The following is a 115343-nucleotide window of genomic DNA, read 5'->3' as shown; positions in this document are numbered from 1 at the left end:
TGAGAAGACCGGATGCATCTGGATCCCTTCGCTCATGCACGCTTCGATGAACGCATCCACGATGCCGGTCCTGCTCATACTGAAGAGCGGATATCAGGACCTTTCGATCCTTGGCCCGAGCTGCTTCGGTCTCATCGGCGTACTGCCCGTGATCGTCATTGCCGTCATATTGCTCATTAAGGGCGGCGCGAAAAAGCCGGCTTGAGATCTTCAGAAATCAGGATCAGAATTCCACGTCCACGTTTTCGGGGATCCCGTAGAACTCCTTAAAATAGGCCACGCGCGAATCGTCGGCGGGATCAGGGAACCACATATAATCTTCGAACGGATAAGGCGGCATGACGATGGTTATGTCGCCTGTCTCATCCTTAACATTCTCTATGATCTGATAACGCTCCCTGCTAACGTTTCCGATCGCGAGGTAGATCCTTCCCATGCTGAACGCGAAAAATGCGGTGATGATGCCAAGGACGACCAAAGCGATAGTCTTGGGGACGAACCTGACATTCTTAAGATAATAGATGAGGAGCATCTGGCAGAACACACAGAAGCTGATGATGCCCGCATAGAAACAACGTCCTCCGATCGAGTCGACTGTCAGCATTGGCACCATGGCGAGAAATGGCATGAACCAGAAGACCAGAAGACGTCTCAGGAGTTTCCTCTCGTTCAGGAAGAGGACCACCAGTTCAACTGATATGATCTCCGCAAAACCCAGGTCTATAAATGCGTAGAGACTGTCGGATTCCCTGATGAACGCGGGACATTTATTGAACATGACCGAGCCGTAGTAAACGAGGAATGCAATATCGAAGATCATCATCAGGACGATAAGGAATTTCTTAGCGAACGATTCCTTCCCCTTCAGCTTTCTTGCCGCGATAAGGAGCAGGAGCAGCGAGATGACCATCGGGATCAGGATGTCCTGGCTCACTATGCCGGGAATGAAATCGCGCATGTATCTCTGATATGCCGCCTCAAGGAATACCGATAACGGCTTGGAGCGGTCGTACTGAAGGACCCTGTATCCGTCGACCGCGGTACCGGTGTTCCAGAGTGAACTGTATATGTTGTTGCTGAACATGATGACGGCGCCTGCCAGATTACCCGCAAAGAGCGTGTAGATGTTTATGTTCTTACGCTCTTCTTTCCTGATCAGGCAGTACAGTGCAAACGCAAACGAGAACATGAGAAATATCACGGTCAGGTTTTCGATAAACAGCTGGATGATGACTCCAAACACGAAGTGCAATACCGCAGATGTCACCTTCCGCTTTTTGGAAAGGTGACTGCTCCCGCGCTCGAAAAGCAGTCTGAAGAATATGAGCATCGCGAGTGCGGACATTACAAAGTTCGCGAAACCTGCTACCCACCCGTTCGTCTGACCCCATATGTAGGACGGCATGCAAAGAAAGATGCAGTTCGCGAAAAGGAATGCGCAGGTAGTGGTCTTGAAGTCGATCTTACTCTTCGTTTCACCGCTCAGAAACAGGTATGCGTTCTTAGTCGATGAGAATACCATCAGCGCGAAAACAAGACCCATCACCACGGTCTTCAGCGCGAACGACCTGGTGATCAGGACCTCGACTGCATTTCCGGCATATCTGCTGTTGATGTCAGCGGTCGTCAGATGCTCAATGCCGGGCGCCAGACCCCAGTCCCAGTCATCGTGGGTATAAGGGATCTGATATGCGATCCAGATATAGAAAACGGCCGCGGCAAGAATAAAGATGCACCACGGCCATATATGTTTTCTGATCTTTTCCGTAAAACTCATAATCTTCCCGTGTTGTCCAATCAATGCGTGATAACAGATAATTCTGTCACCTGCGGATATTATACAACACGCGTTGAGTTCAGGTGGTTTTAATCTCAACCGCGAAGCGGCAGGTCCCGTCCGGATACTCGAGGATCATGTAGTCCCAGAAGCATCCGATTACATTGTGTTTGTATTCATCGGGGACATCCTTCTCTTCTATGAGCGGCAATCCTTCCGTTATCGCGTAACACTTTACCGCGTCGTATTCGACGTCGCGCGAATCTTCGGGTGTACCGTTTTCGAGCGCCTGGTAAAGCGCACCGCTCCAGCTCTCAGGAAGAGCTCCGATCATCTCATCGCTGTTTGCGTAAACAGGCGATTCAACCTGATATATAGCGTCACGGAAACCCCTGATGCCGTACCGGTCTATCGAATCCTCAAACTCCGGCAGCAGTGCCATATAGCTGTATTTTTCCTTCTGTTCGCCCGTGAGGTCACCGTAAACGGTCCACTGGTCAACGGTTTTAAAACTGCGGATGAACAGGAAACAGATGACGCCGAACATCGCAACAAGCGCAGCGAAAATGCTAAATCCTATTATGAATCCCTTTTTCATGTCTAATCTCCTGAAATGTTATTCCGCGGTTGATGCTATATTAGCACCGCCGATATTGTTTTTCAATAGACTTTTATTGTTTTTCGATAAAATTCAAGGTCAGCCCTTTATCCAGACCAGTCCGTAGAAGACCAGTGAGATAACGGCCAGAGCATAGACCGAAGCGGTTGTCAGGAGCGATAAGAGGTGCGGGCTCAAGTCTTTGGCCCTGCCGGTATAGTATGCACCCGCGATGACCGTCGGGACGATATATCTGAACGACATGGTGCATGTGTACGGATAGCTGAAGCAGAAATAAACGTAAGATGCGAGCTGCGACAGGAAGAGCACCGTTATCACGAGATCCGTGAAGCTGCGGTCCTTTATCCAGCAGATAACCATGTTCGCGAAAACAGTGATCACGAACACAGAGAAAACCGAGAGAAGCAGATAACCGATGAGCGCCAGGAGCGTGTGATCGCGGTAGTAGTCGCCGTCGAAAACAGCCGCATCCAGAGTCTCAGTGATGATGTTATAGTCGACTCCGTCGCCGAACGCGAGGAACCTTTTCCATGCCGGCTGATCTATTATGAGACCCGGATTTAAGATAAGGTCCGGTTTTGCGACATATGTGATCGGCACCTTCCAGAGGACATAGGACCTCACCTGATACCAGAGTCCCAAAGGCGCGCATACCGCCATGAACGCAACATACTGAAGGAACATGACAGGCTTCTTTTTCGACTCAAAAAAAGCCTTGACCATGACGAGACCTATGGGCACGGCAACGATCCCGGCAGAGAGTTTTCCCATCATGCCGAGGCCGACGCAAAGGCCGATGCCCATGAGCTTTGCAAACGACTTCTTCTCCTCCCCGTACCAGACGAACGTCAGATAGAGAGCCGCTATCGCAAACATTACCGCAATGGGGTCGTTGTTGAGCGCACCGGAGAATACGATCAGCTGCGGGTGCAGGGCAACCGTGAGGTAAGCCAGTGTCTTTGCCTTGGGCTTCAGGTTCCAAAGATCCGTGAACCTTTTGGCTAACGTAAGTGTCACGAGCGAATAGAAGAGCGACAGGCACTGGAGAGCATCCCAGTTATTGCCGTACGAAGGAGCTACTGACTTGTAGATGCTGAAGAAGACCGCGCAGGTAATGTGCTGCAACGGCGGATGGTAGAACTGCCAGTGCTCGGCGATGTTCTCGTCCAACAGCCTGTGGTTGTTTATCAGATACTCGATGTATTCGGAATGGTAGTTGTAGTCGTGGAAGATGCCGAATTCGCCCATGTCGTGCTGCCTCTGCTGGGCACCCGTGTACAGCACATAGAAAGTCCTTATTGCCACGGCGATGATCGTGACGGCGGCGATGATCTTCTCATTCCTGCTCTTCCCGGCGCTCATTACCATGAGGCAGGCAAAGCCCGTAAATCCCAATAACAGGACCGCGAGCCGCAAAGGGTTCATCAGAGCGGAGTTGCAGCCGGTCGCGATGAGTACGAAAACAGACCATACAGCACATGCGGCTATATCGGTTATTAGTCTGCTCCCTTTTCTGATACTCTTCTCCATACGGCGTAAGGCCCCCTCTCTGCCGATAACAAAAGGATATTCGAGCGGAAGAAGAATTGCAAATGACAGTAATATTAAAAAACAAAAGAGGGCTGCCTCGCTTGAGACAGCCCCCGGATCATTGACTTAAGTCCCCGGATCAGTTCATTGCCTTGATCTCGACGTTGTCGAGGAAGAACGGGCTCATGTCGGAACTCTCGAAATAGATCGTGAGTGTTGCGCCTTCTTCAACCTCGAAATCGCCTTCGCCAAGTACCCACTCGTCAGTACCGGTCTGGACTTCAGCGATGTTGGGCCATGTGCCGTCGATATCAGCCGTGCACTTGCAGACATCTGCCTTGGACTTGATCGCGAAGCTTACATGGATAACGTGACCAGCATACTGTGAAACGTCGATCGAATAACCGTCGTACTCCGCATAACCTTCAGAGTTCTGGAGGCAGTAATCACTCTCGTAACCGCCTTCAACGATCTTCTGGACGGAGCTGTATCTCGGTCCGCCGGTGAACTTCTGATCCTCGTAGTCCTCTACGAAAGGAGTTGTATCGGATACGGGCTCAACATAGTCGGCAGGCTTCTGTACGTCGCCGCCGTTAACCGCGCACATAACGCCTTCATATGCCGGCTTGGGTGACAGGTTGCCGTAGAAGAGCAACGGCTTGGTAGCTGACTTCCAGCTCATGTCATCTGTGAGACCCCAGACAGTAACGCACTCGATCGGCACGCCTGCCTTGTCTGCTTCGATGATGGCGCTGAAGAGTTTCTTCATGTAGACGCCCTGGTCATACATGGGGTTAACGGACTTAGGTGCCTGAACATCAAGCTCCGTGATGTGGATAACGACACCGAGCTCATCAGCATATCTCTTTGCGGCTGCAACGTAGTTATCTACATTGAGTCCGGAGTTGATGTGGCTCTGCATGCCCATACCATCGATGTTGCCTGCAGCTGCAATGGGCTTGAGCAGGTTGATGATGTCATCCTGCTTGGATGTCTGATACTCGTTGTAATCGTTGTAGAAGAGCTCAACGTTTGCGGGAGCGTGCTTTCTTGCGAACTCGAAAGCCTTCTCAACGAAGTCTTCACCTATTGTCTGTGTCCAGTAGCTCTGTCTGATTCCGCCGCCGTCATCGATGCACTCGTTGCAGACGTCCCAAGCATAGATAACACCGGGATAGTTTGTCTCGCACCAGTTGATAACGGTGTCGATGTAGTTTTCCATTCTCGTGAGCATGAGATCTCTGCTTGCAAGCTGGCCGTTTACATCGTAGTTCTCATAGAAGAACCATGAAGGTGTCTGGGAATGCCATACGAGAGTGTGGCCTCTCATTGAGATTCCGTTCTCCTTGCAGAAATCGAGGATAGGCTTTGCAGCATCGAAATGAACTGCAGGGCACTCATTGTACTTAGCGGGATCTGCAAGAGTTGTCTTAGCATCAAGAACATTCTCGGGCTTCAGTTCGTTTTCGGGTGTAACGGAATTGAACTGTGTGAGGATGAGTTTCTTGAATCCGTCGTTTGTGTTCGTCATGACAGTTGCGGGAGATGCAACGCCGAACTTGAAATAATCTGCATAAGCTGCAGAAAGAGAAGCTGTCTTTGTAGGATCCTCAAGTGATTCGACAGGTACGTTCGTAAGGTCGTTGAATTCGCCGTCGATGCTGACTTCGAAAGAACTTACCGTGTAATCCCTTACGTCGTTTGCCTCAAGATAGATCAGGGCATTCTCTGCGTTTGCAGGGATCTCGATCTTGCCTGTGATGTCGACCACACCGGACTCGTTGGGGATTCCGGCAGCGATGTTGACATAGGTTACGTTTCCGAAGATCTCATATCTCATGGAGAGAGTAAGAGAACCGTTCTCGGTCGTTGCCTGGGCACTTGTAACGACGGTATTGCCTCTGTAATCCGGGCACGGCACGGCAACACCCGTATTGCTTGCCGAACGTTCTGTGACTACAGCCTTTCCGTCCTTAAGAGTGACCTTGCAGTCGCCATAGGTGACCCAGTTGCCGCCCTTGTTCTCGCCCTTGGTGAAATCCGCCGTAATGGTAGTAGGGACTTCACGGGGTCCGTCCGATCCTTTGGGGAGCGCGTCGCATCCGCCAAGGAGGAGCATGCCTGCCATCAGGCCGGCAACAATTTTAAGAAAACCTTTTTTCATATTACCTCCGCGAAAAAATAGTTTTTGCTTCTTGCTTCTTTTCCGTGGGTTTATAATACCGCAAGAATGGTTGAACAAACAAGTAGAGGTATTTGGACCAGTGCTACAAAAATAAGCGTCAACTACTGTTAAGGTGACATTTATGTTTTACACATCTTGCTATTTGCATATTCCATTCGCAAGTTTTGTAATTTTGTTTTCCCCTTTTTGGCGAACAATTAAAGGAAAATTTGAATATCAAATTATCTTGCCTTCTGCTATTATGTGCTTGAGGTGATGGTGTAATGAAGTACATCTTATGGTTGATCGTTTTGCTCATCTCAGGCTTCCTGCAGTACGTGCTGCTCCTGATGGTCAGTGCCTGTCTTGTAGATTCAAAACGCTTTTACGATAAGCACAACGGTTACTACCGCTGGCTTCTCAACAGCTCAACCTGGCTTCTGATATTTTTCGGAAGGATCCATTTTCACACAAAGGGCATGGACAGGATCCCCACAGATCAGAGATTCCTCATGGTAAGCAACCACAAATCCAAGCTCGATCCGATCACGACATGGTATCTGCTCAAGGACTACGATGTCGCCTTCATTTCGAAAGAAGAGAATTTCCACGTCCCGTTCTGGGGCAACATCATCAGGAAATGCTGCTTCCTCGCCATAGACCGCGAAAATCCGAGAAAGGCGATGGAAACGGTCAACAAAGCCGCCGATCTTATAAAAGACGACCAGGTGTCGATCTACGTCTATCCTGAAGGCACGAGGAACTTTGGCGAGGGGCTCCTGCCGTTCCACAACGGTGTCTTCAAGATCGCCCAGAAGGCAGATGTCCCGATAGTCATATGCGGCATAAAGGGCGCCGACATGATAAAGAAGAATGCACCGTTCCACAGGAGCGACGTGTATTTCGAAGTTCTGGATGTCATATCTGCAGATGAGGCAAAGACCATGCGCTGCAACGACATAGGCGATCACGCAAGAGATCTCATGCTCGGGTTTATAGAACAGAAAGAGGGGGAGGAAAAGAAGAATGTCAATTTACGTACTGTATAACGGGCTTTCCGGGAACGGATCGGGAAAGGCAAAGGCAGAAGGAGTCAAGCCTTTCTTAAACGGCAAGGATATAGTATTCAAGGATGTCTGCGAGCTCGACTATAAAGAATTCCTTGCAGGACTTTCTTCAAGTGACGAGATCTGCCTCTGCGGCGGCGACGGCACGCTCAACCGCTTCATCAATGATACGGACGGCATCGAAATAGAGCAGGCAGTCTTCTACTTCCCAACAGGCAGCGGCAACGACTTCTGGAACGATCTCGGGAAGAAGCCCGGCGACGCACCCGAACAGATCAACAAATACATCGTCGACCTCCCGTTCGTTGAGGTCAACGGCATGAAGCGCCGCTTCCTGAACGGCATCGGCTACGGCATCGACGGTTACTGCTGCGAAGTCGGCGACCAGATGAGGGAAGCCGGCAACGAGAAGATCGACTATGCCGGGATCGCCATCAAGGGTCTCCTGTTCCACTACAAGCCCACCAATGCCGAGATCGAAGTCGACGGCAAAAAGTTCTCATATCAGAAGGTCTGGCTCGCGCCCTCAATGAACGGCCGTTACTACGGCGGCGGCATGATCGCCACACCAGGCCAGGACAGGCTCGGCAAAGACCGCCTTCTCTCTTTACTGGTATTCCACGGCAGCGGCAAGATCAGGACTCTTGCCATCTTCCCTTCCATCTTCAAAGGCAAGCATGTCGACCACAAGAAGGTGGTAGAGGTCAAGACAGGCCACAGGATCACCGTAACGTTCGACCGCCCGGTCGCTCTCCAGATCGACGGCGAGACAGTCCTGAACGTTACCACCTACACCGCGTATAAGTAAGGTTTTGATGTAAAACTTTTACTTGTGCTTCACTTGAAAGTCCCTCACAGCATTGGCCAATGCTGTGGGGGATTTTCAGTTTGGCATGTGTTGCGAAAGTGCTGAAATATCCCCGTGAGCCTGGGCCGGTTTTTCCGGACTTTGGGATAAAACGGAGGCGCTTAATTTGTGAAATCACTGTCCGTTATCTTGACAGAGCTCCAGGGCTGAATTATCCCACCGCGCCATTTTTCGGGACTTTGGGATAAATTCTGAGCTCAAAATTATCCCAAGATGAGGTTTTCTTGCAGTTTGGGATAAAATCCCAGCTCAAAATTATCCCAAGTGAGCATTTTTAAACTTTTGGGATAATTTCACCTCTGAAAATTATCCCGCGGAGGTAATAATCTAAGGTTTGGGATAAAATCGCCACTATGGCCGTTAAGTGCAGAATATTTCTTCCGGCTGATATCGTTTTTAAAGACTTTTTCCTGAAAACGATACCTTAGCATTCCGGCTGATATCGTTTTTAAAGACTATTTTCCGAAAACGATATCTTGACCTTCCGGTTGATATCGTTTTTAAAGACTTTTTCCCGAAAACGATATCTTAACATTCCGGTTGATATCGTTTTTAAAGACTTTTCCCTGAAAACGATATCTTAACATTCCGGTTGATATCGTTTTTAAAGACTTTTCCCTGAAAACGATATCTCTCACAGTTCACTTCCCGGTAAACAGCTCATATTCCTTCATATCATTATTCGGCAGCAATATCATGCGGCAGTGAATGCTCCCGCGCTCGACCGGGTCAGACGGCGCTTCATCTTCATCAAGGCAGACAAATCCGACATAAGATCCTGATACGATGAAGGCATCCGGAGATTGGAAACTGCTGACCGGGTGATCGAAAAGTTCGACTGCGAGGCAATGATCCTTAAAGATCTCCGCAGTGTCGAAAAACTCAAAACCGCCGGCACTGCCGAGGTCGATCCCTGCATCCTTCACGAACGCATCGAGCTCTTCCGGAGTGGTTATAAAGCCTTTGGAATTACGGGCAAGGTCTTTTCCGGAGCAATCAAAGATGCCGATGAATGATTCAAGCTGAGAATACACGTGTGCGGCACCTGCCTCTTTTAGGGAGCGGCTGTACTTTTCGAGGATGCCGGTCACTCTCGATGCGTTCTCATCTTTCAGTCTGCCGAAAGATTCTCCCCATTCGTTGATCACGACGGGCTCGCCGCCGATACGGACTATCATCTGAGATGTGCCGGCGTCGAAACAGCACTCGTCGCCACGGACAAATTCCGAGCCCTTATCTATGAGCGGCAAAAGGTGGAGAAGTTCGCTGATGTCTTCGTCACTGATACGGGCAACAGGATCGGTGTATCTGATCAGCAGAGCCAGCCTCTCGTCTTCGGAAAGGCCTTCATCCATGCTCCCGGCGCGGATCTCAACCGACTCAAGCGAGCGGTAGATGTTCCCGTCCGACATGAAGAAAACAATGTCGCTGTAGTGTCCCCACGCTTCGTTGCGGTGGCTTATGACCGCCAGAAGACCTTCGGCCGGTGATGAATGTTCAGTCATGTCTTGCTCCCTTCCCAAAGCGGGTGACGGTGATCTTAAGTTGACGACGCTCTTAAGTTGACGACGCTCTTAAGGTGACGGTTATCAGAAAACGGCAGTATTCAAAAACAGCAGCGATCAGAAAAACAGAATGTGATCACCCAAGGAACATGTCGTAATCGCTTACCTGGTATGCGGGCAGCTGCACTATGTGACAATATGCGTATGTCTTGTCAGTGCTATCCGTAAGACCGGGTTCATCTAAAAATGCAAAACCGCAGTAGCCTCCGGATACGACGAACGCGTCAGCCGTGACCTCATCGAGTTTCAATGACGCGGGATATTCGATGATCTCAACTGCAATGCAGATATAATTGAATCTGTCGTATTCGGAATCGCCGAAATACTCGAAAGCCTCCATGTTCCTGATGTCGAGCCCTGTATCTTTCTCGAACTTTTTGAGCTCGTCGATGTTGGTGATTATCTGTCTGCAGGGCTTGACCGTTGTTTTTGGACACTTAAAGGTCCCGATAAAAGATTCGGAGTTGGAATAGACGTGAGGTGTTGCTCCCCACTCGGCATTGGAAAACGCATCCCTGATATACTTTTTGACTCTCTTGGCATTGCGGTCGTTAAGTTCCCCGTTCCGGTCCCCGGATTCGCTGATCTCGATCCACTCACCATCGACCAGAACCTGGATATAGCTCGTGCCTGCGTCACAGGCATATTCATCGTCATAAACGAATTCGGAACCGGGATCTATCTTGACCATGTATTTATATATCTGGCGGATGTCATTCATTTCGAGAGTGAGAACAGGTTCAGTGTAATCCATAAGGATCTTAAGTCTATCGTTATCCGAGAGCCTGTCGGACCAGTTCGTACCGTAGGACTCGAAAGATTCTTCGGAACTGTATACCCTGCCGTCAGACAAGACAAAAGTACGGCTGCTCTGATGACCCCAGGCGGCATTATCGTAACCGGATATGAAAAGCAGCTCATTTTCGGGCAGCTCCGGTTCTGTCTGAACCGGCTTTGTCTCATCGGGATCTTTGGGCTTTTTTGTAGTCTCCGTGGTCGAATTGCAGCCGCATAAAAACATGGACATGCAAAGAGAGGCCGTAAGTACCGAAGCAATGGTTTTCGAAAGTTTCATAAGATCATCCTCCAGGGATATTATACCTTTGAAACAGATAACTGCTCAGGTTTGTTGCAGCCAGGCTTTTCAGATGTCCGCGAAAGAGAGCGGCAGATGTACTTGCAGCGGCGTCCTCCTGAAGAGCGTTCGCCTGAGCGGAGCGTGCCTAAACAACGTGCGCCTATAGGCCGTACGCCTGAATGCTCAGCCTAACTGTTCGTCTATGGCCTTTGCAAGCTGGTCGGCACATGACGTGCCCTTCATGCCGCAGGTGTTGCCTCTTAAGATCTCTGCGACTTCTTTGGCATCCTTGCCTTCGACAAGTTTTCCGATGGCTTTGAGGTTGCCGTTGCAGCCTCCGATAAACTTGACGTTATAGAGTTTCCCGTCCTCTATATCGAAGTCTATCTGGATTGAACAAATGCCCTGAGGGCTGAATGTTACGTGGTCCATGTCTTATCCTCCATATGCAGCTACATTATGATTTCGGGATAATAAACGGTCAAGCAAAAATAAGGGTAGAATCTCGGCAAAGACCTACCCTTATAAGTTGCTTTTATCAGACTGAGGTATCTCCGCCTCATATGGCGGATGACAAAAGTTAAAGTGCCCGGAGGCCTTAAAAATTCATAACGTTTATCAGTAAGATCCAGCTGATTCCGTAGTAGCATGCGACGGCCACAAGGTCGTTGACCGTGGTGATCAGGGGGCCCGAAGCGACAGCCGGGTCGACCTTGATGCGCTTGAAGAACAGCGGGATCAGCGTGCCGATTATGCTCGAGCAGATCATGGAGATCAGGAGGGCTATACCGATGCATCCGCTCACAGCAAATGCGAAAACAGGTTCGCGCTGCTTTATAACCATCAGATAGACGCCTATCAGGATCACCGAAGCAACGCCCAGTATGAGACCTACGCTCATGCCGACCTTCGATTCCTTGATGACGAGCGTGAGCTTCTGCGTAAACGTGAGGTTCTCGTCCGTCAGTACTCTGATCGTGACAGCGAGCGACTGCGTGCCGACGTTACCTGCCATGTCGAGGATCAGCGACTGGAATGCCATGATTATCGTAAGGTGTGCGATGACGCCTTCGAAAACGCCGACAAGGCTCGAAACGAGCATGCCGAGGCACAACAGTATAAGAAGCCACGGCATTCTCTTCCTGATGCTCTGGCCCAGAGGTTCCTTGATATCTTCTTCCGCAATAAGTCCGGCGAGTTTTACGTAGTCCTCACCGAGCTCATCATCGACGACTTCGACGATGCTCTGCGACGTGATAACTCCAAGTATCTTGTTGTCCTCATTAAGTACAGGGATCAAGTCCTCCGAATAATCCTTGAGCTTTTCGATACAATCATCGATCAGCTCGTTAGCGTAAACGTAAGGGAACGACGTGACAATCAGCGTGTTGAGGTCCGTCGTGCTCCTTGCGGTGATGAGATCCTTGAGCGTAAGTGCTCCGTAGAAGAGACCCTCGTCATCTTCGACGAAGAGAGTCGAGATGTTGTCGTTCTCCTCAGCCTGTGTAACGAGCTCCGTCATTGCTTGCTTGACCGTGAGATCCAGACCGATCTTGATGAAGTTGGCGGTCATCTTTGAACCGATCTCGTCCTCATCGTAGGATGCGATTATGCTGATCTCCTGCCTGACTTCGGAGTCGAGCGCCTCGATAATGAGTCCTCTTCTCTCCTTTTCGAGCTCCCTCAGAACATTGGCAGCCGTATCCGTCTCGAGTTCGGATACGACGGCAGCCGCACGTCTGATGTCCATCTCGTTGAGATATGCGCCTACCTGCTCTTCCTCAAGGCACTCGAATGCCTCGGCAAGCAGTGTCTTACCGCAGACCCTGAAAAACTTCTTGCGCTCTTTCTCGTCGAGCTCCTCCAGGATCTGTGCGATATCACTTGCGTGATAATCTTCCAGTTTGTAATGAATTACCCTCGGGGAATCATTCCCCCTTATGATCGAGATTATCTCGTCCTGATAATCTCTCCTTATTTCCTTCTCTGCCATTTGTTTCCTCCTGAAAGTAAACAAACGACGGGAACAAAAAACCTCTGCAATGCTTTGGGCAAACAGAGGTAACGATACATCATTTAGTCCTTAAGGTCCGAATACAGTGTCCGGCATGACTTTAAGGAACAAAGGATATTTCGCGCACGTTTCCCTCGTTTGTCGCAACTGTCGCCAGCGTCCACCGTATTCACCTCTCTTTTTTGTTGGAATCCGGGGCTCATGTCCCCGTTCGAAATTTTAGCACGGTAAATGTTATTTGTTAACCCTAAATTATCGCTCTTTGCGAACTTTTATCATGATCCCCGCGACCGAGATTATCAGCACCAGAGGGAAGACGCTTCCGATGAGCATTCCATTCTTCAGATCGTCCCCGTTCATCTGCGCGAAAACGCCCACGATGCCCGGTCCCATTGCGCCTCCGAGATCTCCCGCCATCGCAAGGAACGCGAACATCGCGGTCCCTCCCCTCGGAAGTCTTTTCGACAGGATGCTTATCGTGCCGGGCCACATTATGCCCACCGAAAAACCGCATACGATGCATCCGATAAGACATATGGCCGGCGCCTTCGAAAGAGATGCCGCGAGATAGCAGCCGAGGCACAGGATCCCCGAACCGAGCATGTACTTCGTGAGCTCGAGCTTTTCGCCAAACTTTCCGTATATAACTCTGGAGACGCCCATAGCAACGGCGAAAAGACATGGGCCTACCAGGTCACCCGTCGTCTTCGGCATTCCTATCGCCGACTCCGCAAATGCCGAGAACCACTGCGCCATGGCAAGTTCACAGGCACCCGCGCACACCATCAGCACTATTCCCAGAAAGAACACAGGCGTCCTGAAAAGTTTTCCCATGCCCATCTCCACGCCGTCTTCGGTAAGTGATTCGATGGGGCATACCGCAAAGTTTATGATGTTCACGAACGGGATAAGCGACCATACGCACGGGAGCCATCTCCAGTGGTCTATCCCGAACACGAAAAAGAATCCCGACGACAGGGCTATGACACCGACGCATCCCCAGCAGTAGAACGAATGGAGTATGCTCATCACGGATGCCTTGTTATCGAAAGGACACGCCTCGACAATGGGGCTTGCGAGCACTTCGATGAGCCCGCTTCCTATAGCATAGAGGATCGTACTCGCAAGGATACCGGTAAAAGGGTCCGGCAGCAGATAAGGCAGAAAAGAAAGACCCGCAAGACCCAGTCCCGCCAATGCCTCAGAAATCAACGCGCCGGTCCTGTATCCGATCTTATTGATGAACCCTGCACATATCAGATCAACGGTCAGCTGCGTGATAAAGAAAGCGATCGGTATCAGCGCGATCTTACCCAGAGATATCCCGAACTCGGTATGAAATCTCAGGAACAGGAGCGGCGCAAGATTGGCAGTTATCGCCTGCGTAATGAAGGCCAGATAACATGCCGTCAGCGTTGTCTTGTAGTTTTTGCCCTTGCTCATCGTAACCCCCGGTTTTTCATTTTTTAGTATAACAGGGAGATCGTTTGGAATGTCATTAAGTTCCGTATCTTCTCGCGTCCTTCTGTGTAAGGGCATATGTACGGGGGCTGTTTATAAGTGCAAGAATCCGTGCTGTTTTTCGCCAAATCCCGCACGAAAAAGTTCGCTTTTATAAGTTCACGTTAGAGTACGTTTTTCCCCGAAAATCCGTACTCTGTAGTGCACATATATGCGAAAGTGCAAATTTGAGTACGGTTTTTTTCGAAAATCCGTACTCTGTAGTGCACATATATGCGAAAGTGCAAATTTGAGTACGTTTTTTGACTATATTCCGTACTCTGACAAGCATAAATCAGTTGTTGTCAAGGATTCGTGCAATAACCCGACTTATCGAAATTATAGTCTTTCCCGTCGATCTTCCAGGTCTCGTTCTTTGCATACCAGCCATTTGAGTCGCCATACCACCAGCCCTTGGAATCCTTCTTCCAGGAAGCCTTGTAAGTGTATGTCCACCTGCCGTCAGCATCAAGACGGTAACCTCCACAGTACTCACCGGTTGCCATCGCACCATTGGTCTTGAAGAAATAGTAAGCTCCTCCAATCGATTTCCATCCTGTTACCATCGCGCCCGAGGCATCAAAGTAATACCAGACTCCGCCAAGCTTCTGCCAGGATGTTCTCATCTTTCCGTTGTCGCCGAAGTAGTACCATTTGCCTCCGACAGACTGCCAGTCGGTACGCATCTTGCCGTTGGTTCCGAAGTAGTACCAGACACCGCCGATCTTCTGCCAACCGGTCTTCATCTTTCCGTTGGAGGCAAGATAGTACCATATACCGCCGTCATCGATCCATCCGGTCTGCATGACGCCTTTTTCATCAAAGCAATACCAGTTGCCGCCTATCTGCTGCCAGCCGGTAACGGGGTCCCCATTCTTATCAAATTATCCCCGGGAGTTACAAGAAAAGTATAGATAAAAAGAAGTCAGGGTTCAACAAGCTGCAGACCATATCTGCGGGGGCTTTCAATGCCCGTTTTCAGGCTAAACATAACGCCATGGCGCGAATACTTTTATCCCGAAAAAATAACCCGCCGGCCTCAAAAAGAGTACCGGCGGGCAAGGCAGGAATATGTTATATGTTTATCCCTGTGACTCGAACTTTTCGACAGCCTCCTGCATGAGGGTGATGATGGGCAGATGCTGCGGGCAGACGCCTTCGCACTGGCCGCAGGCGATGCAGTCTGATGCGTGGCTGTATCTGTCCACAAGGCCGTTATAGAAGAACTGAGGTCTCATGTCGCCCGGGAATTTCCTCGCGGTGTTGATAGCGCTGATGACATCAGGAATGCTGATGCCCATAGGGCAGCCTTCGACGCAGTATTTGCAGGACGTGCATCCGATGAGCTCTACGCGGGACATTGCTTCGACGACCTTATCGACAGCTGCTTTCTCCTCGTCGTTAAGAGGCTCGAAATTCTTAAACGTGTTCATATTGTCAGCCATCTGATCTTCTGTGGACATGCCGCTCAAGATGGTGGTTACTCCCGGAAGACTTCCGACAAAACGGAATGCCCATGAAGCGACTGACTTGTCGGGACGGATGGCCTTAAGGATAGAGGCACACTCATCGTCAAGATTTGCGAGCTTGCCGCCCTTGCAGGGTTCCATGACTATGATCGGAATATTCCTCTCGGAAAGGATCTTATAGAGCTCGCCTGAATGGACTATCGCATTGTCCCAGTCGATGTAGTTGAGCTGGATCTGAACGAACTCGACCTCAGGATGCTTATCCAGGATCTTAACGAGCAGTTCCGGAGTTCCGTGATATGAGAATCCGAAATGCTTTATCCTGCCCTCAGCCTTCTTCTGAATGCCCCAGTTGAAGCAGTCGTACTTCTCGTATGTATCGTAGTTGTTGCCGTCCTCGATGCTGTGGAGGAGATAGAAATCGAAGTAATCGACTCCGCATCTTTCGAGCTGTTCGGTAAAGACCTTATCCCTGTCTTCAAATGAATGGATGAACCACGCCGGAAGCTTTGTCGCAAGAGTGAATGAATCTCTCGGGTGACGCTTGACGATGGCTTCCTTTACGGCTTTCTCAGAGTTGCCCCCGTGATAGACATAAGCCGTATCGAAATAATTGAATCCGGCATCCAGATAGCTGTCTACCATCTTGCAGACCTTGTCCAGATCGATGACTCCGTCTTTCTCCGGGAGTCTCATAAGGCCAAAACCGATCTTGGGCATTTTGCTCAAATCTATACTCATAGGGACACCTCCTGATCTAAAACCAAGATTAGATTATCACGAATGATTTAAGCCAGTCTTGTTTATTTACATATTTTTTTGTAGATAATCAGACCGTATTAATTGACGTGTATCTGTATCTCAGGCTTATCGCCGACAGAGCCTTCCCCGCCCCTGATCTCAGTATGGTAAAGTCCTTCGGAAAGGTCGAGCCTTGTTGTGAATGGTCTTATCTGAGCGCCCTTGTTCATGTCAGTATCGATCAGGACATTTCCGTCATCATCCGTCATTACAAAGGAATACTCTGCTTCTTTATTGCAGGACATAACGACTGTAACCGTATATGTTCTCGCTTCTTCTACAGAGAAATCCATGAGCGCATCTTTCGAATCCTCAGTAACCTCATATCCGATAGTGCTGTTTACGATCGTTTTGTTCAGCTGGCCTGAAACTGTAATTGCGATTCCTGAAATGAACATGACAGCTGAAAGGATGCCTGCGAAAAGGAAGTTTATCTTCTTATGTGTCTCAGGGCTTATCATCAGCCATCCGAGAACGAGGAACACAGGAGCCGTAAAGCCCATCAGCAGATATATTCCGAACATATCAGGCGTGAACGATACCGCTACGCTGCTGCTTGCCATTGTCTTTGCGGAATAGATTCCGGCGAGTGCGGAAAATGCATTGTTTGCGAAATGCATGAGTGCCGACAGAAGGATATTGTTGCGCTTGACCACAACAAAAGACAGAACTCCGCCGAGGATCGCCGTCGCCATAAAACGCAGCGGTGACATGTGGTTGATGCCGAAGAGCAGTCCCATGATGAGTACAATTACCCAGTCCTTCTTGATCGATCTGAAGCATGAGAGTATGGCACCTCTGTGGATAGCTTCCTCACAGATGGCAGGTGTTAACGAGACGATCAGGAAAGCCAGGAGAGCATTTCCCGAATAGAGAAAGCTCGAAAGTTCAGCCGTCTCTGAAGCCCATGCCGGGAAGAGCATTCCGACCAGACCTACAGTTACATAAGAAAAGCCCTGTCCTCCAAGGAGAAGGAACAGACATCCGAAGATCTCTCTTACTGTCACTTTCTTTATGGGAAAGACCTCTTTGATACTGACCTTGCGGATAAGACAGAAACCTACCGCAACAGCAAGGAACAAGACCTCTGTCAGAACAAGTCCCGTCATTCCCCAATGCTCCTGCATATACGTGCAGACCGTTAAGAAAAGTGCTAAGAGCACTGCGAAAAGCACTATACCCATCCAGGGCTTAAGCCTCTCCTGATTAGTTAATTTTTGCATAGTTATACCTCCCCTATTCCTAAGAGTTTTAAAAATGATTATTTATGTCAGGATAAAAGCATCACTGATGCTATTCGTGTATCTTACGTTCCTTTTTAAGGTTTCCTATCTTAATGAATGCTTTGACCGCCGCGATGACTGATGCCACGCAGAGCGCGAGCATTAATATCGCGCATATGAGATTCAACGTCATTAACATGTTGTTCCTCAATAATGAACTCACTACGATCGAGGTGTTCAGCAAAGCCGCAAAGAGTGTAAATGCAATTACAAATATCAGGTATCCTGCCATAACCTTCTGATAGTTGATCTTTGAATCGATATCAGAATACAGTTCAATGCCGTCCGGATATTCTTCTTTAAGAGCTCTCGTATATACCCAGCATGTTCCGGGATAGTTGATGTAGCACACAACCTTAATGCCCATCTCCTCCAGAAACTTGAAGTATTTCAGATTCTCGGCACTCTCTCCTCCCCCCTTAAGGAAGATCTCCTTGTAGATATACTTGTTTGGTTCCGTCTCTTCGAATTCAAAAGTTAATCTTCCTGCATGTTCAAGAGAATATCCGTGTGAAGCCATCTCATTGATCCAGGCCTGCTCTTTCTCGAGCTGCCAGATCCAAAACAACTTATGAATAACTCTGCGCATATCAGTTTCCTCCCAAAATCCTCTTGCCGTTATCGACCAGTTCAGAGAGTCTTGCAAGTTCTTCTTTGAGTACGGCAAGACCGTTCTGGGTGATCACGTACTCCTTCTTGCGGCTCTCGGGGTTTTCCGGCAGAGCATCTATCCATCCCTTCTCAACGAGCGAATTAAGCGCTCCGTAAAGTGTACCTGCGGCGAGCTTTACACGCCCGTGTGACAGTTCTCCCACATTCTGGATTATTCCGTATCCGTGAAGCGGTTTTTGAAGCGACAACAAAATGTAGAAGACTGCTTCTGTTAACGCTAACTGTGGCATTTATCTATCCTCCTTTTATATCGGCTTCCGATATATCGTAACCCGAGTATATCGTCTCCCGATATAGTTGTCAATATCTTTTCTGCGATTTTGAAAAATAGTGAAAAATACTGCAGCGGCCCCTGAAGTGCAGGAGCTCAGGTGTATGCGAAACAGTACCGTTTGAAGGTCGGTTTGGTACCAGCCCACATACTTTAGCCATCGTGCCCACGCCTGTTGGTAGTCTGAACCGGTCATTTTTCGGGCATGTCAGACTACCATCTTGAGTTCTTGGTAGTCTGAACCTGTCATTTTTCGGGCATGTCAGACTACCATCTTGAGTTCTTAGTAGTCTGAACCTGTCAATTTTCGAGCATGTCAGACTACCAGGAAACTGATTTGGTAGTCTGAAGCAGCCATTTTTCAGGTGTTTCAGACTACCATCTGCTAACTAGGCAACATGATCCGGATAACCGTATTCTGAAGAGATAAAGAAAGGCGCTGTCTCTTTGTGACCGGGTCACAGAGACAACGCCTTTGGTTTTTTATGGCATATTTTGTTGTTTATTCAGTCTTACTATATCTTTAGAACTCAGTCTGCGAAAAGAGGAGTCGAGAGATAACGGTCCCCCGTGTCAGGCAGGAGTGCTACGATCGTCTTGCCCTTGTTCTCGGGACGCTTAGCGAGCTCGATTGCTGCCCAGAGAGCTGCACCGGAAGAGATTCCTACGAGAACGCCTTCGTTCTTGCCGAGAAGCTTGCCTGTTGCAAATGCATCGTCATTGGTTACGGGGATGACCTCGTCATAAACGCTTGTGTTGAGAACTTCGGGAACGAAGCCTGCGCCGATACCCTGGATCTTGTGCGCACCGGCAGTGCCCTTACTCAGAACGGGAGAGTCAGCAGGCTCTACAGCTACGACTTTGACGGATTCCTTCTTTGACTTCAGATATTCGCCTACACCAGTAACCGTTCCGCCTGTGCCTACACCTGCAACGAAGATATCAACTTCGCCGTCTGTGTCTTCCCAGATTTCAGGACCTGTAGTCTCTTTGTGAGCCTTCGGATTTGCGGGGTTGATGAACTGGCCTGCAATGATGCTGTTAGGGATCTCAGCCTGGAGCTCCTCAGCCTTTGCGATCGCGCCCTTCATTCCTTTAGCGCCTTCTGTGAGAACGAGTTCAGCACCGTATGCCTTGATGAGCTGTCTTCTCTCAACGCTCATGGTCTCAGGCATTGTGATGATGAGCCTGTAACCTTTAGCAGCTGCTACGGATGCAAGACCGATACCGGTGTTGCCGCTCGTAGGCTCGATGATGACACTGCCTTCCTTAAGTCTGCCGGTTGCTTCAGCGTCTTCGATGATCGCCTTTGCGATGCGGTCCTTAACGCTTCCTGCAGGATTGAAGTATTCTAGCTTTGCTACGAGCTTTGCTTCAAGGCCAAGAGCCTTTTCGAGATGTGTGAGCTCAAGCAAAGGTGTCTTACCGATAAGCTGGTCTGCTGATGTATAGATCTTAGTCATAATTATTCCTCCCGTATGACTGCTAAAAGTAATTATATATCAGTTGATCTGTAAGGGATCAAATTGCTGCGAAGCCCTTTTCGAGATCTGCAATGATGTCATCGATGTGCTCTGTACCGATAGAGAGACGGATCGTGTTCTGATAGATGCCTACGTCGTTGAGCTCTTCTTCGGAAAGCTGTGAGTGTGTTGTGCTTGCCGGGTGGATAACAAGGCTCTTAACGTCAGCAACGTTAGCAAGGAGTGAGAACAATTCGAGGTGGTCGATGAAGTCGAATGCTTCCTTCTTGCCGCCCTTTACGTTGAATGTGAAGATGGAGCCGCCGCCGTTAGGGAAGTACTTCTGATATACTTCGTGATCCGGATGATCTGCAAGTGAAGGATGGAAGACCTTCTCTACCTTCGGATGATTTGTGAGGAAGTCCAATACCTTCTTTGTATTCTCGATGTGACGCTCAAGTCTCAAGGACAGAGTCTCTGTGCCCTGGAGGAGCAGGAATGCTGCGAAAGGTGAGATGGAAGAACCTGTATCTCTTAAGAGTATAGCTCTGATATAAACTGCGAATGCTGCCTTGCCTGCTGCATCTGTGAACTTAACGCCGTGATAGCTGGGGTTGGGTTCAGAGATCCAGGGATACTTGCCGGAAGCTGCCCAGTCGAAGTTGCCGGAATCAACGATAACGCCGCCCAATGTTGTGCCGTGGCCGCCGATGAACTTTGTAGCAGAGTGAACTACGATGTCTGCACCGAACTCGATAGGTCTGATGAGGTAAGGTGTACCGAATGTGTTGTCGATAACGAGCGGGATGCCTGCCTCGTGAGCGATCTTAGCAAGTGCTTCAATGTCCGGGATGTCAGATGAAGGGTTGCCGAGTGTCTCAATGTAGAGAGCCTTTGTATTAGGTCTGATGGCAGCCTTTACTTCGTCCAGATCATGGATGTTGACGAATGTTGTCTCGATACCATAAAGGGGAAGTGTGTGTGCGAGAAGGTTCTCGGAACCGCCATAGATCGTCTTCTGAGCTACGATGTGCTCACCCTTAACTGCGAGAGCTTCGATTACATATGTGATTGCTGCTGCGCCGGAAGCAACTGCGAGTCCTGCAACGCCGCCTTCAAGTGCTGCGATACGGTCTTCGAAAACGCCCTGTGTGGAGTTTGTAAGTCTTCCGTAGATGTTGCCTGCGTCTGCAAGACCAAAACGTGCTTCTGCATGAGCTGAGTTATGGAAAACGTAAGAAGTTGTTGCGTAGATCGGCACTGCGCGTGCATCGGATGCGGGATCGGGTTGTTCCTGGCCTACGTGGAGCTGGAGAGTTTCAAATTTATAGTTAGACATAATTGTGTTATCCTTTCTTGATTCAAATAGTTATAGTTGTGCTGTTGGAACAGCTGCTGTTTGAACAAGAACAACACATTCGTCCACAACGGAAGTTACAACGGACTAATGACTGGAAATAGAACTTACGGTCGTACATAACTTCCGTCCTCCTCTCTCTGATGATTTTCGCATATGATAAACACTTAAACCCACCTTGTCAATAGGTTTAATCGATATTTTTTCGAACATCGAAAACGCCCTGTGTACGGAAACAAAGCCGCTCTTTTTATATTAATTATTCATGCACAAGTGCCGAACATGAGGCAAAAATGTGGTGTATAAATTTATCGGGGATAATTTTGTCACAGACCGGCTCTCCGGTTTGTTATATAGGGTAGAAGGCCATACACGGGGACCCCTTAAACTCAGCAAGGTGGAAGGCCTTTCAGGAAACAACAAGGAGACCAAAGCAAATGGCACTGCCGTCAAAACAGCTCAGATTTATCGAAGATTGTTATGAGCTCTACGAACAGAAGATGTTCCGTGTGGCACTGTCCGTTCTGCATGACGAATCACTGGCAGAAGATGCCGTACAGGACGCGTTTTTACAACTTATCAGACATAAGGTCCATTTCGAAAAAGCTGATTCGGATGAATGCAAAAGGTACATCATAACGGTCATAAAGAATGCTTCGATCAATATCTATAACAAGAGAAAAAACGAAAGCAGGGTCGTCAGCTTCTCGGATGATCTGGAGTCTGTTTGCGGCGAACAGACTGTTGCCGCGGCAGACGACAGAAAAGACGGAGCAGCGGAGTGCACACCGCTGATGAGGTCGCTTCCCGAGAAATACTATGCTGTCGTTGAATGCCTTGTGGTTCACGATTATACGGTCACAGAGACAGCCGGCAAGCTGGGCATCACAGAGGCAAATGTAAGAAAACGCTATGAACGGGCCAAGAAGCTGATGCGTCAGAACTTAGGACAGACCTGAGGACCGGACGATCAAAGGAATTATCGGACAACCCCCTATCAGGAGATTACTTATGAACAAAGATCTTAACGATAAAATTTTCGAACACGATATAAGTATTGAGGAATTCGATCACATCACAGACGGTGTGGAAGATCATGTTTTCTCGGACAGATACTTAGCGGGAAAGGAATCTATAATGAAAAATGCACATAAAGCAAAGATAAGCAAATTGGGGATCAAGGTAGCAGCCGCAGCATCGGCAATCGTTGTAGCTTCACCTTTTGTGGTCAATGCCGCAACAGGAGGAGAACTCTTTAACAGACTCTGGGGCAACGAAGGAAAGAAAAATGTCGAGACCCACAACGAAGTGGTCGTCGAGGACGGCAAGTACGATGATAAGGGCAACCCGGTAACGTACGAAGTCACGATGCCCAAAATAGAGTACGTAGCTCAGGATCCTGAGGTTGCAGAACGTCTCCTGGCCGGAAAGTACACAACAGAGCCCGTTTCTACTACAATCGGCGATACAACTGTCACAGTTGAGACAGTCGTACGTGACGGCATGGGAATCGTCGCAGCTTACACGGTCGAGAGAGCCAAGGGCGTAAACTGCTATGTTTACAGCCAGGAGGAGAATGAGGCAAAGGGCGCATTCTTCAATGAAGATCAGAACATCATGTTCGGATTCCAGGAAGGTCACGGCAAGATCTGGGTAGACCTTGAGAAATCAACAGATACAAAGCTCTACTGCTACGAGTATATGTTCGAAGATTACACCGTCTTCGGATCTGAATTCGCTAAACCCATAACTGACCACATCACCCTCTACTGTGTGGAATTTAATGATACTAGAACCAACATCGAGAAGACCCTTACTGAAAAGGGCGACACAAGCTACATCAAGGACGAGAAGAGCGTTGTTATTCCCGTAGCAGACAAGCTCGATTCCAAGACATTCACATCCGCCAACGGCGGCACGGTCAAGATCTCCCCTATCGCAATGCAGTGGGATTCCACAGGCGGTGAAGAACCCAAGGGCGAAGCACTTGATTCTGTTACGATGTTCAAGATCACATATAAGGACGGATCCGAGTATCTCGTATACGAAGATGATAAGGTCGCAAGCTATGGCTACATCTGCGGAACCGACACAGGATTCATCGTTCTTTTCAACCGTCTCGTAGACACAGACAACGTTGCAAAGATCACGATCGACAATATGGAGTTCACACTCGGCTGATATTTCGAAAGACAGCGGATTTTGAAATGAAGTCCGCACCGGCCTAATAAATCAAGCTGAATAACAGGGATAGAAAAGCAGGGGCAGTCTCAGGACTAAAATGAGACTGCCCTTTTCGCTTTGCCCAGTGTCACTGCTGCACAATGACTTGCTTTTTGCCCGGGATAACTGCTGCTCAATGACTTGCTTTTCGGCAGGGTTCCGGCGGCGCTCCGTTTGCCAGGCTGGTGCGATTTGAAAACACTTGAAGAGTTCGCAGGTCATAGAAAATCCGGCAGAGATGCGGCTATGCCTTATTTTTGCAAGATTTTTCTATGCACATACTCGAAAAATTCGGCAAATGATTCGGCAGCGCCGCATAGCTGCCGATTTTTTGAAGTGGTGACTTCAAATGCGAGTCGCTTCAAGCCATTCTCGAAAAGCTCGAAATGTATGACGTTTCATTATCGAAAACCCGGCGGAAAAGCAGGCACGTATGAAGTAAAACCTCGGCTAAAAACCTGGCGCGTACCGTGGTTTTAGCCGGGTTTTTGAAGAAAACCTTTAAAAAGCAGGTTAAAACACCGGCTATAGCCGAGGTTTTAGCCGGGGTTTGCGAAAAGACTCTGAGAAAGCAGACGTTTTCGAAAAGATTCTGAGACAGCAGACGTTCTCAAACCACTTCTGATACAACAGTCTTTCTAAAACGCATCTGAAACCAAAAACTTTCTCAGACGCCGTCTGCTCTGCCGCTTATACTTCATGTATTGTGCTTCAATGATGCAGAAGACAATGAGGGCAATAAGCCACACGCCCAAAGCCACAAGCGCCGCAATGAATACAGGATTGCTGTAGATCAGTCTGTGGAAAGTGTAATCGATCAGGAGGACAGAACCGTCTATGTTTTCGCCGATCGGAGTATACAGGATGATGCCCGGAACAACTCCTTATTAGGCAGGGATCATTTCCTGTCCGCGATATCTGCCACGTCATCGAATTCTGGCTTGGCCTTCGTGACTCCGAAGCCTTCCGACACCTTGACCCTGACCTCGCCGAATCTGGTCATGACCTTCTCTTCCCGCCTTGCAAGTTTGAACCTGTCCATCTCAACATATCTTATGCCGATCGTGGATGTGTTTTCGAAAATAAGACCCGCGAACTTTTCCTTTTCCTCCGCTTTTACGAGCACGGTGAAAAGGATGCCCGGACGGTTCTTCTTCATGAAGACCGGCGTCGTGAAAACGTCCAGCGCGCCGCTGTCCATGAGGACTCCGGTCGCATAGCCTATCTCCTCGCCCGTCATGTCATCAACGTTGAATCTGAGTTCGACGACCTTATCTCCCTCACCTTCGGAGGTCCCGATAAATGTCCTCAGCATGTTTGCCTTGGGGAAATCCTTCTTTCCCATTCCGTAACCCGTCTTCTCTATTGCCATGACGGGCCTGGAACCGAAGGAATCCGCGAAATGCTTCAGGAGCGCCGCGCCTGTGGGTGTCAGCAGTTCGCCTTCAACATCACCGCTGTATGTGGGAACGCCCTCTATAATGCTTGCCGTGGCGGGTGCGGGAACGGGCAGTATACCGTGCGCGCATCTGACCTGGCCGAAACCTGTCGCCAGCGGTGATACTACGATCCTGTCGGGATCTATCTGCTCCAGCAGGACACACACACCGACTATGTCTGCGACCGCATCCATCGTTCCGACTTCGTGGAAATGGATATCCGTAACCGGCCTGCCGTGAGCCTTGCTCTCGGCTTCGGCAATGAGTCCGTATACCGCGAGCGCATCGGACTTAACTTTTTCAGATACGTTAAGGCCGTTGATGATATTCTCTATGTCGCTCATGTGGGCGTGGTGATGGTGGTGCTCGTGATCGCCATGCTCGTGATCACCGTGTTCATGATGGTGTTCTTCACCGCCGTGGGTGTGGTCATGTTCGTGTTCATGAGTATGTTCGTGTGAATGAACGTGTCCCTCGTGCGTATGCTCGTGCAGGTGCTCGTCTTCTTCCACACCGAGTGCGGTAACGTGCGCGTGCGTGCCTTTGATGCCGCACTTAACGCTTTCTTCAAACTGATAGGTAACGTCAGGGATCCCTATCGAATTGAGCTTCTCCTCACAGGCCTTAACGTCTCCCGTGAGTTCCGCAAGAGAAGCCAGGAGCATGTCTCCTGCCGCGCCCATATTGCATTCGATATAAAGAGTCTTCATTGTTTACCTCCGATATTGCCGCTCCTGCTTACAGCATCTGATGCCCGGGCAGACAGGAGCCGGAATTAACCTCCAATGTGGTTGATCATGCTGGCAGAGTAGCCCGCACCGAATCCGTTGTCGATATTTACCACCGTGACACCGCTCGCGCATGAATTGAGCATGCTCAAAAGCGCCGTGAGTCCTTCAAAGGAAGCACCGTATCCCACGCTCGTGGGGACCGCGATCACGGGACAGTCCACGAGTCCGCCGATAACGCTCGCGAGGGCTCCTTCCATGCCGGCAACCGCTATTATGACGCCCGCGCTCATGAGCTCCTCTTTGTGCGCGAGAAGCCTGTGAAGGCCCGATACTCCGACATCATAGACGCGGCTGACCTTGTTGCCCAGGAGTTCTGCCGTGACTGCAGCTTCCTCTGCGACAGGCAGATCGGAAGTCCCGCCCGTTGCGACAACGATGGTCCCTTTCGCATCAGGTGCGGGAATAATCCCCGCCGCGCCGATGCGCGCTTCCTTGTAATATTTTATCTCAGCCGTAAGTGCCGCGGCCTTCTCTTCCGAGAGCCTCGTGATGATGACGGTCTTAACGCCACCATCCAGAAGCGACTTCGTGATCATGTCGATCTGTTCGGGCGTCTTTCCTTCGCCGAAGATGACTTCGGGAACACCCTGTCTAATGCCTCTGTGAAGATCGGGTTTTGCAAAGCCCAGATCAACGAACGGCTTCATCTTAAGCTGCAGTTCAGCCTCTTCGGGTGTCATTTCGCCGTTTGCAACCTTATCCAGGATCTCTCTTGTTTCCATTATCAGTCCTCATCAGCGGAGCCCAAAACCTCGTTCATGCTCCCCGTTCTGTATCCGTCCATATCCATTGTTACATATTTGAAGCCCAAACGCTTGAGTTCCGACGATATTTCTTTGCGGGAACGTTCGTAAGCGAGGAGTCCTATGTCTTCGGGAGCCGTTTCTATCCTTGCGAGATCTCCGTGCACCCTGACACGTATGCCTTCAAATCCGAGTTCTTTAATGAACTTCTCTGCGGCTGCCACGCGCGAAAGACCTTCCGCGGTTATCTTTTCGCCGTATGCGAATCTCGATGCAAGGCACGCGGCGGACGGATGGTCCCAGGTCTCTAGACCTGCTTCTTTCGAGAGAATGCGGATGTCGTTCTTGGTAAGACCGGAATCTTTGAGCGGACTTGCAATGCCGAGCTCCTGAAGAGCGCGCATGCCGGGCCTGTAATCGCCCTGGTCGTCAACGTTGCTCCCGTCGGCGACGGTATAACCTTCTGCCGCCTCACTGACGGCCGTGAATATCTTTTTCTTGCAGTGGTAGCACCTGTCGGGCGGATTGTCCGCGAAAACCTCAACGGCGAAGACATCAAAGTCCAGAACCGTCTGTCTTACGCCGGTCCTTTCGCAAAATTCACGCGTCCATTCGAACTCCTCCGCGGTAATGACCTGAGACTTCACGGTGACGGCGATGCAGTCATCACCCAGGACTTCGTGAGCCTTATAAAGAAGATACGTCGAATCGACTCCGCCCGAAAAAGCGACCGCCAGTTTCCCGGCGGTCCTGATACGCTCTGCGAGCGCTTTTTCCTTATTTCTGATGTCCTCAGCGATATCCATCACTTAGCGGCGAGCATAGCCCTGACCTTGCCCTCGGGATCCTTAACGAGAAGGACTACGAGCCAGATCACGATACCCAGAGCGACTACGGAAAGTCCGAGATAAGCGTCGTTGATCATGTCAGCGGGCGCCTGCTCGAAAAACTCCGCGCCGAGTTCGATATACTCTACGACCGCGTCAACGAGCCACATAAGGCTTGCGCCCCAATACATGAGGGCGAGCGTGCCGAGCTTTCTGTCAGTCTTGGAATTGTACCAGAGGATTGTTGATATAGCTGCTGCAAAAACAGTGATAAGAAGTGTCATGTCCGTTATCCTCCTTATGCCTTGGCCTGGGTCTTTGCCACAGCAGGTGCTTTCTTCTTTGAGATCGCCTGAGACACGAGCACCATTATCACCCACGCCACAGTAACAAGGATAGCCATCGCGACTCCGCTCGTGCCCATCTCATGGAGCATCTCTGCAGCATCTGCGGGATCTGCAGCTGCAGTGAGGAACGGGAACCACGGTGTAACCTCACCGTGCCATACGTGCTCGAAAGCAAGGAGAGCGGAACCTCCCCAGAGCATATTGTTAAGCCAGTTCATCTTCTTGATGAAGATGTTGTCAGAACCTTTCTTGTCAGCAACATGCTTGACAACCGTTGTTACGATAGCTTCAGTAGTAGGTACCAAAAAACATGCCATGGGGATATCTCCTTTTTAAATTTAATGTTTATGCGTTAATTCTAACACAGGGAAATAATCGGTATATATCACTTAAGTGAAGGATATTATTCCTTTTTTGTCTTATTGGCCTTTTCGAAATTGTCGATGTGATCACAGATGGCATTAAACGTCTCATCGCTTATGTCGTGCTCTATCCTGCACGCATCGTCCTCCGCAATGTCGGGAGATACTCCGAGTGAAACAAAAAAGCTGGTGAGTTTCTTATGACGCGTATAGATCTTGTCGGCGATGGCCATGCCCTTTTCGGTCACTGTGATGAGACCGGATCTGTCCATCTCGATGTAACCGTCCTCGCGCAGACGCTTCATCGCGTTGCTGACACTGGGCTTTGTGACACCTAAGAATCCTGCGATGTCGATCGAACGGACATATCCGTTCTTCTCTTTGAGAATGATCATGGACTCAAGATAATCTTCTGCGGATTTGCCGATATCAACATTGTCTTTCATGCTCAACACTCCAAATCAGTGATCTGCGTCAGGATTAATACTACACAATTCCGGCGGCACATACAACCGGACTTAAAGGCCGCTCAACTCATGATCCGGAACATTTTCGGCCTCTGTAAAACACGCAAAGACATCTGAAAAATATAGCCAGTTCCTGACAGAATAAACCGCACAGTCTGATATTATTTAGGCATCGAAAACAAAGGTCAGGCAGATATGGAACTTATCGAGAACAGGACATTCGACGAAGAGCGCGCCCTATACGGGAGCTCTGATGTCACGGTCAGACACTGCCGCTTCGACGGTCCCGCTGACGGCGAGAGCGCCCTTAAAGAGAGTTCGGGAGTAGCGGTTGCCGATTCGTATTTCAACCTCAGATATCCATTCTGGCACGTAGACGGCCTCACCATTACCTCTTCCGAGATGACGGATAAATGCCGCGCCGCGATATGGTATTCCAAAGACATAAAGATAACGGACACGAAGCTCCACGGCATCAAGGCTCTGCGCGAATGCGCGGATGTCGTGATCAGCGGTTCGTCCATTATATCGCCCGAGTTCGGTTGGTCGGTAAAGGACCTTAAGATGACAGATACCACGGCCGAATCGGAGTATTTCCTGATGAGGTCGTCAGACATCGTTTTCGAGAACGTGAAATTCACAGGCAAATATTCTTTCCAGTATGTTGAAAATGTCACCATCAGCAACTGCGAACTGAATACCAAGGATGCCTTCTGGCACGCGAAAAACGTGACCGTCAAAGACAGCGTTGTCAACGGCGAATATCTTGGGTGGTATTCCGAGAACCTGACGTTCATAAACTGCAAAATAAAGGGTACGCAGCCTCTGTGCTACTGCAAAGAACTGACACTGATAAACTGCGCGATGGAAGACTGCGACCTGGCTTTCGAGAGGTCTCAGGTCGACGCCACGATAACAACGCCCGTAATAAGCATAAAGAACCCCTTGTCGGGACACATCTCAGTCCCTGAAGTCGGCGAGGTCATAAGGGATATTCCGGGTGCCGACGGCGAGATCGTCATAGGCTGAGGAAAGTTTCACACTGATATTTTTTCGAAAACCGGACGGGGCCGGAACCGTCATTCCTTCATGACGACATTGACGTAATTGAAAGGTATCTCAATGCCTTCCTTGGCGAAGATATCGTTGACTCTCATGTTGATGTCGCTCATGACCGTTTCCGTCGAGACGGTAGGCTGATAGTAGACTGTCGTTGCAAGTACCAGACTGCTGTCGGCATATGAGATGAAGTAAACCGGGCCGTAATTCTCGCCCTTCCAGGCGGGCACTGTGAGCTCTGAATTCATGACCGCATACTTGACGGCATTCATGGCCTTCTCCACGTCAGTGCCGTATGCGATGTTGAACTTCATGTGTACGGAGCGGATCTTTGTGTTGTGGCTCATGTTGGTTATAAGGCTGGAATTTATCTTGCTGTTCGGAACGATGACGTCGATCGTGTCGATGGTCCTGATGATGACATGCCTGGGCGTGATGTCCATGACGATGCCCCTGATCCCGCAGTCGAGTTCGATCCTGTCGCCAATCTCAAAGGGCTTGTTGAAGCTGATGGCGATGCCGCTGAAAAGGTCGCCCAGAACAGGTTGGGCTGCAAGACCTGCGACCGCACCGATTATCGCGGTTCCCTGGAACAAGACCTTGCCGATCTCGGTCGTTGCTGTGGAGCTTACGAGGACCCAGATGATGCCTGCCAGCACTATGATCGTCCTGATGATGTTCTGGGTGAAGCGGATCTGGATGTTCTTCTTGTCCTTGAGCTTCTTCTTTACAAACCTGTTGTAGACAGCAAGCACAATCGTCATCGTAACTGCGGCGATGGCGGCGTAGATCAGGAATTCAAGAACCTGTCCCAATACAGTCGTGGTGTCTAAAAGAGAACCAAAATCGTAATCCGGGAATTCGCGTTCAAACATTAAAGGACCTCACATCTAGCGTAGCTTAAGAAACCTTGATTCAAATAGTATATCAAAAATGGCGTAATTTGACTCAGGGTGTATAATCATTGCGATTTTATATTAGAAAGAAGGAAATCTTATGAAGAATAAGATTATTGCAGCCGCACTTTCGGCCGTCATCTCACTGGGTCTGATGGCAGGATGTGCATCAAAGAAGGACGACACGGTCGTCAGAGTCGGTTCCCTCAAGGGACCTACGACAATAGGTATCGTTAACCTCATGGACAAGGCGTCCAAGGGTGAGGCAAAGGGCAAGTATGAGTTTGCCATGTCCGCCGCACCCGATGAGATCACGGCGAAAATAGTATCGGGCGACCTCGACATTGCTCTGGTTCCCGCAAACCTCGCGTCCGTCCTCTACAACAAGACACAGGGCGGAGTCACCGCGATAGACATCAACACGTTGGGCGTTCTCTACTGCGTAACGGGCGACAGCTCCATCTCATCCGTAAAGGATCTCGCGGGAAAGAAAGTCATCACGACAGGCCAGGGCGCCACACCCGAATACTCTCTGAGATATCTCCTCGACCAGAACGGCGTGACCGACTGCGAGATCGAGTTCAAGTCCGAGTCAACGGAAGTTGCCGCTGTACTTACCGAAGATCCCATGCAGATCGCAGTCCTTCCCCAGCCTTTCGTAACTGTGGCATGCGCTCAGAACGAAGCCATCGCCCCTGTTTTCGCGCTCGAAGACGAATGGCAGACACTGACGAACGGCCTCGGAATGGTAACGGGCGTCACGATCGTAAGAAACGATTTCCTCAAAGATCACAAGGAAGCCGTAAAGACCTTCATCGAAGAGCACGGCGAAAGCGTCGTTGCCGCAAATTCCGATCTCGACAAGACGGCATCCCTCGTCGTTGCAAGCGAGATCATCGGCAAGGAGCCCATCGCAAAGAAAGCCATCCCCCTCTGCAACGTCGTATGCATGACGGGCGACAGCGTTAAGAACAACCTCGCCGCTTACCTTGAGGTCCTCTACAATTACGATCCCAAGTCCGTAGGCGGAAATCTCCCCGGAGAGGATTTCTACTTTAAAGGCTGATAAATGAAGACCAAAAAGTATATCAGGACAACTTTGATCGTTTTGATCTGGCTCGCCCTTTGGCAGGTCCTTGCCGTTGCCGTAAACAACAGCATCCTCCTGTCGGGTCCCATAGACACGGTCAAAGCCCTGATTACTTTAGGGTCTGATCCCGCCTTTTACATCTCGGTCGGCAAGACCGCAGGAAAGATCCTTCTGGGCTTCCTTATAGGAATGCTCCTGGGATCGGTCCTTTCGGTCCTGTCCTACAGGTTCAGTCTCGTGAAAGACTTCCTGTCCCCCTTTGTATCGGTGATCAAGTCCATCCCCGTCGTGAGCTTTATAATCATCGCCCTTATCTGGGCCGGAAGCTCCAACGTCACGATAATCGTATCGTCGATAATCTCATTCCCTATTTTCTATAAAAACATTCTCGAAGGCCTTTTCGCGACCGATCCCAAGATGATCGAACTTGCAAAGGTCTATCAGATGAAGACCTCAAAAAAGATCAGATATATCTATCTGCCCTCGCTCAGCCCCCACATCAAGAGCGCCGTATCGCTCGCGATCGGCATGGCTTTCAGGGGCGGCATCACGGCCGAAGTCGTCGGCCAGCCCATAAGGTCGATCGGCAACGGACTCTACAGGGCAAAGATCAATCTCGCGACTTCAGAGATGCTCGCGTGGACCCTTGTCGCCGTCCTCTCGGCATTCCTCATCGAGAAGCTCATCTCGTTCATCGTAAAGAAGGTGCTCAAATGATCGAACTTAAGAACGTAAGCAAATCATTTGACGGCAAGAAGGTGCTCGATTCATTCAGCGCCGTTTTCGACAAGGGAAGCTATCTTCTCAAAGGTCCCTCGGGCATCGGCAAGACAACATGCATCCGCCTGATCTTAGGACTCATAGAGCCTGATGCGGGCGAAGTCAATATCCCCGGCGGAACGCGCTTTGCAGTCTGTTTTCAGGAAAACCGCCTTTTCGAAAAAGAGACCGTCCTGACAAACGTCACCGCCGTAAACGAAAACGTCACCGAAAGAGAAGCCGTATCCGCGATAGAAGAGCTCCTCCCTTCCGATACGGTCCAAAAGAAAGCCGGCGATCTCTCGGGCGGCATGAAGCGCCGGCTCGCGGTCATCAGGGCGATGCTCCACGATTCTGACTGCGTCATTCTGGACGAACCCTTCACCGGCCTCGACGACGAAGCGCGCATGAAAACTATCGCCTTCATAAAGGAACGCTTAAACGGCCGCCTCCTGATCGTCACGAGCCACGACGAAAGAGGTCTGACTGATCTTCAGGTTGTTACGGTGGAATAAGTTTTTGCCTTTGGGCCGCTGTGCCGGAATGAGATGCTCTTTCTGACATTCAAATCGCTGCCACTGATTGCTTTTCTCCTGCAGAAGTAGTTCTAAAAACCGAAATTTTTAATCTAGAACATAGTTTTTTCGAAAAAGTATGTTCTAAAACCAAAAAATCGAAATTCAGAACATAGTACGACTGACGTAGTATCAGCTGATGACTTAAAAAAGTTCCCTCTCAGCCCGCGGACTTCTCCGTGAGCTTATCAACGTCTGTCGCGTAGCACCATCTTCCGCCTGTCAGATTTCCGAAGAAATACTTGCTTGAAGCGGACTCACACATAATGTAGAGCTTGCCGTCGACAAAGATTATCTCCTCTGCCATCGGCGGCGCCTCAAATTCATAGACTTGTGTGGTGCTGTCGAGCGTATATACGGGGATCCCGCCGTCTTCAACACCAAATACACCGGTCTGCTCAGTGCCCTCAACATCGTAGCAGCGGATGCTCGACTGCGCGGTGCCGTAGGACTGGGATATCCAGAGCTTTCCGTCATAAACAGCCATGCCCTGAACCAGTCCGGGCAGAGAATATGCCATGAAAGGCGTGGTCTCGACGCCGCATACAGAGTCTTCCGCACCGGTATCTGTGAGGCGGTAGCATAAAGCGACCGCGTGATTCTCTTCTCCGGAAGGGCCGGTGAAGAAATGTGATTCGGGCGTCAGGTAATTAGGTACCCTGTAGAACTCGCCTATTATCATTCGGTCTTCGGCAAAGCATATCCATGCTACGTTTACCTTTTCGTCTCCGAACTTCGTTGAAAACTCGCCGGCACGCTTAACGGTCTCGCCGTCTTTTCCGGAAAGTACGTCGGATAATCTGTAGATATAGATGCTCGCATCCTCATCGCCTGCTACAAACAGGAAATCACCGTGAGCGGCAAGACCGCCCGCATGGGGTCTTACGCCGTTGCCTTCTGCATCACCCATGACAACGTAGCCCAGATTCTTTCCCGTATCGTGATCGACGCGGTAGATGCGCGAGGGTGAACCGTCCTTCTGGTAACCTCCGACGAGGTCGATGCCTTCGGAAGCAACATAATCAAGACCCTGCGGCACCATGTTTTCGGAAAGACCGGGGATCTTAAAAGCCTTGTCGGAAGCCCAGTAATATTCTAGGACGGGGATCCTGAAGAACAGCCTTGCACCGACAAAGACGGCAGTCACGAGGATGAGCAGTATCAACAGGATACGGCTGACGATCTTCTGGCCTTTCGAATATGTTTTCGGTTTGGAGCTGAATAACTTCATGGATCAATACCAGTCCTTGTGTCTCTTGATATAGATAACTTTCATGATCTGCGCGAAAACCATGTAGATAACCATAAGGATCGCGAGCCAGAGCATGTAGTTTAAAGGCATTGTCGGGAGGTCGAAAAGCGTGGATAATCCGGTAAATCCGATTATCAGCGTAACCGCAATAACTGCGAGTGTCGACAGAGTCAGCTGGACAGACGCCCTGTCGCCGATGAACGGGAGCTTGGGTGTTCTGATCGTGTGGATTACCATCGTCTGTGAGATGACGCCGAACATGAACCAGCCGCACTGGAAGTAGCCGGCCATATCAGGGTTGTTGTATCCGAATACGAACCACAGTACAAGGAAGCACAAAACGTCCAGAACGGTACTCAAAAGTCCGAACGATACCATGAAGCCCTTGATGCCTCCGAGATCCCACTTCTTCGGCTTCTCGATATATTTGGATTCGACATGGTCGAAAGGCATGCCGAGCTGTGCAAAGTCGTTCAGAAGGTTCTGAACGAGGATATGTACCGGCAGCATAGGCAGGAACGGTAAGAAGATGCTCGCGATGAGAACCGAGAACATGTTTCCGAAGTTGCCGCTGACGGACATCTTCAGGTACTTGGACATATTCGCGAAAGTGGAACGGCCTTCTACAACGCCTTCGTCCAATACCATGAGATCTTTTTCGAGGAGGATGATATCAGCAACCTCTTTCGCGATATCAACTGCGTTGTCAACGGAGATACCGATGTCAGCCTGCTTTAAGGGCAAGCTGTCATTGATACCGTCACCCATGTAGCCTACGGTGTGGCCGTTAGCCTGGAACATCTTGACGACACGCTGCTTCTGGTAAGGTGAGAGCTTGGAGAAGATGTCGCACTTCTCGCACGCTTCCTTTAACTCGTCGTCGGTCATTGCTTCGATCTTGGCACCTGTAAGTGACATCTCCGTAGAGAAACCGAGTCTGCCGCAGATGTTGATGGCAACGCCTTCGGAGTCGCCTGTAAGTACTATCGTACGTACGCCGTTCTTTCTCAAAGCGTTGATGGCTTCGCCCGCAGATTCCTTCGGCGGATCTAAGAATCCGACGAATCCGATAAGTACCATCTCGCTCTCGTCCTGAACGCCGAAAACATCGACGCCGTGAACGTTATTCTTCTGGGCAACCGCGATAACACGGATACCTTCGAGGTTGTTTTCTTCGGCGATCTTTTTCGCATTCGCGATAAGATCATCAGTAATTTCCTTAACTTCGCCGTCGATCTCGATATATGAGCAGATAGAAAGGATCTCTTCGACAGCACCCTTTGTGATGAGCTGGCGCTTGCCGTTCTTGTCCTTTAACACAACGCTCATGCGGCGGCGTGAGAAGTCGAACGGGATCTCGTCTTCTCTTACATAAGCTTCCTTAAGGTAGCCAAGGTCTTCCTTGTCTGCGCGGTTGATGATGGCAACATCCATGAGGTTCTTAAGACCTGTCTGGAAATAGCTGTTGAGGAATGCGTGTCTTAAGATACGCTTGTCCTCACGGCCAAGAACGTCCATGTATTTCTCAAGGATGATCTCGTCCTGTGTGAGCGTACCTGTCTTATCTGTACAGAAAACGTCCATCTCACCGAATGTCTGGATTGCACCAAGACGCTTAACGATGGTCTTCTTGCGGGACATGTTGATAGCGCCCCTTGCCAAAGAAGAGTTCATGATTACGGGGAGCATCTCCGGCATGATTCCTACTGCGATCGTGATGCCGAACATGAGGGATTCGAGCCATCCGCCCTTGCCCTTGGTGATGAAGTTGGCGATGAAGATGACCGGAACCGTTACGAGCATGAAGCGGATCAGGAGCTTGCTTACGGAATCGAGGTTCTTCTCGAACGCGCTCTTCTCCTCATAAGTGTTGAGGCTCTTTGCCATGCTGCCGAAATATGTGTCCTCACCGGTCGTAAGAATGATCGCCTTAGCGCTTCCCGATACGATGTTGGATCCCATGAATCCGATATTTGCGAGGTCTGTTACGCCGACATTTGTCTCAGATGTCGTGAACTTCTCTACAGGATTCGATTCGCCCGTGAGCTGTGACTGGTCGATGAAGAGGTCCTTCGTCTCGATGAATCTTACATCGCCGGGGATCATGTCTCCTGAAGCGAGCTTAACTATATCGCCCGGAACGAGTTCTTCGATATCAACCTCGATCTCGACATCGTTACGGATGACATCGAGCTTGGTGGTGATCATGCCCTGCAGCTTCTTGGCTGCGTTGTTGGATTTCTCTTCCTGAATAAATGAGATAGTTGCGGAAATAATGATTACAGCAACAAGCATTATGAATGTTGCGAATGACGGCTCTTCAGCGAGCACAACGTCGGTCACGAATGTGATCATCGCAACTACGAGGAGCACGATGTTGAACGGATTTATGATCGCATCCTTAATACGTACGGCAAGGTTCTTCTCTTTGCCGAAATCAATGATGTTCCTTCCGTACTCTTCAAGACGGTCTGCCGCCTGAACAGGATCAAGGCCGTATTCGTCAACCTCATACTTCCCGAAAAGCGCCTTCTGCTCCATTGCACTTAATTCAAGCAGTGTCTTCTCGACTTCATTGCGGTGTTCTGTGTTCTCTTTTCTCTTCATTTTCGTCCCCTTAAATTATTCCTTAAAAAAATCACCTCGGTAAAAATTATATAAAATAGAAAAGCCCGTAACAACACAAAGAGCCGCCTGCCTGTACGGAAGACGGCTCTTCATGCGGTATCGTCCTGCATATTATCAGTCCGTTCCGGACGGATCACAGACTGTTATTTCGCGATGTCATATATATCGCAAACCTCAGTTGCAGACCGCTTTTTCCTGCCAAAAGCATAGCAAGCGATCATGTAGATCACATATCCTGTTACCGCACCCAGAGTGTTCATTATGAGGTCATCCACATCGGATGTTCTCGAAGCGAACGGAAGCTGCAATATCTCTATCGCCAGAGATATCAGAAAACCCGTTCCGGCGACCTTCGCGAAACTATTCAGGCGCTTATAGAGCACGGGCAGTAAGATTCCGGTCGGAACGAACATCAGGATGTTTCCGAACACGTTCATGATCATGCTGGTGCTGTTGTCATAATCAGTCAGATATACGAACGGGACCGGATTTATCCTGAAATCAAAGATCCTGTCGAAATCCATTATCAGCGGCGAGAACGTGAGATAGATGATGACCAAGAGATTAAAGTACATCAGGCTGTGTGCCAGCTCGCGCTTTCTGTCGATGCATTTGGTGCGTATACAGACAAATGCCCTTACGAGCAGATATATGACTGTATAGACCGCTGCCGTGTAAACAAACGGTATCGTTATCATTCCTATCATCTCCCAATATTTTTTACGGGGCTGCCTATCCCCATAAGCAGCCTCGTAATGATTATATTAGGCAAAAAGTAATGAATCACGCGCGGAACTGGGGTATTCTCATTAAGATTTAATTAATTTTTCAGCATAAACAGTCCATGTCTGTTGCAGTACGCATACATCTTCCTGATGCAGTACTTGCGGAACCTTGTTTCACACGGACCCTCCGGATAGAGCTTAACCAACTGCACTCCCCCGTCTGACACGGCCACAAGGAATGAGATGTAGTGGTCCTTGGTCATGGGGTGATCCACCGTTACATAGTATTCGTCTTTCACAGTCTCAACCTTTATCTGATGCCCCTCATCACAAGGCTCGGCTTCGAGCGCCGGAAGCGTTATGCCGCAGCAGCTCACGACCGCCCCTCCCGTTGCGTTTATCACGTTGCCGCAGACCGGGCAGACATAGAACTTGCACCTTGTCATGTTCGATGAACGGTTGAGGTTCCTTATGTCCTCACCCGAGAGCAGTTCGATCACCGAGATGCCCAGCGCTTCTGCGAGAGGTTCGAGCAGGGTCACGTCAGGAAATCCCTGGCCCGTCTCCCATTTGCTCACTGCCTTGCTGCTGACGAAGATCTTCGCCGCAAGTTCTTCCTGTGTCATCTTCTTGTCTTCGCGGAGCTTCCTAATCACGGCTCCGGTTACATATCTGTCCATAGGTTTTACCTCCCTTTGCTACAACGTTATCACAGGGCTCCTGCGATTGTTACCCACGCTCCGTGGAGTTGTATTTATCTGCTCAAAACGCCCGCCCGTCTGATTGCCACACAGGCTCTGTTCATATAGAATGTGCATATGAAAAATTGCCGGCTAGGATGGTAAAGGTTATGCGTGAATTTAAAGGCTTCCAAAAAGGTATAAATCTCGGAGGATGGATCTCCCAGTTCGATGAATACAGCAAAGAACATTTCGATACCTTTACTACCGAAGAAGACATAAAGAGGATCGCCGATTTCGGCTTCGACCATGTGCGCGTTCCCGTAGACTACATCCTTCTGGAAGATGAGGCAGGCAATCCCCGTGAGGACGGCTATCAGTATCTCGAATCATGCAGACAGTGGTGCGAAAAGTATCACCTCAACATGATCGTAGACGTCCACGAGTGCTACGGTTACTCTTTCGATCCTCTCAAAAAAGATGACAAGAAGAAGTTCTTCTACGATGAGGAACTCCAGGATAGATTCTTAAGACTCTGGGACAGGATCGCCGACAGGTTCAAAGATCATGCCGACATGATGGCTTTCGAGCCCCTGAATGAAGTCGTCCTTCATGAAGTCGCTGACGCATGGAACGTCCTTTTGCGCAAATACATCGCGCGCATGAGAGCCATACTCCCCGATGCATATCTAATCATCGGCGGCGTGTGCTACAACAGCGTCGGAACAGTTCATCTCATCGACATCCCCGTCGACGATCACATCGTATACAACTTCCACTGCTATGAGCCTCTGATCTTTACGCACCAGGGCGCATACTGGGTCGACAACATGGACCACGATTTCCGCATCGGTTATCCGAAGACTCTCAAGGAATACCAGGCTGCAAGCTCAAACCTTTCGAAAGATCTGGCCGGCGCCATATTCGACGAGGGCATCAGCGAGATAGGTCCCGCGTTCTTTGAGGACATTTTCGCTCCCGCGATCGCGAAAGCCGCAGCTGACAATGTCCCGCTCTACTGCGGCGAGCACGGCGTCATCGACCTGGCAGCACGTGAGGATGCCTTAAGGTGGCTCGCCGACATCCACAGTGCCTTCCATAAGTACAATATCGGTTCAGCTCTGTGGAACTACCGCGAAAAGGATTTCGGCATCGCCGACATAAGCGCGGACGAAGTCAGGGACATTCTGCATAAGATACTCTGATACCTTTCCCGGGAGCGGCTTCACGGCCGCTCTGTTTTTCGTGTCCGTTCTTCAAAAATGATATCCAGGTCGCTGGATTCCACAAAAATCGCATTTAGGACTAATCCCTTTCCACCCCAAACAATCGAAGAGGCTGCCCAAGCAGGACAGCCTCCGGTTAAGTCAGTGTTTAACTTAGATTATTTGATCTTATATCCGCACTTAGGGCAGAAGTTGTTCAACGGCTTACCGTCGGGACGGCCGTATCCGCATCCGGGACAGAACTTTCCTGCAAGTGATGAAGACTCAACAGGTGCTGCTTCAACAACAGGTGCAGGCTCAGCGGGTGCTTCGACTACGGGTGCTGCTTCTACAGGTGCAACGGGAGCTGCTTCAACGACAGGAGCTGCCTCTACTACCGGTGCAGGTTCAGCAACCGGCTCTGCAACGGGAGCTACGGGCTCAACTACAGGAGCAACAGGCTCTGCAACAGGTGCAACGGGTTCAGCAACGGGAGCGGGCTCTACAGGTGCAGGCTCAACTACCGGTGCGACAGGCTCTACGGGAGCTGCCTCAACAACAGGTGCAGGTTCAACTACAGGAGCTGCAGGCTCAACTACAGGAGCTGCAGGCTCTACGACCGGTGCAACGGGCTCAACGGGAGCAGGTGCTGCGGGAGCCTCAACAACAGGAGCTGCAATAGGAGCTGCTACAGGTGCTGCAACAGGCGCTACGGGAACTGCCTCGGCAACAGGAGCAACGGGTGCAACGGGAGCTGCCGGTGCAGGCTCAACGGGTGCTGCAACGGGTGCCGCTACAGGAGCTGCTACAGGGGGCATGTAAGCTGAAGGATCGGAAACAGGTGCTGCTGCGGGTGCAGCGGGAACTGCAACGGGCTCAGCCGGCTTCTTATTCTTCTTTTTCTTAAGAACTACGAGGATAACTACTACAGCTATAGCTGCAACAATAAGAAAAGCAACAACTCCGACAACGATGCCGACGATCAGGCCGACGTTTACGAGAGAGAATGTAACTTCGATCTCATCTTCTTCAGTAAGATCCCAGGTAAGCGTATTGCCGTCCTTGGAAACCTTTGTAGCGTTGTTGTCGATCGTTCCGTTAGGGAACTCCATGACTACTTCCATGAATCCGTTGTATTCATCGAGATCGGAAGATGAGACGTCTTCCTCTTCAAGATCAGAGCCAGCATTTGTAACCCACTCGATCGTATAGTTTGAACCATCCTTGGTGATCGTGAAATCATCGAGTTCCATGGACTCGAAAGCCTCTGAAGTGAAGACCTCCTCAAGATCATCAACCTTTACATCACTGAGAGTGAATTCATAACCCTGATAGCCGTTCTTCTTATAATCCTTGGTTTCCCAGCCGGCATCCTCAAATAATTCCACTGTCTCATCCATATCATCTTCGATATCAGCATAGATATCTTCCATGTACGCATAGATGACCGAGAGATCAGCCTTGCCGTTGTTCTTAAAGCCGACCGTCGTACGGAATCTGATACATCCCGTGAAACAGAACATTGCCATAACAACGATGACCATTACTGACAGTACTTTAGTAATTGTTCTTCTCATTTGTCCTCTCCTTTATTAAAAGATAGATATGTAGATTATCTCACATCTTAAAGCCATTTGACATTAGTCAAATAAATTATTATGAGATATTCCCGAAAAAAGAACGCACCCGCGTGCCAAATCGGCATCGGGTGCGTCCCTCATATCAAAATCACATAGCTTTCCGGACATTTGCCGGGAACGGAAACTATACCTTTATCACTTGCCGTCCCAGACTCCGTCGGAACCGAAGTTATAGACCTTGCCTCCGATAGTCTGCTTGCCGGTGACCATGGAACCGTCGTTTGCAAGGTAATACCACTTGCCGCTTAACTGCAGCCAGCCCTTTACCATGGCGCCGTCGGTGCCGAGGTAATACCACTTGCCGCTTATTCCCTTCCATCTGGTGGCCATTGAGCCGTCAGAATTGAAGTAATACCATTTGCCGCCTGTGGATTTCCAGCCGGTGACCATGGAGCCGTCGCTGTTAAACAGATACCACTTGCCGCTGATCTGCTTCCATCCTGTTACCATGGATCCGTCAGAGTTGAAGTAATACCATTTGCCGCCTGTGGATTTCCAACCGGTTGCCATAGCTCCGGAAGAATCGAAGAAGTACCACTTGCCGCCTTCCTTCTTCCAGCCTGTTGTGATGCCGTCAGAAGTAAGCAGATACCACTTGCCGCTGATCTGCTTCCAGCCGGTCTGCATGGCGCCATCAGTACCCATGTAGTACCACTTGCCGCCGGTCTGGAGCCAGCCTGTTGACATTTCGCCGCCGTCATTGAAGAAATACCACTTGCCGCCGATCTTATACCAACCCGTCTGCATGATGCCGCCGTTGTTGTAGAAGCGCCATGCTCCTTGCTCGTACTGCCAGCCTCTCATGGAAGACTTAATGACCTTATATGAACGGCCCATAAAAGGCAGTGTCGAGAGAACAGTCGAAGTAGTACCGCATACTGCAACAGCAGTATATCCGGCACCTTCAGTCTCATATCCATTGCAGATAAAGTATGTGACATTGTCATAGTCTATATACCAGCTTATGTAAGAGGCCGTGTCTTCATAATCGTAAGGAGTGTCAGGAACCCATGCCTTATAATTCTTATACGGCACGAAATTATCACCCGAACCGCGGTTGTAGTTATAGTATTGCGTGCTCGAATTATCCAGCTTGGACATGTTGACGTTGTACCAGAAGCCGTGAATGTTGATGACATTGTAACTGTAACCGATGCCGTAAACACTTGCGCAGTCATTGCCGCACATGTTCATGACTGCCATGAACAGCATGGAATAACCGGCTGAATCAGCTTTTTTATCAACTAATGGACCATATGCGGAAGAGCAGAAATTACTATAATTAGAACTGACGTTTTTCATTATCAGTTCGGCAACCGCATGTTCCTTCTGTTCAGGCAGGCCAACTTTTGCAGCTTCTTTAACATAGTCGGCTATCGCACTCTTAAATTTAGCCTTTGCATCGGAGATCTCCGATTTTGTCTGCATGAGCGAAAAAACTCTCAGCGTGACTTTATCCAGATAGTTCTTTCCGTCACCGTTTGCATAAACTTTGGGATTGTTCAATTTAGAACTTGTAGTCGAACCTCCGCTAAGGAAGAAATACTGAGGATTGGAACGGATAAACAGATCCGGAATGTTGCAGCCTAAGTCGTCATCGTCAACTATCGAGATATCGCTGCCGAAGAGATCTTTGACCTCGACCGTGATATCATCCGTCTCGAGCAACAGGATCTTCATGCACTTCTCATCGAGCTTGTCGTAGAGTTTCTTCTCATCAGCATTCATCTGCTTGTAATAGAAATCAGTAGACATGCTGCGCCAGTACTGCTCCTCTGCGGAAGCCGCTTCGACATTGCCGTGAAGAGCTGACACCGGAGCGATCATGAAAGTAATCGCAGCCAGCGCCGATACTATCTTCTTACCTAAACGCATACGGATACCCCCTTGAATAAAATGAAATCGTTTCTCACAATAAATACCGCATTTAAAACAGTATGGATTATGATAACACACGGACATGCGCCGGATAAAGGACAAGCACTCAAACCACTGCCTCTTTTTCAGATTTCACAAGGTGTTTGGCACCACTGACACACGGCGGAAAAAGAACGCACCCGAAAGCCGTATCGGCATCAGGTGCGTCCCTTGCGTTTATTTAATTATCCGGTCTTATCACTTGCCGTCCCAGACTCCGTCGGAACCAAAGTTATATGTCTTGCCTCCGATGGTCTTCTTGCCGGTGACCATGGATCCGTCGCTGTTCAGGTAGTACCACTTTCCACTGATCTGCTTCCAGCCTGTTACCATGATGCCGTCGGTGCCGAGGTAATACCACTTGCCGCTTACTGCCTTCCAGCCTGTTGCCATCGTACCGTCGGTGTTGAAGTAGTACCACTTGCCGCTGTTCTGCGTCCATCCGGTTACCATGGCGCCGTCATTGCCGAGCAGATAGTACTTGCCGCCGGAATACTTCCAGCCTGTTGCCATCGTGCCGTCGTTATTGAAGTAATACCACTTGCCGCTGACATGCTTCCAGCCGGTGACCATTGCGCCGTCATTACCGAGGTAATAGTATTTGCCGCCCGAGAACTTCCAGCCTTCAGCCATTACGCCCTCGTCGTTAAAGTAATACCATTTGCCGCCGATCTGCTTCCATCCGGTGACCATTGCACCCGAGGAAGGTGTCAGGTAATACCACTTGCCGCCGATCTGCTGCCAGCCCGTCTTCATTACGCCTGAAGAAGGATCAAGATAGTACCAGACGTTACTGATCTTCTGCCAGCCTGTGAGGGCGACGCCCGAACTGCTGCAGTAATACCAGTCGTTGCCGGACTTGTTCCATCCTGCCTTAAGCCCGGAAGAAGATGAAGAGCTTATGACCTCATAAGTATAGCCCCCGTATGAGATGCTCGAAGGCAGCGAGGATGTCGAACCGTAGACGGGAACAACTTTCCTTCCGGTGGTTTCCAGATCGTTGACGATAAAGTATGTCGTGCTGCCTACCGTCACGTATCTGCTCGTATAATTAAAATCTTCCTCGAGGATATCGTAACCGAAGCTCGTGGGCATATAAGGAGCATATCTTTCGCCGACATCTTCAGAAGGAGTTCCCGAACTGTAGTATCTGTAGTAGTAACCGGTGGAATAATCGTCCCAGGTAACGTCAAGGTAATACCAGAAGCCGTGGAAATTGATATAGTTCCACGCGTGATCACCGTTCTCGACGACGGAACACTCGACGCCGCATGAATTCATGATGGCGGCAAAGAGCTTCATGTAACCGGTGCATACGGTTACTCCGCTGATGGAACTGTAGATGGACTGATCGAGCGGACCGTAATCGTAATAGATCTTCTCGCACATCATGTCATGCGCAACTTTCGCTTTTTCTTCAGGTCTCGAAGCAGCGGAAACGGCACTTATGTATTCCTTCATGACGCTCTTTACCTTAGCCTTCGCCTCTGCTCTGTCAGAACCGGAATAGAAGTCGTCGTAATAACCGATCTGCATGCCGTAGACTACCTGGTCATGGTGATAGAAGAGCCAGTCGCCCTGCAGGTTCAGGAAGAAATACTGCGGATTGGAATACGCAAAGATGATCCTTACTTTGTTAGCTTCATCAAAATCGAGAGGACTGTCGCTGATGTCGAGATACAGATCGTCGATGTCGACATCGTTCAGGAGATAATACATATAGAACTCGTCGAGGGCATCATAGACCTTCTTCTCGTCAGCAGTGAACTGGTTGTAGTAATAATCGGTTCCCATCGCGCTCCAGAACTTTTCCTCTTCGGAAGCCGAAGCCGGCGCGGCGCTTATCTCTATCTTGACCGGATTATCCTTCGCCAGTCCGGCACCGGCGCCGTCAAAACCTGCTGCAAAAACATTGACACCCGCCCCTGCCACGGGAGCTGCGGCGATCGCCAGCGTAATACCGAACGACAGGATCTTTTTAGTTATACTCATCTGACACTTCTCCTTTTCCAAAAATCTATCCGTTTTATTATCATAACACCTAATCCGCATCAGGTGCCTTATTTTATTGGGCATTATCAGGGGATTCATCTGACGGCTTTACTTCCCGTCCCAGACTCCGTCGGAACCGAAATTATAGACCTTGCCGCCTATGTTCTTCTTTCCCGTCACCATCGAACCGTCAGTGTTCAGGTAATACCATTTGCCGCCGAGCTGTTTCCAGCCGGTGACCATTGCTCCGTCAGAGCCGAGATAGTACCATTTGCCACCTGCGCTCTTCCAGCCTGTCGCCATGGTTCCGTCCGTGTTGAAGTAGTACCACTTGCCGTTTACGGACTTCCAGCCCGTGACCATGGCTCCGTCTGAGCCGAGATAGTAGTACCTGCCGCCCGAGAACTTCCAGCCGGTCTGCATGACACCTTCGTCATTGAAGAAATACCACTTGCCGTTGACCTGCTTCCAGCCCCTGACCATCGCGCCTTCGCTGTCGAAATAGTAATAGTATCCGCCGGAGAACTTCCAGCCGGTTACCATGGCGCCGTCATCGGTGAAGTAATACCACTTGTTGTTTATCTGCTTCCAGCTCCTGGCCATTGCGCCGCTATCGGGATCAAGGTAATACCACTTGCCGCCGTCTGCGAGCCATCCGGTCTTCATGAGACCTGATATGGGATCAAAGTAATACCAGTCGTCCTTGATCTTCTGCCAGCCTGTAAGGGTTATGCCTGCGCTGTTGACGTAGTACCAGCTGCCGCCGCTCCTGTTCCATCCTGCCGTTCCGGCAGCAGCGCCGATGACGGTATATTCCTTGCCGTTGTATGTGATCTTCGAAGGAAGAGAAGTTGTCGATCCGTATACGGCGCAAGCTTTGAGACCTGCGGATGAGAGGTCGCTGACGATGAAATACGTCGTACCTCCGACGGTGACATATCTGCTCGAATACTTGTTGTAATCAGTCTGATCGAGACAGTCATACTTGATGGACGGAAGATATGAAGTATACCTGCTGCCGACCTTTTCGGAAGGCGTGTTCGTGTTGTAGTACTTATATGCCACACCCCACGACTGGTCAGCCCAGGTAACGTCGACATAGTACCAGTAGCCGTGAATCTTGAAGATATTCCATGCATGCGAACCGTTCTCGACAAATGAGCAGTCCAGCCCGCAGAGATTCATTACCGCCTCAAAGGTCTTCATGTAACCCGTGCAGACAGTCAGTCCGAGCACGCCGCCGTACAGTGACTGGTCGTATGCGGATTCGTGATCGTAGTCGTAAGCGATCTTTTCGCACATGCGCCTGTAAACGATGTTTTCCTTGTCCTCTGGACGCGAACCTTTCGAAGCCGCAGTCACATATTCATTAATGACACTCTTTATCTTTGCCTTCGCGGATGCTCTTTTCGTGCCTGTCTGCATCTCGGAGATAACAGCCAGCTCTATGCCGCTGAGCTTTCCGCCATCACCGTTGCGCCACCACCATGAACTGGCATCGTAGAAAAAATACTGGGGGTTGGCGAACTTGAAGATGACCATGATGTTGTATGCATCGTCATCCTTGATGCTTATGTCTGACACATCCACGTAGACGCCTCTGCCGGTATCCACGTCGTTGATCAGATAGTACATGCTGGCTTTGTCGAGCGCATCATAGAGAGCCTTCTGCGACGAATTAAACTGATCGTAATAGAAGTCGCACGACATGCCTCTCCAGTAGGCTTCCTCTGCGGCATCGCCCGGTGTCGGGTCCGTATATAAAGTTACGGGGATATCCCCGGTCCCCTCGAAAACATCTTCGGAGGCATAGACGTTGTTGCACAGACCTGCCGCGGGTGCGGCAAGGATCGTCAAAGCCGATAGGAATGTCACAACTTTTTTCGTTGCTTTCATATCCATACCTCCTTTATGTTTTCGAATGTTGACCGTTTACCGGAAGGATCGGATTATGCCGTAATTATTCCTTTCCGTCCCAGACTCCGTCGGAACCGAAGTTATAGACTTTGCCTCCGATAGTCTGCTTGCCGGTGACCATCTTGCCGTCGCTTGCGAAGTAATACCACTTGCCGCCGGTCTTAAGCCATCCGGTCTTCATGTCGCCGCCCTGGTTGAGGTAGTACCAGGAACCGCTGATCTTCTTCCAGCCCTTTGCCATGGATCCGTCGTTCTCGAAGTAATACCACTTGCCGCCGATGCTCTTCCAGCCTGTAACCATTGAGCCGTCGGTGTTGAAGTAATAGTAATAACCGCCCGTGAACTTCCAGCCCGTGACCATTGAGCCGTCGGTGTTGAAGTAATACCACTTGCTGCCATCCTTCTGCCAGCCGGTCTGCATTATGCCATCGCTGCTGAACAGATACCACTTGCCGCCGATGCCCTTCCAGCCTGTAACCATTGAGCCGTCGGTGTTGAAGTAATAGTAAGCTCCGCCTGTGTACTTCCATCCGGTTACCATGGAGCCGTCAGCATCGAAGAAGAACCACTTATTGTTGATCTGCTTCCAGCCGCGGACCATAACGCCCGTGGACGGTGTGAAGTAATACCACTTGCCTTCATCTTCTAACCAGCCGGTCTTCATGGCGCCTGAAGCCTTGTCAAGGAAATACCAGTCGCCCGAGATCTTTGTCCAGCCTGTAAGGATGATTCCGGACGGATTGTAGTAGATCCAATCCGTGCCCATCTTGCGCCAGCCCTTGTAGCACTCGGAAGAATAGCTGACGGTATATGTTGTTGATTTGTATGTGACAGTCGAAGGTATCGATGAGAAATCACCGAGCGCATATGCGGGAGTCGCAATGTAGGAAGACGAATTGTCGTTTACGATGAAATAAAGGATGTTGTTCGAAAGGAAATACCTCAGCGAATAGCTGTAGTCGCTTCCGATATCGTCATACTTGATGCTGGGGAGATAACTCTTGCAGTAATCAAGGACCGTCTCGGTCGGAACATTATTGTTGTAGTAATAGTAGTACAGACCGAAGGACTGATCCATGTTCGTAACGTCGATATAGTACCAGTAGCCGTGCAGCTTGACGATATTCCATGCATGGTCCTCGCTGACTACAGGTGCGCATTCGAATCCCAACGCATTCATTACGGCTCCGAAAAGGGACATGTATCCGGCGCATACCGTTTTCTTGAGGCAGGCACTGTAGATGGACTGATTGTAGGGCGCACTCGTATCGTAGTCGATGTTGTAGCACATGAGATAAGCAAGAGCATATTCCTTATTCTCGATCAGGGAATACTGGGAAACCGCACTCATGTAATCGTAGACGGTGAGCCTGATCGTGTCTCTGGCGCTGTTTCTCTTGGATGCATAGACGAAATTCTCGTCAAGGTATAAGACCAGCTTGGTCACATACTTGTTGCTCGAATCCATATAATATCCGAACTGCAGGCTCAGGAAGAAGATCTGCGGATTGGATATCTCGTAAAGATAAAGGACTTTCTTTGCTTCTGCCTGCGTAAAGGAGAGGCCCGAGCAGTCGACGTCAAATTGGGAGAGATCGGAACTTCCTACGAGGACATTCATGCAGGCGTCGTTGATCCTGCTGTAAAGTGTCTTCTCGGAAGATGTCATCTGCTTATAGTAATAGTCGCTCGACATGCTCTTCCAGAAAGCCCTGTCGGTGGCAGCAGGTGCCGCATTACTAAGCTTTATCCTTGCGGATTTGACTTCTGACAGTTCAAAATTGCTTGCAGTCAGATTGTCTGATGCATAAACGTTGTTAACGATTCCTGCCACGGGTGTGACCGCAATGACCGCAGCTGTTAAGAGTGAGAGCAGTTTCTTTCCTATATGCATACCGGCGCCTCCCCAGAAAAATAAAGATGTTCTTATTTTATAATCTAATCAATAGGTTTGTAAGGTGTTAAGCCGTAAATGAAATGTAAATTTGTGGGGTTTTAAGGACATTTTTGCGGATAGGGACAGATATCCCGGCGGCAAAAACAACGGGCTGCCTCCGATATGAGAGACAGCCCGCCAAAGATCAAACTGATTCAGTCTTTACCGTTACGGATTCTTGCAGATTCCGTCATCGTAGAATTCATACGTCTTTCCGCCGATCTTCTTCGTGCCGGTAACCATCAGACCGGACGACTCAAAGTAATACCATTTGCCTTGTATCTTGTACCACCCTTTTACCATCTCGCCGGAATCCTTCAGGTAATACTTTACAAGCTTGCCGTTTTCAACTTCAGTATGCCATCCGGTTTCCATTTTGCCGGAGCCCTTAATAAAGAAATACCACTTGCCGCCGATCTGTGTCCATCCAGTAGCTGCAGCGCCCGAAGACTGGAAATAATACCAGTACTCGTACTCATTAAACCATCCGGTCATCATCGCGCCGGAAGACTTCATGTAGTAAAGCTTATCGTTATCTTCGAGCCAGCCTGTAATCATCTGTCCGTAATTCTTGTCGAAGAAATACCACTGGCCGCCAATCTGATTCCAGCCGTGAGCCTCGGATCCGTCGGAGAAGAAGTAATGCCAGTAGCTGTTGATCCCGACTGCGATCTCAAGCCAGCCCTTGGCCATTTCTCCTGACGGCTTGAAATAATATCTCTTGTGGTTGGAGTCTATAAAGTATTCACCGGACTTCATGCCTTCAACGGGATCGAAATAATACCACTTGCCGCCGATCTGCTTCCAGCCCTCTGCCATGACGCCGCTCACATCAAAGTAGAACCATCTGCCTTCGATCTCAAGCCACCCGGTGGCCATCGCACCGCTGCTCTTCAGATAATACCTGTGACCGCCGAAATAGAACCAGCCGGTCTGCATGATGCCAATATTGTCGAAGAAATACCATCTGCCGCCGATCTTGGCCCAATCCGATATAACAGGATTGCCTTCTTCATCGTTGTAGAGCCAACCGTCTTCATTCTCCCACCAGCCTTTGCTCAAGGGGTTTCCTTCACCTGAAAAACCATTGATGGAAAATGTATAATCTGCGACGGTTCCAGGGCCGCTCTTAGTCGCAATAATAAGGTATGCCTTGCCCTCTACAAGCTCGACATCCATTGTTGTCTGGCCAGGTTTATCTTCCGGACAGATATAATCCAGATAATAGTCTATCTCATCCACCTTTTCAGGGTCTGCGATCATAACTAAAGGATCATCGATACCTTCGTCATAATCACCAAGCGAGAACACGTAGGTTCCGGATGCCTTCGGAATAAATCTGTAGCTATCAAAACTATCTTTGTCATCAGCGGCTATCACCACATGAGCTGACTCACCGAAAACAAGATCTTTGATTTCAATCTCTTCTCCGCCGCCCGCCAAGGCCACTCCGCCGGCAAGCGCCACTGTAGCAACAAGGGTCGCCCCTGTCACAAACAATCTGCTGATCTTCATTTTCATCCCCCTTGAGAAAAAATTTGTAAATATAGTTTTACATGAGGAGCGGATATTTGCAATGACGCATCAGTCACCAAGAAATCAGGCATTATCCGTCAAAATGAATATAACTCTCTTGCCAGTCCGGGCTGCCGTTCACAACGCATATCATTAAGAAAAGCTGTCTCACACGTGGATCACCACATCTGAGACAGCCCTCATCTTTTATAGTTTTTCGACCTGATCAACCGTTATTTGTTCCATCAACGTCAGGAGTGTCGACACCCGGACTGTTGGTAATGACATCCGCATATTCGAACATTATGACTTCCATATCCACTTTTTCGTATCTTTCCATCTTTCTGCTCCTTTACTTATAGTTCTGTGCGGCCTGCCAATAATCATAGAACGCCGTCAGCGCATATTTGCCGTTCTCATCGATCGCACTGCTTGCCAGGGCGGCTTTCACATAGTACATGGCCGATACCGTTACTTCCACTTCACCGCCGGTAGTCTCGATATGGAACAACTTGGCCTCACCGAGCTCCGTAACGCTGATGTCGGAGATCCTGAACTGATAATATATATCGCTGTTGATCGTTCTTTTCGTATAACCGTCAGATGTAATGCTTACTCCGTCTGCAGGCTTTACAGACACCCTGATATCTGTCCTGGCATTAAGTGTCAATGCCACTTTTACATTGCCGTCGAGATTCTCATCACCGGTTACGGAGATCCTATAACCCTGGAGGGCTGCGATGGCAGAATCAATGCTGTTGTTGTCGAGGTTCTTTACGGGAGCCGCAATGTCTGTGTGAGTTCCGCCGTCTGTCCAGCCGGATTTCTGCAGATAGTATCCGTAATCATGCAGCGCATCCACAAGAGCGAGAAGTTCTTCTCCCTTATTGTATTTCCCATAGTTTGCCTCTATGTATTTGATGTATTTCATTGCCGAATATGTATCTGTGATTGTAAGACCATCTCCATACTGCAATGTCGCCGTGATCTCGTCTGCAAGTCCGAGCGCATTGATCCCGAAAACAAAATAATACTCATTGGTAGTGCCTATACGCGTACCGTCAGAGAAGCTGAACCTGCCTGTTCTTCCGTCTGCTGCAGCGAAATCGATATAGCAACCGGTTCCGTCAAAATCTTCAGGAACCGTTACGCAGAACCTCACGCCGATCTCGCTCTTAAGCTCCATGCCGTGAGCGCTGAAAAAAGGAGATGTGACAACCGGATCAGTAACAGTCAATTCGTTTGTATTACAGATGGTGATCGTATATACGCCGTCAACTGCCGCACAAACATTCCCGTTAAAGACAACAGAGCCGACAGGGTATCCGTCCTTAACTCTGAACATGACTTCGGACCCGACGACATAATCTCCTTTGTATGTATTAGGAGTGCCTATTATCTCAAGACAGGCAGGCACATCCATCGGAGAAACAACAATAACCTGATCAACTCCGTTTGTACTAATATTCCAGGATGTTGATACATATACAGTCGCATTACTGCATCCCAAAAACATGCTCGAAGCTGCAGTTACACCGGATACATCAAAACCGGTGAGATCAAGCGTATTTAAAGACGAACAGCCTGTAAACATACAGGTCATATCCGTAACGTTCTCTGTAACCCAACCTTCGACTCCAATGTAGCTTAATGACGAACAGCCACAGAACAGCCAACCCATATTCTTCACACTTGAGGTATCCCAATCATCGACTCCTATTTCGGTTAATGACGAACAACCGTAGAACATACCGTTCATAATTGTAACACTATTTGTATTCCAACCATCGACTCCAATTGAGATTAATGACGAACAGCTGCCGAACATACTCCGCATATCCGTTACGTTTGAGATATCCCAACCACTGACATCAAGTGCCTGTAGTTGGTTACAACCGTAGAACATAGCAGCCATATCCGTTACAATATCTGTTTTCCAATTGCTGACTCCAATTGAAGTTAATGATGAACATTTGTAGAACAAGCGGCTCATATCCTTAACGTTCTCTGTATTCCAACCGTCGACTACAATTGAGGTTAATAACGAACAATCTTTAAACATGCGGCTCATGTCCGTTACATTCTCTGTAACCCAACCGTCGACATCAATGTAGCTTAATGACGAACAGTCTGAGAACATGTTACTCATATCCGTAACGCTGGATGTATCCCAACCGTCGAGATCTAAATCTCCTAATGACGAACAGCCGGAGAACATGTTACTCATATCCGTAACAACTTGTGTATCCCAACCGTTGACTCTAATTGATTGTAATTCCGAACAGCCTTTGAACATGCTGCTCATATCCGTTACACCTTGTGTATCCCAACCGTCGACTTCAATGTAGCTTAATGACGAACAGCCTTCGAACATGCTGCTCATATCCGTTACAGCTTGTGTTTTCCAACCGTCGAAAGCTATACTTTCTAACGACGAACAGCCTTCGAACATGCTGCTCATATCCGTTACAGCTTGTGTTTTCCAATCGTCGAGAGCTAAATCTCCTAATGACGAGCAGCCTTCGAACATGCTGCTCATATCCGTTACAGCTTGTGTTTTCCAATCGTCGACTCCAATTGAGGTTAATGACGAACAGCCTTCAAACATGCTGCTCATATCCGTTACAGCTTGTGTGTTCCAGTCCCAGAGTCCAGCAATTCCGGTTAATGACGAACAGCCTTCAAACATGCTGCTCATATCCGTTACAGCTTGTGTGTTCCAGTCCCAGAGTCCACCAATATCGGTTAATGACGAACAGCCTTCGAACATGCTGCTCATATCCGTTACAGCTTGTGTGTTCCAACCGTTGACTCCAATTGATTTCAATTTCGAACAGCCTTCGAACATGCTGCTCATATCCGTTACAGCTTGTGTTTTCCAATCGTCGACTCCAATTGAGGTTAATGACGAACAGCCTTCGAACATGCTGCTCATATCCGTTACAGCTTGTGTGTTCCAGTCCCAGAGTCCACCAATATCGGTTAATGACGAACAGCCTTCGAACATACCGCTCATATTCGTAACACCGGATGTATCACAAACAATAATATCAATATGTTCCACCGAAGAGTATCCGGAAAATAAATCAGAACAATCTTCCGGAAATTTCGGTATTGTTTCACCATCAAATGATATCATCTCTATTGATTCTTTATCAGTATAATTCCGGATCGTATCAGCAGAAAAACCTTCGGATATGATCATAACGTTATCGTTGACCCAGACTCCTTCACCGGTCTCATCAAAAGCCATAACATCCGCAGCAAACATACCCATCGGCAAAACGCTCAATGCCACAAAAGCGCTGACACCAACCGGCAAAATCTTTTTAAGTAGTCCTGATCTGCTCATAAATGACCCCCGAAAAAAATAATCCCTGAAAGGCTTATAGAGTCTGACAAGGATCTTCATTCATAGAGAGTTGATGTACCGGACTTTGCCAAAAGCATAAAACACTTTACGGTAATGCCCATTCATTCAACTCCTTAAAACATTTATTTGAAGTATTATAGCATTTATATAATTTGAACACATGTTATTTATATGACGCTTCCGCCATCAGAGATAAAACCGGCCATAATAAGAGCCTCCCGAAGGAGGCTCTCATGAATTGCTGTTCTTTTCGGCAACGTCCGTTAATTACGGATTCGTGCAAACGCCGTTGGAATCGAAGTTATAGTTCTTTCCGCCGATCGTCTTAGATCCTGTGACCATAGCTCCTGAAGAAGGATCAAGGTAATACCACTTGCTGCCGATCTGGAGCCAGCCGGTCTTCATAGCACCGGAATCGGGATCCAAGTAATACCACTTGCCGCCGTCCTGTGCCCAACCGGTCTTCATCGCGCCGGATGAATCGAAGAGGTACCATTTGCCGCCTTCCTTGGTCCAGCCTGTTGCCATCTCGCCGTTGGACTTAAAGAAGTACCACTTGTTTCCGTCCCTGAGCCAGCCGGTCTTCATGGCACCGGATGTTGCGTCAAAGTAATACCACTTGCCGTCGATCTTCTGCCAGTCTGTGAGCATTGCGCCCGATGTCTTGTCGAGGTAATACCACTTGTTTCCGATCTGGAGCCAGCCTGTCTTCATAGCGCCGGATGAGGGATCCAGGTAATACCACTTGCCGCCGATGTTCTGCCAGTCTGTTGCCATCTCGCCTGTTGCGCCGACGTAATACCACTTGCCGCCGTCATCGATCCACTTGGACTTCTGCATTTCGCCGGAGTCGTTGTAGTAATACCACTTGCCGGAATCCTGTACCCAGCCGGACTTTGTGCCGTAGTGGATAGTTGCGTTGCAGAATACTTCCTTCAAAGACTTGGAAGAAGCATTCATGTCCTTGTCAACAACCTTGATGCTCTCGAACTGTGCCTTTGTGCCTGCGAAATAAACATCCTTGAGTTTGCTGTGAGCGAAAGCGCTGTCAACAACCTTTGTTACGCCTGCAGACATATAAAGTGTCTCGAGTGAGCTGTAATAGAAAACCTTGTCACGGATGAGCGTTACCTTCTCGGGGATGGTAAACTCTTTGATCGCCGTCTCCTGGAAAGCACGTGAACCGATGTTCGTCATTGTTGAAGGAAGGGTCGCAGATGAAAGCTGATAGCATCTTGCGAAAGTAGCATACTCGATTGAAGTAACTCCGGAAGGTACAGTGACCGAGTGAAGTTCTGTTCCAAGGAATGCACATGCGCCAATGGTCTTGAGTGCATTAGGGAGATTGATATTCGAGATATCTGTTCCCATGAATGCACCGTACTCGATCGTTGTAACGCCTGAAGGAAGCGATATGCTCTTCAAGCCTGAATACAGGAATGCAAACCTGTCGATGCTCTGAACCGTTGACGGAACCGTAATCGACTTGAGTGAGTAGTCTTTTTCAAACGCGCTGTACTCGATCGCCGTAACCGTGCTGCCGTAACTGGAATAAGTTACGCTCGTGAGATTTTTGCATTCCGGGAAGAACGCCTTTGTGTTGCCCGTGCCGATACTTACAGTCTTAAGGCCGTCGCATTCCTGGAAAACAACATTTTCGAGGCCGTTGGGCATTGAAGCCTTTGTCAGACTGTCGCAATCCCTGAACAGGAGACGGTTAACGTTAAGATCTTCCAGAAAATCAACATTTGATAATCCGACGTTCTTGAACCAGAGTTCATTGACATGCATGCCCGAAGTGAAAGTCGGATTATCCATATTCTTGAAATCAATGAAATATAATTTCTGAATGTAATAATAACTGCGCCCGACTATCCTTGCATTTCCTGCCAACAGGTACGTGGTGTCTCCATAAAAAGTAAATCTCGTGACCCCATACTGCTGTACCGCATCAGAAACATCGATTATTACTTCAGAAGCTCCGTAAAGGACTTCCGGGCTGAGCAGCCTAAGATCTACCATACTGCTGTCTGTGCAATTAATGTACAGTCTGCCGTCCGAGTAGAACTCATAGTCATAACCTGCCTTACTACCCGAATCTTCCAGGTCACTGTCCGCCAGGGCCATCGAGGAAAACGTCGTAAGGACCAGGATGACTGCCAGGACAGAACCGAGAAGTCTTTTGAAAGTTCTCATAAACCTACCTCCCTGATAAAATAGTCCTTAAATTGTATCATGGTTTTGATTATTATGGGGTCGAAAAAACCGCCTGAAATATTACAAATATCGGCATTTTCGGGCGAAAACGGGATACATCTCCGCCCCCTTCACCGCTTTATCTTCACAGCATGCAAAAGAGCTGCCCTGCACATTGCAGCGACAGCTCTTTATTGATTCAGTTATTTACAAACGATGTCCGGATGAAGTTTACGGATTTGTGCAGACGCCGCTCGCGTTGAAGTTATATACCTTTCCGTCGATCTCAACGCTCGTGGAGCATGCCATCGCACCGGTTGAAGGATACAGGTAATACCACTTTCCGCCGTCCTTGAGCCAGCCTGTATACATCGTGCCGTTCGACCTGAGATAGTACCATTTGCCGCCATCCTGGATCCAGCCTGTGGCCATCTCGCCGTTGGACTTAAGGTAATACCAGGAGCCGCCGTCTTTGAGCCAGCCGGTATACATGACGCCGTTGGACTTAAGATAGTACCACTTGCCGCCATCCTGGATCCAGCCTGTGGCCATCTCGCCGTTGGACTTAAGATAATACCAGGAGCCGCCATCCTGAACCCAGCCTGTCTTCATGGCGCCGGATGTCGTGTCGAAGTAATACCACTTGCCTTCGATCTTCTTCCAGCCGGTAACCATCACGCCGTTTTCATCAAGGTAATACCATCTGCCGCCGTCCTTGACCCAGTCGGATACAACGGCTTCGCCATCTTCATCAAAGTAGAACCACTTGTCGCCTTCCTTGTTCCATCCCGGTTCGATCATGAAATGGATCGTTACGTTGTCGCCGAAAACATCAGCGATCGAGTAAACGTTATGATCCTCTTCGGGATCATGAGCCGGAACTTCTATGTTTGCCCACTGTTTTTCCGTACCGCCGAAATAGACGTCAGTAAGCGAACTGCATCCCTTAAAAGCATCTACGGTAATCGTTTTTACATTTGCCGGAATCGAGACTTCCTTCAGGCTCTCGCAGCCCATGAATGCGCTGTACTGGATCTTTGTGACCGTTTCAGGGATATCGATCTCCTTAAGTGCCGTGCAATTCATGAACATGCCGCCGCCTATCTTTGTCCTTCCTTCGTCAAAGGTTACAGTCTCAAGATCGGGACTGTTCAGGCAGACTTTATCATAGTTCGGAATATTGAGTGTCTTTCCGTCATAACCGTACCAGACAAGCTCTATCATGTATGAAGGAAGATGCAGTTCGACCGTGCTCGGCACCTCGAAAAATCTGATGCCTTTCAAAGTATCATTAGCTGTCAGCTTTTCGAGATTCGGACAGCAGTTGAATGTTGCCAGTTCGATCGGAGAAGGAATATGGATATCCTTCAGATTCGGGCAGTCAGTTATATGCAAAAACTCAACCTCTGCTAATTTCATGAAATCCAATGAACTGATAGCGAGAGAACAAAGATCAATGGTCTCGACAGTTGCATCTTCCGGCAGATTTATACTTTTTAAAGAAGGAAGGTTCTCAATATAAATATAATTAATGTGATCGTTCTCACATCCTGTAAGGGTGATCGATTCCGCAGGACAATTCAATCCCGAGATTTCCAAAAAATTTATATCTTGCGGTAATTCGCAAACTATCGTCTTTATCTGATCCCGGTATGTTTCAGCAATACCCTCAAGAGAAAAGTACATGTTATGACAGGTTAGTGTCAATTTGCCGTTGATATCCAAGACATAATGATAAGCGGATTCATAATCCCCTTCTGTCACAATACCCGGCGCTGCGGCAACCATCGATGAGAATGATGTTATCACCAAGATAACCGCCATCAACGCGCCTATGAGTTTTCCTGATTTACGCATAGAACTGCCTCCCTTAAAATTCAATTGGTTCCTAAATTGTATCAGAAATTTGACACTCTGTGCGGTTTGCAGAGTGCAGAAGTTTCCAACATTTTAAGCGGAGTTTGTATGTTTATCAGGTACCCATCATGCTCTGCAGCATGTCAATGTAATCGGCATATTCGGCCGGGAGCTCGAGTTCCGGCTTGTCGTCGATCATGCGCCCGAGTTCGGAAGTTCCCGCCTCGACGCGCTTTAAGTCGTTCCTGATGGAAAGGCACCTGCTGATGCAGTATTCGGCACTGTCATAGTCTTCGATCTGGACATACATCGAGATCGCATAAGTCAGCATGTCGAGATAATCAAGGTATTCCTGCAGAGAGTACTTGTCGTAGCTGATCGCCTTTTCCTTGTAGTCCATCATGGAAAGGATGTCGCCCGATGAAAATGCGAGCCTTGCTTTCGCGTTGTTGGCAAGCGGGTAATTTGGATTATGCTTCAGGATCGAGCCGGCAACAGCATCCATCTCCTCATCGGTCTGCGCGTTGACGAGATTCATCTTCTGAGCTTCGGTGTAGGCCGGATAGATCTTTGCCGCCGTATCGAACCTGTTGAGGTAATTGAAGAACGAAGCAAGTCCGAAATATACTGACACGCCGGCGAGCACGACCGATACGGCGGCCAGCGATGCGAGCGACGTCTTGTAGGAAAGCTTGAGCGTCTTTGTTTTCGAGTTCGAGGACCTGATGACAACAGCAAGGAGGATCACCGACATCGATACGAACTGCATGTCGAAGTCGAACAGCAGGTGGAGCACCGTCATCAGCATTATCACCTTGTACTGGAACTCCGCCTTCATGAACGCCTTGACCATCATGACGCAGCCTGCGGCTGCGGGGATCCAGCCGACGTCCAGAAGGATCTGCAAAAGGTCGTTATGGATGTGGATGACGCTGTACACGCCCGTCTGGAACGACCCCTGCGTGTAGTAGTAACCATAGTAACCGAGGCCGAACGGGTGCTTTAAGATCACCGGCATGGCATCGATGAAGTAAAGAAATCTTCCGTAGAAAGTACTGCCGTTGGTAAGTGACGACAGCTTGTTGAACAGGTATATGCCAGCTGCGGCCGCGGCCAGTACGAAAGCCGCTGCTGCGATGATCTTGATCTTTTTGTCATTGACCCATGCAATGAAGACTATCGCCGTAAGTGCCGTGAGCACGATAACCGTACGGCTGCCGCTCAAAGCGATGCCTGCCAGATAAACGGCTGCGAAAACCCAATCGACGATCCTGATCTTTTCCTTGAAGAGCACCAGGATCAGACATATGAGCAGGAACATTGCAAACGCGTTCGGGTATTCGAAAAATCCTCCGATCCTTCCGCTTACGATGACGTGTCCTTTCAGCGCATCGATCGGGCTCAGCGCGACCGAGACCACCGTCATGACGACGCCCGCCAGAGGAACGAATCTTAAGTTGTCATCTTCCTTCGAAGCGGCGAAAACAAAGAGCAGGAGCGGCAGGAACTTAACAACTCCGAGCCAGACCATGCCCTTATCGACCGCCCAGAAAGCAGTCAGTATGTGTCCTGCCGTAAGGCACGCCGTAAAGATCAGCGGGAAACCCGTCTCGAAGCAGATCTTCTTTTCCTTAACGGTCTTTGCTATCAGGATAACAAGAAGTGCGGCTATCGCGAGAGCAGCCTGCCATTCATAAAAGATGCCCGTGATAAAAGGCATCACCGCCACCAATACCTGGAGCGGCGTGACCGGGCCGATTTTCGAGAACTTACCTGATAAAACCATAGGGGAATTATAGCATAAAAAGAGGGCGGCACTTTTGGGAGAGGCGGTTAATGAAAAGGCGCACCCGCTCGGATGCGCCCTTGAAACCAAAACTCAAATCAACATCAGCTGATAAGCGGACCCTCATCAGTGAAGTCGTACTCCTGGCCGTCGATGACCTGGGAACCCGTAACCATCGCGCCGGTATTGTCGAAGAAATATTTCTTGCCGTCGATCGTCTGCCAGCCGGTCAGCATGTCGCCGTTGGTCCTGTCGAGGAAATACCATTTTCCGCCGAGGCCCTTCCAGCCTGTGGCCATGTCGCCGTTCGTCTTGTCGAAGTAATACCACTTTCCGCCGATGCCCTTCCAGCCGGTAGCCATGTCACCGTTGGTCTTGTCAAAGAAGTACCACTTGCCGTTAATCTGCTTCCAGCCGGCAGCCATATTGCCGTTGGTCTTGTCGAAGTAATACCACTTGCCGCCTATCTGTTTCCAGCCGGTAGCCATGTCGCCGTTCGTCTTATCAAAGAAATACCAGCTGCCGCCGATCTGCTTCCAGCCCAATGCCAGGTCTCCTTTGGCCTTGTCGAAATAGTACCAGCTGCTCCCGATCTTCTTCCAGCCCGAAGCCATGTCACCGTTCGACTTGTCGAAGTAATACCAGGTGTTTCCGAGTTTTTTCCACCCCGTTAACATAACGCCGGTCGAAGGCGTGAAGAAGTACCACTTGCCTCCAATCTGCTTCCAGCTGGTAGCCATGCTGCCGTTATCCTTGTCTAAGTAATACCATCTGCCCTCAATTTCCTGCCAGCCCGTGAGCATGGCGCCCGTGGTCTCATCGAAATAGAACCTCTGCCCGCCGATCTGCTTCCAGCCAGTCGTCTTCTGGCCGTTGTAATCGTAGTAGAGCCATGTGTCGTCCTCTTTTATCCAGCCCGTGATCGCAGGCAGATAGTGGTAACCCTTAAGGAAGTTCCTTGTCTTTCTGTCGCCGTCGAATCTGTTCTCGTCATGGATGATCGTGTAATACCAGCCGATCCTTACCTTATTTTCGCAGTTTCCTTCCGCGACATAGAGGTCGTCGCCGACTCTCTTGTAAACGACGAACCAGTGCCCGATCGAGCCTGTGCTCTTATTGCCGACCGTGATGACGTCGCCTGCCCTTATCTCGTCGATATTTGTGAAAGACTCGCCGCTGTCAGGATAATTCTTTCCGTAGCAATACTTGGTGTAGTCACAGCAGTATGCGCAGCATCCGGTCGCACCGCCCGACGAGAGCTTCGGCGTGTTCGAGCTGTTCCAGGTGATGCCGTCAGCCCACCTCGAATCGTTCAGGAATTCATCGATAATGTCGATGCCTGAATACTCGGTAAATGCGCTTACATCCTTTGTCAGTACCGGACTTGCCCAGATGCCGGCCGCCGTAGCAGCAGCCAATGCAAGCGTGATCGCTTTTTTGAATATGTTCATTCCTTAAGTCTCCTGTATAAAGTCAAACAGTTTCAGCTGTTTGCTGTTATCTCTGCCCTGTTAAGTCTCATAATGCTCCGAAAACACAGGCGCATCATTACGAACAGACGCTGCAGGGTGTATAGCCCCTGGATCTTGCATCCGCCAGGGTCATGGCGGTATATCTTGTCATTCCACTGCAGTCGCATGCGAAATGATAGACTCCCTCGTTCGATACATAGACGGTCGTATTGTCGGCATGGTAACTGTTTACGACTCCGAGCCATACGCCGGTATTGCCGAACTCATTCCACTTGCCGCTGATCTGAACACAGCCGGTTGCCATCTCTCCGGACGGCATCAGGTAATACCACTTGCCGCCATACTGCTTCCAGCCCTTGGCCATCACGCCGGATTTTTCGAAGAAGTACCACTTGCCGTCTATCTCCTGCCAGCCCGTTACCATCTTGCCGTTGCTGCCCAGGTAATACCATTTGCCGCTGATCTGCTTCCAACCAGTCGCCATGTCACCGCCTTTGTTGAAGTAGTACCACTTGCCGTTGATCTCGTTCCAACCGATAAGCGTAACGCACCAGCCGTCAGACTGCTGCTCGAGGAAATACCATCTTCCGCCGATCTGCTGCCAGCCGCTCAGCATGGCACCGTGGCTGTTGAAATACGCCCATTTACCGCCATATCCCTGATAATAATCAGCGGGCGCGACCCATCCTGTCTTCATGACGCCGTGGTCATCGAAGAAATAAGTTTCCTTGCTTATCGAGATCCTGGAGGTGTGTTCTCCGGTTTCTTCTATCTCCGTTACATGGGTTAATTCGCCGTAATGTGTCACACCGTTAACAGAATAGACTCCGCCGTACATATTGCCCCATTCCCTGAAGCAGTACCACTTGCCACCGATCTTCTCCCATCCGCTTCTTGCTTTTCCGTTGCTTCCGAAATAATACCATCCCCCGCGCTGCGGCATGCTATATCGTTCGATTCTTCCGTCAGTGTGGAATCTGATATCAACGCTTTTTCTTTCTTCGAACTCTTTCCAGCCCGTGACCATTATGCCTTCTTCATCGAAATAATAACCTTCATATTCTATTGAATTCCAGCCGGTTACTTTTTTCCCTTCACAGTCGTAATAACTCCAGCCTTTCTGGCTCAAAAACCAACCGCTCTTCGTAACCGCTGCGACGATCATCGGGAACGCTGCAACGATCATCACGACCGTCATCATTGAAACAAGAATTCTTCTGCAGGTACGCATAGGCTTTCCTCCTTTGGAAGGTGATATATAAAGGATATATTGTCGGTGGGTTAATAACAATCCGCATTTTCGGGCATTTGGCGGCAAACAGAAAAGGACGCACCTTCAGCCAATGCATCAGATGCGTCCCATTCTCTTACACGAGTGCTTCCGCTTATCAGTCTTATGTCAGTTTTCTTTCATCCTGCCGTCAGTACCGAAATCGTACTCGACACCGCCGATGACTTTCTTTCCGGTCACCATTGCGCCGGACCTTTCGAAATAATACCAGGCGCCGCCGGTGAACTTCCAACCGGTCTTCATCGCGCCGGATGACTCAAAGTAATACCATGTTCCGCCGACGGATTTCCATCCCGTGACCATGCTGCCGTCAGTATTGAAGTAATACCATGTGCTGCCTGACTGTACCCAGCCGGTCTCCATTATGCCGCTGCCGTTGAAGTGGTACCATTTGCCGCTGATGCTCTTCCATCCCGTGGTAACGAAACCGTCGCCGTCAAAGTAATACCACTTGTCGCCGATGCTGGTCCACCCGTTGGCCATGGCGCCGTCGGGTTTGAAATAATATGTCTTTCCGCCGATCGTCTGCCAGCCCGTGAGCATAGCGCCGGAACCGCTCAGGTAATACCATGAACTGCCGCTCTTCTGCCAGCCTGTCTTCATTACGCCGTCAGTATTGAAGTAATATGTCTTTCCGCCGATGTTCTTCCAGCCTGTTGTCATGACGCCGTCGGTACCGAGGTAATAGTACTTGTTGCTGATCTTCTGCCAGCCGGTCTTCATGATACCGTCAGTACCCAGGTAATACCAGGATCCGCTGGAAGACTTCCAGCCTGTCTGCATCACGCCGTCTTTGCTGAACAGATACCAGTCGCTGCCGATCTTCATCCAGCCGGTCGCATACTTGTTGTCTCCGGTAACGTAATACCAGTCGCCTTCCATCTTGCGCCAGCCTTCATACGGATTGCCCGAGCCCTTGTAGTAGATGATCGACAATGTATAGTCGCTCGCGGAATCCTGATGCTCGGTCCATGCACAGATATAATATGTCTCGCCTTTTACCAGATCATAGCTGCACGATGAAATCCCGTCGCTGGCCCATTTAAACTCTCCGATAGCATCATAGTTCTCGTCAATGATCCCGATATACGGCTCATCACCGCTGTCCAGATCACCTAACCAGATGGTGTAGTTTCCGGTAGCTTTGGGAATGAATTTATAAAGATCGTAATCGTTGTTGCTCGCACTCAGAGAGATGTGAGCCATCTGATCGTAAAAGATCTCCGTTGCTTTGCCCGGATCCATTGTGCCACCCGGTACGTGTGCAGCCGAAACCTGTCCGCCAACCAGCATCGCTGTTGCCACGAGTGCAACACCTGCTGCCTTAATCTTGCTTCCTTTCATATGGATCCCCCTTTTGGAACATTTGTTAACATTATGTTAACACGCCATATTGTTTTTGTTAACATTTAATTCACAATTTGGGAACATTTATTAATATTCCGTTTACAATTGGTGCAATCTGCCCATTTTCGAGCCCGAAAACCATGTCTGTCGATCACAAAAACGGACTGTCTCAAAAACATTTTATAACCTCGGCTAAAACAACGGCTACTGCCGTGGTTTCAGCCGTGTTTTTCGTATCGGCATAAATATAGAGGCTGTCCCGTTTTCGAGACAGCCCCCGTATGAAGCAATCAATTATTCCGCCGCGAGCTTAAGGATTCTGGCAGACGCCATTCGAATCGAAGGTGTAGGTCTTGCCGCCTATCGTCCTCGTGCCGGTGACCATTGCGCCGGAGGAAGGATCAAGGTAATACCACTTGTTGCCGATCTTAAGCCACCCGGTCTTCATGGTGCCGTTTGACTCAAAGTAGTACCACTTGCCGCCTGCCTGCTGCCAGCCTGTGGCCATCTCGCCGGAAGGCTTGAGGTAATACCACTTGCCGCCTTCTTCGAGCCAGCCGGTCTTCATTGCGCCACTGGATTCAAAGAAATACCACTTGCCCGTGATCTGCTGCCAGCCTGTAACCATCTGGCCGTTGGACTTGAAGAAGTACCACTTGCCTGCTACCTGAACCCAGCCCGTCTTCATGGCGCCGGATGTGGGATCGAGATAATACCACTTGCCGCCGTCTTCAAGCCACCCGGTCTGCATTGCACCGTTGCCGGGCTTGAAGTAATACCACTTGCCGCCAATCTGTGTCCATTCTTCAGCCATGGCACCGATCTCGTCAAAGTAATACCATTTGCCGCCGATCTCTTTCCATGTGTAGCTGACCATCACGTCATCTTCGAAATAACGCCAGATGCCGTCGACCAATTCCCATCCCGTCTTGGGCGCAATACCGAAATGAAGTTCATAGGAATCACCGAAAACGCCGTAGATGGAAAGGAGAGGATCTCTGTGGGAGTCCGTTGAGACGACTTTAATGTTTTCGAACCCGCTTCTTGAACCGTCATAATAAACATCATCAAGATCGCAGTTGCTGAATGCGTCTTCCCAGATACTCGTTGTATTTGTAGTTAAATATACAGTCTTGAGATCTTTGCACTTATTGAATGTTCCGAGATTGATCTTAGTAACACCTTCGGGGATGGAGACTGATGTCAGACCCGTGCCCTGGAAAGCGCGTGCTTCGATGAATTTCACATATCCCGGGAACTCGATCGACTTGAGATCCTTGCATCCGGAGAATGCCGCATACTCGATCACGCTCAGTCCGTAAGGAAGATCTATCGAAGTAAGTCCGCAGTTAAGGAATGCGCATCCGTCAATGCAGGAGACCGTATCGGGAAGTTCTACCGACTTAAGTGATTTACAGTTCATAAAGAGACCGTAAGATACCTTTGTGACACTCGAAGGGAGCTTTGCCGTCTCGACACCTGACTCCATGAATGCGAACTTGCCAAGAACCTGTACACTTTCGGGAACTTCAACAGACTGAAGACTCTTGCAGTACTCAAAAGCGTTGTATTCGATCCTTACGACGCTTGAAGGAATGTCGATCGAGGTAATGCCGGAATTGCCGAAAGCGCGGCTTCCGATCGCCTTGATGTTATCGGGGATGGTGATGGAAGTAAGATCTCTGCAGCCCTGGAATGTCTGATATTCGATCCTTGTAAGACCGGTCGGAATGTTGACCGACTTAACTCCGGAGTCCTTGAACGCACTGACGCCGAGGTACTGAAGAGAGTCGGGCAGAGTGGCCGTTACAAGATTCGGGCAGCCGGAGAATGCTGCATACTCGATCTTGGTGACACCGTCCGGAACCGTTACCGACGTAATTCCGGAGCCGCTGAAAGCGTTAAATCCGATATATCTGAGTGAAGAGGGGATCGTTACCTTCTTGAGGTTGCTGCATCCTGCGAAAGTCTGGTACTCGATCTCGGATATACCGCCGGGGATCTTAAAAGAAGTCAGACCGGTATTTGTGAAAGCTCTGGGTCCGATATAAAAGACGCTGGAAGGCACCTGAACCGACTTAAGGTCTCTGCAGTTCTGGAAAGCGCCATACTGAATTGTAGTGACGGAATCCGGAATGGAAACACTCGTAAGAGCCTTACAGCCGGAAAACATAAACTGATCGACCGTCTTTAATCCGTCTTCAAGCGTTGCTTTCGTCAATCCACCGCATGACTGGAAAGTCACGGTCTTATAGGTATACGGAACGGTAACTTCTGTAAGACCGTTGCACTTCTTGAAATTGATGGTGCTGGCGACTGAACTCTTTACGAAATCTATCGAACTGAAGTTCATGTTCTCGAATGTCAGTTCGCTGATATGCTCGCAGTTAACAAACCCGACATTGCTTCCCGAAGAAACATTGGGGAAATTCATTATCGTGATCTGGTTATAGCTGCAATTGTTATAAGTCTTTACATAGACCTCGGCCGCATTGCAGTAAGCGCCGTTAAAATAAAAACAGGAAGTGGGGCTGACCGTATCTCCGGTATAGAAGACGACGCAGGGTGCCGTGTCCAAAATATTCTGGTCAATATATCCCATGTCTATATATGCCACATGCGGTTTACTGTAGACCCACAGCTCATCGTGAGAGTTGTATTCCCAGCTGTAATAGGTGTTCTCACCACTGGCCAGCACCTCAGAATCAGCGGAAATAATGCACGATAATGACGTGATGATCATGACGGCGGCCAAAAGAGAACTCAGCATCTTCCAACGCGTACGCATAATAGTACCCCCATACTAAATATATAATCACTGATTGTATCACGGAAACCGCAAATATATCAGAGGTTTTTAACATTTGTAATTTTACATTTTGCCGGGAAAGGCTTATTAATTTACGGGAAGTACGCTTTGAAGCCAAAGTATCGTTATTGGGGAAAAAACTCAAAAAACGATATTTGTCTTTTCCTCCGAGGCCGAACAAAAATTAAGGACTGCCTGCGTTTCAGCAGACAGCCCTCTGTTGATAAGTTTTTAGATCTCCCCCGTCCCTTCAGAAACTCCGTCAGGGATCCGGCCGGATATCAGTCTTACGGATTCTTGCAGACACCGTTGGAACCGAACTCATAGGTCTTGGCGCCGATCGTCTTAGTGCCGGTGACCATGACGCCGGAGGAAGTATCAAGGTAATACCAATTGCCGTCTATCTCGAGCCAGCCGGTATGCATGGCACCGTTGGAATCCAGGTAATACCACTTGCTGCCGTCCTTTAACCAGCCTGTAACCATCTCGCCGTTTGACTTGAAGTAGTACCATTTGCCGCTGACGACAGTCCATCCCGTTGCCATCTCGCCGTTTGACTTGAGGTAGTACCAGATGCCGCCGTCCTTTACCCAGCCTACGGTCATCGCGCCGGTTGAATCAAGGTAATACCACTTGCCGCCATCCTGGATCCAGCCTGTAGCCATCTCGCCGCTGGGCTTGAGGTAATACCACTTGCCGCCGTCAGAGATCCAGCCTGTTGCCATTTCGCCGTTGGACTTGAAGTAATACCACTTGCCGCCGTCCTTTACCCAGCCGGTCTTCATTGCGCCGTTCGGGCCGAAGAAATACCATTTTCCGCTGTTCTTGACCCAGCCTGTCTGCATGATGCCGTCTTCGTTAAAGAAGAACCAGTATTCGCCGATCTGGAGCCAGCCGGTTACAGGCTTCTCGTTTTCATCGTAATAACGCCAGCCTTCTTCGGTCTCCTTCCAGCCCTGATCGCCTATGAAATGGAAATTGATCCCGTCATCATAGAGCGAACCTGAATATGTAAAGCAGGCATCGTAGATATTCTCGTCAGACACTTTACCGTCCTTGTCCAGGATCGTTATGCTCTCAAACTGCTCCTGCGATCCCTCGAAATAGAAATCGGACAGCCTGTAGCATGCCTCGAAAGCGGCGATGCCCATCGTTTTCACGCTTGCAGGCATATGAACGTCAGTAAGGTCCACATTGTAATTGAATGCGGCCCTGTTGATCCTTGTAACGCTTGAAGGGATCGTCACTTCAGTCAGTCCGGTACCGTTAAATGAACGTCCGCCGATGACCGTGACAGTGTCAGGTATTTCGATGGCTCTGAGGCTTGCGCATCCCGAGAAGGTCGCATATTGGATCGCTGTAACTCCCGAAGGGATGTTTATCGAAGTCATACGGGTGTTGTTCATGAATGAGCAGGGTCCTATCTCCTTGACGGAAGACGGAAGCTTCACTTTCCTCAGGTCGGCCTTCATGAACGTACCGTACTCGATCTTCGAAACGCCGTCAGGGATGTTGATCTTTTCCAATCCCGAATCATAGAAAGCGAATGTGCCGATCTCTCTTACCGATGTGGGAAGCTTTACTTCAATAAGGCTGTCACATCCCTCAAAGGCCTGATAAGCAATCTTTGTAACGCCGGCAGGGATCGAGACTGATCCGAGGCTTTCGCAATTAGGGAAGAAGAATTGTGTGTCCTTGGAAAGGATGGTTGCAGCTTCGAGACATGAACATTCGTCTATTACCGAATTCTTGATCTTGGCAGGAACGGAAACATTCAGAAGATAATCACAGTCCTTCAGCCAGATGCGCTCAACATTAAGATCATCCAGAAAATCGATGTTGTCGAAAGCCGCACCCGTGATGACGAGACTCTGGATCTGGGCTCCTTCGGGAAAATCAATTGTCTTAAGGTTTTGCAGCATGTATATCGATACAGACTCGTAATAACGGCTTTCTCCGCCGATATATTCAAGCTCCTTTGCCCGGACACCGCGGCCTTCGATACGGATGTATTTTGTTGACGGATTGGAAGCCGGCTGCGATATATCGAATTCGATGCGGTCAACAGCTCTCTTTACGTTACCGTCCGAGATATCAGCCAGGTTAATGTGATTGGTGTAGGCGGTAACACGCATTGTACCGTCCATATACAGTTCCCAGGAGAACTGTCCCTGGACTGAGCCGGTTTCTATCGGATTGTCGGCGAAAACGGTCATGGAGAGTGATGTAAGGATCATCACAACTGTCAGGACCGCGCCCATAAATTTCCAACGTGTGCGCATTGATCAAAATCCCCCTTTTTATGTATGATTGTTGATTTTAACATGGAGACGCGGCACTTGTCAGAAGTTTTTAATATTTGTAATAATTTCTGCCTTATTCGTCCAGGGCAGCCAGATCGCTGTCTTCGTAACGGTTATGGCCGGGCAGGCTCTTTTTGTATTTCCAGCATCTGATGGCATCGTCGAGCGAACGGCCGCTGTTGCTTGCAAAGAAATCCCTGATGTATGTGTTGTATTCGAACTGGCGGTCAATAATCTTTTTCCCTGACCCTGCTTCAGCCTTGATTGCGTGATACGCCGCGACCGCTTCGGCATATGTCCTGCCGGCATTGCTCTTGAGCCATTTCTGGAAGGCAACATTGAAAGAAAACGAGCTCCCTATCTGCTCCTTAAAGAAAGCGCGGTGCTTCTCAGAGCACACAAATCCGGGTTCTATCAGGCTGTCCAAAGTAATGACCTCAGGACCGGAAGAGGCCTTCCTTCCCTGCTTTGAAGCAGCCGGCTTTACCTCACCGGTATCGAGAAAGTGTGCGATCCTTTCCGCAAGCTCGTTCTTGCCGCCTGATGCGGGAAGTCCGTTCTCCCTGCAGAACAGCACCAGTTCCTCTTTGAGCCAGTACCATTTTCGGAATGTTTCGCCGTCAAGGCTCTTGTCTAAAACCGGTCTCTCATTCATAAACTGATCCTCGGATAATATGCGCAAGGAATTGCAAATACTTACTTGTATATCAATAACTCAGATCGTGTTCGCTCAGGGAAAGCGACCATTCATCCACGATCTCCGGTCTCTCGGCTATGCCGACGTAATACGCGTCCAGATCCGTGAAGTCGTTGACGATCTCATAGGACGTGGACACCGTGTACATGATGTCGTTAGAATTCGTGGCCATTAATTCATCCACATATTCCTGCGGGATCCATTCGCTTGCGTAATACAGATCCGGCGCGCCGAAAGTGTGGATTATCTCGTGCGCGAAGCTCGCGGTAGTCATTTCATAGCCGTTGTGCCTCATGTTGATGTTTACATACTCGTTGATTATGTAATCGCCCATCTTATGTTCTATCGCGCACGAGTGTGACTCGCACTCGTAACCGGTGTTGAAATAGAACATGAATAACAGGTTGTCGGCCCTGTATTTCTTTAAAAGATCCAAAGTGTTGACATTGTCGTTTATCCAGTTATCCTGGAGCGCATACCAGCCTGGCTCCAGATTTGAGATGTCGTGATCAAACCCTGCCGTATAGTACAGATCCTCATTCTCATCCCAATCGTAGATGAATATTACCTCTTTGCCGTAGTGATCGGCCTGCTCAGTCAGGAATTCGGTTGCGACTCCCATCTTATCCTTGGCAATCTTCCTCGTATTTATGTCTTTGCTTTTGGAGAAATCCCAGCTCGAGTAACTGTCGCTCGCAAAGATCGATACGATCAGCACTCTGCCTTCAAGCGTCACTGCCGACCCGTGTTCCTCATTCAATGTATATTCTTTCCCGATGTCGTGATAGTCGATGTTTAACGTAAAGGAGGTCTCCTCCGACGATCCGGATGTTTCAGAAGTTTCCTGTGTTTCCGTGACCGCGGGTTCCGTGGGGACGGGCGTTGCCCTGACCGTCTCGCTCCCGGTGACCGTCGTGGTAACTTCAGTGGTGGTCTCCGTTGTTTCCTGCTCCGTTTCAGATTCCGTTGTCTGTTCCGTATCTGTGCCGGCACCGCTGCAGGATGTCAGCATCACACCTGCCAGGATGGCGGCAAAGGATGCGAGCAGTGCGTTTTTATTCCTGACTGTTTTTCTTTTCATATTCCCTAATGACTTTTCTCATTATTAATGATCTGTTGATGACAATACTGCTAATATTATCAAACATTCGCTCAAGTTCTTTTTTATTCAGCTTGAAGATGGAATTTTCTTCCCTGTTACCGATATCACGTTCGCAATTAACAGGCAACTTTCCAACACTGCCGCTGAAAACTATGTTTGCCGGCACCGGATCGTCTCCGTCGCACAAAAACGGCACGAAACAGAAGAATTCCGTATATTTTTCAAAGCTCCCGAAATGCTTCAGCCACTTCATGAGATTTGACTCCGGCAGACAGCAGTTCCAAAGGATACCGTCCGCACCGTGTCCGGAAATATAGTCCAGTACACGCTTTATCTCGAAAAGCGTCAGGTCCGCCCTGTCCTCGATCCAGTACTTATCGTACCCTCCGCCTTTGTACACTCCTTTTTCGTCAAAAGGATCAGAACCTCCGCGGTTGGAATTTATTGCAGGATTTTCCTTCCATCCGCCTTTGCCGTCCGGTTCCATGGGCCACAGGAAGGATCCGCCGAGCTCGCGCGTCCTGTATATCCATTCGGCAACCTTTTTCAATGCATCCTCTTCGCCTTCTGCCAAACGGATATAACGGTCGTAAGGATATTTCCTCTCTTCGCACGGCGCCGAGAAACCGAGCTGATCGGATTTCAGATAAAAGACCGGTCCTGTCACATCCCCGGATGTCTTCATTTCACGGACTTCAATGCCATATGGATCCGTCCGGTTGAAATGGTAAACATATCTTCCGTTAAGCCCTCCGACCTTTTCTTCGCGCGCATTGAGAAATACCGTCAGCTCTTCGTAGAAGGGGTAGTTCTTGCTTGATTCGACATCGGGATCTTTGTACTTATCGTAATTGATACTTTTGCCGGAAATATATTCCGATATCCATTTCTGTTCGCTGTCGCAGATATAACTTTTGAAAATAACCTTCATTTTTCATCCTTCTCTATTCAAATCGACAACTTCACTCAGAACACGAATGCCGTGATCACTTCAAAGAAGAAGCCGTAAAGAGCGCCCAGCAGGAGTACAAGATCGACCGCTCCGTCAAGTTCTGCCCTGTAAAGGAAGAAGAGCACGATCGCCAGCGCAACATCGACTCCGATCAGTATGAACATGAATCTCTTCACGCTGAGGTAACTCCGCATTTTACTGTCGCTTACCCTTGGTCCCTCGAGCTGCTCTTCTGTCATGCCGTTGAGTATTTCGATGTATTCGTCGTAAGTGTATTTCTTGCCGTAGAAATAGTCCTTGTCCGCGTCTTCGAATTTGAGGTTTCCCAGAGGAAAATCCTCAATGGTGTAGCTGCCGCTTAATACCGTACAGTTGTTGCCTGCAGGGGCCCATGCATAGACTGTCGTTTTCGCGAAATGCATCAGTGACGTCTTCGGGTCCGATGCGTCCAGACTCATCGCCGCTTCCGACAGGTACCAGTCATCCGTATGGTCGTTTACGGTTTGCGCCTGATAACGGAAGAAATACTCCCCTTCAAGATACTTGTCGTAAGACTGGCGCATCACGATAAAATAGTCCGACACTGCAAATATCAGACTCATAATAATGACAATGATATAGCTGATCCTTTTCATATTTTTCTCCAACCCGTATCATATACAGCAGAAAAGGTTTGCCATATATCATATCCATCTGCATCAGGCTCACTGAGCATGGCATAAAGAAATCTAAAGCCCACGGGTATTTCACCCTTGTTATACAATCCTTTGAAATAAAGTGGAGGAAGAATGTTCGGGCGTGACGTATTCTTCATTAACTGGTACAAATTTACATGAATAAAATAGTCTCCCATTCCACGTCCGGAATCAACAAGCCATGTTAATGATACGTTGTATTCCTCAATGATGTTTTTCCAGCAATTATCCTGGTGATCCAGGAGAATAAAAAGAAGCGTATCGCTGCCGTTTGAAAGAGAAAGACGGAGTAAAACAACATTAGCGCCAAGGATCGTGTGTTCTGATTCGTTTTGCAAATCGTTAGAATGTAAAAGAATACATTCTTCAAATTCTTCAGCACTTGTTTTGAGAAATAATCCTTGATCAGGCATCTCCATTTCATCTTTGGCATAAAAGTCCTCTATCCTTTGTTTCAATATCGACAGCCAGTAGTAATCGTGCTGCGCTGCGGGAATGATCCATATCATGTCCTTCCCTTCAACACCGGCTTTTTGGGCAAAAAGATTGCATATGCCGCTATACCATGTTATGGCAGGCATAAACGCCGTATGACAGTCCTTCATCTGCCAGGCTTCTAGAACAGCTTGATAATCCTGCGTTTCATCCTTCAATACACATTGCAAACTGTTCAAAAAATCATTTAGCATTTCTAATCCTCCTTGCGTTCGCTTCGAGGTTTGCTTATAAAATGTATATGCATCATCAATACCACCATCTTGTCGATTGTCAATAAGATCGGCAACATGCGCTATATTGCCTTTATCGGAATCAGCTTATTCTTCTCATCTAAGGGAATTACAACCGATGACATACATAACACAGCCCCTTCCCCTGTTTCTTCCGGAAGCGAATCCAAAATTAAAAAATTCTTTAAAGCTTTTTTTCCGGGATCTGCACTCATCTTTATCTCGACCGGATAAATCTTTCCGTTTTCAATGATCATCAGATCAATTTCTTTACCATTATTATCCCTGTAATATGTCAATCTGCTCCTGACATCTATTCCGTTATTTGCATAACCCTTAATAATCTCGGAGACAACATAGTTTTCAAACATCGCCCCGGCCATTGCTGATAATTCCAATGCTCTTGCATTATTCCACATACTTAGATAACAAGCGAGTCCCGTGTCCATAAAATACATTTTGGGACGTTTAATGATCCTCTTAATCGTGTTTCCTGAATAAGGATGAACCAATACCACTATTCCGGAAGTAACCAAAATGGAAAGCCAGTTATCTGCCGTTTTTCGGTCAATCTCTACATCTTTGGCTATATCGGCCAGATTTACCTCCTGGCTTGTTCTGGCCGCCACGCAGGATATGAATTTTGTGAACTTGCCTTCGTCTTTTATGTTAACCAGATTCCGGATATCTCTCTCAATATAGGTCTGTACATATGAGCCGTAATAATCTTCCGCATCCAGCTCCGGATCGCATAAAAGCTGAGGCATACTACCGCGTAATATTCTTTCGAAGATATCAGATATATTGTCATCCGATACAGTATCCTTCACATTTGCAGGCAGAAACGGAATGTTTTCCCTGCCCTCGGTCTCCGCTCTGGACAATGAAAACATCGACAGTATTCCGACCCTTCCGGTCAAAGATTCACTGACGTTTTTCATCATATGAAACATTTGGGAACCAGTAAGGTAAAAGCTGCCGTTTTGCCGGTTTTCATCCACCTTGATTTTTATAAAGGGCAATAGTTCCGGCGCATATTGGATTTCATCGATTATTACCGGTGCGCTATATTGCTGAAGAAACAGTTCCGGGTCTTCTTTTGCCAGCTGACGTATCCTGGGATGATCCAAGGTGACATATTGAATGTCCTTTTTTCCTTCCGCAATCTTCTTAAGCAGTGTTGTTTTTCCAACCTGTCTTGCTCCCGATACCAGAACAACAGGAAAATGATCTGCCATGTATTTAACTCTTTTTTCCAAATGCCTGTAAATATACATAAGGCTCTCCTTATACATTTCAGGATTTCAATTCCTTTTTTGTATAATAATGTTCTGTTGAGTTTAAGTCAATAAGATAATGACGTTGCCATACAACGCTGCTTTCAATGTGTATGTTAAAACCTTATGGTCATAATACTGATATGGAGAGCTTTACTGCCGTCTCAACAATTGTTTTTATCTGCCAAAAGCTACATTTTCATTTTTCAATTACCTGATCGGTCATGGTAAATTTCATCACTATAATCGATAAGCGTTATAAGCCTCATCTTCGTAAGTATGATCAGTATCATATCCGTTTCTGACTTGTCGCCGAAAATCTTTTCAATAACATTTGTGATCTCATCTTCATTATATGCCGAAATAGTTTTCGAATTGATCCTTCTATGGTACTTGTTTCTTGCCAGAAGATTCGGAATAAAGTTTATTATCAGCAAAACAATGAGCAGAACAGCAAAAACAATATTGATCTTAGCTTCCAGATCTAACAGATCTTTGAATTTGATAGCGCATAAAGAGATGATAATTATAGATATCACATCTTTCCATTCGATCAATGCTGACAGGATCGTTTTAAAGAAATCCACTATCTTTTCTTTCCGGCTGTTAACTATGGTAAGTTTGTAACCAAATATCTCGCTGTTTTCCATGCTTTCAGATGCACCCATTCTCCGGATGGAGATCTGCTCAAAACTGTCACTGCAATATCTCTCACCTAAAACATTAAAATGCAACCACAGGGCATGTGTCGATTCTTTGCCATGATAGCCGGACATGCATGTGAAACCATAGTATTTCCAATAAGGAGAATTATCCGACAGACCGAGTTCTGCTATTGCTTCTCGTGTAAGTTCACCGCCAAAATAGAACGGATCATTACCGTATGAAATCGTGGGAATATCTTCCTGTACAGATGACTTATAATAACTGACTTTCTTATCATATATCTCACTGCCGCCATTAACTGAACAAAACAGGTGACCCGGATCAGACATTATACGTGCTCTTTTTGTGTATACACAGATGTCTTCTCTTGTAATTACATTGCCTGACACATTCACATTATGAATATTCCAGGAATTATTCAAATAATCATTTAAAGCTTTGATCTCAGCTGAAAAGGGATTATGCCCGGCATCTGTCATGTCGTCATAAAACTTCGTTTGTGCCTGAACCTCCATAAGATCAAAATAACGATTGATCTCTTCGTAAGTTGCCTTTCCTGTTTTAATCTGCATAAAGGGATGGTTCAGCAAGACTTCCGTTCCGCCAGCAGCATTCTCAAAATTGAACGCATACATCGTCATATATGAGGTCCTGCCCATTTCAAACTGGAGCTTGTAAATATCCTGATTTCCTATTTTAGGTTCTTCGTATAAGACCTTGCATAAGCGCGGTATTACTCCGGAATAAATAGCAGGACTGAAACACACAAGATCCTTATTGTCATCATGTCTGTAAAGCTCACCAAACAGCTTCTTCTCACTATGTCCCCTGTCATCGAAAACTGTTATTTCCGTATCAGCATATCTGTTGATCAGTTCGTCACTTATCCTGCCACGGACATAATACTTGTTGTCTTTTTGAGTAAAGATGATATTAGGATGATTCTTCAGGCTCTCAATTAATTCATCCTGTCCGTCCGCAGAAAATATATATCCGAAGGCCAAACTGCTTGCGATCAAACATCTTGTAAGAAATGCTTCCTGGTACTGGATAAAACTATACTTCTTACTATATGAAGTTCTTTGATCATATTCATCTATATCGATGCAAAACCAATTTCTGTTCTTTTGAAGAAACCTGGCAAAAGCATCTTTGTTCACAAAAGGAGAATCCTTACCAAGCATTTCATCTCTGATATCATTAAAACTGACAGATGCCTGCATTCCGAATGAACATTTGCTATTGGCTGACAAAGATGGAGCCCTGCCATTTTCCAGTTTTATCGCGTTTTCAAAAGAACCGACAATATTGAGAGGTTTATTAACATGCGGACGAAAGAAATGAATATAATTCCGGGCATATTGTTTCTCTTTACTATAGCTTTCGATAAATGCATTAACAGCTTTTATCTGTTCTCCAAAACCACTTTGCATAACGCTCACTCCAGCCTCGTATTTCAAACCTTCTCTGCAGAATAAGTATTGTTCTTTATACTCTTCTCAGACTTGAGGATTCATTCCAAAATTACCAAACGCATCCAAAATCGCCTTTTCTTTTTGCGGGGTGCAATTTGGCCTGCGCGGATTCTCAGTTCTTGGGAGATTATGATTAACTCTTTCGATCATCCCGTATTTGCGTTTAACTTGTGCAATATTCAAACTCGTTACATTTAACCCGGTCTTATCTTTTACATGCTTTTTAATCTCACCATACGAGGTTTTCCCATGAGCAGCAAAAAGATCCATATCCTCTACAGACATCTCCACACGCAGCTTTCCTGCAGATATATCGATTCCCTTGGAAAGAAGGACTACCGTCTCAACGTGACTTGCATTCGGGAACAGATCCACGGGCGTGACTTCCAGGATCCTGTATTCTCTCGTAAGCATCTTAAGGTCCCTTGCAAGCGTCGCGGGATCGCACGAGATGTAGCAGACAGAAGGAGCTGCGAGCTCGAGGATCTTCTTTACTACTCCGATATCAAGCCCCTTCCTGGGCGGATCGACGATCACACAGTCCGGCGGCATTATCTTTCCGTTTTTCACGAGCGCACTGAAATCGGTCTTGAGCACATCCCTGCATATGAATTCGCATTCGGACGCTTCCTCTGAAGACAGCGCCAGCGAACGGTTGATCTTTGCCGACTGCACCGCTTCGGGAACGACTTCGATGCCGAAGAGCTTCTGCCCTTCCTTCTTCACGGCAAGTCCCAAAGTGCCGCATCCGCAGTAAAGGTCGTATATGACTTCAGCGCCGCCGCAGGCCTCAGATGCCTTGGCCGCAAGCTTTTCGGCCTGCTCCGTATTGACCTGGAAGAACGATCCGGCCTTTATCCTGAATGTCCTTCCGGCGAAAACTTCGTCGTAGTGATCGACACCTTCTATCACTGTCCTGATGCCGGATCTCGTTCTTTTCGAAGCCTTGTTCGGGCTGATCCTGAAAAGCAGTCCCTTGAGCTCAAAACCGTCAGCTTCGCACACGTGCCTGACCGACTCATAAAGGTCCGTCGAGGCCATATAATTCTTAGCATCCCTTATGACGACTTCATGCGGTGCATCGGACGAACTGACGAGCTCTGCCAGGATCTGTTTTGTCCTCAGTGACCCTCTTAACACGAGCCCGTCGAAAAGCCTTGTCGGGGCGCGCCCGAAAACAGCTTCCGCGGCATCCTTTATCTTCCCGAAGATCTCATATTCTATGAGGTTTCCGTCGTAATCACCGAGCGCATCGGACTTGCCGCACAAAAGCCCGATCCTACAGTCCCTGACCGCATACTGCATGTGGTTGCGGTATCTGAAAGGGCTCTTTGCGCCTTCTATCGGCTTGAAGACCTCATCCAGAAGGTCATCTCCAAACCCTCCGATCCTCGTAAGGCACTCTCTTACGCGCGTTTCCTTGAACCTGAGCTGCGCATCGTATGAAAGACCGGCGAAAGGAAGTCCTCCGCTCACCTCGTCTGCAGATCTGAATGGCAATATCCTGTCAGGGGAAGACGATATCAGTTCACTTGCTTCACAAAGAGCGTACTTGGACGTCTCTTCCGTAACCTCGCAAAGACAGGTCTCGCCCGGAAACACTCCGGCGATGAAACAGGTCTTGCCGGAAGGAAGGCGGCCTATGCCCTGTCCCTCGCTCCCTAATGACGTTACCGCAACTTCAATAAGCCCCAATGCCTTAGTCCTCTCCGCCTTTGCCACATATTTATAATCTAATTATATGCGAAGTCGTGGTAGAATATGGAGAAATTATTTTGAAGGAGACGATCTACTTGCCTCAGAGCGGTGACAAAAGACAGAGATCAACGAGACCCGTTGCGCCTGAGAACAGCGCTCTTGCCGACGAACTCAGGAGCCAGCTCAAGGGTAAACCCACCAAGTGCGGCTTCAACCGCAGCTGGACACACGAAGCGGCAAGTTTTATCGGCGATATATTGAGGATCGCCATCGTCGCCGTCTTATGCCTCTGCTTCACATTGGGCGGATTCGGCGCGGGAATGCTCCTGGGCTATGCATCCACCACCAAGCCTCTTTCGATCGGCGACCTCACTTCGGCAGAAGAATCCCAGACATCTTTCGTATATGACAGCGAGAACAATGTCCTCGCCAAGCTCACCGGCTCCGAGAACGTGGACAGGATCTACGTCTCTTACAGCGCGATCAAGAACACATACATCGATGACGCCATAATAGCGATCGAGGATGAGCGTTTCCGCGAGCACTCCGGCATCGACATCAAGCGTATCGGAAGCGCGCTCCTTTCCGCCCTCGCAAACGGCGGTTCGGCAACACACGGCGGCTCCACGATCACACAGCAGACAGTAAAACTCATAAGCGGCCAGGACGAACACTCCACTTCCCGTAAGGTACAGGAGTGGTTCTCCGCCATGTCGCTCGAGCAGAACCTCACCAAGGACGAGATACTCGAGCTCTATATCAACCTCGCGCCCATGGGCAACAACTATGTCGGCGTACAGGCTGCCGCAATGAACTATTTCGGCAAGGATGCATCGGAACTCACACTCCCCGAGTGCGCGCTGATCGCAGGCCTTCCGAAGAGCCCTTCTTACTACAATCCCTTAAGGGAATCCGGCAGAAGGAACGCTCAGCGAAGGATGAGGACCATCCTCGGCAAGATGTACGAACTCGGCATGATCACCGAGGACGAGTACAAGGACGCGCTCAACACGGAACTCGAATTCCGTCAGAGGAGCACGGACCGCAACGCGACAGTCAACTCCTACTTCACAGAGTATGCGATCTCCGAAGTCATCGGTGACATCGCAGAGGCAAGAGGCATCTCCAGAAGCCTCGCGTCTTCCCTTGTCTACAACAGGGGCTATCACATCTACACCACGCTTGAGCCCGGAACGCAGGCGATCCTTGATGAAGCCTTTAAACAGCGGGACCTTTTCCAGGCCGACCCCGACAAGATAGCGGACTACCCCGAAAAGCCGAACGCTTCGATGGTCGTTATAAACAACAGCACCGGAGCGATCGCCGCGATGGCGGGAGGCTATGGCGAGAAGACCATGAACCTGTCGCTCAACCGTGCGGTATCGACCCACCGTAACCCGGGTTCCTCCATAAAGCCGCTGCTCGAGTACGCTCCGGCTTTCGAGCTTGGCATAATCGCTCCTTCGACGATCGTAATGGACGAACCCAAACACCTCGACCCCCAGCGCCCCAATACGGACTGGCCGGTCAACTACACACGTTCCTATCTCGGTGCCGTCACAATCAGGACCGCGCTCGTCAATTCGCTCAACACGATAGCCGCAGAGCTCTGGACCAACGTCGGCGGCGAGACCGCTCTCTGGTACCTCAAGCAGGTCGGCATCGACAGGACTTCCGAAGGCGCTTATCCTTCACAGTCCGTAGGCGGTTTCACGAACGGCATGTCCACTCTTGAGATGGCAGCCGCATACCATACTTTCGCTACGGGCGGCACATACACCGAGCCTTACGCTTACACTCAGGTCCTGGACTCTGAGGGCAACGTCATCTGCCGTCCTGACCCCATCAGCTATCAGGTATATTCAGCTGAGACATGTTTCTTCATCGGCGATATCCTCAAGGGCGTCGTCACCAACTCCACGCCTTCCAACTATGGCGGCCAGATCGAAAACGCTGACGGCGACCACATCGACACCGCAGGAAAGACCGGTACGACATCGGACAACGTCGACAGATGGTTCTGCGGCTTCACGCCTTACTATTCGGCAGCCGTCTGGTACGGTTACGACAACAGGCTCAGGCAGACCAACATCCCTTCGTGCGACTACACAGGCGCCGTCAGGATCTGGATGTACTGCATGAACCGCATCCACGAGAATCTTCCGGGCGCGACATTCACAAAGCCCGACACGATAATCACTGCTTCAGTATGCTCTTCAGGCTACTACCCCACAGACGCATGCCGCGAGCAGGGCAAGATCTACACGGACTACTTCGTCGCAGGCAGCTATCTCTGCCCGAGAGACGATAAACCGTGTCCGTTCCACACCACGCCCACACCTACTCCGATCCCGACTCCCGATCCCAACCAGCAGCAGGGCGGCCAGGGTGGCCAGGGCGGTCAGGGCAACAATCCGGGAGGCGGCCCCGGACCCAATCCGCCGGGCTGATACTTCGGATATCCGGCCGATCTTCAGCGAAATACGCACGGACATTAACTCTTCCTTGCATTTTCAGGCTCAAGAGTTTATTCTTGTTTGCGTTGAATTTATATAAATAAGAAGGAGAATCACTTTGGGCAAATACAGCGGATCACGCAACCCGGTCAACTTTGCGAAAAGGATCGTAGTCAAGGTCGGCACTTCGACCCTCACATACGATAACGGAAAGATGAACCTGGGCAACATCGACAGGCTCTGCCGTTCGATCTCAGACCTCATGAACCGCGGCAAGGAAGTTCTCCTTGTAAGCTCCGGCGCCATCGGTGTCGGCATCGGCTATCTCGATCTCAAGGAGCGCCCCACCACTACACGTGAAAAGCAGGCGATCGCTTCCGTAGGACAGTGCGAGCTCATGAACGCATATGCCAGAAGCTTCTCCGAATATTCATACCGCTGCGGCCAGATCCTCCTCACCAAGGACGGCATCACAGACAAGCTCACAAGAGCCAACGTTACAAACACGATCGAGACACTGCTCGAAATGCGCATAATCCCGGTAATCAACGAAAACGACTCCGTTTCCACGACGGAGATCATGCACAACGGCACCTTCGGCGACAACGACACCCTTTCTGCTGACGTTGCCGTCCTTGCAAACGCCGACCTCCTCGTTATCCTTTCCGACGTTGACGGTCTCTACGATGCCAACCCTCGCGAAAACCCTGACGCGGAGCGTATCTCCTATGTCGACAAAGTCACACCCGAGATGCTCGACTTCACGGCCGGCAAGGGTTCCTGGCTCGGCACGGGCGGAATGGCCACCAAGATAACCGCCATGAGCAAAGTTACCGAGAACGGCATCATGGGCGTTATCGCAGACGGCGCAGGCATCCAGGTCCTCGAAAAGATCGTCGATCAGGACGACGTCGGCACATTCTTCGCCGCCCAGTAAAACCCTTATAAATACTGCATTTAACAATGTTAAAGCCGTCTCCGGACGGCTTTTTGTTTTCTGTAGCACCCGGTTCGCCATGGACCGTCAAGAGTCCGGGCCAAATGGCCCCGCAAAGCGCTCTTGACCGCCCTGCTCACGGGTGCTGTGCGGTGTTCAAGAGGCGGTGCCCGCCTCCTGCATCAAAGATGCCAGATAAAACAGGTATCTCTCAGTCCCTATCTGACTGTCGGAAAATCATGTTCAAGTTGTCGGGAATCTTGTCGGTTACTGTCGGGTTTTGTCTGATTTCATGGTTTTTATACGACAAATATTGTAGACGTTTGGAGCTACCCGTCGATTTTGTCTTAAAATCCAAGAAGATAGTTATAGTTCTTAAAAAACGGCCGTTTTGTCGTTTCCGGGCGACAATGTGCGACAAGTAACCGACAGGAAAACACTAAAACTTCCATACAAAAACTTACAAGACCGACACAATATTACGCAAACCAGCAGGGAATACTACAAATAAACGACAAAAGACCCTAAAAAACCGACACGCAGATAGCATCCGGAAACAGGGTATTTCGGGCGGTTTTAAAGCTTCAGCCTCTCATACGTATATCTTTTAAAAACAGGCATTCTTGATGCAAGGAGGAGCAGGTGCAAAAAACGGGCCGCACCGTGAAGTGCAGCCCGCTGAATCATTCGATTTTCCGGGTAACTTAAGCGCTGGCCTTTACAGTGTTCCAGAGCTCGGTGTATCTTTCCTCGAGAGCGTCGGATGTGTAATAGACTTCGAGGGAGTTGAAAACTGCCTCATCCGGATAGTAGTAGATGTTGCCGGATACTTCGGGATCGAGCATGTCCTTGGCAGCCGTGTTGGGCGTCGAGTAACCTACATATTCGCAGTTCTCGAGGGCGATGTCGGGATCGTACATGAAGTTGATGAAGTCCATTGCGCCGTCGTAGTTCTTGCAGTTTGTGGGAACGCACATCATGTCTACGGACCAGTTGGATCCTTCAGGAAGTACAAACTGGAGATCGATGTCGTCATTGCCGAGCTCCTCGACTCTTTCGAGCATAACGATGTGGTCGCCGGACCATGCGATGGATGCTGCGAGCTCGCCTGCTGCCATCTTGTCCTTGAGGTTGTCTACGCCGTATGCGGGATGGAGAGCGCTCTTCTGAGCAACGAGAAGATCCAATGCCTGCTGGAGCTCTGCATCGTTCATCGAGTTGATGGAATAGCCGTAGTAGTTGAGGGCTGTTCCGATGGACTCACGCATCGAATCGTACATGCCGATCGAAAGGCCGCTGTCAGTATTGAAGAGGACATCCCAGATTACTGCCGGGTCAGTCGTGCCTTCAGGGAGCTCGACCTTGTTTGCGTCATAGACGAGACCTACCGTGCAGTACAGGTAAGGAACGGCATAGTCGAGGACCTGGCTTGAAACCTCTGCGTTGTCGGTATATGTTACGTCGCGGAACATGGGATCCATGTACTTCTTGACGTCGGGAAGCTTATCCCAGTCGAGGGGCTGGATCCAGTCTTCCTCGATAAGACGGCATACCATGTATTCGGAAGGGATGATTACGTCGTATCCGTTTTCGAGATTGGGGTACATTGTCTCGTTTGTCTCGAATGTTCTGTAAACGACGTCGTACTGGGGATACTTTGCCTCGAACTTAGCGATCGTATCCTCTGCGATGTACTCGCCCCAGTTGTAGATGACGAGCTGCTGCTTCTTGGAACATCCGCAGGGCAGGATCATGGAAGCTGCCATCATGAGTGCCGTAACAGAAGCGGTGACTTTCCTTACGTTCTTGTTCATTTCTTTACTCTCCTTTTATATGCTCATTTAGCTTTCTATTTCTTAAGGGTCCCGAAACCCTTTGCGTACTTCTCAGCCCTTCTTTGAGGGTTTTGCCTTCTTGAAAGACGACAGGTTGGATAAGACCATGAGTACCAGGACAGCGCCGAACATCAGAGTCGTGAGCGCGTTCATCTTGGGGTTAACACCGAGCTTGGCCATGGAGTAGATCATCATGGGCAGTGTCTGGATCGAGCTGTCCACGTTGAAGTTGCTGATAAGGTAGTCGTCGATCGAGAGCGTGAAAGTCAGGAGCGCCGAAGACAGGATGCCGGGCATGATCTCCGGTATTATGACGAGTCTCAGCGTCTGGAATCTCGTAGCGCCCAGATCCATCGCAGCTTCGGTAAGGCTCTTGTCGAGCTGGCGGATCTTCGGGCTTATCGACAATATCGCGAAAGGAACGCAGAGAGCAATGTGCGACATGATCAGCGTGAACTCGCTCTTCTGAACGCCCAGGAACGAGAACAGGAGCATGAACGAGATACCCGTAACGAGGTCGGGCATGACGTTCGGAACGTATGTCATCGTCATGGCGAGGTTCTGAAGCTTCTTGCCGAGATAAGCCAAACCCAGAGAGCTTATTACGCCGAACGCGGTCGATGCAACGGCGGCGATGGAAGCTACTTTAAGCGTCTCCAGAAGAGACTCGAGGATGCCGCTTCCGTCGGAACCCTTAAACAGGCTCTTGTAGTTGTCTAAAGTGAAGCCGCCCCAGATGAATGACTTGGGAAGCTTGTTAAACGAGTAGATTATCAGTATCGCGATCGGCAGATAGATGAATATCAGGAGCAGCGCGAGGTAGATATCGGGAATGAGTCTTTTCGCTATCCTCATAATGCCATACCTCCTCCGGCTTCTTTATCCTGGCCTCTCAGGATTCCCATCGTGATGAGAACGAATATAAGCAGGAGCAGCGACAGAACGTTGCCCGCCTGGTTGTAGGTGGTGCTCTCGTTCAGGATGAAGTTCTGCACCGTGTTGCCGATCGTTGTTTTCGAGCCCTCGTTAAGGATGTCGGGGATCATGTAGAAGGTCAGGGACGGCATGAATACCATCTGGATGCCCGAGATGACGCCCGGCAGGGACAGAGGGAATGTGACCTTGAAGAATGTCTGCGCCCTTGTGGCGCCGAGGTCGTATGCCGCCTCCGAGAGACTGTCATCGAGCTTAACGAGGACGGAATAGAGGGGCAGGATCATGAACGGCAGGAAGTCGTTCGTCATGACGAGTTTTGTGATGATGTCCGCCAGCACCTCATTCTTGAGGAAGAGGATCGGGGCATCGATGACGCCGATCTGCTGCAGTATCGTGTTGCAGACGCCGGTCTCGCTGAAGAATGCACGCCAGGCGTAAGTCCTGAGCATCGTGTTCATCCACATCGGGAGGACGAAGAGCATCAGGAGCCTTGAACCGCTCTGTCTCTTGATCTTGGATCTTCTTGCAAGGATATAGCTTGCGGGATAGCCCAGCAAAAGGCAGCCGATCGTAGTCCAGAGAGCATAGTCGAAGCTTCTTAAGAAGATCGAGAAATACTCCTGAAGAGTTACTTCGGCGCCGTAGAATCTCGTGGTTACAGTCTTGTTCTGGAACAGGACGTTGAAGCCTGCCGTCGTGAACTCGTATCCGCCGCCTGCGGCCTTCTTGAAGAAAGCGCGGAAGAGGATGAGTATCAACGGCAGTATCGTGAAGATGACGATCCATGCAAGATAAGGATATGCAAAGATCTTGTAGTTCATCTTGAGGTTCAGAGCTCCGTAAAGGCATGCGGCCACACCAATGAAGAGCACGATCACCAGGAGGTTTCCGGCGAAAGACTGTGCGACATAGAGCCTTTGGGGTGTAAGGTTGTTGCTCGAGATCATCTCTTCAGAGACCATCTTTGAGAGCGTGACGACATGAGCGACCGCGCGTCCGACAAAGAGCACGAGAACGCTTAAATATCCGATCTTTCTCTTCTTGCTTGAATTGTAGTAGAAGGGATAAGAAATGGACAGAGTAAGAGCTGCGACAGCAAGGACTATCGTAATGACGAAGGCCCATGCCGCAAAGCTCTGGAAATTCAGGTTAACGGAACCGCTCCTGATCCTGGTGAAGACCCTGGGGTTCAGAAGGAGCGTGAAAAGCGAGTAGGTGCGGTAAGGCACATACTGCACGAACAGCTCGAACATCGGAATAAAGATGCTGATAAAAGAATAGAGTGCCGCGAAGATCATGACGAACGCATGAACCGGCATAACCTTTATCCTGGCTTTGAGTTCAGTCATTTATCTTCTTTCTCAACCTCCGCGTCCTCGTCCTCATCGGGCTTTACGTCTGCTTCTTCAACAACGTTCTCGCCGATGCTGTTTGCTTTGGCTTCCTTTGACTCGGCACTCTCCCCTGCTCCGGGATGCTTGATGCCGAAGCTTCCGAATTCGGGAGAGAGCTCTGATCTTCTCATTATCTGGATATCGTCGGGGTCGACATAGAGACCGACACGGCTTCCGACAACGGACGGATCGACGTTCTGAACGAGCCACTCGATGCCGTCGTCGGATCTTACGATCATCTCATAGTGAACGCCCTTGAATACGAGTGATTCGACCGTACCGTTGATCCTGCCCTCAGCCTCTTCTGCAACGTAGAAGTCCTCAGGTCTGATGACGACGTCAACGAGATTTGCGATGCCTTCTGTAAACTCCGGGAACAACGGGTCGACACACTCGAAGGTGATGCCGCTCGAGAGAACGACTTCCCTGTCCTTCTTCATGGTGCCGGCAACGATGTTGGATTCGCCGATAAAGTCAGCAACATATGCGTTCTTGGGTTCGTTGTAGATGTCGATAGGAGTGCCGATCTGCTGGATGACGCCGTCCTTCATAACGATGATGGTGTCGGACATCGTGAGGGCCTCTTCCTGGTCGTGCGTTACGTAGACGAAAGTGATGCCGAGTTCCTTCTGCATCTCCTTAAGCTCGATCTGCATCTCCTTGCGCATCTTGAGGTCCAGAGCTCCCAGAGGCTCGTCCAGAAGGAGGATCCTCGGGCGGTTAACGATGGCTCTGGCTATTGCGACTCTCTGCATCTGGCCGCCCGAGAGCTGGTCGATGTATCTCTCGCCGTAATCTGCAAGACCTACAGTCTCCAGTGCCTTGTTGACTCTCTGCTCGATCTCGGCCTTCGGCACTTTCTTGATCTTAAGGCCGAATGCAACGTTATTGAAAACGTTGAGGTGCGGGAACAGCGCATATCTCTGGAATACCGTGTTGATGTTGCGCTTGTTTGCGGGAACGCTCTTCAAGTCCTTACCTTCGAAGTTAACGATGCCTGAATCGGCCGTCTCAAAGCCGGCGATGATGCGGAGCGTCGTGGACTTGCCGCAGCCGGAAGGTCCGAGGAGCGTGATGAATTCGTTATTTCTTATATAGAAGGTTATATCCTTTAATACCTTTGTGCCGTCGAAGCTCTTGCACAGATTCTTGATCTCTATGATGTGCTCGCTGCCTGTGCTGTCTTCCAGGATCTGGTTGTATGCCATTTATCGTTCCCCTCTTATAGTGATATGAATTTAATAGTTTTTCAGAAGCTCGGCGGTGAAGATATCCATATCGCCTTAGCCGGACGGCCTGTAGTGTTTTCGAGAAAGTGAGGTTTATCGCACGCGATGTAGAAGCTCTCTCCCTTTTTGGCCTGATATCTGTCGTTGTCTATTACCACCGTTATCACGCCTTCAAGCACATATCCGACTTCCTCGCCTTCGTGCGGATTGTCCGGATATGTCGAACCGCCGGGTTCGATCGTGACGAGGATCGGCTCCATCTCGTTCTTCTGGGCGTTCGGGATGAGCCAGCAGATCTCGTTCTTTAAGTCGTGATCCTGCTTTACCGAGAAATCGTCCTTGCCGTAGACGACCCTGCTGCCTGATTCTTCCTTGAAGAAGTGTGCGAAATCCGTTCCTAGAGCATTCAGGATGTCCTCAAGAGTTGCCATCGAAGGCGACGTCTTGTCACTCTCGAGAAGAGAGATAAAGCCCTTGGAAAGCTCGCATCTGTCGGCGAGTTCCTCCTGGGTGAGACCCTTTTGCAGTCTGAGATTTTTAATCTTTGATCCGATCTCCATAATTTTGCCTGTCCTAAACCGTAAGTTTAATAAAACTAAACTGATAACGTGCGTGATTATACACTCTGCTAAACCCGGTGTAAAGTATTTCTAAACAATCCGGGACACTTTTGGAGATCTTTTCCGGGTTTTTATCCAAACTGCCACGAAAAGGGATCCCGCGTTTGATTATCTGCACAAATTTGTCCTCAAAAACGGACCAGATATAAGACAAAGTGTCTTGAAAAAATATCGAGTCAAAGTATAATAAATTAAGTAATGATAATTAACATAATCTTTACAAAAGCTTGACATTCAGGGGGCAAAGGGATGGCAAACATTTTGGGCAACGTTTTTAAAGGTAAGGACGGCGTAGGCGGCATCGCCACACAAGGCGCTGGGCAGGGTTCCTCTCAGAACGTAAGACCTGCTTCACCAAACATCGCCAACATTCAGACCTCAGGTCGTCCGGGCGGACAGACCGGTCATACGACGTCCAATTCAACAGCAGCTCAGCTCGCTAGAGAGCGTGCCGAAGCAGCAAAAGCTCAGATCGAGATGCGTAAGGCTGCAGAAGCCCGCCGTAAGGAAGAGGGCGGTGATAACGTAGATAAGAACGAGATCACTCCCGTCGGATTGAAACCGCCGATCAAGCGTCCGAAGTCCGCTTCCGTAAATCACGCACAGTATGTTGCAGAACAGCAGCAACAGCATTCTTCCGCTTCAATAACGGAGACCAAGACCGTTGCAGAGCGCCCCGAGCGTCCGGAACGTCCCGAGCGTACCGTTCAGCCCGCCAGGAGCCCTGCCCAGTCTGCACTCGCAGTAGCACAGTCCGTAGCACTCAGAGCACAGAATGAGGAGCGCCGTGCAAGCCAGAAGGCCAAGGCTGCAGCCGCAAAGGTAGTCGAGGCAAGAAGCGCCGTTACCGCAGCTGAGGAAGCTCTCATCGCAGCACGCAAGACGGAAGAGGCTACCATCGAGAAGGAAACAATCGCCAAGGAAGCTACTCTCCAGGCAGTTGCACGCGCAGAGCAGGCCAGAGCCGAAGCCACAAAGGCAGAAGAGCTCGCAAGGGCTGCAGTGGCAAAGGCTGAAGAGGAAGAAAAGGCAGCAGCTGCCCTCACTGCAGAGGAAGCCAAGCTCACAGAGCGCAGAAAGGCTGACGAGAAGGCAAGGATCGCTGCAGAGAAGGTAGAGCAGGAGTCCAAGGACGCCGTCGTTTCCGCAACACAGGAAGAAGAAGTCGCATCCGCAGAGTACGAAGCTGCCAAGCAGGCACTCGTCAAGGCTCAGACAGAACTTGATAACGCAAATCAGCTGAAGGCTGAGGAAGATGCCCGTATCGCAGCCGAGAAGGCAGAGAAGGAAGCACGTCTCGCAGCAGAGAAGGCTATCGAAGAAGCACGCATCGCTGCAGCTAAGGCTGAAGAAGCAAGACAGGCTGCCCTCCTCGCAGAAGAGAAGGCTAAGGCAGCAGCAGCAAAGGCTGAGGAAGAAGCAAGGATCGCAGCAGCAAAGGCTGAGGAGATCGCAAAGCTCAGAGCAGCTGCAGGGATCGTCGATCCCGAGCCCGCTAAGGACATCAAGAAGGACGAGCCCGCTGCAGATGCAGCTCCCGTTGCCGCAGAAGTAGTTCCCATGAGACCTGCCGCAGCAGCAGCAAAAACTGACACAGCTCCCACAAGACCTGCAGTAAGACCCGGAACAGGGATCTAAAATCTAAAAACAGACTAAGCAAAGAGCCGCTGCAGATCGCAGCGGCTCTTTTATGTTGAGTGATACTGAACCTTGTCAGTTCCTCTCATCCAGTACTTTCTGTACCCTGTCCCGGGCGATCGCGGTTACTGACGCGAGATCTTTCTGCCCGGTGAAATATGCCGGCATCTCCTCTATCAGGATGAGGTCGATCGCGGCATCCGCGGTATCCATTTTCGAACAGCTAAGGATGATATTTTCCATGTCATCTATGTTCTTATCGGAGAATACTATGCCCGTGTTGACCGCACCGCCGGTGGCAGGATCGTATCCGAACAGGATGACGGCCCCGTCGCCGTTGTAGTATTCGACGGCTGCCCTGCCGCCCTGTCTGAATGCGTCGCGGCTTATTACGAAATCGTCATTCATCGCGAGAGGGATCTGGACTTCATCCGACAGCAGCATCTTTACGAATTCGGCGCAAGCTTCCGTGTTTTCGGCCTGGGCTGATATCGCGACAGATACGATCGGTTTATAGACCGGTCCGCGTCCGTCAGATGAAGGGAATCCGAGGATCGCCGTGAATGTCTTACCGCTGACCACTCCGCGGATATAACTGCTCATTCCGTAGCAGTCGATGTTGAAAGCTTCCTCTTTTCCGGGTGTTACCCTGTCACGGCTGAACATTCCCTTATATATCACAACATTTTCTGCCACTTCGGCGACCGGACCGTTGACATCTCCGTTTTCAATATCGCTCCAGGACGTGCTGTTCTGCTGGACATGATCCTTAACAAATTCTGCAAGCTCTATGAAGGCGGGATCGGAAAAATCAGCCTTCCCGCCCTTTATGAACATATCAGCCGACAGGTTGAAGAGTTTGGCAAAATAATGCGCCTGACCGTATGTTATGATGTCCTTTCCGTTGAGAGCTCCGTCCAGGAACTCCGCATATTCCGCTGTAGTAAAACCTGTGCCTGAGCTTCCCGCGTTCTTCGGATCGGTCTGGATACCGGCCACCGAGAAGCATATTGGAAGCTGATACAGTGCGCCGTCAGTCTTCGCACCGGCGATTATGCTGGTGAAATATCTGTCAGGATCAAGATCGCCGATATAGGGCGTGAGATCCGCAAGATACGCGGGGTTGTTGAGCTGCCCGAATGCGCTCGTATCCAAAAGGATATCGGGGCCCTCTCCGTTCAGGATATCCATGGCAAGGGCATTGCTCATTTTCTGACTGCCCGTGAGATTCACGAGATCTGAATCGTCATCGCTGTCTATATACTGTGTGTCGTCGTAGTAATCGCTCTCTTTGTAACGGTTTGAGACCTCAATATGGTAATCGGTGCTCATTTCGTTGTATTTCAGGATGGCATCGGCGATGCTCTCATCGACATATCCGTAAGGGACATAAAGTTCCAGGACCGTCTTTCCCGCATGAGGGTTCTCGGCCTTCTTAAGATCTATGATCGAGAAGGCTGAATGATCCGGATCACCGTAAGGGCGTGATGTCGGAGATGCTCCGCAGAGAAGTATCGAATCTCCGGTGCAGTCGGCTATTTCGAGATCCGAAAGACTGCTCCTGTTTATTCCGCACCAGCTGAAATCAAAGATCTTATCGACAGACCTGTTCTTCATGTCGATCCTTTCGATGCCTGATGTGGTCAGGAAATAGACATTTCCGTCTGAACCCGTAAACGAGGAACTCTTGTAACTGAGGTCGAGCCATTCGTAATCCTTGGCATTCTCAGAAGTGAGCGCCCCGGTCTCAAGGTCGACCGTATAATAGATCATGCCATTCTTTCCTTCACACGGGACCAGCGCCTTGCTGCCGTCCACCGGAAGAATGAGCGGGATATCGTAAAGATCGGAGTTATTGTCGTTTATGACGACCTCTTTCCGCTCACCGTCAGACGAAGTAATGATCAGTTTGAAGTATGAGACTTCCTCCCAGATCATGCCGGTCTCGACAAGATAATCTCCGATATCGAAGGTCCTGTCCGGCAGGCTGTAGCCTGAGATGTCTTTCTCATTCAGTATGTCTCCCGTGGAGGGATCGAGCTCGGCTTCCCTGTAGACCGCTGTATCCGTATAAGGATCGTAAATGGTGTAATAGACGCTTATCTTTCCGTTGCGGTAAAGCACTTTTTCTATGCAGCTGGCTTCGCTGAACATACCGATCAGGTCTATGGTGTTTTTTACCTGCTTGGTGTTTCTGTCCACGACGGATAATGTCACGATCGCAAAATCGCTGTATCTGTAGTTTTCCCAGTTGAAGTTCGCGGGTATATCATAATCGCCTGTGGTAAGTGCGACGATATATTTGTCGTCAGCTCCCGAGAGTCTCGAAAAAGGCGCTGAAGCCATTTTTCTGCCCGTATTGACGGCCGGGATTATCTCATTCATGGTGCTGTCGAACCAGGGGGAATCAGCCGAGATCTTGCTGCCGCTTAAGACCTCCTCCGTTCCGCCCTTTCCGGACGCGGAACCGGTTTCCTTGCCGGTGTCCTTCTTTCCGCATGCCGCAAAGGACAATGCCATGGAAACCGTCAGTACGGCCGACATTACCTTTACGGCATCCTTCTTGATCGGTGCTCTTTTCATCTTTCTAAACTCCTTTTTATCCCGTCATAAGATCTGACATTACCAATCTTATTCTCCCCGGTTATCAGAACAGCAACATAATCTAGGCAAAACAAAGGTAAAGACCGCCGGATGCAAATCGAAAAGGAGCCGCTTCAAAATGAAGCAGCCCCTTTCCGTTTTATGAACAATTACCTTCAGGTAAACTTATTCATTAACCTCTCTCGTCGATGACCTTCTGCGCTCTGTCCTGGGCAATGGCCGAAACAGATGCGAGGTCCTTCTGGCCGGAGAAGTACGCCGGCATCTCCTCGACAAGGATGAGGTTTATGGAAGCATCTGCCGAATACATCATGGATACGCTCGAAATGATCTTCTCGAGATCGTCGATGTTCTTTTCGGAGAATGAGATGTTGTTTGATATAGGATCGCCGGACTCGGTATAGTAACCGAAATATTCCTTTCCGGCATCGGTGTTATAGTAAGCGACTGCTGTCTTTCCGCCTTCCCTGAAAGCCTCGCGGTTGAGAACGAAGTTGTCGTTCATTGCGAGTTCCTTCTGGACTTCGTCAGACATGAGGAGCTTAACGAACTCACCGCAAGCTTCGACATTTTCAGCCTGAGCGGAGATGGCTACTGAGACATAGGGTTCGATCATGGGTCCGCGTCCGTCAGTGGAAGGCAGGCCGAGGATAGCCGTAGCGCCCTGCAGCTGTACGATCTCAGAGAAGTAACCGCTGATACCGTAGCAGTTGGTGTAGACGGCATTGACATTTTCGCCATAGCCTGCCCTGTCACCCTTGAAGAGTGCTGAGCCTACCGCATAAGTGGTAACATAATCATCATCTTCACCCTGGTTATACATCTCATCCCAGGTCAAACCTGTCTCAGGAACATTGTCCTTTACGAATTCCGCGAGCTGCTCGAATTCGGGAGCCGAGAGATCGACCTTACCGTTCTTGATGAACTTGTCACTCATGGCACTGAAGAGTCTTGCAAAGTAAGTAGCCTGACCGAGGTTGATTACGTCTGTTCCGTTCAGTGTTTCGCTGAGGAACTTTTCATATTCTTTTGTCGTGAAACCTACGCCTGATGCTCCCGCATACTTGGAATCCGTATGGATACCGTCGATCATGTAGCTGACAGGCAGGTTATAGAGCTTGCCGTCGACCTTGGATGCATCAACGACATTGGTGAAGTACTTATCGGAGCTTAAGCTGCCTACATAAGGCGTAAGATCCGTAAGATAGTTGGAATTGTTGAGCTGGCCGAGATTGCTTACATTGAGGAGAAGGTCGGGACCTTCGCCATTTAAGATGTCCATGGCAAGCTGGTTGCTCATGTTGGCATTGATCTCGAGGGAAGCATTCTCCCAGTCTTCCTCGCTGTTGATATTGGAATAATCGTAGTCGCCAGAATCGGAGTAACGGTCTGATACTTCGATAAAGTAATCGCTGTTTGATTCGTTGAACTTCATGATCGCATCGCCGACAGTGTTCTCGACATATCCGTAAGAGGAATACATCTCAAGAATCGTCTTTCCGGCATGGGGATTCGGTACCTTGTTCAATTCGACAATGATGAAATCAGAGAGATTGCTGCGCTCGTAAGGGCTTGAGACATACTTCTCGCCGGCAAGGATGAAAGAATCCTCGGAGCACTCTGCCATCTCGAGATAATTCAGGATGCTCCTGTTGATGTTGCACCAGCTGAAATTGAAAACCTCTTCGGTCTTCTTGCCCTTCATATCGATCTTGGAAATTCCGGTGGACGAAACAAAGTAAACATTTCCGTCCTTACCGTTGGTAACCGAATAGATGTTGTTGAGATCGAGCCATTCATAGTCCTTGGCATCAAGTTTGGTCAGATTGCCGCTCTCAAGATCGAGCTCAAAGTATATCGGATCGCTGTTGGTGCTTGCGGGAACCAGTGCCTTGGTCTTGTCGAGAGCCAATATGACAGGGATGTCGTAGATGCTGACGCCGGATTCCTTGACTTTAACCTTCTGCTTGTCGCCGTCGGGTGAATAGACAAAGAGATTGTAATAAGATTCATCATTGTTATCCCAGTTCATCGATGTGTCTACCTTGTAATCGCCGATCTGGAAAGACTTCTCAACACTGTTGCTCTCGCCTTCCTCATATTCGGATTCCCTGGTATCGATGATATTTCCCGTAGTGGGATCTATATCTATCTGAGTGCTGGTCATCTCATATGTGAGATCGTTATAATCGGTCTTGGTTACCGTTATTACACCGTTAATATATGTTGCACCTTCGATATAGGAACTCTGGCCCAGACCGTCATTCAGATTGACGGAATTGATCGTCTGATTAGTGTTTCTGTCAATGGTCGTTACGGTATAGAACGAATAATCGTTATAGTTGAAGTGCTCCCAGTCGATCGTATTGCTGTCGGGCATCTTGTAAGATCCCGATGTGAATACGACGATGTAATTATCATCGACGCCTGCAAGTCTCGAATAGGTGTACTCGAGAGGTTTGCTCGTATCGATGTCCACGTCGATGTTTACTTCCCTGCCTTCAAACCAAGGTGTGTCGGCAGAGATTTTCTTGCCGCTGCGGCTTTGCTGTCTGCCGCTGCTGCCGCCCTTTTTGGCACATGCCGCGAAGGACAGCACCATGGATGCAGCAAGTGCAACAGATAAGACCTTTTCAGGTAATTTGTTCATAAAAAATATCTCCTTTTATCCCTGATAATGGATTTTTCAGGTACGATTCTAGGACTGCGAAATATACAATCTGCATCAAAATTAAGGCAAAAATTGGGTAAACAGGTTAAAGCCGTGTTACAAAAGCCGCCGGAGCAGCCTTCAAATGCCCTGTTTTAAAGGTTCTTACCCTCTTTCGTCCATCACTTTCTGCACTCTGTCCTGTGCTATCGCGGCAACAGATGCGAGATCCTTCTGCCCGGAGAAATAAGCGGGCATCTCCTCGATAAGGATGAGATTTACCGAAGAATCGGTCGAACTCATACCCGAACAGCTCATGATAATGTTCTCCATCGAATCGATTTGCCCGGACGTGAATTTCGAGCCCGAATTCGGAAGTCTCACATCGTAGACGAAAACATCACTGCTGTAATACTTGACGGCATCCTCACCGGCTTTTCTTAAACTGTCGCGGTTTAAGACAAGATAATCGCTGTATGCCATCGCCGTCTGGAAATCATCTGAAAGAAGGATCTTAACGAATTCCCCGCAGGCATCGGCATTTGCGGACTGTGCAGATACCGCGACCGAGAGATTGGGCTCGAAAACAGGACCTCTTCCGTCTGTTGAAGGAAGGCCCAGTATCGCCTCAGCTCCCTGGAGCTGGGATATGTCATAAAGATATGTTCCCATCCCGCTGCACCTGGTATACATAGCTATTAAAGGCTCCGAACCGTAAGGATCACCTTTGAAGACCGATGCTCCCACTGCGACAGCCGGATATGACTCCTCAGCATAAAGCTCTAAATCTTCGCTCCAGCTCCTGCTCCTCTCGGGAACATTGTCCTTAACGAATGCAGCGATCTGCGCGAACTCGGGACCCGTAAAATCAACCTTGCCGTTCGAAATGAACAGACCGCTCATGTTGTTGAACAGCTTCGAGAAATAGACCGCCTGGCCTGAGGTTATGACGTCAGAACCGTTCAGCGTGTCATTAAGAAATTTTTCATACTCCGCTGTAGTGAAGCCGACACCCGTTGCACCTGCATATTTCGCATCGGTATGGATGCCGAATACGGTAAAGGTAACCGGGAGCTGATATATCTTCCCGTCGATCTTTGAGCCCTCGATTATGTTGGTGAAATACTTATCCCCGTCAAGAGATCCGACATAAGGCGTCAGATCGACTAGGTAGTTCGCATTGTTGAGCTGGCCGTATTCGCTGCAGTCCAGGAGGATGTCCGGCCCTTCCCCGTTCATTATGTCCATCGCTAGCACATTGCTCATCTTCGCCGCAGCATCGAGATTCATCGTATCGTAGTCGTCATCACTGTCAATGTTGGAATAATCGATATAATCGTCATTGTTATATCTGTCAGTGACTTCTATAAAACAGCTTCCGTTAGTCTCATTGAATCTCATGATGGCGTCACCGACGGCCTCATCCGTATATCCGTAAGGCGTGTAGAGCTCGAGGATCGTCTTTCCCGCATGAGGATTCTTTTTTGCCCTGGTAAACTCAATGACCTTAAACTCTGCTTTGTTATTTTTGTAAGCATTGTTCGCATAGTGTTCGCCGTAGAGGATGAATCCGTCATCGGAGCAGTCTGCTAACGTCAGATTGGTAAGGATGCTCCTGTTAATGCCGCACCAACTGTAATCGAAAAGCTTTTCTGAAGTCTTTTTATTTATGTCGGCCTTTGTGATGCCGAGCGGATCAGCATAATACAGGCATCCGTCGTCCCTGACGACCGCACCCGTAAGATGATCCGTATCGAGCCATTCGTAATCCTTGGGATCCAGTTCGGTCAGTTTGCACGTTCTGAGATCGAGCTCGAAAAAGAGCTCCCCGTCATTTGTGCTCGCAGGAATAAGCGCCTTGTTGCCATCTTCGGAAAGAATTACAGGTATGTCGTAGATGTCGACGCCGTCCTTTTGTATCCTCACCTCTTCGAAATCGTTATCGGAAACATAAACATAGAGATCATAACTCTGGTAAGTGCTCTCCCAGTCCATTACCGTCACAACCCTGTAGTCGCCGATCTGAAAAGAGCGCTCGGAAGTATAGTAACTGTCCGTTACGATTTCTCTGACCTCAGCCACCGTTCCAGTATCCAGATCGTATATCTTTTCCCTGGAGATGTTCTCGTATGTATCCGGGGTCATCGAATTTGTCCTGACCGAAAACTTACCGTTCGCATAATTGGTACTCTCAACATATTCATTCGAGTCCATGTCTTTGACGAGATCTATCTTGTTTACGGTACTTCCGGAATTCCTGTCGAAGACCGAAACCATATATATCGCATAATCGTTGTAATTGTACATCCCCCAGTCGATGGTTTCGGGCTGCTTATAGCTTCCGGTCGTGAGGATGACCACCCTGTCCTTGTCAGCACCCGAAAGAGTCTGATATGAATACTCGACCTCCCTGGCAGGATCCAGATCCAGATCGATATTAAGTTCCCGGCTTTCAAACCAGGGTGTGTCGGAAGACACCTTATCGCCGCTGCGGCTCTTCTTGCCGCTTCCGCCCTTCTTTCCGCATGATGCGGCAGGCAGGACCATTGCAAATACCAGACCTGCGGACACAATCTTCAAGATATTCTTATTCATACTATTCCCCAATTTGCGGCTTATTACTCCATTATATTAATGCCCCGATACATCTAATCAGCATCAAAGAAGTGACAATTGCCTTATCCTGAACGGGTAAAAGCATAAAAAAGAGGTTGCCTCATAGAGACAACCTCTTGGATTGACAATAAGTCAGTTCAGTTCTTATCGATTACTCGATGATTGTAGAAACTGTACCAGCGCCTACTGTGTGACCACCCTCACGGATAGCGAACTTAAGACCCTGCTCCATAGCGATAGGAGTGATAAGGTCTGCTTCGATTGTTACGTGGTCACCAGGCATGCACATGTCTGTTCCCTCAGGAAGCTTGATAACGCCTGTAACATCTGTTGTTCTGAAGTAGAACTGAGGACGGTAACCTGTTACGAAAGGCTTATGACGTCCACCCTCTTCCTTTGTAAGAACGTAAACTTGGCCTGTGAACTTTGTGTGAGGAGTTGTTGTGCCGGGCTTAGCGATAACCTGACCTCTTTCAACTTCCTTACGGTCGATACCACGGAGGAGGCAGCCGATGTTGTCACCAGCCTCAGCCTGTTCCATTGACTTACGGAACATTTCTACACCAGTGATTGTTGTAGACTTAGGCTCGTCCTGGAGACCAACGATCTCTGCAGGATCACCAACCTTAACTGTACCTCTCTCAAGACGGCCTGTAGCAACTGTACCACGGCCGGAGATTGTGAATACGTCCTCAACAGGCATAAGGAAAGGCTTATCAACAGGACGCTCAGGTGTTGCGATGTACTCGTCAACAGCCTTCATGAGCTCAACGATAGGAGCATAAACCGGATCGTTAGGATCTGTAGATGTAGACTCGAGAGCTGCAAGAGCAGAACCACGGATGATAGGTGTATCATCACCAGGGAAATCATACTGGTTGAGGAGATCACGGATGTCCATGTCTACGAGCTCGAGGAGCTCTTCGTCGTCAACCTGATCGCACTTGTTCATGAATACTACGATATAAGGAACGCCTACCTGACGAGCGAGAAGGATGTGCTCACGTGTCTGGGGCATCGGGCCGTCTGCAGCAGAAACTACGAGGATAGCACCGTCCATCTGAGCAGCACCAGTGATCATGTTCTTGATGTAGTCAGCGTGGCCAGGGCAGTCAACGTGTGCATAGTGACGTGTCTCTGTCTCATACTCAACGTGTGCTGTGTTGATCGTGATACCACGAGCTCTCTCCTCGGGTGCAGAGTCGATGTTGCCATAATCCTTGAACTCAGCTCCACCCTTCATAGCGAGTACCTTTGTGATAGCAGCTGTAAGAGTTGTCTTACCGTGGTCAACGTGACCAATGGTACCGATGTTTACGTGCGGCTTGCTACGTACGAACTTTTCTCTTGCCATTTGTAATTTCCTCCTAAGAAATTATTAATTAAGTTAATTTATTACTCGCCTTGAATCAACACAGCGGTAAATATCATTTTACAAATTTTCGAGCTTACTTTCAAGTAAAAACCCAAAATATATGATGTTTACGTTGCCCTGACTTCAGGCGGTACGGAGTCTTACTTCTTTAAGATGGACTCCATGATGCTCTTCGGCGTCTCCGCGAAGTGACTTATCTGCATTACGAACGTACCACGTCCCTGTGTTGAGGAACGGAGGTCTGTTGCGTAACCGAACATGTTTGCGAGCGGAACCTCTGCATGAATCTGCTGGGAACCGTTCATAGGCTCGATCTCCTTGATTGCGCCACGGCGAGCGTTGAGACCGCCGATAACGTCTCCGAGATACTCATCCGGAACCTCGACGTCTACCTTCATGATTGGCTCGAGGAGGCAAGGATCGCCCTTCTGCATGCCTGCCTTGAATCCCATGGATCCTGCGATCTTGAAGGCCATTTCTGAAGAGTCGACATCGTGGTAGGAACCGTCGAAAACGGTAACCTTAACGTCAACTACAGGATAGCCGCCCAAGATACCGGCCTGCATAGCTTCCTGAACACCTGCATCGATAGGAGCGATGAACTGCTTCGGGATGCAGCCGCCGACTGTCTCGTCGACGAACTCATAACCCTTACCGGGCTCCTGAGGTTCGAGTCTGAGCCAGCAGTCACCGTACTGACCGTGACCACCGGACTGACGTACGAACTTACCCTGAGCTTCAACAGTTCTTCTGATCGTCTCTTTGTAAGATACCTGAGGTGCGCCTACGTTAGCCTCGACCTTGAACTCACGGAAAAGACGGTCAACGATGATGTCAAGGTGAAGCTCACCCATTCCTGCGATGATCGTTTGTCCTGTTTCCTGGTTCGTATAAGTACGGAACGTCGGGTCTTCTTCTGCGAGCTTCTGGAGAGCGATAAGCATCTTTTCCTGTGAAGCACGGCTCTTAGGTTCGATAGCAACCTCGATAACCGGCTCAGGGAACTCCATGGACTCGAGGATGATAGGATGATCCTCGTCGCAGAGTGTGTTACCTGTAGTTGTATCCTTCAGACCGATTGCAGCTGCGATGTCGCCGGAGAATACTTCTGTGATCTCCTTACGCTCGTTAGCGTGCATCTGAACGATACGTCCGATACGCTCCTTCTTACCCTTTGATGAGTTAAGAACATAAGATCCTGCTTCCATGATGCCGGAATAAACTCTGAAGAAGCAGAGCTTACCAACGAACGGGTCAGTAGCGATCTTGAATGCGAGAGCAGAGAAAGGCGCTTCATCAGATGAAGGTCTCTCCTCCTCTTCCTCGGTCTCAGGGTTAACACCCTTGATAGCGGGAACGTCGAGAGGTGAGGGCATGTAGTCGACGATAGCGTCGAGCAACATCTGTACGCCCTTGTTTCTCAAAGATGTACCGCATGTGACAGGGATGAGCTTGCATGAGCAGCAAGCCTTACGGAGAGCAGCCTTGAGCTCTTCATTGGAGATCTCCTCGCCTTCGAGGTACTTCTCTGTGAGCTCGTCATCTGTCTCGCAGATGAGTTCGACCATCTCTTCTCTCTTGCCCTTGATGAAGTCGAGCATATCAGCGGGAACCTCACGGTCCTCATACTGCATGCCGTCCTCGGAAGTATAAACCTCAGCACGGAGAGTAATAAGGTCGATAATGCCCTGGAAGTTGTCTTCCTTACCGATAGGGTACTGGATAGCAACGGGGACATTCTTAAGTCTGTCACGGATCATCTCGCAAACATGTTCAAAGTTTGCACCGATGATGTCCATCTTGTTGACGAAAACCATTCTCGGAACACCGTAGTGCTCAGCCTGTCTCCAAACTGTTTCCGTCTGCGGCTCAACGCCGCCTCTTGCAGACATAACCGTAACGGCACCGTCGAGTACACGGAGCGAACGCTCAACTTCTACTGTGAAGTCAACGTGGCCGGGAGTGTCGATGATGTTGATTCTGTGGCCCTTCCAGGGAGCTGTTGTAGCTGCGGAGGTGATCGTGATACCTCTCTCCTGCTCCTGAACCATCCAGTCCATGGTAGCAGCACCTTCGTGAACCTCACCCATCTTACGGTTTACGCCGGAGTAATAAAGAATTCTCTCGGTTGTTGTTGTCTTACCGGCGTCGATGTGAGCCATAATACCGATGTTTCTGGTCTTCTCAAGCGGATATGCTCTTGTTGTAGCCATTAGTATTAATGTCCTTTCTTAACCGGTAATTAACGATTGAAATGCGCGAAAGCCTTGTTAGCCTCAGCCATTCTGTGCATCTCTTCTTTTCTCTTGAATGCTCCGCCTGTCTCGTTTGCTGCATCCATAAGTTCAGCAGCAAGGCGCTCCTTCATGGTGCGCTCGGATCTGTTTCTCGAATACTGAACTATCCAGCGAAGTCCGAGTGTCTGTCTTCTCTCGGGCTTAACGTCCATAGGGATCTGATAGTTGGCACCGCCGACACGGCGAGCCTTGCACTCGAGGGTGGGCATTACGTTTGCAAGAGCCTTTCTGAATACTTCGAGGGGCTCTTCATTTGTGCGCTCTTTGATGATATCGAAGGCGCCGTATGTAATTTTTTGAGCTACGCCCTTCTTGCCGTCCAGCATGATGTTGTTGATAAGCTTACTTACTACAACGTCATTGTAGACAGGATCAGGAAGAACCGTTCTCTTGGGTGTATTGCCTTTTCTTGGCACTTTGCTTCCCTCCTAACATGATTATGAAAGTTTTACTTTTCTAAAACTTGAAACCATAGGTACTCACGTTTCAGTTGTTCTTGTGGACCGTGTTAAGCGTCTCAGTCAGGCAATGTCCATATATGAACAATGTACTGATCACTTATGTCCAACCCTGCGCGAAATGATTCACGCAAGATTACTTCTTAACCTTAGCAGCCTTCGGCTTCTTAGCGCCGTACTTAGATCTGCCCTGCTGACGATCAGCAACGCCGGCTGTATCAAGTGTGCCTCTTACGATGTGATAACGTACACCAGGGAGGTCCTTAACACGTCCGCCTCTGATAAGTACAACAGAGTGCTCCTGAAGGTTGTGTCCGATTCCCGGAATGTAGGCTGTAACCTCGTAGCCGTTTGTCAGTCTTACACGGGCAACCTTACGAAGCGCTGAGTTAGGCTTCTTAGGTGTTGTCGTCTTAACAACTGTGCAAACACCACGCTTTTGAGGTGAGTCCAGATCTGTCTGCTTGTTCCTGATCGTGTTCATGGAAAACTGCAGAGCCGGGCTGGCAGACTTGTATGTCTTGGAATGTCTGCCGGACTTAACCAATTGATTGAACGTTGGCATCAATACATCTCCTTTCTCTATTTTTTCGCGCAAATAAGGGCACAAAGTCCCCTTTGCGAGCAATTAAGTATACACCCGCATTTTTTGAATGACAACTACTAATTTTCAGGGAGATCCTGCGCAGCGGCCTTATGCCTTTCGCGTATATAAAACGTCTGGTATTCTACACCGCTGCCCCGTGTCAGGCAACCTCAGGGTTTGGCAGCGATATCGAAAAAGCATAAAAAATTGACAGTCAAACCCGAAATTTCTTATTCACATATCAGGGCAAACCCTATATACTTACTAAGGTTATTTTTTAATTACAAGGAGTGTGACTTCAATGAAAGTAAAAATCACAGAAACCGTGCTGCGTGACTCCCAGCAGTCGCTCATCGCAACACGTATGCCTTTCTCGGATTTCGAGGGCATCCTTGAGACTTTGGACAATGCCGGCTACTACTCACTCGAGTGCTGGGGCGGCGCAACATTCGATTCATGTCTCAGATATCTCGACGAAGATCCGTGGGAAAGACTCAGAAAGATCAAGGCTGTCTGCAAAAAGACTCCCCTTCAGATGCTCATCCGTGGCCAGAACATCTTAGGCTACAAGCATTATCCCGATGACGTCGTAAGACTCTTCTGCCGCAAGGCTGCAGAAAACGGTATGGATATCTTCCGTATCTTCGACGCCCTCAATGATTTCAGAAACATTGAAGTCTGCATTGACGAGGTAAAGAAGTGCGGCAAGCATGCACAGGGCTGCATCTGCTACACAACTTCACCCGTACATACTATCGAGAAGTACGTTGAGATGTGCAAAGAGCTCGAGAGCATGGGCGTAGATTCCATCGCCATCAAAGACATGGCAGGTATCTGCTCTCCTAAGGAAGCTTACGATCTCGTAAAGGCCATCAAGGACGCAAAGATCAAGGTGCCTCTCTTCTTCCACACACACCACACGACAGGCATGGGCCCCATGACCCTCCTCAAGGCTGTTGAGGCAGGTGTTGACGGTATCGACTGCGCTATCTCCACAATGGCAGGCGGCACATCACAGCCCGCTACTGAGACAATGGCTTACACACTTAAGCAGTTCGGCTATGACTCAGGTCTTGATATGGACAAGCTCAAGGAGATTGCTGATTTCTTCGTACCCGTAAGAAAGAAGTTCTTAGACAACGGAACACTCAATCCTACAGTCATGGGCATCAAGGCTGACATCCTTAAGTATCAGGTTCCGGGCGGAATGCTCTCCAACATGATCGCTAACCTCAAGGACATGAAGGCTCTTGATAAGTTCGACGCAGCTCTCGCAGAGATTCCTGCAGTCCGTAAGGACATGGGTTATCCCCCGCTCGTTACGCCTCTCTCGCAGATGGTCGGTAACCAGGCAGTCCAGAACGTTCTCCTGGGCGAGAGATACAAGAACATCTCCAAGGAGATCAAGGCTTACTTAAGAGGCGAATACGGCAGAGCACCTGGCGAAGTCAACCAGGAACTCATCGACAGATGCTGGAAGCCTGAAGAACTCGTTCAGGGCAGATATGCAGATTCCCTTGAGCCCGCTTTCGAAAAGACAAAGAAAGAACTCGGCGACAAGGCAAGATCTGACGAGGACGTACTCTCCTACATCGCTTTCCCTCAGGTTGCAGAGAAGTTCTTCCAGTCACGTGAGGAAAAAGAATCCAACACAGTCAACTACACCATCGAGAAGAAGGAGGATTGATTATGAATCCTGTAGTACAGTTGGCTATCGAGCGCGGTCAGCAGCTCACCATGGGTGAGATGCTCCTTAACGCCGGCATAGTCATCCTCGTGGTTTTCGCCGTACTCCTGCTGATGTATATCCTTATCTCCATTTCAGGTAAGATCATCCAGGCAATCACCAAGGCAGGCACAAAAGAGGAACCCGCAAAAGCTGCTCCCGCAGCTGCCGCTCCTGCAACTGCTGTTCCTGCCGCTGCAGCTGCTCCTGAGGAGATCTTCTCTTCCGGATCACTGAAGCTCAAGAACTGTGACGAGAAGACCGCTGCAATGATCATGGCAATCGTTGCCGACAGCACCGGAATACCGCTCGAAGAGCTCGTATTCAAGTCCATCAAACTCGTCGAAAAGAAGTAAAGGAGAACGTCAACCATGATATATAACGTAACTATCAACGATAAAGTTTATGAGGTAGAAGTAGAGAAAGGCAAAGCCAATCTCATCAAGACAACTGCTGTTGTCGCTGCTCCTGCCGCTGCACCCGCTGCAGCTCCCGCAGCCGCTCCGGCTGCCGCACCCGCTCCTGCAGCTGCTCCCGCCGCTGCCGCTGCCGCAGGCACAACACCTGTTAACTCACCTATGCCCGGTACGATCCTCGACGTTAAGGTCGCTGTCGGTCAGGCAGTCAAGGAAGGCGAGCTCGTTTGCATCCTCGAGGCTATGAAGATGGAGAACGAGATCTACGCTCCCTGCTCAGGTTCAGTTGCTCAGGTTCTCGTAACAAAGGGCCAGTCCGTAGATACCGGCACGCCCCTTATTTCGATTTCTTAATCGGGAGGGCAGCAGGTAATGTTAGAAGTATTAAAAAATCTGTGGGAGACCTCAGGTATTGCCACAATGACGTGGCAGCAGGGCGTGATGATCCTCATCTCGTTCATCCTGTTCTATCTCGCAATCAAGAAGCAGTATGAGCCTTTGCTCTTACTCCCTATCGCATTCGGTATGCTCCTTACCAATCTTCCCTGGCCCGGCGGCGGAATCTTCCACCCCGATTGGTTCCAGGGCGAGATCAACTGGAAAGCATTGGGCGGCGGCGGTGAACAGGATCCCGGTCTTTTCGACTTCCTCTACATCGGCGTTAAGATGGATATCTTCCCCTGCCTTATCTTCATGGCAGTAGGCGCCATGACAGACTTCGGACCCCTGATCTCCAGACCTTCATCCTTCTTCATGGGTGCTGGCGCTCAGTTCGGTATCTCCTTTGCATTCGTAGTAGCTTGCCTCCTGGGCTTCGATCCTCAGGGTGCTGCTTCCATCGGTATCATCGGCGGTGCTGACGGCCCGACAGCTATCTATCTCACATCCAAGCTCGCACCCGAGCTCCTCGGCGCCATCGCCATCGCAGCTTACTCATACATGGCCCTGATCCCTATGATCCAGCCGCCTATCATGAAACTGCTTACAACAAAGAAGATGCGTCAGGTAAAGATGGAGCAGACAAGACCTGTATCCAAGGCAGAGAAGATCTGCTTCCCTATCATCGTTACAGTTGTTTGCGTTCTCATCCTGCCTTCCGTTGCACCTCTCTTGGGATGCCTCATGCTCGGTAACCTCTTCAGAGAGTCAGGTGTTACAGACCGTCTTTCCGACACGGCACAGAACGCTATGTGCAACATCGTCACCATCATGCTCGGTACCTCTGTAGGTGCTACGGCAGTCGGTGCCAACTTCCTCAAGCTCGAGACAGTTAAGATCATCATCATCGGACTTTGCGCATTCGCTTTCGCAACAGTCGGCGGTCTCCTCATCGGTATCGTTATGTACTTCCTGTCCGGCAAGAAGATCAACCCCCTCATCGGCGCAGCAGGCGTTTCCGCCGTTCCTATGGCAGCACGTGTTGCTTCCAAGGTCGGCCAGAAGGAGAACCCTTCCAACTTCCTGCTCATGCATGCCATGGGTCCTAACGTAGCAGGCGTTATCGGTTCTGCAGTTGCTGCAGGCATCCTGCTCACACTCTTCGGTTAATCCGATATAATAACCAAAACTTCCAAGAGGCTGTGCCGTCCGGTGCAGCCTCTTTCATTTGGGCAGGTACAGGAAACTTTTCTTATTTTGAGATCAGCCGGTTCACCTTCTGTATTACTTCCCACATGACATTTGCGACATACTCATAGGCCGACGATGGGGCAGGTCTTCTTATGACATATGTAAACCCGGCATCTTTTGCCGTCTGCTCTGCCCTCTCCATGTGATAGTCGCTGCTGATAAGAACAACGGGCTGAGCGGGATCAACGAGCTCTGCCGCATTCCTGAAATTCGCTATTGTCGTCTCCGCCTTATCCTCAAGGATCATCCGGTCTTCTGCAACTCCGCGTTCGATCAGGAGATCGCGCATTACCGCCGCTTCAGTCAGTCCGTTTTCATTGGGATTTCCGCCGGACAATATAAGCGTTGCCTTAGGGTTTTCTCTGGCATACTCAGCCGCCGTATCTACTCTTCCCAGGAGATCAGGCGTCGGCTGTCCGTTCTGAAGAGCCAGCCCCAGAACGATCGCATGGTCGGCATAACCCGGGATGCTTATCATCCCGCCTATGGTAACTTGCGAGAACAGGAAGATAACAAACCCTGCCGTCAGTATCACCGCGAGACGAAGTATCCATCCCAATGCCTTCAACAGCTTCGGTCTCAGCTTTGTGAAAAAGCCGGTTCTAATATCCAATGCAAGAACAAGAAAGACCGCACAGATGACCATTTCATACTTAAATATCTTTATATATGAGTCTTTCAGGACGACCGCATTGATCCTGCCGACCATTATGACGGACATATATACCGTAAATAAAACAGCCAATATGATACAGAGATTGCCGATAAACCGTCTTGCCTTGCCTGGTCTTCTCATGGTCCTTTACCCCCGGATACGGATACCTGAATTATAACAGGACGGCAAAATCAAAACTCCAGTGCTTTCAAATACTTTTTCAAGTATTTATTGTAGTATTTTATTTATTTTTTCTTTATCAGCGCAGAAGGCTTTTTTCCGGTTTTTGAGCATGTCGTTTTTGTCGTATTTTGTCGTATTTATTTACAAATTTCCGACAAAGCACGCGCGTATAATCTTGCCATGAAATACCTGAACAGATACATTCCAAAAGAGTATTTGGCTCTTAAGATCAACTATTGCCGCAAGCAGCTTGAACAGCTGCCCAAAGTTAAGGTGCATGAACGCCGATTGAACGGTTCACTAAAGTCACGGATCATAGTCGATAACCATAGATATTGTCCGGATACTCAAACCGGCAAAGATTTCTACGAGAAGATGCTGTTGAGAAATGAGCTTGAACGAGAACTGGATGTCTATGAAGCTATGTGGCGATATAAGTATGCAGATCCTGTCCCGGAACTTATACCTGAAAACATTGTCAGAACACTGTATATAGATGCAAATACACCTGTAGTAATGAACAGTCAGTATTTTGACAGTCTGAAAAATGATGCCAACACCGGCTACAGCAAACCTGAATACTATCAGTTCAACGGAACGTATTACCGTTCAGCGGCTGAGCGAAGCATAGCAATCTTCTATACCGAGATGGATATCCCGTTCAAATATGAGCCAGAGGTTATGCTCAAGGGGTTGCGCAAACCGGTCTACCCTGATTTTGTTCCGTATTTTAAAGAGATCGACTCATGCAAAATCCACGAACACTTCGGCATAATGAATTCTTCTGACTATATCAGAGATTCGAAGATCAAGTTTGGAAACTTAACAAATGCCGGATTGCTTCAGGATCTGGATTTTATGTTTACTTACAGTGCCGATGATACTCTTCTTGATACCAGATATCTGTTGTCAAAACTTAATTCGCTCATATTCGGTTCAATGCTCTGCTGCGTTAACCGTCATCCCAATCTGTAGATTTACTTGCAAACCGGCATCGCTGATGCCCGGTTGGGGCTTGCCCCATCATGCCATCCACACAAGCACCTGCTAAGCCTTGCAGTCAAGGACGCCGTAAGGCGAGGCAACAGCCGTTTCCTTGACGGCAGGGCTGCAGGTGCTATTTCAAACCTTGCCCACTGTGTTTATATCATTGTGTACATATGAGTACGTTTTTTCCTGCAAAACCGTACTCAAAAAATCACATTACCCTCAATTTGCAATTTTGAGTACGGAAATTTCGAAAAAAGCGTACTTTGCTGAGCACATAAGGAACGGGGTCTCAAGATCCCCCGCCTCAAATAATTAACCCCTCCGGAGGAATCCTCCGAAGGGGCAACTCTTCGCGCTAGCTATGAGTTAGATGTCTTGGTTAAAACCTGGGGCCGTTAGGAATAAACGGACCGTTGGGTGCCTGAGGTGCCTGCGGAGCCTGAGGAGCTTCAGGGCCCTTAGGCGGCTGAGGTGCAGGTGCGACAGGTGCAGCGGGTGCGGGTGCTACGGGAGCAGCCGGAGCCTTGGGAGCTTCAGGTGCTGCGGGTACGATACCCTCACTGGAAGATACATTAACAGTCTGAACATTCTCAAGTCCGGAGACTGTGATGTTCTTGTTGACCTTTGCATCGTAGGTATTAGCCTTCATGATCTCTCTGATGTCGATTCCGGTCGTTTCCTTAACTGACTCGATGGTCTGTGCAAGGACCGAAGGAACATAGGAGCCCATTGAGCTTACGCCTGTACCGTCTACGCCGGAGCCGGAATCGATGATGGTAACCTTATCGATCGTGGACAGAGGCTTAGCGATCTCAGCTGCCATTTCAGGAAGAGCCTTAACGATCATTTCCATCATAGCTGCCTGGCCGTACTTCTTCATAGCTTCAGCCTTCTTCTCGAGAGCTTCAGCTTCTGCTAAACCCTTTGCAGCGATTGCTGCAGCTTCAGCTTCACCGACCTTACGGATACCTTCAGCTTCCTGCTGCTTAGCGAAGAGGTCTGCTTCAGCCTGTACCTTACGGGCTTCAGCTGCCTTCTCGAGTTCGAACTTCTCAGCTTCTGCGTTTCTCTGTCTCTCATAGAGAGCAGCGTCTGCAGCCTGCTGCTTAGCGAACTTCTCAGCTTCAGCCTTCTTCTTGACTTCAGCGTCGAGAGCCTGCTCTTTAACTTCAGCTTCCTTCCTCTTGAGGTCGACTTCCTTCTCCTGACGTGCGATGTCGGCGTTGGTCTTTGTGACCTCGATCGTCTTACGCTGATTTTCCTTCTGGATCTCGTAAGCAGCGTCAGCCTCAGCCTGCTTCGTATCTTCGATGGTCTTGAGTTCTGCTCTCTTGATGGAGAGTTCGTTCTGCTTTACGGCGATCTCTGTATCAGCTGCAACCTTTGCGTCGTTAGCTTCCTTCTGAGCCTGAGCCTGAGCGATGGCAACGTCTCTGTCAGCCTGAGCCTTAGCGATCGAAGCATCCTTCTGGATCTTGGCCATGTTGTCCTGACCCAAAGCGTTGATGAGGTCTTTCTCATCCGTTACGTGCTGAACGTTGCAGGAGATGATCTCGATACCCAGACGCTTCATGTCTTCCTGAGCCTTCTGCTGAACCTCGTCACCGAACTTCTTTCTGTCGTTGCAGAGGTCCTTCAGTGTGATCGTACCGATGATCTCTCTCATGTTACCCTGGAGGGAATCGACGAGTGAATCTGCGATCTGCTGCTCTTTCATGTTGAGGAAGTTCTTCATGGCGAGCTTAACGCCTTCACCTTCGCTCATGACCCTTACCTTTGCGACAGCGTCGATGTTAACACCGATGAAGTCTGCTGTAGGTACATAACCGTCTGTCTTGATGTCGATCGAGATCTGCTTGATAAGGAGTTCGTCCTTTCTCTCGAAGAAGGGCATCTTGAGTCCTGCTCTACCGATAAGGATCTTAGGATTCCTGCGGAGACCTGAGATGATATAAGCTTTGTCCGGCGGTGCCTTTACATAGCTGGAGATAATAATGATTATTACAATGACAACTATAATAGCTGCCGCAACAATCGGAGCTGTTAAAAAATCTGGCATTTCCATATCCTCCTATTCTTTAAAAAACCCCCACATCACATAACTCTGTGATACGGGGCGCCATTTATTTTGCTAAAGATATTTTACATTACGGGGTGCCCCGGTCAAGAAAAATCGTATCTGCGTGAATCCGATTTGTATATTTGAATAATTTGGGATTTCCAGGATTGTGGGATTTATTTATTTTCAACAAATCGTGCGATATCGTTCGATATTGTACAGATATTGCGGTTTTCGGGAAGCAAAAGAGACCGTACGGGACGGTCTCTTCGATCAGATATTGGCTTGTAAGATCCGATTACGGATTAGTGCAGTAACCTCTGGAATTAAAGTTGTAGACTTTGCCGTTGATCTTCAATGACTGATTCCTGGCATACCAGCCAGTTGAATCGCCGTACCACCAGCCTGTTGAATCCTTTGTCCACTTGGCTCTGTACTGATATGTCCATTTTCCGTTGGAATTGAGCCAGTAACCGTCGCAGTATTCTCCGGCCGCCATCGCGCCGCTTGACTTGAAGTAATACCAGTCGCCGCCGATCTTCTTCCAACCGGTAACCATTGAACCTGAAGATTCGAAATAATACCTGGTGCCGCCTATAGACTGCCATCCGGTCACCATGGTACCGGTTTCATCAAAGTAGTACCATTTGCCGCCGATGCTCTGCCAGCCTTTCCTCATGGCTCCGTTAGAACCAAAGTAATGCCAGTCACCGTCGATCTGCTGCCAGCCTTTCTTCATGGCTCCGTCATTACCCAGGTAATACCAGTCATTACCTGACTTCTGCCAGTCCTTGAGCATTACACCGGTATTCTCATTGAACATATACCAGGAACCATTAATGGATTTCCAGCCCAGAGACATTAATCCTGCATCATCAAAGTAGAACCAGTTGTCTCCACCCTTAACCCATACGGATTTCTTTGTATCATTAAAATTGATCTTCGCGTCTCCAAAAACATCATAGATCGGAATTGAGGCGGAAGAACCGTTTGAGACCCATATCTTCTCGAACTGCGCCCGGGTTCCGCCGAAATTTACAGTCTTAATGGAACACCCCAGGAAAGCCTTGGCATCGATCCTGTTTACGGTTGCAGAAATATTGACAGTACTGAGAGATGTTCCGGCAAAAGAATAATATCCTACAGCTAAAACACCGTCAGGAATGCTGACAGACTTTAATCCTGAGTTTGTAAATGCATAATCCTGTATCTGAATAACAGAATCCGGAATCTTAACTTCGGTCAGTTTCGAATTTCCCATGCAACTGGCGGTACGGATAACTTTCAATGATTCAGGAAAATACAATTCTGTAAGTTCCGGATTTTTTGTGATCATACAAGACGTCATTTTTGTACAACCCCTGAGATCCACCTTAGTGACCTTGTCACATTCATAAACAGTGGCGGAATCGTAATTTCCGCTTACCGTTACGGATTCAAGCAGATCACAGTTATCGAAAGCAAAGCTGTCAATTTTCAGCCCTTTAAGAAAATCCAAAGACGTAATATTTGATTCTATTATGTCCAATCCCCAGATCTCACAATTCCCGGGAAGGTTAACGCTGCCTGCGGCACCGGTGAATTTCGGGAAACCCTGTATCGTAAGATCATTTACAATTATGCCTTTGGCAAATTTAAACTCAAATTCATCAATATTGCAGTAACTCTTACTGCACATGACATAAAACAGATCATCGTCGCTGCCGGAAAAATCCATTAATAAGGATGTAGCCTTCTCAAGTGTGGTTTTGCCGATCGAGTCAAGATCTGCTGTATCTTTTTTGCATATTATCTCCAGAAGGCCGTCAGAATAAAGATTATAAGAATACTGGTCAGCAATGACTCCCGACTCTGCGACATTCGTATCGGCTGAAGCGGCAAATGATAAACAGGTCATCATCATGGCGATGACAAAGAACAACCCCAAAACTTTTTTGAAACTGCGCATAGTTATACCTCCCCATAGAATCTATAAATAAATGATAACTTATACATCATGTGAATACTATAGCACACAGAAAAAAGAGGATGCCGTTTATGACATCCTCATTAGATCAAGACCATACTGTTGCCGTAAAGTAAAACGGATCAGCCGAAGAAATAAACGAAGCCCAATACGTGGAGCACAACACCTGCGATGCAGAAGAAGTGCCATACCATGTGGGAGAACTTGAATCTCCTCTTTGAAGGTGCGAAAAAGATGCCTACGGTGTAGACGATAGCACCGGAAAGAAGGAGCCAGAAAGTAACTGTTGACGTGTTTCTGTAGAACTCAACGATCCTGAAGATGATTCCCCAACCCATCAATGCATAGATGAAATAAGTAAATCCCTTGCCGACCTTTGTGTGATAAGCAAGTGCGGTAACAAGCACGCCTGCGATCGCACATGCAGCTTCCAGAGCCCAGAGGACTGCGCCTGATATAGGGCTTAAGATGTTGATGCAGATAGGTGTGTAAGCACCAAGGATTGCAAAGTAAGCAACGCTTCTGTTTACCTTGTTCATTACTCTCTTGTGGGGAGTACCGTGCTTCATGAGGTGATATACCGTGGACATGATGAGCGCGAGGATCAGGGTAACGATAAAAGCGGATATAGCGATAACAGACATGACAACGTGTGCCTGTGAAGCACCGGCCTGTGCTGATACTCTTAAGTATGTGTTGATCGCAGCAAAAGGAAGGAGACCTAAAAGATAAAGAACTACAACGCCTGATGTGACGGAGTTGCCGACTTCTTCGCCGAAAGTCTCATAGGTCTTGTGAAGTCCTCTCTGGACTGCACGCTTGGAGCTTTCAAACCATGTAAGATCCTTCAGACCTTCTTCGAGCGGGTCTTCACCTGTTGTTGCGGCATGCTTCTTGTCGGAGCTGCTCGCCAACATGGTCTTCCAGTATCTTTTGTTTTTTGCCATCGATCTGAATCTCCTGCCTAATAGTCAACCGATATATTTTACAAGGTGTTCGGTATGTTTTCAACCTTACGGAAAATCTTCGAAGATATGAGACGGAGCCTCAGTTGTCCTTTTGATCTGAAGAAGGAGCGCTGAGCGGGATAGCCCCGTCAGACTTGGGCTTTGGCGCGCCCATGGGAATGGCTTCGTCGGACTTGGGCTTCGGAGCACCCAGTATTATCGCCTCATCAGGCTTCGGCTTAGGTGCGCCCATGGGGATGGCCTCATCGGGCTTCGGCTTGGGGGCGCCAAGTATTATCGGTTCGTCGGACTTGGGCTTTTTATCTTCTTTCGGACCGGCGCCCAGCGCCTCGACCTTCTTTTCCTCAGGAGCTCCGACACCGATATGGACAGGTCTTACGGGAGCTCTGACGCCGGCGCGCCTTACCTGGCGGCCTTCCTTCATTGCGGGCTTCTCTTCCTCTTCTGAAGGCGGCATCTGCCTGGGTTCCTCAGGTTTTTCGACGGGCTTGTTCTTGCGTGTGATGTCGGCAGGCGTCTGCGCGGTGACGGGCGCGGTGATGACCGTACCCAAAACTTCAGGCTTTTCGGGAGCTTCGGGAGCCGAAGATGCCGGTGCGGCCTGATCCTGTGTCATGGGGTTTAGCTGCTCGGAAAGATAAGCTCTTCTGTAGAAACGGATTATCCTCCAGATGACGGGCCAGACTATGGCCACGGGAAGGATCCAGTAGACTGTCATGGAAGCGGCCTTGTCGCCGATGAGTCTCGAGAGCGCTGCGAAAGGAGCCTGCATTACGGCGTAGATCGCTCTTAAGCAGAGCGCGCCGGCCATGTGGACGAGGCTCGCGTCCTCACCCTTGATGAGCTCCTGTGCAGGATAGAACCAGATGGGGAAATATGCCATGAGGCCGTAAGCCGCAAGGCCCCAGTTGATCCATTCCTTTTTCTTGAATGCCGCAAAGAACGGCAGGAATACTATGAAGAACAGTGTGTAGAGAACGCTCATGACGCGTTCGAACAAAGAGAAATCCCTCGGTATAACCGCTTCATATGTGAAGTAGAGCGGCTCGAAACAGACGAAAGCCAGAGCTCCCGCGATAAGTCCCAAGAATACGCATGTGAAGTAATCTCTTCTCATATATCCCCTTATTGTTTAGTAAAAGGCCGGCTCTCCTGTCCTCTCAGGACACAAAAGCCGACCCTATTTTAATACAAATCTTAAATATATTAAATGTTAAGGCTTACTCGGGCTGTCCCTCCACCCCGTCGATGGGCCTCAGATACTTTACCGTGAGCGACTTTATGGAGACGCCGCCCGACGGGAAATGCGCGCGGAAGACGCAGTTCTTCGTATACATCATGCACTCGGCTTCCTTGGTGACGAGCTCGCCGTTCGTGCCGTTCCACGTGATGACGGCGACGGGGATGCTCGTGATGTAGAGCGTCATGGGGACCTGTGCGAGCTCACCGAGATTGGAATATCCCGTGAACGCGAGAGAATAGTAGCCCTGCTTTGAGCATGTGATGCCGAAAACGAAGTCCTTGCCTCTGGAAGTCTTGGTCTTGCATTCGATCGTGACCTCATCCTCCATCGAGTAGAAGACGTCGGTATCGACTTCGACATCATCATCACTGAAGGGATTATCTACGTGGTTGATCGTGAGTTCTTTGCCTTCGACCCTGTCCATTGCGGGAGTGTTCATGGCGAAGTTCAGGATGTTGATCGCATTTCTCTGGAGCTCGGCGCGGGTGATGTTGGAGCCGTCGCCCTCAGTAAGTTCCTTGTAGGTGTCGGCTTCCAGAAGGTTCTCCCTCTCGACGGATGTGCATACCATGTAGACATCGTTCTGGGACCTTGCCATGACCGAGTGATCTTCGAGTGAATATTTCTCGGCAATAGTGACTTCCTTGTTGATGTAAGCCCACCAGTCTGTCATTACGAGACCCTTAAAGCCCCACTGTTCGCGGAGTACCATTGTGTTCTGGTCGTAATGGCAGGCGCTGTAGATATCGTTGATGCGGTTATAGCTCGTCATGACGCATCTTGCTCCGCCCTCTTTGATCGCGATCTCGAATGCGGGCAGATAGATCTCGCGGAGTGCGCGTGAAGAAACGGCAGAGCTCATCTCGCGTCTGTGAGTCTCGCGGTTGTTTGCGCAGAAGTGCTTGATTACGGGTGTTACGCCGGACTTCTCGAGAGCGCGGACCTGAGCTGCAGCCATGAGACCCGTAAGGAGAGGATCTTCGGAGAAATACTCGAAGTTCCTTCCGTTCAGGGGATGTCTGTGGATATTGATGCCGGGGCCTAAAAGCGCATCGATCCTGTTCGAGAGCATCTCGACACCCAGGAATGTGTATAGTTCTTCGACTATTTCGACGTTGAATGTCGACGCGAGGCATGTGCCGTTCGGAAGGGAGAATGCCTTCTTGCCGGAGTCGAGCCTCATGCCCGAAGGACCGTCGGTGCAGCAGAGCGTGGGAACACCCATTGCCTTAAGTTCTCTCGTGACGCCTCCGAACGCTGCGGCGGTGCCGATCGTAACCTTGGGGCTTCCCATTCCCTCTCCCCTGATTATGAGGCAGAGGTCCTCGTCCGTGAGCTGGGCGACGAATTCCTCGATGGTATTCCTGCCGTGCTTAACGTCTGCGAGCTTGATGCCCAAATCTCCCGTCTGCGGGATCTCGGGACGTACGCGCTCCATGCGCGACTCGAGATAGTTGACCGTCGCAACGGGAACGTCCTCTTCGCCCTTAGTATATGTGCCGTCGCCGTTGGGGATGGCGGTAAGGCGCTTAAATGCCTTGGTGGGTGCGAGCGCGGTGCCGAGTGCTTCGAGCATGGTGTTTTCGCCAAGATCGAAAGAGCCGACGGGCTCAGCAGAGATGAAGTCGCTTCCGAGGAAGAACTCATATGTGCCCTTCTCGAGCACGAAA

General features: G+C 49.2%; 86 protein-coding genes and 2 pseudogenes (2 of these 88 only partly in view). 18 read left to right on the top strand and 70 right to left on the bottom strand.

Annotated elements, in window-relative coordinates:
- Positions 1-205, top strand: the 3' portion of a protein-coding gene (locus BO18_RS25685; protein WP_034450557.1) for a CPBP family intramembrane glutamic endopeptidase. The gene continues 692 nt to the left of window position 1, outside the view; 205 of the gene's 897 nt are visible here — the last part of the coding sequence; the start codon falls outside the window, past its left edge; its stop codon occupies positions 203-205.
- A gap of 18 nt (positions 206-223) precedes the next feature.
- Here the strand turns inward: BO18_RS25685 and BO18_RS25680 are convergent, their stop codons facing one another.
- The 4 genes from BO18_RS25680 to BO18_RS33600 all read right to left on the bottom strand — a co-directional run bounded on the left by BO18_RS25680 (position 224) and on the right by BO18_RS33600 (position 6090).
- Positions 224-1777 (bottom strand): DUF6056 family protein, encoded by a 1554-nt coding sequence (locus tag BO18_RS25680; protein WP_034450555.1) that lies wholly within the window; start codon positions 1775-1777, stop codon positions 224-226.
- A 79-nt stretch (positions 1778-1856) separates the two neighbouring features.
- Positions 1857-2375 carry a hypothetical protein gene (locus BO18_RS25675; protein ID WP_034450554.1) on the bottom strand — a complete coding sequence of 173 codons (519 nt, stop codon included), beginning with the start codon at positions 2373-2375 and terminating at the stop codon, positions 1857-1859.
- 99 nt (positions 2376-2474) lie between these two features.
- On the bottom strand, positions 2475-3926 hold the full coding sequence (locus tag BO18_RS25670) for a glycosyltransferase family 39 protein (RefSeq protein WP_034450552.1): 1452 nt from the start codon (positions 3924-3926) through the stop codon (positions 2475-2477).
- A 139-nt stretch (positions 3927-4065) separates the two neighbouring features.
- On the bottom strand, positions 4066-6090 hold the full coding sequence (locus BO18_RS33600; RefSeq protein WP_051689168.1) for an endo-1,4-beta-xylanase: 2025 nt from the start codon (positions 6088-6090) through the stop codon (positions 4066-4068).
- A gap of 284 nt (positions 6091-6374) precedes the next feature.
- Here BO18_RS33600 and BO18_RS33595 point away from each other — a divergent pair, with 284 nt between their 5' ends.
- Together BO18_RS33595 and BO18_RS25655 are read left to right on the top strand one after the other, a co-directional pair.
- Positions 6375-7139: a lysophospholipid acyltransferase family protein gene (locus BO18_RS33595; protein WP_051689167.1), complete on the top strand. Its 765-nt coding sequence runs from the start codon at positions 6375-6377 to the stop codon at positions 7137-7139.
- Positions 7117-7965 carry a diacylglycerol/lipid kinase family protein gene (locus tag BO18_RS25655; protein ID WP_034450551.1) on the top strand — a complete coding sequence of 283 codons (849 nt, stop codon included), beginning with the start codon at positions 7117-7119 and terminating at the stop codon, positions 7963-7965. The genes BO18_RS33595 and BO18_RS25655 overlap by 23 nt, the downstream gene beginning before the upstream one ends.
- 701 nt (positions 7966-8666) lie before the next feature.
- Here BO18_RS25655 and BO18_RS25650 read toward each other — a convergent pair.
- The 13 genes and pseudogenes from BO18_RS25650 to BO18_RS25595 form a co-directional block, all read right to left on the bottom strand.
- Positions 8667-9530 carry a hypothetical protein gene (locus tag BO18_RS25650; protein ID WP_034450549.1) on the bottom strand — a complete coding sequence of 288 codons (864 nt, stop codon included), beginning with the start codon at positions 9528-9530 and terminating at the stop codon, positions 8667-8669.
- A gap of 136 nt (positions 9531-9666) precedes the next feature.
- A complete protein-coding gene (locus BO18_RS25645; RefSeq protein ID WP_034450546.1) occupies positions 9667-10665 on the bottom strand; it encodes a hypothetical protein in 999 nt (332 codons plus the stop codon).
- A gap of 186 nt (positions 10666-10851) precedes the next feature.
- Entirely contained in the window at positions 10852-11100 is a 249-nt protein-coding gene (locus tag BO18_RS25640) for a TIGR03905 family TSCPD domain-containing protein (RefSeq protein WP_034450543.1), read from the bottom strand.
- 166 nt (positions 11101-11266) lie between these two features.
- Positions 11267-12661 carry a magnesium transporter gene (mgtE, locus tag BO18_RS25635; RefSeq protein WP_034450540.1) on the bottom strand — a complete coding sequence of 465 codons (1395 nt, stop codon included), beginning with the start codon at positions 12659-12661 and terminating at the stop codon, positions 11267-11269.
- A gap of 273 nt (positions 12662-12934) precedes the next feature.
- Complete coding sequence (locus BO18_RS25630; RefSeq protein ID WP_034450537.1) at positions 12935-14125, bottom strand: MFS transporter; 1191 nt, start codon at positions 14123-14125, stop codon at positions 12935-12937.
- Between the two features lie 362 nt (positions 14126-14487).
- Positions 14488-14928 (bottom strand): hypothetical protein, encoded by a 441-nt coding sequence (locus BO18_RS36360; protein ID WP_330379680.1) that lies wholly within the window; start codon positions 14926-14928, stop codon positions 14488-14490.
- Positions 14926-15042: pseudogene (locus BO18_RS36355) on the bottom strand (N-acetylmuramoyl-L-alanine amidase family protein); the annotation flags it as partial. The pseudogene BO18_RS36355 and the gene BO18_RS36360, both read right to left, overlap by 3 nt.
- A 222-nt stretch (positions 15043-15264) precedes the next feature.
- Entirely contained in the window at positions 15265-16392 is a 1128-nt protein-coding gene (locus BO18_RS25620; RefSeq protein ID WP_242856606.1) for an aldo/keto reductase, read from the bottom strand.
- Positions 16393-16490: 98 nt separating this feature from the next.
- Positions 16491-17675, bottom strand: a complete 1185-nt coding sequence (locus tag BO18_RS33590; RefSeq protein WP_051689165.1) for a CPBP family intramembrane glutamic endopeptidase — start codon at positions 17673-17675, stop codon at positions 16491-16493.
- Between the two features lie 70 nt (positions 17676-17745).
- Complete coding sequence (locus BO18_RS33585) at positions 17746-18324, bottom strand: DUF2812 domain-containing protein (protein WP_051689164.1); 579 nt, start codon at positions 18322-18324, stop codon at positions 17746-17748.
- Between the two features lies 1 nt (position 18325).
- Positions 18326-18637: a PadR family transcriptional regulator gene (locus BO18_RS25605; protein WP_034450534.1), complete on the bottom strand. Its 312-nt coding sequence runs from the start codon at positions 18635-18637 to the stop codon at positions 18326-18328.
- A gap of 571 nt (positions 18638-19208) precedes the next feature.
- On the bottom strand, positions 19209-20141 hold the full coding sequence (cysK, locus tag BO18_RS25600) for a cysteine synthase A (RefSeq protein WP_034450531.1): 933 nt from the start codon (positions 20139-20141) through the stop codon (positions 19209-19211).
- A 58-nt stretch (positions 20142-20199) separates the two neighbouring features.
- Positions 20200-21480: an O-acetylhomoserine aminocarboxypropyltransferase/cysteine synthase family protein gene (locus tag BO18_RS25595; protein WP_034450527.1), complete on the bottom strand. Its 1281-nt coding sequence runs from the start codon at positions 21478-21480 to the stop codon at positions 20200-20202.
- A 455-nt stretch (positions 21481-21935) separates the two neighbouring features.
- Between BO18_RS25595 and BO18_RS25590 the strand changes: the two genes are divergently transcribed.
- The gene (locus BO18_RS25590; RefSeq protein ID WP_034450523.1) at positions 21936-22457 is read left to right on the top strand and encodes an RNA polymerase sigma factor; all 522 of its coding nucleotides are present in this window, start codon (positions 21936-21938) and stop codon (positions 22455-22457) included.
- A 52-nt stretch (positions 22458-22509) separates the two neighbouring features.
- A complete protein-coding gene (locus tag BO18_RS25585; RefSeq protein WP_034450520.1) occupies positions 22510-23679 on the top strand; it encodes a hypothetical protein in 1170 nt (389 codons plus the stop codon).
- Positions 23680-24619: 940 nt separating this feature from the next.
- On the opposite strand, the gene larC is transcribed toward BO18_RS25585, so the two are convergent.
- The 6 genes from larC to BO18_RS25555 all read right to left on the bottom strand — a co-directional run bounded on the left by larC (position 24620) and on the right by BO18_RS25555 (position 28676).
- Positions 24620-25870, bottom strand: coding sequence for a nickel pincer cofactor biosynthesis protein LarC (gene larC, locus BO18_RS25580; protein WP_051689163.1), 1251 nt, complete (start codon positions 25868-25870; stop codon positions 24620-24622).
- Between the two features lie 65 nt (positions 25871-25935).
- Positions 25936-26673 (bottom strand): nickel pincer cofactor biosynthesis protein LarB, encoded by a 738-nt coding sequence (gene larB, locus BO18_RS25575; RefSeq protein WP_034450518.1) that lies wholly within the window; start codon positions 26671-26673, stop codon positions 25936-25938.
- A gap of 2 nt (positions 26674-26675) precedes the next feature.
- The gene (larE, locus tag BO18_RS25570; protein WP_034450516.1) at positions 26676-27500 is read right to left on the bottom strand and encodes an ATP-dependent sacrificial sulfur transferase LarE; all 825 of its coding nucleotides are present in this window, start codon (positions 27498-27500) and stop codon (positions 26676-26678) included.
- Positions 27500-27805, bottom strand: a complete 306-nt coding sequence (locus BO18_RS25565; RefSeq protein ID WP_034450515.1) for a hypothetical protein — start codon at positions 27803-27805, stop codon at positions 27500-27502. Before BO18_RS25565 ends, larE begins: the two co-directional genes overlap by 1 nt.
- Before the next feature lie 14 nt (positions 27806-27819).
- Positions 27820-28185 carry a hypothetical protein gene (locus tag BO18_RS25560; protein ID WP_034450513.1) on the bottom strand — a complete coding sequence of 122 codons (366 nt, stop codon included), beginning with the start codon at positions 28183-28185 and terminating at the stop codon, positions 27820-27822.
- 86 nt (positions 28186-28271) lie between these two features.
- Positions 28272-28676 carry a metal-dependent transcriptional regulator gene (locus BO18_RS25555; RefSeq protein ID WP_034450511.1) on the bottom strand — a complete coding sequence of 135 codons (405 nt, stop codon included), beginning with the start codon at positions 28674-28676 and terminating at the stop codon, positions 28272-28274.
- Between the two features lie 216 nt (positions 28677-28892).
- Between BO18_RS25555 and BO18_RS25550 the strand changes: the two genes are divergently transcribed.
- Positions 28893-29726 carry a DUF3737 family protein gene (locus BO18_RS25550; protein WP_034450509.1) on the top strand — a complete coding sequence of 278 codons (834 nt, stop codon included), beginning with the start codon at positions 28893-28895 and terminating at the stop codon, positions 29724-29726.
- A gap of 50 nt (positions 29727-29776) precedes the next feature.
- Here the strand turns inward: BO18_RS25550 and BO18_RS25545 are convergent, their stop codons facing one another.
- Positions 29777-30631 carry a mechanosensitive ion channel family protein gene (locus tag BO18_RS25545; protein WP_034450507.1) on the bottom strand — a complete coding sequence of 285 codons (855 nt, stop codon included), beginning with the start codon at positions 30629-30631 and terminating at the stop codon, positions 29777-29779.
- 121 nt (positions 30632-30752) lie between these two features.
- Here BO18_RS25545 and BO18_RS25540 point away from each other — a divergent pair, with 121 nt between their 5' ends.
- From BO18_RS25540 to BO18_RS25530, 3 genes are read left to right on the top strand one after another with little or no spacing between them, the layout of a single operon-like run.
- Complete coding sequence (locus BO18_RS25540) at positions 30753-31718, top strand: ABC transporter substrate-binding protein (protein ID WP_034450505.1); 966 nt, start codon at positions 30753-30755, stop codon at positions 31716-31718.
- Between the two features lie 3 nt (positions 31719-31721).
- A complete protein-coding gene (locus BO18_RS25535) occupies positions 31722-32459 on the top strand; it encodes an ABC transporter permease (RefSeq protein WP_034450503.1) in 738 nt (245 codons plus the stop codon).
- Positions 32456-33016 carry an ABC transporter ATP-binding protein gene (locus BO18_RS25530; RefSeq protein ID WP_034450501.1) on the top strand — a complete coding sequence of 187 codons (561 nt, stop codon included), beginning with the start codon at positions 32456-32458 and terminating at the stop codon, positions 33014-33016. The genes BO18_RS25535 and BO18_RS25530 overlap by 4 nt, the downstream gene beginning before the upstream one ends.
- 220 nt (positions 33017-33236) lie before the next feature.
- Here BO18_RS25530 and BO18_RS25525 read toward each other — a convergent pair whose 3' ends face one another.
- The 4 genes from BO18_RS25525 to BO18_RS25510 form a co-directional block, all read right to left on the bottom strand.
- Positions 33237-34307, bottom strand: coding sequence for a hypothetical protein (locus BO18_RS25525; RefSeq protein WP_034450500.1), 1071 nt, complete (start codon positions 34305-34307; stop codon positions 33237-33239).
- Positions 34308-34310: 3 nt separating this feature from the next.
- Positions 34311-36935, bottom strand: coding sequence for a magnesium-translocating P-type ATPase (mgtA, locus tag BO18_RS25520; protein ID WP_034450497.1), 2625 nt, complete (start codon positions 36933-36935; stop codon positions 34311-34313).
- A 164-nt stretch (positions 36936-37099) separates the two neighbouring features.
- Positions 37100-37654: a VanZ family protein gene (locus BO18_RS33580; protein WP_051689162.1), complete on the bottom strand. Its 555-nt coding sequence runs from the start codon at positions 37652-37654 to the stop codon at positions 37100-37102.
- A 122-nt stretch (positions 37655-37776) separates the two neighbouring features.
- The gene (locus BO18_RS25510; RefSeq protein WP_034450495.1) at positions 37777-38361 is read right to left on the bottom strand and encodes a helix-turn-helix domain-containing protein; all 585 of its coding nucleotides are present in this window, start codon (positions 38359-38361) and stop codon (positions 37777-37779) included.
- 170 nt (positions 38362-38531) lie between these two features.
- On the opposite strand from BO18_RS25510, the gene BO18_RS25505 reads away from it, so the two are divergent.
- Positions 38532-39566, top strand: a complete 1035-nt coding sequence (locus tag BO18_RS25505; protein WP_034450493.1) for a glycoside hydrolase family 5 protein — start codon at positions 38532-38534, stop codon at positions 39564-39566.
- A gap of 179 nt (positions 39567-39745) precedes the next feature.
- Here BO18_RS25505 and BO18_RS35120 read toward each other — a convergent pair whose 3' ends face one another.
- The 24 genes and pseudogenes from BO18_RS35120 to rlmD form a co-directional block, all read right to left on the bottom strand.
- On the bottom strand, positions 39746-41143 hold the full coding sequence (locus tag BO18_RS35120; protein ID WP_066738458.1) for a zinc ribbon domain-containing protein: 1398 nt from the start codon (positions 41141-41143) through the stop codon (positions 39746-39748).
- A gap of 198 nt (positions 41144-41341) precedes the next feature.
- Complete coding sequence (locus tag BO18_RS33575) at positions 41342-43081, bottom strand: N-acetylmuramoyl-L-alanine amidase family protein (protein ID WP_051689161.1); 1740 nt, start codon at positions 43079-43081, stop codon at positions 41342-41344.
- Between the two features lie 240 nt (positions 43082-43321).
- Positions 43322-45115: a transglutaminase domain-containing protein gene (locus tag BO18_RS33570; protein WP_051689160.1), complete on the bottom strand. Its 1794-nt coding sequence runs from the start codon at positions 45113-45115 to the stop codon at positions 43322-43324.
- A 108-nt stretch (positions 45116-45223) separates the two neighbouring features.
- The gene (locus tag BO18_RS33565; RefSeq protein WP_051689159.1) at positions 45224-47011 is read right to left on the bottom strand and encodes a hypothetical protein; all 1788 of its coding nucleotides are present in this window, start codon (positions 47009-47011) and stop codon (positions 45224-45226) included.
- Between the two features lie 64 nt (positions 47012-47075).
- Positions 47076-48926: a hypothetical protein gene (locus tag BO18_RS33560; protein WP_051689158.1), complete on the bottom strand. Its 1851-nt coding sequence runs from the start codon at positions 48924-48926 to the stop codon at positions 47076-47078.
- A 210-nt stretch (positions 48927-49136) separates the two neighbouring features.
- Positions 49137-50483, bottom strand: a complete 1347-nt coding sequence (locus BO18_RS33555) for an N-acetylmuramoyl-L-alanine amidase family protein (protein ID WP_051689157.1) — start codon at positions 50481-50483, stop codon at positions 49137-49139.
- 352 nt (positions 50484-50835) lie between these two features.
- Positions 50836-53835 (bottom strand): BspA family leucine-rich repeat surface protein, encoded by a 3000-nt coding sequence (locus BO18_RS33550; RefSeq protein WP_051689156.1) that lies wholly within the window; start codon positions 53833-53835, stop codon positions 50836-50838.
- A gap of 288 nt (positions 53836-54123) precedes the next feature.
- Positions 54124-56052 carry a leucine-rich repeat protein gene (locus BO18_RS36185; RefSeq protein WP_034450491.1) on the bottom strand — a complete coding sequence of 643 codons (1929 nt, stop codon included), beginning with the start codon at positions 56050-56052 and terminating at the stop codon, positions 54124-54126.
- Between the two features lie 231 nt (positions 56053-56283).
- Positions 56284-56853 (bottom strand): hypothetical protein, encoded by a 570-nt coding sequence (locus BO18_RS36655; protein ID WP_255351001.1) that lies wholly within the window; start codon positions 56851-56853, stop codon positions 56284-56286.
- Between the two features lie 123 nt (positions 56854-56976).
- Positions 56977-57276: pseudogene (locus BO18_RS36650) on the bottom strand (leucine-rich repeat domain-containing protein); the annotation flags it as partial.
- Positions 57277-58024: 748 nt separating this feature from the next.
- Positions 58025-59629, bottom strand: a complete 1605-nt coding sequence (locus BO18_RS25455) for an O-antigen ligase family protein (RefSeq protein ID WP_034450489.1) — start codon at positions 59627-59629, stop codon at positions 58025-58027.
- Between the two features lie 170 nt (positions 59630-59799).
- On the bottom strand, positions 59800-61146 hold the full coding sequence (locus BO18_RS33540) for an N-acetylmuramoyl-L-alanine amidase family protein (RefSeq protein WP_051689154.1): 1347 nt from the start codon (positions 61144-61146) through the stop codon (positions 59800-59802).
- A gap of 97 nt (positions 61147-61243) precedes the next feature.
- Positions 61244-62398 (bottom strand): N-acetylmuramoyl-L-alanine amidase family protein, encoded by a 1155-nt coding sequence (locus BO18_RS36175; protein WP_051689153.1) that lies wholly within the window; start codon positions 62396-62398, stop codon positions 61244-61246.
- 168 nt (positions 62399-62566) lie between these two features.
- On the bottom strand, positions 62567-63802 hold the full coding sequence (locus tag BO18_RS25440) for a hypothetical protein (RefSeq protein ID WP_051689152.1): 1236 nt from the start codon (positions 63800-63802) through the stop codon (positions 62567-62569).
- Positions 63803-64115: 313 nt separating this feature from the next.
- Positions 64116-66593 (bottom strand): leucine-rich repeat protein, encoded by a 2478-nt coding sequence (locus BO18_RS25435; RefSeq protein WP_034450486.1) that lies wholly within the window; start codon positions 66591-66593, stop codon positions 64116-64118.
- Positions 66594-66901: 308 nt separating this feature from the next.
- Complete coding sequence (locus BO18_RS33535; RefSeq protein WP_081861247.1) at positions 66902-68896, bottom strand: leucine-rich repeat protein; 1995 nt, start codon at positions 68894-68896, stop codon at positions 66902-66904.
- Positions 68897-68990: 94 nt separating this feature from the next.
- Positions 68991-69572 carry a DUF6434 domain-containing protein gene (locus BO18_RS25425; RefSeq protein WP_034450484.1) on the bottom strand — a complete coding sequence of 194 codons (582 nt, stop codon included), beginning with the start codon at positions 69570-69572 and terminating at the stop codon, positions 68991-68993.
- Positions 69573-69624: 52 nt separating this feature from the next.
- Positions 69625-70695 carry a hypothetical protein gene (locus BO18_RS25420; RefSeq protein ID WP_034450482.1) on the bottom strand — a complete coding sequence of 357 codons (1071 nt, stop codon included), beginning with the start codon at positions 70693-70695 and terminating at the stop codon, positions 69625-69627.
- Positions 70670-71647 (bottom strand): hypothetical protein, encoded by a 978-nt coding sequence (locus BO18_RS25415; protein ID WP_034450480.1) that lies wholly within the window; start codon positions 71645-71647, stop codon positions 70670-70672. Before BO18_RS25415 ends, BO18_RS25420 begins: the two co-directional genes overlap by 26 nt.
- Positions 71648-71682: 35 nt before the next feature.
- Positions 71683-72303, bottom strand: a complete 621-nt coding sequence (locus tag BO18_RS25410) for a hypothetical protein (protein ID WP_034450478.1) — start codon at positions 72301-72303, stop codon at positions 71683-71685.
- Positions 72300-73052 (bottom strand): hypothetical protein, encoded by a 753-nt coding sequence (locus BO18_RS25405; RefSeq protein ID WP_034450475.1) that lies wholly within the window; start codon positions 73050-73052, stop codon positions 72300-72302. The genes BO18_RS25410 and BO18_RS25405 overlap by 4 nt, the downstream gene beginning before the upstream one ends.
- Positions 73053-73153: 101 nt before the next feature.
- The gene (locus tag BO18_RS25400; protein WP_034450473.1) at positions 73154-74368 is read right to left on the bottom strand and encodes an ATP-binding protein; all 1215 of its coding nucleotides are present in this window, start codon (positions 74366-74368) and stop codon (positions 73154-73156) included.
- A 206-nt stretch (positions 74369-74574) separates the two neighbouring features.
- On the bottom strand, positions 74575-76467 hold the full coding sequence (locus BO18_RS25395) for a hypothetical protein (RefSeq protein WP_034450471.1): 1893 nt from the start codon (positions 76465-76467) through the stop codon (positions 74575-74577).
- Between the two features lie 66 nt (positions 76468-76533).
- Complete coding sequence (gene rlmD / locus BO18_RS25390) at positions 76534-78231, bottom strand: 23S rRNA (uracil(1939)-C(5))-methyltransferase RlmD (RefSeq protein ID WP_081861246.1); 1698 nt, start codon at positions 78229-78231, stop codon at positions 76534-76536.
- 53 nt (positions 78232-78284) lie between these two features.
- Between rlmD and BO18_RS25385 the strand changes: the two genes are divergently transcribed.
- Both BO18_RS25385 and proB read left to right on the top strand, forming a co-directional pair.
- Positions 78285-80657: a transglycosylase domain-containing protein gene (locus BO18_RS25385; protein ID WP_051689150.1), complete on the top strand. Its 2373-nt coding sequence runs from the start codon at positions 78285-78287 to the stop codon at positions 80655-80657.
- Positions 80658-80781: 124 nt separating this feature from the next.
- Positions 80782-81600 carry a glutamate 5-kinase gene (proB, locus tag BO18_RS25380; RefSeq protein ID WP_034450467.1) on the top strand — a complete coding sequence of 273 codons (819 nt, stop codon included), beginning with the start codon at positions 80782-80784 and terminating at the stop codon, positions 81598-81600.
- A gap of 704 nt (positions 81601-82304) precedes the next feature.
- On the opposite strand, the gene BO18_RS25375 is transcribed toward proB, so the two are convergent.
- From BO18_RS25375 to BO18_RS25355, 5 genes are all read right to left on the bottom strand, one after another.
- Positions 82305-83414, bottom strand: a complete 1110-nt coding sequence (locus BO18_RS25375; RefSeq protein ID WP_051689149.1) for an ABC transporter substrate-binding protein — start codon at positions 83412-83414, stop codon at positions 82305-82307.
- Between the two features lie 72 nt (positions 83415-83486).
- Positions 83487-84290: an ABC transporter permease gene (locus BO18_RS25370; protein WP_034450465.1), complete on the bottom strand. Its 804-nt coding sequence runs from the start codon at positions 84288-84290 to the stop codon at positions 83487-83489.
- A complete protein-coding gene (locus tag BO18_RS34530; protein ID WP_051689148.1) occupies positions 84287-85720 on the bottom strand; it encodes an ABC transporter permease in 1434 nt (477 codons plus the stop codon). The genes BO18_RS25370 and BO18_RS34530 overlap by 4 nt, the downstream gene beginning before the upstream one ends.
- The gene (locus BO18_RS25360) at positions 85717-86973 is read right to left on the bottom strand and encodes an ABC transporter ATP-binding protein (RefSeq protein ID WP_066738455.1); all 1257 of its coding nucleotides are present in this window, start codon (positions 86971-86973) and stop codon (positions 85717-85719) included. Before BO18_RS25360 ends, BO18_RS34530 begins: the two co-directional genes overlap by 4 nt.
- Before the next feature lie 41 nt (positions 86974-87014).
- Positions 87015-87554: a cupin domain-containing protein gene (locus BO18_RS25355; protein ID WP_034450463.1), complete on the bottom strand. Its 540-nt coding sequence runs from the start codon at positions 87552-87554 to the stop codon at positions 87015-87017.
- Positions 87555-87863: 309 nt separating this feature from the next.
- Between BO18_RS25355 and BO18_RS33525 the strand changes: the two genes are divergently transcribed.
- Positions 87864-89252: a hypothetical protein gene (locus BO18_RS33525; RefSeq protein WP_051689147.1), complete on the top strand. Its 1389-nt coding sequence runs from the start codon at positions 87864-87866 to the stop codon at positions 89250-89252.
- A 75-nt stretch (positions 89253-89327) separates the two neighbouring features.
- On the opposite strand, the gene BO18_RS25345 is transcribed toward BO18_RS33525, so the two are convergent.
- The 7 genes from BO18_RS25345 to rpsL all read right to left on the bottom strand — a co-directional run bounded on the left by BO18_RS25345 (position 89328) and on the right by rpsL (position 101817).
- Positions 89328-91835: an extracellular solute-binding protein gene (locus tag BO18_RS25345; RefSeq protein WP_034450462.1), complete on the bottom strand. Its 2508-nt coding sequence runs from the start codon at positions 91833-91835 to the stop codon at positions 89328-89330.
- Positions 91836-92028: 193 nt separating this feature from the next.
- Positions 92029-94506 carry an ABC transporter substrate-binding protein gene (locus BO18_RS25340; RefSeq protein WP_034450461.1) on the bottom strand — a complete coding sequence of 826 codons (2478 nt, stop codon included), beginning with the start codon at positions 94504-94506 and terminating at the stop codon, positions 92029-92031.
- 165 nt (positions 94507-94671) lie between these two features.
- Positions 94672-97101 carry an ABC transporter substrate-binding protein gene (locus BO18_RS25335; protein ID WP_034450459.1) on the bottom strand — a complete coding sequence of 810 codons (2430 nt, stop codon included), beginning with the start codon at positions 97099-97101 and terminating at the stop codon, positions 94672-94674.
- A 172-nt stretch (positions 97102-97273) separates the two neighbouring features.
- The gene (gene tuf, locus BO18_RS25330) at positions 97274-98476 is read right to left on the bottom strand and encodes an elongation factor Tu (RefSeq protein ID WP_034450458.1); all 1203 of its coding nucleotides are present in this window, start codon (positions 98474-98476) and stop codon (positions 97274-97276) included.
- A gap of 161 nt (positions 98477-98637) precedes the next feature.
- Positions 98638-100710 (bottom strand): elongation factor G, encoded by a 2073-nt coding sequence (gene fusA / locus BO18_RS25325; RefSeq protein ID WP_034450457.1) that lies wholly within the window; start codon positions 100708-100710, stop codon positions 98638-98640.
- A 29-nt stretch (positions 100711-100739) separates the two neighbouring features.
- Positions 100740-101210 (bottom strand): 30S ribosomal protein S7, encoded by a 471-nt coding sequence (gene rpsG / locus BO18_RS25320; RefSeq protein WP_028507868.1) that lies wholly within the window; start codon positions 101208-101210, stop codon positions 100740-100742.
- A gap of 178 nt (positions 101211-101388) precedes the next feature.
- The gene (gene rpsL / locus BO18_RS25315; RefSeq protein ID WP_028507869.1) at positions 101389-101817 is read right to left on the bottom strand and encodes a 30S ribosomal protein S12; all 429 of its coding nucleotides are present in this window, start codon (positions 101815-101817) and stop codon (positions 101389-101391) included.
- A 322-nt stretch (positions 101818-102139) separates the two neighbouring features.
- Between rpsL and BO18_RS25310 the strand changes: the two genes are divergently transcribed.
- From BO18_RS25310 to BO18_RS25295, 4 genes are read left to right on the top strand one after another with little or no spacing between them, the layout of a single operon-like run.
- Positions 102140-103525: a pyruvate carboxylase subunit B gene (locus tag BO18_RS25310; RefSeq protein WP_034450456.1), complete on the top strand. Its 1386-nt coding sequence runs from the start codon at positions 102140-102142 to the stop codon at positions 103523-103525.
- Between the two features lie 2 nt (positions 103526-103527).
- Positions 103528-103920, top strand: a complete 393-nt coding sequence (locus BO18_RS25305) for an OadG family transporter subunit (RefSeq protein ID WP_034450454.1) — start codon at positions 103528-103530, stop codon at positions 103918-103920.
- A gap of 15 nt (positions 103921-103935) precedes the next feature.
- Positions 103936-104334 (top strand): biotin/lipoyl-containing protein, encoded by a 399-nt coding sequence (locus BO18_RS25300; RefSeq protein WP_034450453.1) that lies wholly within the window; start codon positions 103936-103938, stop codon positions 104332-104334.
- An 18-nt stretch (positions 104335-104352) separates the two neighbouring features.
- Positions 104353-105528, top strand: coding sequence for a sodium ion-translocating decarboxylase subunit beta (locus BO18_RS25295; RefSeq protein WP_034450452.1), 1176 nt, complete (start codon positions 104353-104355; stop codon positions 105526-105528).
- 82 nt (positions 105529-105610) lie between these two features.
- On the opposite strand, the gene BO18_RS33520 is transcribed toward BO18_RS25295, so the two are convergent.
- Complete coding sequence (locus tag BO18_RS33520) at positions 105611-106405, bottom strand: YdcF family protein (RefSeq protein ID WP_051689146.1); 795 nt, start codon at positions 106403-106405, stop codon at positions 105611-105613.
- Between the two features lie 222 nt (positions 106406-106627).
- Between BO18_RS33520 and BO18_RS25285 the strand changes: the two genes are divergently transcribed.
- The gene (locus BO18_RS25285; RefSeq protein ID WP_034450451.1) at positions 106628-107422 is read left to right on the top strand and encodes a hypothetical protein; all 795 of its coding nucleotides are present in this window, start codon (positions 106628-106630) and stop codon (positions 107420-107422) included.
- A 394-nt stretch (positions 107423-107816) separates the two neighbouring features.
- Here BO18_RS25285 and BO18_RS25280 read toward each other — a convergent pair whose 3' ends face one another.
- The 5 genes from BO18_RS25280 to BO18_RS25260 all read right to left on the bottom strand — a co-directional run.
- On the bottom strand, positions 107817-109496 hold the full coding sequence (locus BO18_RS25280) for a flotillin family protein (protein ID WP_066738452.1): 1680 nt from the start codon (positions 109494-109496) through the stop codon (positions 107817-107819).
- A gap of 298 nt (positions 109497-109794) precedes the next feature.
- On the bottom strand, positions 109795-111444 hold the full coding sequence (locus BO18_RS33515) for a leucine-rich repeat protein (RefSeq protein ID WP_051689145.1): 1650 nt from the start codon (positions 111442-111444) through the stop codon (positions 109795-109797).
- Between the two features lie 140 nt (positions 111445-111584).
- Entirely contained in the window at positions 111585-112409 is an 825-nt protein-coding gene (trhA, locus tag BO18_RS25270; RefSeq protein WP_034450450.1) for a PAQR family membrane homeostasis protein TrhA, read from the bottom strand.
- A 100-nt stretch (positions 112410-112509) separates the two neighbouring features.
- Complete coding sequence (locus BO18_RS25265) at positions 112510-113547, bottom strand: hypothetical protein (RefSeq protein WP_034450448.1); 1038 nt, start codon at positions 113545-113547, stop codon at positions 112510-112512.
- 103 nt (positions 113548-113650) lie between these two features.
- A protein-coding gene (locus BO18_RS25260; RefSeq protein ID WP_034450447.1) for a glycoside hydrolase family 3 protein crosses the window boundary here: on the bottom strand, positions 113651-115343 show its 3' portion. Its footprint extends 1118 nt past the window's final position; the window shows 1693 of its 2811 coding nt (coding positions 1119-2811); its start codon lies off the right edge, out of view; its stop codon occupies positions 113651-113653.

It is taken from the genome of Butyrivibrio sp. AE2032 (assembly GCF_000702965.1).
This window is presented reverse-complemented; position numbering and strand designations above follow the sequence as displayed.

Excerpts from the sequence above, each read along its gene's own strand:
- BO18_RS25680 (WP_034450555.1), bottom strand. The coding sequence starts at position 1,777 with ATGAGTTTTACGGAAAAGATCAGAAAACATATATGGCCGTGGTGCATC.
- BO18_RS25675 (WP_034450554.1), bottom strand. The coding sequence starts at position 2,375 with ATGAAAAAGGGATTCATAATAGGATTTAGCATTTTCGCTGCGCTTGTT.
- BO18_RS25670 (WP_034450552.1), bottom strand. The coding sequence starts at position 3,926 with ATGGAGAAGAGTATCAGAAAAGGGAGCAGACTAATAACCGATATAGCC.
- BO18_RS33600 (WP_051689168.1), bottom strand. The coding sequence starts at position 6,090 with ATGAAAAAAGGTTTTCTTAAAATTGTTGCCGGCCTGATGGCAGGCATG.
- BO18_RS33595 (WP_051689167.1), top strand. The coding sequence starts at position 6,375 with ATGAAGTACATCTTATGGTTGATCGTTTTGCTCATCTCAGGCTTCCTG.
- BO18_RS25655 (WP_034450551.1), top strand. The coding sequence starts at position 7,117 with ATGTCAATTTACGTACTGTATAACGGGCTTTCCGGGAACGGATCGGGA.
- BO18_RS25650 (WP_034450549.1), bottom strand. The coding sequence starts at position 9,530 with ATGACTGAACATTCATCACCGGCCGAAGGTCTTCTGGCGGTCATAAGC.
- BO18_RS25645 (WP_034450546.1), bottom strand. The coding sequence starts at position 10,665 with ATGAAACTTTCGAAAACCATTGCTTCGGTACTTACGGCCTCTCTTTGC.
- BO18_RS25640 (WP_034450543.1), bottom strand. The coding sequence starts at position 11,100 with ATGGACCACGTAACATTCAGCCCTCAGGGCATTTGTTCAATCCAGATA.
- mgtE (WP_034450540.1), bottom strand. The coding sequence starts at position 12,661 with ATGGCAGAGAAGGAAATAAGGAGAGATTATCAGGACGAGATAATCTCG.
- BO18_RS25630 (WP_034450537.1), bottom strand. The coding sequence starts at position 14,125 with ATGAGCAAGGGCAAAAACTACAAGACAACGCTGACGGCATGTTATCTG.
- BO18_RS36360 (WP_330379680.1), bottom strand. The coding sequence starts at position 14,928 with ATGAAGACCGGTTGGCAGAAGATCGGCGGTGTCTGGTACTACTTCGGA.
- BO18_RS25620 (WP_242856606.1), bottom strand. The coding sequence starts at position 16,392 with ATGAGTATAGATTTGAGCAAAATGCCCAAGATCGGTTTTGGCCTTATG.
- BO18_RS33590 (WP_051689165.1), bottom strand. The coding sequence starts at position 17,675 with ATGCAAAAATTAACTAATCAGGAGAGGCTTAAGCCCTGGATGGGTATA.
- BO18_RS33585 (WP_051689164.1), bottom strand. The coding sequence starts at position 18,324 with ATGCGCAGAGTTATTCATAAGTTGTTTTGGATCTGGCAGCTCGAGAAA.
- BO18_RS25605 (WP_034450534.1), bottom strand. The coding sequence starts at position 18,637 with ATGCCACAGTTAGCGTTAACAGAAGCAGTCTTCTACATTTTGTTGTCG.
- cysK (WP_034450531.1), bottom strand. The coding sequence starts at position 20,141 with ATGACTAAGATCTATACATCAGCAGACCAGCTTATCGGTAAGACACCT.
- BO18_RS25595 (WP_034450527.1), bottom strand. The coding sequence starts at position 21,480 with ATGTCTAACTATAAATTTGAAACTCTCCAGCTCCACGTAGGCCAGGAA.
- BO18_RS25590 (WP_034450523.1), top strand. The coding sequence starts at position 21,936 with ATGGCACTGCCGTCAAAACAGCTCAGATTTATCGAAGATTGTTATGAG.
- BO18_RS25585 (WP_034450520.1), top strand. The coding sequence starts at position 22,510 with ATGAACAAAGATCTTAACGATAAAATTTTCGAACACGATATAAGTATT.
- larC (WP_051689163.1), bottom strand. The coding sequence starts at position 25,870 with ATGAAGACTCTTTATATCGAATGCAATATGGGCGCGGCAGGAGACATG.
- larB (WP_034450518.1), bottom strand. The coding sequence starts at position 26,673 with ATGGAAACAAGAGAGATCCTGGATAAGGTTGCAAACGGCGAAATGACA.
- larE (WP_034450516.1), bottom strand. The coding sequence starts at position 27,500 with ATGGATATCGCTGAGGACATCAGAAATAAGGAAAAAGCGCTCGCAGAG.
- BO18_RS25565 (WP_034450515.1), bottom strand. The coding sequence starts at position 27,805 with ATGACACTTCTTATCACTGTTTTTGCAGCAGCTATATCAACAATCCTC.
- BO18_RS25560 (WP_034450513.1), bottom strand. The coding sequence starts at position 28,185 with ATGGCATGTTTTTTGGTACCTACTACTGAAGCTATCGTAACAACGGTT.
- BO18_RS25555 (WP_034450511.1), bottom strand. The coding sequence starts at position 28,676 with ATGAAAGACAATGTTGATATCGGCAAATCCGCAGAAGATTATCTTGAG.
- BO18_RS25550 (WP_034450509.1), top strand. The coding sequence starts at position 28,893 with ATGGAACTTATCGAGAACAGGACATTCGACGAAGAGCGCGCCCTATAC.
- BO18_RS25545 (WP_034450507.1), bottom strand. The coding sequence starts at position 30,631 with ATGTTTGAACGCGAATTCCCGGATTACGATTTTGGTTCTCTTTTAGAC.
- BO18_RS25540 (WP_034450505.1), top strand. The coding sequence starts at position 30,753 with ATGAAGAATAAGATTATTGCAGCCGCACTTTCGGCCGTCATCTCACTG.
- BO18_RS25535 (WP_034450503.1), top strand. The coding sequence starts at position 31,722 with ATGAAGACCAAAAAGTATATCAGGACAACTTTGATCGTTTTGATCTGG.
- BO18_RS25530 (WP_034450501.1), top strand. The coding sequence starts at position 32,456 with ATGATCGAACTTAAGAACGTAAGCAAATCATTTGACGGCAAGAAGGTG.
- BO18_RS25525 (WP_034450500.1), bottom strand. The coding sequence starts at position 34,307 with ATGAAGTTATTCAGCTCCAAACCGAAAACATATTCGAAAGGCCAGAAG.
- mgtA (WP_034450497.1), bottom strand. The coding sequence starts at position 36,935 with ATGAAGAGAAAAGAGAACACAGAACACCGCAATGAAGTCGAGAAGACA.
- BO18_RS33580 (WP_051689162.1), bottom strand. The coding sequence starts at position 37,654 with ATGATAACGATACCGTTTGTTTACACGGCAGCGGTCTATACAGTCATA.
- BO18_RS25510 (WP_034450495.1), bottom strand. The coding sequence starts at position 38,361 with ATGGACAGATATGTAACCGGAGCCGTGATTAGGAAGCTCCGCGAAGAC.
- BO18_RS25505 (WP_034450493.1), top strand. The coding sequence starts at position 38,532 with ATGCGTGAATTTAAAGGCTTCCAAAAAGGTATAAATCTCGGAGGATGG.
- BO18_RS35120 (WP_066738458.1), bottom strand. The coding sequence starts at position 41,143 with ATGAGAAGAACAATTACTAAAGTACTGTCAGTAATGGTCATCGTTGTT.
- BO18_RS33575 (WP_051689161.1), bottom strand. The coding sequence starts at position 43,081 with ATGCGTTTAGGTAAGAAGATAGTATCGGCGCTGGCTGCGATTACTTTC.
- BO18_RS33570 (WP_051689160.1), bottom strand. The coding sequence starts at position 45,115 with ATGAGTATAACTAAAAAGATCCTGTCGTTCGGTATTACGCTGGCGATC.
- BO18_RS33565 (WP_051689159.1), bottom strand. The coding sequence starts at position 47,011 with ATGAAAGCAACGAAAAAAGTTGTGACATTCCTATCGGCTTTGACGATC.
- BO18_RS33560 (WP_051689158.1), bottom strand. The coding sequence starts at position 48,926 with ATGCATATAGGAAAGAAACTGCTCTCACTCTTAACAGCTGCGGTCATT.
- BO18_RS33555 (WP_051689157.1), bottom strand. The coding sequence starts at position 50,483 with ATGAAGATCAGCAGATTGTTTGTGACAGGGGCGACCCTTGTTGCTACA.
- BO18_RS33550 (WP_051689156.1), bottom strand. The coding sequence starts at position 53,835 with ATGAGCAGATCAGGACTACTTAAAAAGATTTTGCCGGTTGGTGTCAGC.
- BO18_RS36185 (WP_034450491.1), bottom strand. The coding sequence starts at position 56,052 with ATGAGAACTTTCAAAAGACTTCTCGGTTCTGTCCTGGCAGTCATCCTG.
- BO18_RS36655 (WP_255351001.1), bottom strand. The coding sequence starts at position 56,853 with ATGATCGAACCGGGATGGAACAAGGAAGGCGACAAGTGGTTCTACTTT.
- BO18_RS25455 (WP_034450489.1), bottom strand. The coding sequence starts at position 59,629 with ATGCCTTTTATCACGGGCATCTTTTATGAATGGCAGGCTGCTCTCGCG.
- BO18_RS33540 (WP_051689154.1), bottom strand. The coding sequence starts at position 61,146 with ATGAACATATTCAAAAAAGCGATCACGCTTGCATTGGCTGCTGCTACG.
- BO18_RS36175 (WP_051689153.1), bottom strand. The coding sequence starts at position 62,398 with ATGCGTACCTGCAGAAGAATTCTTGTTTCAATGATGACGGTCGTGATG.
- BO18_RS25440 (WP_051689152.1), bottom strand. The coding sequence starts at position 63,802 with ATGAAAGGAAGCAAGATTAAGGCAGCAGGTGTTGCACTCGTGGCAACA.
- BO18_RS25435 (WP_034450486.1), bottom strand. The coding sequence starts at position 66,593 with ATGCGTACGCGTTGGAAGATGCTGAGTTCTCTTTTGGCCGCCGTCATG.
- BO18_RS33535 (WP_081861247.1), bottom strand. The coding sequence starts at position 68,896 with ATGCGCACACGTTGGAAATTTATGGGCGCGGTCCTGACAGTTGTGATG.
- BO18_RS25425 (WP_034450484.1), bottom strand. The coding sequence starts at position 69,572 with ATGAATGAGAGACCGGTTTTAGACAAGAGCCTTGACGGCGAAACATTC.
- BO18_RS25420 (WP_034450482.1), bottom strand. The coding sequence starts at position 70,695 with ATGAAAAGAAAAACAGTCAGGAATAAAAACGCACTGCTCGCATCCTTT.
- BO18_RS25415 (WP_034450480.1), bottom strand. The coding sequence starts at position 71,647 with ATGAAGGTTATTTTCAAAAGTTATATCTGCGACAGCGAACAGAAATGG.
- BO18_RS25410 (WP_034450478.1), bottom strand. The coding sequence starts at position 72,303 with ATGAAAAGGATCAGCTATATCATTGTCATTATTATGAGTCTGATATTT.
- BO18_RS25405 (WP_034450475.1), bottom strand. The coding sequence starts at position 73,052 with ATGCTAAATGATTTTTTGAACAGTTTGCAATGTGTATTGAAGGATGAA.
- BO18_RS25400 (WP_034450473.1), bottom strand. The coding sequence starts at position 74,368 with ATGTATATTTACAGGCATTTGGAAAAAAGAGTTAAATACATGGCAGAT.
- BO18_RS25395 (WP_034450471.1), bottom strand. The coding sequence starts at position 76,467 with ATGCAAAGTGGTTTTGGAGAACAGATAAAAGCTGTTAATGCATTTATC.
- BO18_RS25375 (WP_051689149.1), bottom strand. The coding sequence starts at position 83,414 with ATGAACAAGAACGTAAGGAAAGTCACCGCTTCTGTTACGGCACTCATG.
- BO18_RS25370 (WP_034450465.1), bottom strand. The coding sequence starts at position 84,290 with ATGAGGATAGCGAAAAGACTCATTCCCGATATCTACCTCGCGCTGCTC.
- BO18_RS34530 (WP_051689148.1), bottom strand. The coding sequence starts at position 85,720 with ATGACTGAACTCAAAGCCAGGATAAAGGTTATGCCGGTTCATGCGTTC.
- BO18_RS25360 (WP_066738455.1), bottom strand. The coding sequence starts at position 86,973 with ATGGCATACAACCAGATCCTGGAAGACAGCACAGGCAGCGAGCACATC.
- BO18_RS25355 (WP_034450463.1), bottom strand. The coding sequence starts at position 87,554 with ATGGAGATCGGATCAAAGATTAAAAATCTCAGACTGCAAAAGGGTCTC.
- BO18_RS33525 (WP_051689147.1), top strand. The coding sequence starts at position 87,864 with ATGGCAAACATTTTGGGCAACGTTTTTAAAGGTAAGGACGGCGTAGGC.
- BO18_RS25345 (WP_034450462.1), bottom strand. The coding sequence starts at position 91,835 with ATGAAAAGAGCACCGATCAAGAAGGATGCCGTAAAGGTAATGTCGGCC.
- BO18_RS25340 (WP_034450461.1), bottom strand. The coding sequence starts at position 94,506 with ATGAACAAATTACCTGAAAAGGTCTTATCTGTTGCACTTGCTGCATCC.
- BO18_RS25335 (WP_034450459.1), bottom strand. The coding sequence starts at position 97,101 with ATGAATAAGAATATCTTGAAGATTGTGTCCGCAGGTCTGGTATTTGCA.
- tuf (WP_034450458.1), bottom strand. The coding sequence starts at position 98,476 with ATGGCAAGAGAAAAGTTCGTACGTAGCAAGCCGCACGTAAACATCGGT.
- fusA (WP_034450457.1), bottom strand. The coding sequence starts at position 100,710 with ATGGCTACAACAAGAGCATATCCGCTTGAGAAGACCAGAAACATCGGT.
- rpsL (WP_028507869.1), bottom strand. The coding sequence starts at position 101,817 with ATGCCAACGTTCAATCAATTGGTTAAGTCCGGCAGACATTCCAAGACA.
- BO18_RS25310 (WP_034450456.1), top strand. The coding sequence starts at position 102,140 with ATGAAAGTAAAAATCACAGAAACCGTGCTGCGTGACTCCCAGCAGTCG.
- BO18_RS25305 (WP_034450454.1), top strand. The coding sequence starts at position 103,528 with ATGAATCCTGTAGTACAGTTGGCTATCGAGCGCGGTCAGCAGCTCACC.
- BO18_RS25300 (WP_034450453.1), top strand. The coding sequence starts at position 103,936 with ATGATATATAACGTAACTATCAACGATAAAGTTTATGAGGTAGAAGTA.
- BO18_RS25295 (WP_034450452.1), top strand. The coding sequence starts at position 104,353 with ATGTTAGAAGTATTAAAAAATCTGTGGGAGACCTCAGGTATTGCCACA.
- BO18_RS33520 (WP_051689146.1), bottom strand. The coding sequence starts at position 106,405 with ATGAGAAGACCAGGCAAGGCAAGACGGTTTATCGGCAATCTCTGTATC.
- BO18_RS25285 (WP_034450451.1), top strand. The coding sequence starts at position 106,628 with ATGAAATACCTGAACAGATACATTCCAAAAGAGTATTTGGCTCTTAAG.
- BO18_RS25280 (WP_066738452.1), bottom strand. The coding sequence starts at position 109,496 with ATGCCAGATTTTTTAACAGCTCCGATTGTTGCGGCAGCTATTATAGTT.
- BO18_RS33515 (WP_051689145.1), bottom strand. The coding sequence starts at position 111,444 with ATGCGCAGTTTCAAAAAAGTTTTGGGGTTGTTCTTTGTCATCGCCATG.
- trhA (WP_034450450.1), bottom strand. The coding sequence starts at position 112,409 with ATGGCAAAAAACAAAAGATACTGGAAGACCATGTTGGCGAGCAGCTCC.
- BO18_RS25265 (WP_034450448.1), bottom strand. The coding sequence starts at position 113,547 with ATGAGAAGAGATTACTTCACATGCGTATTCTTGGGACTTATCGCGGGA.